123 protein-coding genes and 1 tRNA gene (2 of these 124 only partly in view) are annotated in these 110,463 nt (G+C 60.9%); 81 read left to right on the top strand and 43 right to left on the bottom strand.

Annotated features, from left to right (window positions below; genetic code table 11):
* Nucleotides 1-457: the 5' portion of a DUF721 domain-containing protein gene (locus Q0887_RS06630; RefSeq protein ID WP_299193379.1), read on the bottom strand. 113 nt of this gene lie to the left of the window's left edge; 457 of the gene's 570 nt are visible here — the first part of the coding sequence; its start codon is at nt 455-457; the stop codon falls past the left edge of the window.
* Nucleotides 458-471: 14 nt separating this feature from the next.
* On the opposite strand from Q0887_RS06630, the gene Q0887_RS06625 reads away from it, so the two are divergent.
* Entirely contained in the window at nt 472-1,503 is a 1,032-nt protein-coding gene (locus Q0887_RS06625) for an A/G-specific adenine glycosylase (protein ID WP_299193377.1), read from the top strand.
* A 4-nt stretch (nt 1,504-1,507) separates the two neighbouring features.
* Here the strand turns inward: Q0887_RS06625 and Q0887_RS06620 are convergent, their stop codons facing one another.
* Nucleotides 1,508-1,729, bottom strand: coding sequence for a hypothetical protein (locus tag Q0887_RS06620; protein WP_299193375.1), 222 nt, complete (start codon nt 1,727-1,729; stop codon nt 1,508-1,510).
* Nucleotides 1,730-1,861: 132 nt separating this feature from the next.
* Between Q0887_RS06620 and Q0887_RS06615 the strand changes: the two genes are divergently transcribed.
* From Q0887_RS06615 to Q0887_RS06595, 5 genes are read left to right on the top strand one after another with little or no spacing between them, the layout of a single operon-like run.
* Nucleotides 1,862-3,190, top strand: coding sequence for a serine hydrolase domain-containing protein (locus tag Q0887_RS06615; protein ID WP_299193373.1), 1,329 nt, complete (start codon nt 1,862-1,864; stop codon nt 3,188-3,190).
* Complete coding sequence (gene nudC / locus Q0887_RS06610) at nt 3,190-4,089, top strand: NAD(+) diphosphatase (protein ID WP_299193372.1); 900 nt, start codon at nt 3,190-3,192, stop codon at nt 4,087-4,089. The genes Q0887_RS06615 and nudC overlap by 1 nt, the downstream gene beginning before the upstream one ends.
* A complete protein-coding gene (locus Q0887_RS06605; RefSeq protein ID WP_299193370.1) occupies nt 4,086-4,775 on the top strand; it encodes a DsbA family oxidoreductase in 690 nt (229 codons plus the stop codon). The genes nudC and Q0887_RS06605 overlap by 4 nt, the downstream gene beginning before the upstream one ends.
* On the top strand, nt 4,772-5,581 hold the full coding sequence (locus Q0887_RS06600) for an SDR family oxidoreductase (RefSeq protein ID WP_299193366.1): 810 nt from the start codon (nt 4,772-4,774) through the stop codon (nt 5,579-5,581). Before Q0887_RS06605 ends, Q0887_RS06600 begins: the two co-directional genes overlap by 4 nt.
* An 11-nt stretch (nt 5,582-5,592) precedes the next feature.
* A complete protein-coding gene (locus tag Q0887_RS06595) occupies nt 5,593-6,480 on the top strand; it encodes a DUF1295 domain-containing protein (protein ID WP_299193364.1) in 888 nt (295 codons plus the stop codon).
* Between the two features lie 16 nt (nt 6,481-6,496).
* On the opposite strand, the gene Q0887_RS06590 is transcribed toward Q0887_RS06595, so the two are convergent.
* From Q0887_RS06590 to mgtE, 3 genes are all read right to left on the bottom strand, one after another.
* On the bottom strand, nt 6,497-6,985 hold the full coding sequence (locus Q0887_RS06590; protein ID WP_299193362.1) for a DUF2314 domain-containing protein: 489 nt from the start codon (nt 6,983-6,985) through the stop codon (nt 6,497-6,499).
* A gap of 67 nt (nt 6,986-7,052) precedes the next feature.
* Entirely contained in the window at nt 7,053-7,451 is a 399-nt protein-coding gene (locus Q0887_RS06585; protein WP_299193360.1) for a DUF1489 domain-containing protein, read from the bottom strand.
* Nucleotides 7,451-8,899, bottom strand: a complete 1,449-nt coding sequence (mgtE, locus tag Q0887_RS06580) for a magnesium transporter (protein ID WP_299193358.1) — start codon at nt 8,897-8,899, stop codon at nt 7,451-7,453. The genes Q0887_RS06585 and mgtE overlap by 1 nt, the downstream gene beginning before the upstream one ends.
* A gap of 99 nt (nt 8,900-8,998) precedes the next feature.
* On the opposite strand from mgtE, the gene Q0887_RS06575 reads away from it, so the two are divergent.
* From Q0887_RS06575 to miaB, 4 genes are read left to right on the top strand one after another with little or no spacing between them, the layout of a single operon-like run.
* Complete coding sequence (locus Q0887_RS06575) at nt 8,999-9,460, top strand: peptidylprolyl isomerase (protein WP_299193356.1); 462 nt, start codon at nt 8,999-9,001, stop codon at nt 9,458-9,460.
* Between the two features lie 6 nt (nt 9,461-9,466).
* The gene (locus Q0887_RS06570) at nt 9,467-10,222 is read left to right on the top strand and encodes a TIGR02391 family protein (protein WP_299193354.1); all 756 of its coding nucleotides are present in this window, start codon (nt 9,467-9,469) and stop codon (nt 10,220-10,222) included.
* Nucleotides 10,219-11,139, top strand: coding sequence for a hypothetical protein (locus tag Q0887_RS06565; protein WP_299193352.1), 921 nt, complete (start codon nt 10,219-10,221; stop codon nt 11,137-11,139). The genes Q0887_RS06570 and Q0887_RS06565 overlap by 4 nt, the downstream gene beginning before the upstream one ends.
* Nucleotides 11,140-11,177: 38 nt before the next feature.
* Nucleotides 11,178-12,518 carry a tRNA (N6-isopentenyl adenosine(37)-C2)-methylthiotransferase MiaB gene (gene miaB / locus Q0887_RS06560; RefSeq protein WP_299193350.1) on the top strand — a complete coding sequence of 447 codons (1,341 nt, stop codon included), beginning with the start codon at nt 11,178-11,180 and terminating at the stop codon, nt 12,516-12,518.
* Between the two features lie 4 nt (nt 12,519-12,522).
* Here the strand turns inward: miaB and Q0887_RS06555 are convergent, their stop codons facing one another.
* On the bottom strand, nt 12,523-13,053 hold the full coding sequence (locus Q0887_RS06555; RefSeq protein ID WP_299193348.1) for a hypothetical protein: 531 nt from the start codon (nt 13,051-13,053) through the stop codon (nt 12,523-12,525).
* A 149-nt stretch (nt 13,054-13,202) separates the two neighbouring features.
* Here Q0887_RS06555 and Q0887_RS06550 point away from each other — a divergent pair, with 149 nt between their 5' ends.
* From Q0887_RS06550 to Q0887_RS06530, 5 genes are all read left to right on the top strand, one after another.
* A complete protein-coding gene (locus Q0887_RS06550; RefSeq protein ID WP_299193346.1) occupies nt 13,203-14,264 on the top strand; it encodes a PhoH family protein in 1,062 nt (353 codons plus the stop codon).
* A gap of 99 nt (nt 14,265-14,363) precedes the next feature.
* On the top strand, nt 14,364-14,933 hold the full coding sequence (locus tag Q0887_RS06545; protein ID WP_299193344.1) for a T6SS immunity protein Tdi1 domain-containing protein: 570 nt from the start codon (nt 14,364-14,366) through the stop codon (nt 14,931-14,933).
* A 350-nt stretch (nt 14,934-15,283) separates the two neighbouring features.
* A complete protein-coding gene (gene ybeY, locus Q0887_RS06540) occupies nt 15,284-15,784 on the top strand; it encodes an rRNA maturation RNase YbeY (protein WP_299195267.1) in 501 nt (166 codons plus the stop codon).
* Nucleotides 15,785-15,803: 19 nt separating this feature from the next.
* On the top strand, nt 15,804-16,760 hold the full coding sequence (locus Q0887_RS06535) for a hemolysin family protein (protein WP_299193342.1): 957 nt from the start codon (nt 15,804-15,806) through the stop codon (nt 16,758-16,760).
* A 94-nt stretch (nt 16,761-16,854) separates the two neighbouring features.
* The gene (locus Q0887_RS06530; RefSeq protein WP_299193340.1) at nt 16,855-17,736 is read left to right on the top strand and encodes a LysR substrate-binding domain-containing protein; all 882 of its coding nucleotides are present in this window, start codon (nt 16,855-16,857) and stop codon (nt 17,734-17,736) included.
* On the opposite strand, the gene Q0887_RS06525 is transcribed toward Q0887_RS06530, so the two are convergent.
* The 7 genes from Q0887_RS06525 to Q0887_RS06495 form a co-directional block, all read right to left on the bottom strand.
* Nucleotides 17,733-18,656 (bottom strand): lysophospholipid acyltransferase family protein, encoded by a 924-nt coding sequence (locus tag Q0887_RS06525; RefSeq protein ID WP_299193338.1) that lies wholly within the window; start codon nt 18,654-18,656, stop codon nt 17,733-17,735. The genes Q0887_RS06530 and Q0887_RS06525 overlap by 4 nt on opposite strands.
* A gap of 8 nt (nt 18,657-18,664) precedes the next feature.
* The gene (locus tag Q0887_RS06520) at nt 18,665-19,087 is read right to left on the bottom strand and encodes a Fur family transcriptional regulator (protein WP_299193336.1); all 423 of its coding nucleotides are present in this window, start codon (nt 19,085-19,087) and stop codon (nt 18,665-18,667) included.
* A 151-nt stretch (nt 19,088-19,238) separates the two neighbouring features.
* On the bottom strand, nt 19,239-19,676 hold the full coding sequence (locus tag Q0887_RS06515) for a MucR family transcriptional regulator (RefSeq protein ID WP_299193334.1): 438 nt from the start codon (nt 19,674-19,676) through the stop codon (nt 19,239-19,241).
* Nucleotides 19,677-19,848: 172 nt separating this feature from the next.
* Nucleotides 19,849-20,319, bottom strand: a complete 471-nt coding sequence (locus tag Q0887_RS06510) for a GNAT family N-acetyltransferase (RefSeq protein ID WP_299193332.1) — start codon at nt 20,317-20,319, stop codon at nt 19,849-19,851.
* The gene (tsaB, locus tag Q0887_RS06505) at nt 20,316-20,927 is read right to left on the bottom strand and encodes a tRNA (adenosine(37)-N6)-threonylcarbamoyltransferase complex dimerization subunit type 1 TsaB (RefSeq protein WP_299193331.1); all 612 of its coding nucleotides are present in this window, start codon (nt 20,925-20,927) and stop codon (nt 20,316-20,318) included. Before tsaB ends, Q0887_RS06510 begins: the two co-directional genes overlap by 4 nt.
* 38 nt (nt 20,928-20,965) lie before the next feature.
* Nucleotides 20,966-21,574, bottom strand: a complete 609-nt coding sequence (locus Q0887_RS06500; protein WP_299193329.1) for a malonic semialdehyde reductase — start codon at nt 21,572-21,574, stop codon at nt 20,966-20,968.
* Between the two features lie 4 nt (nt 21,575-21,578).
* Nucleotides 21,579-22,160: a NifU family protein gene (locus Q0887_RS06495; RefSeq protein ID WP_299193328.1), complete on the bottom strand. Its 582-nt coding sequence runs from the start codon at nt 22,158-22,160 to the stop codon at nt 21,579-21,581.
* Nucleotides 22,161-22,258: 98 nt separating this feature from the next.
* Here Q0887_RS06495 and Q0887_RS06490 point away from each other — a divergent pair, with 98 nt between their 5' ends.
* The 5 genes from Q0887_RS06490 to egtD all read left to right on the top strand — a co-directional run bounded on the left by Q0887_RS06490 (nt 22,259) and on the right by egtD (nt 30,418).
* Complete coding sequence (locus tag Q0887_RS06490) at nt 22,259-25,303, top strand: insulinase family protein (protein WP_299193326.1); 3,045 nt, start codon at nt 22,259-22,261, stop codon at nt 25,301-25,303.
* A gap of 131 nt (nt 25,304-25,434) precedes the next feature.
* Nucleotides 25,435-26,811, top strand: coding sequence for a class II 3-deoxy-7-phosphoheptulonate synthase (locus Q0887_RS06485; RefSeq protein WP_299193324.1), 1,377 nt, complete (start codon nt 25,435-25,437; stop codon nt 26,809-26,811).
* A 111-nt stretch (nt 26,812-26,922) separates the two neighbouring features.
* On the top strand, nt 26,923-28,041 hold the full coding sequence (locus tag Q0887_RS06480; protein WP_299193322.1) for a sensor domain-containing diguanylate cyclase: 1,119 nt from the start codon (nt 26,923-26,925) through the stop codon (nt 28,039-28,041).
* Between the two features lie 179 nt (nt 28,042-28,220).
* Complete coding sequence (egtB, locus tag Q0887_RS06475; protein ID WP_299195264.1) at nt 28,221-29,435, top strand: ergothioneine biosynthesis protein EgtB; 1,215 nt, start codon at nt 28,221-28,223, stop codon at nt 29,433-29,435.
* Complete coding sequence (gene egtD / locus Q0887_RS06470) at nt 29,432-30,418, top strand: L-histidine N(alpha)-methyltransferase (protein WP_299193320.1); 987 nt, start codon at nt 29,432-29,434, stop codon at nt 30,416-30,418. Before egtB ends, egtD begins: the two co-directional genes overlap by 4 nt.
* Nucleotides 30,419-30,429: 11 nt before the next feature.
* On the opposite strand, the gene Q0887_RS06465 is transcribed toward egtD, so the two are convergent.
* Nucleotides 30,430-31,404 carry a hypothetical protein gene (locus Q0887_RS06465; protein WP_299193319.1) on the bottom strand — a complete coding sequence of 325 codons (975 nt, stop codon included), beginning with the start codon at nt 31,402-31,404 and terminating at the stop codon, nt 30,430-30,432.
* Between the two features lie 140 nt (nt 31,405-31,544).
* On the opposite strand from Q0887_RS06465, the gene Q0887_RS06460 reads away from it, so the two are divergent.
* Entirely contained in the window at nt 31,545-32,309 is a 765-nt protein-coding gene (locus Q0887_RS06460) for an SDR family oxidoreductase (protein WP_299193317.1), read from the top strand.
* Between the two features lie 128 nt (nt 32,310-32,437).
* Here Q0887_RS06460 and Q0887_RS06455 read toward each other — a convergent pair.
* The 3 genes from Q0887_RS06455 to yghU form a co-directional block, all read right to left on the bottom strand.
* Nucleotides 32,438-32,512 (bottom strand) — tRNA-Gln (locus Q0887_RS06455).
* 61 nt (nt 32,513-32,573) lie between these two features.
* Nucleotides 32,574-33,956: a glycoside-pentoside-hexuronide (GPH):cation symporter gene (locus tag Q0887_RS06450; protein ID WP_299193315.1), complete on the bottom strand. Its 1,383-nt coding sequence runs from the start codon at nt 33,954-33,956 to the stop codon at nt 32,574-32,576.
* An 84-nt stretch (nt 33,957-34,040) separates the two neighbouring features.
* Nucleotides 34,041-34,907, bottom strand: a complete 867-nt coding sequence (gene yghU, locus Q0887_RS06445; protein ID WP_299193314.1) for a glutathione-dependent disulfide-bond oxidoreductase — start codon at nt 34,905-34,907, stop codon at nt 34,041-34,043.
* Between the two features lie 436 nt (nt 34,908-35,343).
* On the opposite strand from yghU, the gene Q0887_RS06440 reads away from it, so the two are divergent.
* The gene (locus Q0887_RS06440; RefSeq protein WP_299195261.1) at nt 35,344-37,404 is read left to right on the top strand and encodes an NAD(+) synthase; all 2,061 of its coding nucleotides are present in this window, start codon (nt 35,344-35,346) and stop codon (nt 37,402-37,404) included.
* A 60-nt stretch (nt 37,405-37,464) separates the two neighbouring features.
* Here Q0887_RS06440 and Q0887_RS06435 read toward each other — a convergent pair whose 3' ends face one another.
* The 5 genes from Q0887_RS06435 to Q0887_RS06415 all read right to left on the bottom strand — a co-directional run bounded on the left by Q0887_RS06435 (nt 37,465) and on the right by Q0887_RS06415 (nt 41,593).
* Complete coding sequence (locus tag Q0887_RS06435) at nt 37,465-38,172, bottom strand: pirin family protein (protein ID WP_299193312.1); 708 nt, start codon at nt 38,170-38,172, stop codon at nt 37,465-37,467.
* A gap of 87 nt (nt 38,173-38,259) precedes the next feature.
* Nucleotides 38,260-38,916 (bottom strand): glutathione S-transferase, encoded by a 657-nt coding sequence (locus Q0887_RS06430; RefSeq protein ID WP_299193311.1) that lies wholly within the window; start codon nt 38,914-38,916, stop codon nt 38,260-38,262.
* On the bottom strand, nt 38,913-39,839 hold the full coding sequence (locus Q0887_RS06425; RefSeq protein ID WP_299193309.1) for a rhodanese-related sulfurtransferase: 927 nt from the start codon (nt 39,837-39,839) through the stop codon (nt 38,913-38,915). The genes Q0887_RS06430 and Q0887_RS06425 overlap by 4 nt, the downstream gene beginning before the upstream one ends.
* The gene (locus Q0887_RS06420; protein WP_299193307.1) at nt 39,826-40,122 is read right to left on the bottom strand and encodes a hypothetical protein; all 297 of its coding nucleotides are present in this window, start codon (nt 40,120-40,122) and stop codon (nt 39,826-39,828) included. Before Q0887_RS06420 ends, Q0887_RS06425 begins: the two co-directional genes overlap by 14 nt.
* Nucleotides 40,123-40,513: 391 nt before the next feature.
* Nucleotides 40,514-41,593 (bottom strand): branched-chain amino acid aminotransferase, encoded by a 1,080-nt coding sequence (locus tag Q0887_RS06415; RefSeq protein ID WP_299195258.1) that lies wholly within the window; start codon nt 41,591-41,593, stop codon nt 40,514-40,516.
* A 98-nt stretch (nt 41,594-41,691) separates the two neighbouring features.
* On the opposite strand from Q0887_RS06415, the gene Q0887_RS06410 reads away from it, so the two are divergent.
* Nucleotides 41,692-42,372 (top strand): hypothetical protein, encoded by a 681-nt coding sequence (locus tag Q0887_RS06410; protein ID WP_299193306.1) that lies wholly within the window; start codon nt 41,692-41,694, stop codon nt 42,370-42,372.
* A 442-nt stretch (nt 42,373-42,814) separates the two neighbouring features.
* Here Q0887_RS06410 and Q0887_RS06405 read toward each other — a convergent pair whose 3' ends face one another.
* A complete protein-coding gene (locus Q0887_RS06405) occupies nt 42,815-43,378 on the bottom strand; it encodes a hypothetical protein (protein WP_299193304.1) in 564 nt (187 codons plus the stop codon).
* Nucleotides 43,379-43,412: 34 nt separating this feature from the next.
* Here Q0887_RS06405 and Q0887_RS06400 point away from each other — a divergent pair, with 34 nt between their 5' ends.
* Nucleotides 43,413-44,177 carry a TlyA family RNA methyltransferase gene (locus tag Q0887_RS06400; protein ID WP_299193302.1) on the top strand — a complete coding sequence of 255 codons (765 nt, stop codon included), beginning with the start codon at nt 43,413-43,415 and terminating at the stop codon, nt 44,175-44,177.
* Nucleotides 44,178-44,207: 30 nt separating this feature from the next.
* Complete coding sequence (locus tag Q0887_RS06395; RefSeq protein ID WP_299193301.1) at nt 44,208-44,513, top strand: GIY-YIG nuclease family protein; 306 nt, start codon at nt 44,208-44,210, stop codon at nt 44,511-44,513.
* A 37-nt stretch (nt 44,514-44,550) separates the two neighbouring features.
* Here Q0887_RS06395 and Q0887_RS06390 read toward each other — a convergent pair whose 3' ends face one another.
* Nucleotides 44,551-45,204, bottom strand: a complete 654-nt coding sequence (locus Q0887_RS06390) for a hypothetical protein (protein ID WP_299193299.1) — start codon at nt 45,202-45,204, stop codon at nt 44,551-44,553.
* 127 nt (nt 45,205-45,331) lie between these two features.
* Nucleotides 45,332-45,580 (bottom strand): hypothetical protein, encoded by a 249-nt coding sequence (locus Q0887_RS06385; RefSeq protein ID WP_299193297.1) that lies wholly within the window; start codon nt 45,578-45,580, stop codon nt 45,332-45,334.
* A gap of 372 nt (nt 45,581-45,952) precedes the next feature.
* On the opposite strand from Q0887_RS06385, the gene Q0887_RS06380 reads away from it, so the two are divergent.
* The 6 genes from Q0887_RS06380 (at nt 45,953) to Q0887_RS06355 (ending at nt 51,873) form a co-directional block, all read left to right on the top strand.
* Nucleotides 45,953-46,501 carry a TspO/MBR family protein gene (locus Q0887_RS06380; protein WP_299193296.1) on the top strand — a complete coding sequence of 183 codons (549 nt, stop codon included), beginning with the start codon at nt 45,953-45,955 and terminating at the stop codon, nt 46,499-46,501.
* A gap of 280 nt (nt 46,502-46,781) precedes the next feature.
* Nucleotides 46,782-47,030, top strand: coding sequence for an accessory factor UbiK family protein (locus Q0887_RS06375; protein ID WP_299193295.1), 249 nt, complete (start codon nt 46,782-46,784; stop codon nt 47,028-47,030).
* Nucleotides 47,031-47,103: 73 nt separating this feature from the next.
* A complete protein-coding gene (locus tag Q0887_RS06370; RefSeq protein WP_299193293.1) occupies nt 47,104-49,095 on the top strand; it encodes an alpha/beta fold hydrolase in 1,992 nt (663 codons plus the stop codon).
* A complete protein-coding gene (locus Q0887_RS06365) occupies nt 49,092-49,691 on the top strand; it encodes a recombination protein O N-terminal domain-containing protein (RefSeq protein ID WP_299193291.1) in 600 nt (199 codons plus the stop codon). The genes Q0887_RS06370 and Q0887_RS06365 overlap by 4 nt, the downstream gene beginning before the upstream one ends.
* A gap of 12 nt (nt 49,692-49,703) precedes the next feature.
* Nucleotides 49,704-50,768, top strand: a complete 1,065-nt coding sequence (gene leuB / locus Q0887_RS06360) for a 3-isopropylmalate dehydrogenase (protein ID WP_299193289.1) — start codon at nt 49,704-49,706, stop codon at nt 50,766-50,768.
* 13 nt (nt 50,769-50,781) lie between these two features.
* Nucleotides 50,782-51,873: a glycosyltransferase family 2 protein gene (locus Q0887_RS06355; RefSeq protein ID WP_299193287.1), complete on the top strand. Its 1,092-nt coding sequence runs from the start codon at nt 50,782-50,784 to the stop codon at nt 51,871-51,873.
* 110 nt (nt 51,874-51,983) lie between these two features.
* Here Q0887_RS06355 and Q0887_RS06350 read toward each other — a convergent pair whose 3' ends face one another.
* Nucleotides 51,984-53,315 carry a phospholipid carrier-dependent glycosyltransferase gene (locus tag Q0887_RS06350; protein WP_299193285.1) on the bottom strand — a complete coding sequence of 444 codons (1,332 nt, stop codon included), beginning with the start codon at nt 53,313-53,315 and terminating at the stop codon, nt 51,984-51,986.
* A 52-nt stretch (nt 53,316-53,367) separates the two neighbouring features.
* Entirely contained in the window at nt 53,368-53,793 is a 426-nt protein-coding gene (locus Q0887_RS06345) for a hypothetical protein (RefSeq protein WP_299193283.1), read from the bottom strand.
* An 88-nt stretch (nt 53,794-53,881) separates the two neighbouring features.
* On the opposite strand from Q0887_RS06345, the gene Q0887_RS06340 reads away from it, so the two are divergent.
* The 3 genes from Q0887_RS06340 to Q0887_RS06330 are packed head-to-tail and all read left to right on the top strand — an operon-like array spanning nt 53,882 to nt 56,850.
* Complete coding sequence (locus Q0887_RS06340) at nt 53,882-54,430, top strand: TetR/AcrR family transcriptional regulator (protein WP_299193282.1); 549 nt, start codon at nt 53,882-53,884, stop codon at nt 54,428-54,430.
* A gap of 12 nt (nt 54,431-54,442) precedes the next feature.
* A complete protein-coding gene (locus Q0887_RS06335; protein ID WP_299193280.1) occupies nt 54,443-55,660 on the top strand; it encodes an aminotransferase class I/II-fold pyridoxal phosphate-dependent enzyme in 1,218 nt (405 codons plus the stop codon).
* Between the two features lie 11 nt (nt 55,661-55,671).
* Nucleotides 55,672-56,850 (top strand): FkbM family methyltransferase, encoded by a 1,179-nt coding sequence (locus Q0887_RS06330; protein ID WP_299193278.1) that lies wholly within the window; start codon nt 55,672-55,674, stop codon nt 56,848-56,850.
* 380 nt (nt 56,851-57,230) lie between these two features.
* Here Q0887_RS06330 and Q0887_RS06325 read toward each other — a convergent pair whose 3' ends face one another.
* The gene (locus Q0887_RS06325) at nt 57,231-58,238 is read right to left on the bottom strand and encodes a hypothetical protein (protein WP_299193277.1); all 1,008 of its coding nucleotides are present in this window, start codon (nt 58,236-58,238) and stop codon (nt 57,231-57,233) included.
* A 708-nt stretch (nt 58,239-58,946) separates the two neighbouring features.
* On the opposite strand from Q0887_RS06325, the gene Q0887_RS06320 reads away from it, so the two are divergent.
* On the top strand, nt 58,947-60,470 hold the full coding sequence (locus Q0887_RS06320) for a SulP family inorganic anion transporter (RefSeq protein WP_299193275.1): 1,524 nt from the start codon (nt 58,947-58,949) through the stop codon (nt 60,468-60,470).
* Nucleotides 60,471-60,584: 114 nt separating this feature from the next.
* Here Q0887_RS06320 and Q0887_RS06315 read toward each other — a convergent pair whose 3' ends face one another.
* Entirely contained in the window at nt 60,585-61,163 is a 579-nt protein-coding gene (locus tag Q0887_RS06315) for a TetR/AcrR family transcriptional regulator (RefSeq protein ID WP_299193273.1), read from the bottom strand.
* Between the two features lie 64 nt (nt 61,164-61,227).
* Here Q0887_RS06315 and Q0887_RS06310 point away from each other — a divergent pair, with 64 nt between their 5' ends.
* From Q0887_RS06310 to Q0887_RS06280, 7 genes are all read left to right on the top strand, one after another.
* Nucleotides 61,228-62,574 (top strand): carotenoid oxygenase family protein, encoded by a 1,347-nt coding sequence (locus Q0887_RS06310; RefSeq protein WP_299193271.1) that lies wholly within the window; start codon nt 61,228-61,230, stop codon nt 62,572-62,574.
* Between the two features lie 208 nt (nt 62,575-62,782).
* A complete protein-coding gene (locus Q0887_RS06305) occupies nt 62,783-63,403 on the top strand; it encodes a 2-hydroxychromene-2-carboxylate isomerase (RefSeq protein ID WP_299193269.1) in 621 nt (206 codons plus the stop codon).
* Nucleotides 63,404-63,408: 5 nt separating this feature from the next.
* Complete coding sequence (locus Q0887_RS06300) at nt 63,409-64,467, top strand: phosphotransferase (RefSeq protein ID WP_299193267.1); 1,059 nt, start codon at nt 63,409-63,411, stop codon at nt 64,465-64,467.
* The gene (locus Q0887_RS06295; protein ID WP_299193265.1) at nt 64,468-65,538 is read left to right on the top strand and encodes a hypothetical protein; all 1,071 of its coding nucleotides are present in this window, start codon (nt 64,468-64,470) and stop codon (nt 65,536-65,538) included.
* Between the two features lie 269 nt (nt 65,539-65,807).
* Entirely contained in the window at nt 65,808-66,221 is a 414-nt protein-coding gene (apaG, locus tag Q0887_RS06290) for a Co2+/Mg2+ efflux protein ApaG (RefSeq protein WP_299193264.1), read from the top strand.
* 69 nt (nt 66,222-66,290) lie between these two features.
* Nucleotides 66,291-67,094 (top strand): LysR family transcriptional regulator, encoded by an 804-nt coding sequence (locus Q0887_RS06285; protein WP_299193262.1) that lies wholly within the window; start codon nt 66,291-66,293, stop codon nt 67,092-67,094.
* A 31-nt stretch (nt 67,095-67,125) separates the two neighbouring features.
* Complete coding sequence (locus tag Q0887_RS06280) at nt 67,126-67,608, top strand: GNAT family protein (protein WP_299193261.1); 483 nt, start codon at nt 67,126-67,128, stop codon at nt 67,606-67,608.
* Here the strand turns inward: Q0887_RS06280 and Q0887_RS06275 are convergent.
* Nucleotides 67,582-68,277, bottom strand: coding sequence for a hypothetical protein (locus Q0887_RS06275; protein ID WP_299193259.1), 696 nt, complete (start codon nt 68,275-68,277; stop codon nt 67,582-67,584). The two genes, Q0887_RS06280 and Q0887_RS06275, sit on opposite strands and share 27 nt — an antisense overlap.
* Before the next feature lie 293 nt (nt 68,278-68,570).
* On the opposite strand from Q0887_RS06275, the gene Q0887_RS06270 reads away from it, so the two are divergent.
* From Q0887_RS06270 to Q0887_RS06080, 39 genes are all read left to right on the top strand, one after another.
* Nucleotides 68,571-68,708, top strand: a complete 138-nt coding sequence (locus Q0887_RS06270; protein WP_299193257.1) for a hypothetical protein — start codon at nt 68,571-68,573, stop codon at nt 68,706-68,708.
* Nucleotides 68,709-69,243: 535 nt separating this feature from the next.
* Nucleotides 69,244-70,203 (top strand): toll/interleukin-1 receptor domain-containing protein, encoded by a 960-nt coding sequence (locus Q0887_RS06265; protein ID WP_299193256.1) that lies wholly within the window; start codon nt 69,244-69,246, stop codon nt 70,201-70,203.
* 5 nt (nt 70,204-70,208) lie between these two features.
* Nucleotides 70,209-70,697 carry a hypothetical protein gene (locus Q0887_RS06260; protein WP_299193254.1) on the top strand — a complete coding sequence of 163 codons (489 nt, stop codon included), beginning with the start codon at nt 70,209-70,211 and terminating at the stop codon, nt 70,695-70,697.
* Nucleotides 70,698-71,313: 616 nt separating this feature from the next.
* Nucleotides 71,314-71,685, top strand: coding sequence for a 30S ribosomal protein S12 (rpsL, locus tag Q0887_RS06255; RefSeq protein ID WP_034954477.1), 372 nt, complete (start codon nt 71,314-71,316; stop codon nt 71,683-71,685).
* Nucleotides 71,686-71,812: 127 nt separating this feature from the next.
* Nucleotides 71,813-72,283 (top strand): 30S ribosomal protein S7, encoded by a 471-nt coding sequence (gene rpsG, locus Q0887_RS06250; RefSeq protein ID WP_299193252.1) that lies wholly within the window; start codon nt 71,813-71,815, stop codon nt 72,281-72,283.
* A 102-nt stretch (nt 72,284-72,385) separates the two neighbouring features.
* The gene (gene fusA / locus Q0887_RS06245) at nt 72,386-74,515 is read left to right on the top strand and encodes an elongation factor G (protein ID WP_299193250.1); all 2,130 of its coding nucleotides are present in this window, start codon (nt 72,386-72,388) and stop codon (nt 74,513-74,515) included.
* Nucleotides 74,516-74,607: 92 nt separating this feature from the next.
* On the top strand, nt 74,608-75,783 hold the full coding sequence (tuf, locus tag Q0887_RS06240; RefSeq protein ID WP_299193248.1) for an elongation factor Tu: 1,176 nt from the start codon (nt 74,608-74,610) through the stop codon (nt 75,781-75,783).
* Between the two features lie 331 nt (nt 75,784-76,114).
* Nucleotides 76,115-76,426, top strand: coding sequence for a 30S ribosomal protein S10 (gene rpsJ, locus Q0887_RS06235; protein ID WP_006831877.1), 312 nt, complete (start codon nt 76,115-76,117; stop codon nt 76,424-76,426).
* 217 nt (nt 76,427-76,643) lie between these two features.
* Nucleotides 76,644-77,447: a 50S ribosomal protein L3 gene (gene rplC, locus Q0887_RS06230; RefSeq protein ID WP_299193246.1), complete on the top strand. Its 804-nt coding sequence runs from the start codon at nt 76,644-76,646 to the stop codon at nt 77,445-77,447.
* Nucleotides 77,448-77,450: 3 nt separating this feature from the next.
* Nucleotides 77,451-78,086, top strand: a complete 636-nt coding sequence (rplD, locus tag Q0887_RS06225) for a 50S ribosomal protein L4 (protein WP_299193244.1) — start codon at nt 77,451-77,453, stop codon at nt 78,084-78,086.
* On the top strand, nt 78,079-78,387 hold the full coding sequence (locus Q0887_RS06220; protein WP_299193243.1) for a 50S ribosomal protein L23: 309 nt from the start codon (nt 78,079-78,081) through the stop codon (nt 78,385-78,387). Before rplD ends, Q0887_RS06220 begins: the two co-directional genes overlap by 8 nt.
* A gap of 8 nt (nt 78,388-78,395) precedes the next feature.
* A complete protein-coding gene (rplB, locus tag Q0887_RS06215; RefSeq protein ID WP_299193241.1) occupies nt 78,396-79,232 on the top strand; it encodes a 50S ribosomal protein L2 in 837 nt (278 codons plus the stop codon).
* A gap of 6 nt (nt 79,233-79,238) precedes the next feature.
* On the top strand, nt 79,239-79,514 hold the full coding sequence (rpsS, locus tag Q0887_RS06210; protein WP_299193239.1) for a 30S ribosomal protein S19: 276 nt from the start codon (nt 79,239-79,241) through the stop codon (nt 79,512-79,514).
* Nucleotides 79,514-79,900, top strand: coding sequence for a 50S ribosomal protein L22 (gene rplV, locus Q0887_RS06205; RefSeq protein ID WP_299193237.1), 387 nt, complete (start codon nt 79,514-79,516; stop codon nt 79,898-79,900). Before rpsS ends, rplV begins: the two co-directional genes overlap by 1 nt.
* Nucleotide 79,901: 1 nt before the next feature.
* Nucleotides 79,902-80,597, top strand: coding sequence for a 30S ribosomal protein S3 (gene rpsC / locus Q0887_RS06200; RefSeq protein WP_299193235.1), 696 nt, complete (start codon nt 79,902-79,904; stop codon nt 80,595-80,597).
* A 12-nt stretch (nt 80,598-80,609) separates the two neighbouring features.
* A complete protein-coding gene (gene rplP, locus Q0887_RS06195; RefSeq protein WP_299193233.1) occupies nt 80,610-81,047 on the top strand; it encodes a 50S ribosomal protein L16 in 438 nt (145 codons plus the stop codon).
* Nucleotides 81,047-81,253 carry a 50S ribosomal protein L29 gene (gene rpmC, locus Q0887_RS06190; protein WP_299193231.1) on the top strand — a complete coding sequence of 69 codons (207 nt, stop codon included), beginning with the start codon at nt 81,047-81,049 and terminating at the stop codon, nt 81,251-81,253. Before rplP ends, rpmC begins: the two co-directional genes overlap by 1 nt.
* Nucleotides 81,254-81,263: 10 nt before the next feature.
* Nucleotides 81,264-81,566 carry a 30S ribosomal protein S17 gene (gene rpsQ, locus Q0887_RS06185; RefSeq protein WP_299193230.1) on the top strand — a complete coding sequence of 101 codons (303 nt, stop codon included), beginning with the start codon at nt 81,264-81,266 and terminating at the stop codon, nt 81,564-81,566.
* A 72-nt stretch (nt 81,567-81,638) separates the two neighbouring features.
* Complete coding sequence (rplN, locus tag Q0887_RS06180; RefSeq protein ID WP_010411138.1) at nt 81,639-82,007, top strand: 50S ribosomal protein L14; 369 nt, start codon at nt 81,639-81,641, stop codon at nt 82,005-82,007.
* A gap of 2 nt (nt 82,008-82,009) precedes the next feature.
* Nucleotides 82,010-82,330, top strand: a complete 321-nt coding sequence (gene rplX, locus Q0887_RS06175) for a 50S ribosomal protein L24 (RefSeq protein ID WP_299193228.1) — start codon at nt 82,010-82,012, stop codon at nt 82,328-82,330.
* Nucleotides 82,323-82,904 (top strand): 50S ribosomal protein L5, encoded by a 582-nt coding sequence (gene rplE, locus Q0887_RS06170; protein WP_299193226.1) that lies wholly within the window; start codon nt 82,323-82,325, stop codon nt 82,902-82,904. Before rplX ends, rplE begins: the two co-directional genes overlap by 8 nt.
* A gap of 43 nt (nt 82,905-82,947) precedes the next feature.
* Nucleotides 82,948-83,253: a 30S ribosomal protein S14 gene (gene rpsN, locus Q0887_RS06165; RefSeq protein ID WP_299193224.1), complete on the top strand. Its 306-nt coding sequence runs from the start codon at nt 82,948-82,950 to the stop codon at nt 83,251-83,253.
* Nucleotides 83,254-83,264: 11 nt separating this feature from the next.
* Nucleotides 83,265-83,660 carry a 30S ribosomal protein S8 gene (gene rpsH, locus Q0887_RS06160; RefSeq protein WP_299193222.1) on the top strand — a complete coding sequence of 132 codons (396 nt, stop codon included), beginning with the start codon at nt 83,265-83,267 and terminating at the stop codon, nt 83,658-83,660.
* Entirely contained in the window at nt 83,660-84,193 is a 534-nt protein-coding gene (gene rplF / locus Q0887_RS06155) for a 50S ribosomal protein L6 (protein WP_299193220.1), read from the top strand. The genes rpsH and rplF overlap by 1 nt, the downstream gene beginning before the upstream one ends.
* 1 nt (nt 84,194) lies before the next feature.
* Nucleotides 84,195-84,539, top strand: a complete 345-nt coding sequence (gene rplR / locus Q0887_RS06150; protein ID WP_299193218.1) for a 50S ribosomal protein L18 — start codon at nt 84,195-84,197, stop codon at nt 84,537-84,539.
* A complete protein-coding gene (rpsE, locus tag Q0887_RS06145; RefSeq protein ID WP_299193217.1) occupies nt 84,539-85,378 on the top strand; it encodes a 30S ribosomal protein S5 in 840 nt (279 codons plus the stop codon). The genes rplR and rpsE overlap by 1 nt, the downstream gene beginning before the upstream one ends.
* 5 nt (nt 85,379-85,383) lie before the next feature.
* On the top strand, nt 85,384-85,569 hold the full coding sequence (gene rpmD, locus Q0887_RS06140) for a 50S ribosomal protein L30 (protein WP_299193215.1): 186 nt from the start codon (nt 85,384-85,386) through the stop codon (nt 85,567-85,569).
* 196 nt (nt 85,570-85,765) lie between these two features.
* The gene (locus tag Q0887_RS06135; RefSeq protein ID WP_299193213.1) at nt 85,766-86,215 is read left to right on the top strand and encodes a hypothetical protein; all 450 of its coding nucleotides are present in this window, start codon (nt 85,766-85,768) and stop codon (nt 86,213-86,215) included.
* Between the two features lie 220 nt (nt 86,216-86,435).
* Nucleotides 86,436-86,963: a 50S ribosomal protein L15 gene (gene rplO / locus Q0887_RS06130; RefSeq protein WP_299193211.1), complete on the top strand. Its 528-nt coding sequence runs from the start codon at nt 86,436-86,438 to the stop codon at nt 86,961-86,963.
* 143 nt (nt 86,964-87,106) lie between these two features.
* On the top strand, nt 87,107-88,471 hold the full coding sequence (secY, locus tag Q0887_RS06125; protein WP_299193209.1) for a preprotein translocase subunit SecY: 1,365 nt from the start codon (nt 87,107-87,109) through the stop codon (nt 88,469-88,471).
* 75 nt (nt 88,472-88,546) lie between these two features.
* Nucleotides 88,547-89,194: an adenylate kinase gene (locus Q0887_RS06120; RefSeq protein ID WP_299193207.1), complete on the top strand. Its 648-nt coding sequence runs from the start codon at nt 88,547-88,549 to the stop codon at nt 89,192-89,194.
* A 66-nt stretch (nt 89,195-89,260) separates the two neighbouring features.
* Nucleotides 89,261-90,043: an SRPBCC family protein gene (locus Q0887_RS06115; RefSeq protein ID WP_299193205.1), complete on the top strand. Its 783-nt coding sequence runs from the start codon at nt 89,261-89,263 to the stop codon at nt 90,041-90,043.
* Nucleotides 90,044-90,388: 345 nt separating this feature from the next.
* On the top strand, nt 90,389-90,757 hold the full coding sequence (gene rpsM / locus Q0887_RS06110; protein ID WP_299193203.1) for a 30S ribosomal protein S13: 369 nt from the start codon (nt 90,389-90,391) through the stop codon (nt 90,755-90,757).
* 63 nt (nt 90,758-90,820) lie between these two features.
* Entirely contained in the window at nt 90,821-91,210 is a 390-nt protein-coding gene (rpsK, locus tag Q0887_RS06105) for a 30S ribosomal protein S11 (protein WP_067598921.1), read from the top strand.
* Nucleotides 91,211-91,334: 124 nt separating this feature from the next.
* Nucleotides 91,335-92,390: a DNA-directed RNA polymerase subunit alpha gene (locus Q0887_RS06100; RefSeq protein WP_299193199.1), complete on the top strand. Its 1,056-nt coding sequence runs from the start codon at nt 91,335-91,337 to the stop codon at nt 92,388-92,390.
* An 83-nt stretch (nt 92,391-92,473) separates the two neighbouring features.
* Nucleotides 92,474-92,908, top strand: a complete 435-nt coding sequence (gene rplQ, locus Q0887_RS06095) for a 50S ribosomal protein L17 (protein ID WP_299193198.1) — start codon at nt 92,474-92,476, stop codon at nt 92,906-92,908.
* 127 nt (nt 92,909-93,035) lie between these two features.
* A complete protein-coding gene (locus Q0887_RS06090) occupies nt 93,036-94,469 on the top strand; it encodes a serine hydrolase (RefSeq protein ID WP_299193196.1) in 1,434 nt (477 codons plus the stop codon).
* Nucleotides 94,470-94,669: 200 nt separating this feature from the next.
* Nucleotides 94,670-95,221 carry a hypothetical protein gene (locus tag Q0887_RS06085; RefSeq protein ID WP_299193195.1) on the top strand — a complete coding sequence of 184 codons (552 nt, stop codon included), beginning with the start codon at nt 94,670-94,672 and terminating at the stop codon, nt 95,219-95,221.
* Between the two features lie 195 nt (nt 95,222-95,416).
* The gene (locus tag Q0887_RS06080; protein WP_299193194.1) at nt 95,417-96,202 is read left to right on the top strand and encodes a hypothetical protein; all 786 of its coding nucleotides are present in this window, start codon (nt 95,417-95,419) and stop codon (nt 96,200-96,202) included.
* Here the strand turns inward: Q0887_RS06080 and Q0887_RS06075 are convergent.
* From Q0887_RS06075 to Q0887_RS06015, 13 genes are all read right to left on the bottom strand, one after another.
* The gene (locus Q0887_RS06075) at nt 96,190-96,858 is read right to left on the bottom strand and encodes a trimeric intracellular cation channel family protein (RefSeq protein WP_299193192.1); all 669 of its coding nucleotides are present in this window, start codon (nt 96,856-96,858) and stop codon (nt 96,190-96,192) included. The genes Q0887_RS06080 and Q0887_RS06075 overlap by 13 nt on opposite strands.
* Nucleotides 96,855-97,562: a PepSY domain-containing protein gene (locus Q0887_RS06070; RefSeq protein WP_299193190.1), complete on the bottom strand. Its 708-nt coding sequence runs from the start codon at nt 97,560-97,562 to the stop codon at nt 96,855-96,857. Before Q0887_RS06070 ends, Q0887_RS06075 begins: the two co-directional genes overlap by 4 nt.
* A 4-nt stretch (nt 97,563-97,566) precedes the next feature.
* Nucleotides 97,567-98,925: an amidase family protein gene (locus tag Q0887_RS06065; RefSeq protein ID WP_299193188.1), complete on the bottom strand. Its 1,359-nt coding sequence runs from the start codon at nt 98,923-98,925 to the stop codon at nt 97,567-97,569.
* Nucleotides 98,926-98,995: 70 nt separating this feature from the next.
* Nucleotides 98,996-100,414 carry a dihydrolipoyl dehydrogenase gene (gene lpdA / locus Q0887_RS06060; RefSeq protein ID WP_299193186.1) on the bottom strand — a complete coding sequence of 473 codons (1,419 nt, stop codon included), beginning with the start codon at nt 100,412-100,414 and terminating at the stop codon, nt 98,996-98,998.
* Nucleotides 100,407-100,967, bottom strand: a complete 561-nt coding sequence (locus tag Q0887_RS06055) for an acyltransferase (protein ID WP_299193185.1) — start codon at nt 100,965-100,967, stop codon at nt 100,407-100,409. Before Q0887_RS06055 ends, lpdA begins: the two co-directional genes overlap by 8 nt.
* Before the next feature lie 8 nt (nt 100,968-100,975).
* Nucleotides 100,976-101,728: a class I SAM-dependent methyltransferase gene (locus Q0887_RS06050; protein ID WP_299193183.1), complete on the bottom strand. Its 753-nt coding sequence runs from the start codon at nt 101,726-101,728 to the stop codon at nt 100,976-100,978.
* A gap of 253 nt (nt 101,729-101,981) precedes the next feature.
* A complete protein-coding gene (gene odhB / locus Q0887_RS06045; protein ID WP_299193181.1) occupies nt 101,982-103,190 on the bottom strand; it encodes a 2-oxoglutarate dehydrogenase complex dihydrolipoyllysine-residue succinyltransferase in 1,209 nt (402 codons plus the stop codon).
* Between the two features lie 47 nt (nt 103,191-103,237).
* Complete coding sequence (locus Q0887_RS06040; RefSeq protein WP_299193179.1) at nt 103,238-106,054, bottom strand: 2-oxoglutarate dehydrogenase E1 component; 2,817 nt, start codon at nt 106,052-106,054, stop codon at nt 103,238-103,240.
* A gap of 60 nt (nt 106,055-106,114) precedes the next feature.
* Nucleotides 106,115-107,005 carry a succinate--CoA ligase subunit alpha gene (gene sucD, locus Q0887_RS06035; RefSeq protein WP_299193177.1) on the bottom strand — a complete coding sequence of 297 codons (891 nt, stop codon included), beginning with the start codon at nt 107,003-107,005 and terminating at the stop codon, nt 106,115-106,117.
* Between the two features lie 30 nt (nt 107,006-107,035).
* On the bottom strand, nt 107,036-107,500 hold the full coding sequence (locus Q0887_RS06030; protein ID WP_299193175.1) for a hypothetical protein: 465 nt from the start codon (nt 107,498-107,500) through the stop codon (nt 107,036-107,038).
* A 43-nt stretch (nt 107,501-107,543) separates the two neighbouring features.
* Nucleotides 107,544-108,071, bottom strand: a complete 528-nt coding sequence (locus Q0887_RS06025) for a hypothetical protein (protein WP_299193173.1) — start codon at nt 108,069-108,071, stop codon at nt 107,544-107,546.
* A gap of 12 nt (nt 108,072-108,083) precedes the next feature.
* A complete protein-coding gene (gene mdh / locus Q0887_RS06020) occupies nt 108,084-109,058 on the bottom strand; it encodes a malate dehydrogenase (RefSeq protein WP_299193171.1) in 975 nt (324 codons plus the stop codon).
* Between the two features lie 292 nt (nt 109,059-109,350).
* On the bottom strand, nt 109,351-110,463 hold the 3' portion of the coding sequence (locus Q0887_RS06015; protein WP_299193169.1) for an EAL domain-containing protein. 921 nt of this gene lie beyond the right edge of the window; 1,113 of the gene's 2,034 nt are visible here — the last part of the coding sequence; its start codon lies beyond the right edge, outside the window — the gene reads right to left on this strand; the stop codon is at nt 109,351-109,353.

The raw sequence follows: 110,463 nt of genomic DNA, 5'->3' as shown, positions 1-110,463 counted from the left end.
TGGGCTTCAGCGAAGGCGGCGGTTTGGGCTTCGCTTCAGCAGTTGGCGGCTTAACCTTACCTTGCCGGATTTTTGCCCGCGCGACGGCATTGTAGCCAAAGAAGCGGTTCACCCGCTCGATGATCTCGGGCAGCACTTGCTGGATCAGCGGCGCATGGGCGGGCGCGACGACCAGTTGCAATATGCCTTCGGATTTCTCGCCCGGCGGGAAACGGATCGCTTCGGGTGAGCAGACCCGCGCATGTTTGGGGCCAACAATTTCGGGCCAGCGCGTGACGACCGAGCTTTGGACAAAGCCGAAGCGGCGAAAGGCCGTGCGCCCGATTTCGGGCATGAGATCGCCGATCGCCTTGGCGCCGCGGCCGCGCGGACGCTCATAGGGCTTGGCCAGCTTGCGCGGGCGTGGCTGCTTGCCTTTTGGTTTGTCGGTGTCACTTCCCATGTCGCCCTGTGCCATGCCATAGGCCCCGCGTGACCGCCAGCTTAGCCGACAAACTTCTCGACTGGTATGCGAGCCATGCGCGGGCCTTGCCGTGGCGCAATCCGCCCTGCATGCCTGCGCCGAACGACGATGCGTGGCCCTATCGCGTGTGGCTATCCGAAGTGATGCTGCAGCAGACGACCGTCGCGGCGGTGAAGCCCTACTTTGAAAAATTCACCGCGCGCTGGCCGAGCGTGTTCGATCTTGCCGCAGCGGGTGAGGACGAGGTGATGGCCGCTTGGGCGGGGCTGGGCTACTATTCGCGCGCCCGCAATCTGGTGAAGTGCGCAGCCGAAGTGGCGGCGCGCGGCGGCTTTCCCAAGACCGAAGCAGAGCTGCGCGAGTTACCGGGGCTGGGTGCTTATACCGCCGCCGCAATAGCTGCGATTGCCTTTGGGGAGCGGGCAGTGGTGGTCGATGCCAATGTCGAGCGGGTGGTCTCGCGGCTGTTCGCGATCACCGAGCCGCTTCCCAAAGCGCGCAAGGCGATCCGCGAGCGGGCTGACACAATCACGCCGGACAAACGCGCGGGTGACTTCGCGCAGGCGATGATGGATCTCGGCTCGCAAATCTGCACCAGCAAGGCTCCCAAATGCCTGCTCTGCCCGCTGTCCGACCAATGCGAGGGACGCAAAGCGGGCGAACCCGAACGCTTGCCCGTCAAAGCTCCCAAGAAGGCAAAGCCCGAGCGGCGCGGGACAGCGTTCTGGATTGAGATGGAAGAGAAGGTCTGGCTCGTCACGCGCCCCGGCACAGGCATGCTCGGCGGGATGCGCGCGCTGCCTGATGACGGCTGGAGCGCGCAGGCGGATGGCACTGGCGCAGCTCCGCTGTCAGGCGAGCGCGAGGCGCTGGGCGCGGTGCGGCACACGTTCACCCATGCGCATCTCACGATGGACGTGGTGCGGATTGCGAGCGCAGATGCTCCGATGGGCGAGGGCGAGTGGTGGCCGGTCAGCGAGATCGGAGAGGCGGGGCTACCAACCTTATTCGCCAAGGCCGCGCGGCTCGCGCTGGCTTAAGAGATCAAAATGTCCCGCCGGTAATCGCCAGCCTGAGCACGATCACCAGAATCACGAACAGGTTGAGATTGCGTCCGCCATTCGAGGAAGACAGCGCGCCGATACCGGCACCGATCACCGCGACAGGAAGCACGATCCACAGGCCAAGGCCGAGGATCGGCAGCTGGAGCGGGATTGCGAGGATCAGGCACACAAGTCCGATCAGCCAAGAGAGTATATTGAACATGTGTGTTATATGGGCAATACACTACAACATTTCAAGACCCGTCAGAACTAGTCTCATTTAACCACGCAATTGACGGTTCAGCTCTGCTCCCCCACAAACGCGCGCAAAGACATTCCCTCGGAGAGATTCCCAATGGCCTATCGCACTTTCGACGAACCCGCCCTTTCGCCCCAGCTCAGCCGCCGCTCGCTGTTTCGCGGCGGGGCCTATGCCGCTGGCGTGGCTGCGCTCGCTTCGCTTCCTTTCGGGCGTCAGCTGCTTGCGCATGATGTCAGCGAAAGCTGGCCCAATGTCGCCGCGATGGCGCAGAAATATGTGTCGGAGCGCAAGGTCGCGAACCTGCTGCTCTCCTTCGGCTGGGGTCAGAACGACATGGCCCACACAGTCGGCGGCGGAACGCTGGGTCTTTCCAGCGAAACGCCGGTGGACATGGACACGCTCTATCGCATCTATTCAATGTCGAAGCCGATTACCGGCATGGCGATCATGATGCTGATCGACGATGGTCTGTTGACACTCGACCAGCCGCTTTACGATGTGATTCCCGCCTTCCGCGACACGCAGGTTCTGGTCGATCCGGAAGGATCGCTGAACGACACCGTGCCTGCCGAGCGTCCGATCACACTCCGCCAGCTGCTGACCCACACGTCCGGCCTTGGCTATTCGATCATCAGCAAGGGGCCGCTGCTCGATGCCTATAACGAAAATGGCATCGTGGGCGGCCGGGTCAGCCGCAATCCGATCCCCGGCTTCCCTCCGGTCACGCCTGCGCCGGGCCTAGAGGTCTGGACAGACAGGCTTGCCAGCCTGCCGCTGATGTATCAGCCCGCGACCAAGTGGAGCTATTCGTGCAGCATCGACTTGCTCGGCCGCGTGGTCGAGGTCGCAAGCGGCATGGAATTCGAAGCCTTCCTCAAATCGCGTCTGTTCGATCCGCTGGGCATGGACAGCACCTGGATGACCGTGCCGGAGGGCGAAGGCGCGCGCCTGACCGACAATTACGGCATTCTGTTCGGCAATCCGCTGCCGATCGATCCCGCGAACAATTCGATCTATTTCGACGCACCAAAAGTGCCCTCGGGCGGCGGCGGATTGATCTCTACGCCGCGCGATTATGACCGCTTCCTGCGGATGCTGCTCGGCTACGGCATGCTCGGCAATGAGCGGGTGATGAGCGAAGAAGCGGTGCGCGTCGGCGTCTCCAACCTGATCCCCGATACGGTCGATCTCACCGGATCATGGGTCGATGGTCAGGGCCACGGTGCGGGTGGACGTTCGCATAATGGCCGGTTCGGCTGGGGCGGTGCCGCCGGAACTTTGGCCGCCGCAGACTACAATTTGGGCCTGCGCGCCTGTTTGTGGACGCAATATATGCCCACCGATGCCTTCCCGATCCGCGATGAATTCTTCGCCGCGATGGAGGCTGATCTGACCGGTATGCATCAGAGCCACGCCGCCTGATGCTTAGCCCGCCCAATGCTGGACCGATTGCCTTTTCAGGCTCGCCGCTAGACCGCGCAGACAATCTGCGTGCCGATCCGGATGCGCTTGCGGGGCTGATGAACTGGAAGGCGCGGCTGCTGGCGCTCGACGAGATGATGCCCGATCTGGATGACACGGGCCGTCTGGCCTGGGGCACGCTCGCCGATGCGCCAGAGGATGCGGAGCTTGTCTTCCTCGGGATTGATCGCAGCGACGGGGGTGAGAAGGCCTGTTTTGCGGCAGTGCCCAAAGAGGGTGATGCTAAGCCGCGCATGGCTAATCCGCGGCTCTGGTCGCTGATGGCGACGCTCGATCCGGGCGACCTTGCGCTTTACGGCGGCGCGCGCAGCCTGATCGACTGGCACGCGCGGCACCGCCACTGTGCGGCGTGCGGCGGTGACACGCATATCGCCAAAGGCGGCTGGCAGCGCGATTGCGGATCGTGCGATGCGCAACATTTCCCGCGCACCGATCCGGTCACAATCATGCTCGCCGAATATGAAGGCCGCTTGATGCTGGGCCGAGGGAAGGGCTGGCCGGAGGGGGCATTCTCTGCACTCGCAGGCTTTGTCGAACCGGGCGAGACCATCGAGGAAGCCGTGGCGCGCGAAGTGTTCGAGGAATCGGGTGTGCGGGTCCGCGACGTTTCCTATGTCGCCAGCCAGCCATGGCCATTCCCGAGCCAGCTGATGATCGGTTGCCACAGCTATGCCGACGATGATGCGCTGGTAATCGACGAGACCGAGATGGCGGAAATCCGCTGGTTCACCCGTCACGAGGTTGTTGCCTCGCTCGCCGGAGACGGCCCGTTCCGCGCGCCGCCACCGCATGCGATTGCAAGCAATTTGATGAAATGGTGGTTGGAGAAGACCGCATGAGCGCTCACGACAAGCTTACCATCGACATATACTCTGACGTCGTGTGCCCGTGGTGCGCGATTGGATACGGCCAATTGACTAAGGCTCTGGGCGAACTCGAAGGCGAAATCGAAGCCGAAGTGCGCTGGCGTCCGTTCGAACTCAACCCCGACATGCCAGCCGAGGGTGAGGGGCAGGAAGCGCATCTGGCTCGCAAATATGGCCGCTCTGCCGAAGAGGGCGCGAAAGTGCGCGGGCAGATGAAGCTGGTTGCCGAGAATGCAGGCGTTTCGCTTTCGTATGAGGGCAGCGAGGAAGCGCCGCCTGCGATGATGTGGAACACCCGCGATTGTCACAAGCTGCTGGGCTTCGCGCTCGAACAAGCGGGACCGCAGGTGCAGACGCAGCTCAAGCTTGCCCTGTTCAAGGCGCATTTCAATCAGCGCCAATCGCTCGCTGACCGCGAAGGTCTGCTCGACATCGCCGCCAGTGTTGGTCTCCATCGTGAAGCTGCGCGCACCGCGCTGGACGATGCCGATCTGGAAGCGCGCGTCGAAGCCGAAGAGCGGCAGGCGTGGGACCTCAACATCTCCGGCGTTCCGGCCATGATCATCAACGGCAAATTCATGGTACCGGGCGCGCAAGGGCCGGAAACCTATGTCAACGTGCTGCGCCGCGTGGCCGAGAAGAGCCGGGCCGCCCAGTGATAGACTTCGCGCCCCGGACAGCGGTGATAACCGGCGGGGCGAGCGGGATTGGACTCGCGCTGGCGAAAAGGCTCGCAGGGCAGGGCGTCGAGGTGCTTGTCGGCGATTTGCCAGGAGAGCGGCTAGAGGCGGCCGAGCGAATTGCGAACATCTCCACCCTGGCCTGTGACGTATCAGACCTCGCGCAAGTCGAGGCGCTGGCCGAGGCGGCTGGCGAGCAGTTCGAGGCCATCGACCTCGTGCTGAACAATGCGGGCCAAGGCGGCGTTCATGGCAAGCTGTGGGAAGTCGACCCCGAAGAAGCCCGCGCGCATTTCGACGTCAATTTCTGGGGTATCTGGAACGGCTGCCGCGCCTTCGCACCGCGCCTTGTCGCGCAGGAAAGCCCCAGCGCGATCTACAATACTGGCAGCGAGAACAGCTGGTTCTGCGCGGTGCGCCAGACGGCGGCCTATATCGCGGCCAAACACGCAGTTCTGGGCATGACCGAGAGCCTGCGCGGCGACCTGCCGCCGCATGTCCATGCAGGCCTGATCGTGCCCGGCTGGGTCTTCACCCCGCTTGGCCCCGAACAGTTCATGAAATTCGGAATGGATGTCGAAAATTACGTCGATATCGTCCTGCCGCAAATCCTTTCGCGCCGCCGCTTCGTAGTTAGTCACGGATACAACGAAGTGCGCATTGCAGAGCGGATGGGCGCGCTGCATGAAAGCTATGCCGAATTTGCCAATCCGGCCGAAAAGGACGCGGTTCACGACGTCCAACTTGTGATGGCGCAGCTGCGAGAGGCAGCGAAGACAAAGTAGGGGAATTCAAGATGGGCAAGTCAGCAAAGAGCCTGATGGTGGCCGCGATTGTTACGATAATCGCGCTCGCCTTCGCATATTTCGCAGGGGCAAACAGTGTCGAATTGCTGGGCTATTCGGCGATGTATGTCTGCGGCTGGATCGCGCTGCTGGTGAACTGGCTCGCCTTCATTCCCGCCGCCGCTGCGCAGTCGGACAAGTTCTATGACACGACCGGCGCGCTCACTTACATCACGGTGACCGCGGTTGCCTGCTACGCAGCAATCGGCGCGCATGGCGAGCTGGATATGCGAGCCCTCGCGGTCGCGGCGATGGTCGCGATCTGGTGCATCCGGCTCGGCTCATTCCTGTTCATGCGCATCCACGCGATGGGCGGGACCGACAGCCGCTTCGAGAAGATCAAAGTGAACCCGCCGCGCTTTCTGGTCGCGTGGACCTTGCAAGCCCTGTGGGTGATCCTGACCGCCTCTGCCGCCATCGCAATCATCACCTCGAGCACTCAGGTGCCGATTGATATCTGGTTCTGGGTTGGCGCGGCAGTGTGGGTGTTCGGCTTTGCCTTCGAAGCCGTGGCCGACGCGCAAAAGAGCCAGTTCAAGGACGATCCCGCCAATTCAGGCAAGTTCATCAATGTCGGCCTGTGGAAGTGGAGCCGCCACCCGAATTACTTCGGAGAGATCACGCTGTGGACCGGCATTCTGATCATCGCGGTGCCGGTGCTGTCAGGCCTGTCCTGGCTGGTCGTGATCTCGCCTGTCTTCGTCTACCTGCTGCTCACCCGCATCAGCGGCGTGAACCTGCAAAACGCACAAGCGAAAGAGCGCTGGGGCGATGATCCGGCCTATCAGGAATACCGCAAGAACACGCCCGCGCTGATCCCGATGCCGCCGAAAGGGTAAGCGAAATTATCGCTGACTAGCGCTTCCAGCCGAAACTTTCCGCAATCGCAGCCGCCATTTGCGGGTCGATCCGGCTGAGCAATACGCGCGTTGTGTGCTGGCCGCGCATGACGCCGTCCGCATCCATCCACGCCCAGTCGGAAACTTCCGATAACGGGACGCGGACCCGCTCGTTTTGCTTCCATTCTTCCTGCATCGGCACATTGCTGAGCCGGCCGGTCAGATAGTCGCCATCGCGCCTGACATCGTGAACCCAGATATGCTCCCACCCGCCCAGCGGAAACTTGAACCCGATCTGCGACACGCCTCTGGGCGGATCGGCAAGCATTGCGAGAAAGTCGGGTAAAGTCTGCTGTGCCGTTTCGATGGCCGCGTTCATTTCCGGATCGCTGGATTCGACCCGCTCCACATCGTCGCGCTCGCTTGTCACGGGCTGCGCGAAGGCAGGATTTGCAGTCAAGGCTAGGGCGAGTGCCGCAAAGGCGGCGAGGATGTGAATTCGCATCCAGCGAGTTTATGTGGCCGGTTTCAAGCTGACAACCGCATTTTCGGATGCGGCAGCACGCTCAGGTCTAAACCAGTCCCAGCCGTTCCAGCTTCGCAGCCAGTTTGCCGGGCAGGGCATCGCCGATATCCTCACCCGGAGCGACATCGCGCGGGGCTTTGTCCTCTGCGAGATAGCGCCAGCCCTGATGCGCGCGCTTGCGCTGTTGGTGGACGCGGACCAGCTCGGGCTTCAGGTTGATGTGCCAGCGCCCCTCGGCGGTTTCGGTGAAGCTGAGGATTTCCGAGCGCGCCACCAGCGCATGGTTCAAGATCCAGTAGAGCGAGCCGCCCACCATCTCCTCGTGCCGCTTGGGCCGGTATTTGGTGGTGAGGCGTTTAGGCTCGGTCGCGCCTTCGACATACCAGCTGGCGAGGTCTTCATAGCTCTTCGCGCCGAACGCGATCTTGGTCATGTGAAGCGGCATCAGAGCGGTGCAAGCCCCGCTGCGACGGCCAGTCCGAGGAAGGCGAAGAAGCCCATCGAGTCAGTGATCATGGTCACGAATACGGAGGAGGCCAGCGCGGGGTCCTGATCGAGCCGCTCGAACGCGACCGGCACCAGCACGCCCGCAAGGCCCGCCACCGCGATGTTGATAATCATGGCGAGCGCGATCACCGCGCCCATCTCCGGCGAGAACAGAAGCGCCGCTGCTATCCCGATCAGCACCGCTATCGTCGCGCCGTTGAGCACCGCCACGCGCAGCTCGCGCCAGACGATCCGCCAGGTGTTGGCGCGGGTCAGCTGGTTGGTTGCAATCGCGCGCACCGCGACTGCCATGGTCTGCGTGCCCGCATTGCCGCCAATGCTCGCGACAATCGGCATCAGCACGGCGAGCGCGACCAGTTCCTCGATCGCCGCTCCGAAAAACGCGATGATCGCAGAGGCCACAACCGCTGTGCCGAGATTGGCGACCAGCCAGCGCACGCGGCTGGAGTAAGCCTCGCGGATCGGCTCGTTAATGTCACCGTCGCCTGCGCCCGATAGCAGCAGCGCATCCTCGCCCGCTTCTTCGGAGATGATGTGGACGATATCATCGACCGTCATCTGCCCGACCAGCCGCCCGCTATCATCTACCACAGCGGCAGAGATCAGCGCGTATTTCTGGAACATCAGTGCGACCTCTTCCTGATCCATCGTCACCGGGATCAGCGTCTGGTCGCGCTTCATCACGTCGGTCAGTTTAACCGAGCGCGGGGTGGTGAGGATCCAGTTGAGCGCGCATGTGCCCACCGGATGATGCGAGGAATCGACCACAAAGACCTCGAAGAAATCATGCGTCAGATCGCCCTCGATCCGCAGATAATCGATCAGATCGCCCACGGTCATATGCTCGGGCACCGCCATCGTGTGGCGGTTCATCAGACGCCCGGCGGTCTCCTCCGGATAGGACAGCGCGCTTTCAACCGCGGCCTGCGTCTCCGGCTCCAGCTCGGCGATGATTGCCTTCTGGTCGTCTTCGTCGAGATCCTCGAGAAGCTGGACCGCATCGTCGGTTTCGAGCTGTTCGGTGATGGTCGCGACGTCTTCTGGCGTCAGCGCTTCCATCATCAATTCGCGCACGTGATCGTTGAGTTCCGCGACCACTTCGGGGCTCATCAGGTCGGTGATGGCGGCCGCGAAAGTTTCACGGTCGTCGGTGTTCACCAGCTCGATAAGGTCGGCAATGTCGGCGGGGTGGAGCGGCTCCACGAGGTCATAGACCGCGCCCTTGTCACCGGCCTCCAGCGCGGCGCGCACATCGCGGACATATTCGGGTTTCAGCCGGTTTTCCTCGTCATGCCGCTCGTCATCCACCCGGTCATCGGGGCGCACTTCGTCCTCAAGCGCGTCGAGGGTGATGGTTTCATCATCTAGAGCAGCGGGATCGACCATGAGAAGCGGTCTAGGCAGGGGTGCACGAAAAGCAAGGTGGAGGGTGACACCCGCTCACAATTCTCTATATCGCTCGGCCAAACATCAGGAGAATTTCAAATGGCCGACAAGCTCACTTTCACGCTCGACACCGGAGATGGCGAGGGCAAGGACGTAGTCATCAAACTGCGCCCCGATCTGGCCCCCGGCCACGTCGCGCGGATTTCGGAGCTTGCCAGCGAAGGCTTTTACGATGGCGTGGTGTTCCACCGCGTGATCCCGGGCTTCATGGCGCAGGGCGGCGACCCGACCGGCACCGGGATGGGCGGCAGCGAAAAGCCTGACCTCAAGGCCGAGTTCAACGCCGAGCCGCATGTCGAAGGCACCTGCTCGATGGCCCGCTCGCAAATGCCCGACAGCGCGAACTCGCAATTCTTCATCTGCTTCGAAGATGCCCACTTCCTCGACGGCCAATACACCGTCTGGGGCCAGGTCGAGAGCGGCATGGAACACGTCCACGCTCTGCCGAAGGGCGAGCCGCCGCAGGCACCGGGCAAGATTGTCAAGGCGAGCGTAGGGTAAGTAGTCGTGCCAAATCAGTCGGCTCAGTTCTTGGCACTAATCTCCGAGCATGGTCGTAAACTGATCCAGCTTGCAGGGATGGCAATACGCAATCCCGAAGACTATGGCGCTGAGCTGACGAGAAATGCGCTTCGCGACGCGATGTCGAATCATCTGGGCGCAATTAGAGCGGCTCTACCTCAGGAATTCCCTAATAGCCGCATAGACGACTTAGGCCGTCATATATATTTCTGCGAACAGAATGACTGGTTCGATATCGTCCTGCACGACGTGCCTGACCTTCTGGCAAAGGCTGAGATGTTCGCCAAGGAAATGCAAGTAACTGATGCTGGTTCGTTCGATCGGTTTTTGCATCCTGAATTTAGGGCACGTGTCGAGCTTGCTGAGCAAGCTGACCAACCTAATTATCACGATTTGATTGTGGCTTGCTGTACCGCACTTGCGACCCAATTTACTCGAAAGTCCGGCGCGGAAAACGACAGCGATGGAGAGATTGGTCGAGTTTTCTCACCCAATGAGCCCGTTCTTATGGTGCCTAGTGATCTCGACAATGAGACTAATCGAAATCGGCAGCGAGGAGCCCTTTTGCTCATGCAAGGTTGGAGAGCATTTGTACGAAATCCTCATGCACATGGCGAGCAACCATACGATGAAGAATATGCCGTTCATGTGCTCATGCTAATGTCATTTCTTGGCCGAATCCTCGACGGTTCGACGGTCGTTGGCGAGGACATCAACGGAGCGAATGCGAACAACCAATGATTGCTCCACGTAAGATTGCAATCATTCTTCTCCTCACCCTTTCCGCCTGCGCGACATATCCCGACATTTCGCAATCGCGCTCGCCGTGCCGGTCGGAGGCCGGGGGGTGGTGTGCGTTTGTTGGCGATGCGGCACAGGATGCGTTTCCCTATGCGGTTGCGGCGACGCAGGCCTATACGGGCGACAATGATCTCTATGCGTGGCCGCTGCCGATGCTGGAGCCGCTTGAGAAAACACCGATCCCTGACGACGCGGCGGAAAAAGGCTTTGGCTATGAGCTGTTCGAGCAGTTTGCGCACGACCAATATGATCCGACACGCAAGCCTATCGCCCGCATTCTCGCCTTTCGCGGGACCGATTTCGACGGGTTCAGCGATATATTCTACGGCACGCTTCGCAGCGACCAGATCGAACTCGCGCTCGCCGCGTTCGAGACCGAAAGCGCGCGGTTTGATGATGACATTCCGTGGATCGTGACCGGTCACTCGCTCGGCGGGGCGCTGGCAACCGAAGTCTCGATCCAGAACCCCGAAGTGCGCGCCTATATGTTCAACACCTCGCCCTTTTACGGCGGCGACGGCATGACCAATGACACGCAGCGCACCGTCTTCAACGAACGCGGAGAGGTCTTGCGCCGCTTTGCCCGCTATGACGCAGCGCCCGCTGCCGAGGTCTTCACGATCAATTGCGGCCCGCAAAACGGCACTTTCACCAAACACCGCATTCGCCTGCTCGCCGATTGCATCACCTGGATCGCCGCCTATCGCAGCAAGGATGCGCATGCGATGGTGGCCGCGCAGGGCATTTCCAAGCCGATGGTCGAATGCGGCCCGGCCGGCAAGGTCCATCCCGGCCCCGGTTTCCGCCAGCTGGAGCCGTGTGTGCATCAGGGGCGGCGGCCTCGCGATGACGGGTGATTGAACCCCAACCAATTCACCGCTAAACGCGCCCCTCCATGAAACCCACCACTCCCCCCAAGACCTACAGGGTCAAGAGCTTCGGCTGCCAGATGAACGTCTATGATGGCGAGCGTATGGGCGAGCTGCTGGCGGAGAAGGGCATCACGCCCGCGCCTGAGGGTGAGGATGCCGATCTGGTGGTGCTCAACACCTGCCATATCCGCGAGAAAGCAGCGGAGAAGATCTACTCCGACATTGGCCGTCTGACCAAAGGCAAGACGCAGGAAAAGGCACCGATGATCGCGGTCGCCGGCTGCGTCGCGCAGGCCGAGGGCGAAGAGATCATGACCCGCGCTCCTGCGGTCTCCATGGTGGTCGGCCCGCAGGCCTATCACCGGCTTCCCGAGATGCTGGACAGAGCGGTGAAGGGCGAGCGCGCGACCGACACCGACATGCCCGCAATTGCGAAATTTGACTCGCTGCCAAAGCGCAAGCGGCGCTCTCCCACAGCCTTCCTCACCGTGCAGGAAGGGTGCGACAAGTTCTGCACCTATTGCGTGGTGCCCTATACGCGCGGCGCTGAAATATCGCGGCCTTACAGCGATTTGTTGGACGAAGCTCGCAAGCTGATCGAAGCCGGTGCGCGCGAGATCACGCTGCTGGGCCAGAACGTGAATGCATGGCGCGGCGAGGATGACAAGGGGCGCGTCGCAGGGCTGGGCCAGCTGATCCACGCGCTTGCAAAACTCGATGGGCTGGAGCGCATCCGCTACACAACCAGCCACCCCAACGACATGGACGACGCGCTGATCGCCGCGCATGGCGAGGTCGAGCAGCTGATGCCTTACCTCCATTTGCCGGTGCAATCGGGCAATGACCGCGTGCTGAAAGCGATGAACCGCTCGCACAATGCAGAGAGCTATCTCAAACTGCTCGAACGGTTCCGCGATGTGCGCCCCGATATCGCGCTGTCAGGCGACTTTATCGTCGGCTTCCCCGGTGAGACAGAGGCGGAGTTCGAGGACACGCTCAGCATCGTGGACGAGGTCCGCTACGCGCAGGCCTACAGCTTCAAATATTCCCCGCGCCCCGGCACGCCCGCCGCGAGCATGGACAACCAGATCGCCAAAGAGGTGATGGACGAACGCCTCCAGCGCCTGCAGGAACGGATCAACCGCGACCAACTCGCCTTCAACGCCGCCAGCGTCGGCAAAAGCTGCAAGGTCCTCGTCGAGCGCAAGGGCAAGCATGAAGGCCAATGGCTGGGCAAATCGCCATGGCTGCAAAGCGTGTGGTTCAATGACGAGGCGGCAATCGGCGATATGGTCGAATGCGACCTCGTCGAAGCGGGCGGAAACTCGCTGATGGGCGTCGTGAAAAGCCGCGCCGACGCGTGATCTCTCACATAGCGGGCTGCGCGATTATCGTCGTGTACTCATCGGAGCTTGGTTCGGCTGGAGGCATGGTCGGATTGAAGGGATAGGTCGTCCCGTCATGCGGCACTTTCATAATCGTGTATTCGAGCCCGCCGCCGCCAACCGCGACAGCAAGGTCACGCCAGCCATTGGTTTCACTATCATACAAGCCGATTGGCCATTTGGTCACCGAGAGCTTGCTTTTCGTCTCGATCCCGTCCTGCGTGATCTGAAAAATTCGAAGCGGACAGCCGCCGCTTCCGCACACTCCCGGCCCGACAATAGAAACGAGCCACTCATCCTGCCCGTCATTGTTCAGGTCAGCATGACCGGATCGAAATGTAAGCGTCTCGACCCCTTCGAATTCCGTCCGGACGAGACTTGCGATTGCCTGAGGTAGTTCAGGCTCTGTCGCCTCGTCGGCCAATTCTGGAGTGACAGGCGCTTGCTCCGGCTCTTGGCTGCAAGCGTTGAGAAGAGGCAAGGCGATGAGAGCAAGCAGCAGGTTTCGGGTCATGCGCAAAGACTAGACCTGTCACTGAAAGGTTTCAATCAGACCACAATCCCCAGCCACGCAGCCCTACCGAACTTGCCATAACGCGGTGGAAGCCTAACCTTCCGACTCGGTGGTGACGCCCTTTCCCGGGGCCAGACGCAAAGGAATTTATGGGCCGCAAAGCACACAAGCCGAAGCATGAGGGCGCGATTGATCCCGCTGCCCTTCCCGAAGCGATCAACGATGTTTCGGGCAATCCCGCTGAAGTCACGCGCGCGCAGGTCGAGCTGAGTTTTGAAAACCAGTCGCTGCTGAACGCGCTGTTCGGACAATTCGATGCCAATCTGGTTCAGGTCGAAAACCGGCTGGGCGTCTATATCCATGCGCGCGGCGACCAGATCCTGATCGAGGGGCCGGAGGATGCCGTGGCGCGGGCGCGCGAGACGCTCAACACCATGTATGACCGGCTTGCGCAGGGGCAGGACCTCGACAGCGGGGCGATCGAATCGCTGATCGCAATGTCGAACGAGCCGACTTTGGAGGGGATTATCAGCGGCGAGAAGGAAGAGCCGCCGATCATGATCCGCACGCGGCGCAAGACGATTGTGCCGCGCTCGGCCACCCAGATCACCTATATGCGCAGCCTTGTGCGCGACGATATCATCTTCGCGCTGGGTCCGGCGGGGACGGGCAAGACCTATCTCGCGGTCGCGCAGGCGGTCAGCCAGTTGATGACCGGCAGCGTCCAGCGCCTGATCCTCTCGCGTCCGGCAGTGGAGGCAGGGGAGAAGCTCGGCTTTCTGCCCGGCGATATGAAGGACAAGGTCGATCCCTATCTGCGCCCGCTCTACGACGCGCTCTATGATTGCATGCCGCCCGAGCAGGTCGAGCGGCGGATCGAAAGCGGCGAGATCGAGATCGCTCCGATTGCCTTTATGCGCGGTCGCACACTCGCTGACGCTTTTGTGATTCTCGACGAAGCGCAAAACACGACGCGCGAGCAGATGAAGATGTTCCTCACCCGTTTTGGCCAGAACAGCCGGATGGTGATTTGCGGCGATCCGCGCCAGGTCGACATTCCCGGCGGCGACCGGATGAGCGGGCTTGCCGATGCAGTGGACAAGCTGGAACATGTCGACGGCTTCGGCACCATCCGCTTCACCGCCGCCGACGTGGTCCGCCACCCGATCGTAGGGCGGATTGTTGAGGCCTATGAGGGGCCGGACGCCTAGGGCTGCTATTCTTGCGGTTGCGGGGGTGGGCGGACGGGCGGTTTGCGACCCATTTGCGGACATAGCCCAGTCGGTCCATAGAAAGCCCACGGAGGTGTCATGGGTTGGAAAAATTGGTTCGGCGGAAAGTCCGATTCCGAAGAGGATGAGCAAGAACTCGACTTGGCGATCGATCTAGTTGCAATTGGAGGATCTCCTGAGAATGCCCATCTGTTCATTGAGGTTCCCGAAGAGGACATCTTGCGTGCCCTCGACGGCTGGCGGTGGTTGCCATTGTCAGGCCTCACTGCGATTGCCGTTTCCGCTTTCGGAGAGGTCTTCTTTCGCGACGTCGTTGGTGTGATCCATCAAATTGACACTATCGATGGTAAGCTTTCCAAGGCTGCCAACTCTCTCGCTGAACTAACGGTCCGTCTGCAAGAGGTTGAAGCTAGAGATAGCATGTTGTTTGAAGCACTAGTGATCGGCGCTCGCAATCGAGGTCTCATTCTAGAAAGTGGCGAGTGCTACGATTTTAGAATTGCTCCCGTATTTGGTGGGACGATGAACGTCGCAGAGATGCACAAGCTTTCATTTGTCGTAAAGCTGCACATCGCTGGTCAACTGCATGAGCAAGTCAGGGGCTTGCCACCGGGAACTCCAATCAGCGAAATTACAATCTCAGACTAAAGTCCGCTCCCACCCCCGATCCCCCACTTCCTCCTCTCCTGCCCCACTCGTCAAAAGCCATCCCCCGCACCTGCCGCTCCCTGGCGATTGCGTGGCTCTCTCCTTCAGAACCAAGTGAGAGATGGACAAGCGTGTCTTGCGGAGCGGCGGTAGTTTCAATATGGACCGCTTTCCTACGCGACCTGATCCGGGCTAGGGCGAGTGGGCAATGATTGAACGAATCTGCATCTCTCTTCGCGCGGCAGGAGCGCGCTTCGAACCGATGCTGGCTGGATTGCGGTTTTTTATCTTAGGACCGTGTAACATGCGGTCCATGTCTCGGTTAAGCCGCTGTAATCATGAGGTTCGCTTTGGAGCTTGAATGCGACATCGAAGACTGGCCTGCGGGTGAGTGGCCAAAGGGCTGGAGCGCGCTGGCTGAGCGCTCAGCCAGCGCCGCTGCCGAGGTCGCGCCGGAGCTTGCGAACCCGCGTCTGTCGGTGAGCGTGCTGTTCACCTCGGACGCCGAGGTTCACGCGCTCAACCGCGAATGGCGCGAGCGTGACAAGCCAACCAATGTGCTCAGCTTTCCGATGCTGGAGCGCGATGAGCTGCTCGATCTGGCGCCTGAAGGTCCGCCGGAGATGCTCGGTGACATTGCGCTTGCTCACGGGACTTGCGCCCGCGAGGCGGAGGCCAAGGGCGTCCCGCTAGACCACCACGCCGCGCACCTTGTCATCCACGGTCTGCTCCATCTGGCAGGCTATGATCATGTCGATTCCGATGAAGAAGCCGAAGCAATGGAGGCTCTGGAGATAACCGCACTTGCAAAACTGGGTATTGCGGACCCATATGGTGATCGTGATCATTAAGGAGTAATCACAAAGGGCCATGCCCGATTCCAGTACACCCGCCGCGGGAGACGCGGAGAGTAGCAGCGGGGTCCTCACCAGTTTGGGGACCGCTTTCAAGAAATTGGTCGGTGCCGGTGACGGCGATCGCTCTTTGCGCGCGCAGCTCGAAGAGGTGATCGACGAGCACGAGGACGAGAACGAGGATTCCGAAAGCGCGGATGGCAGCAGTAGCAATGGCGACCTCTCGCCGGTCGAGCGCCAGATGCTGCGCAACCTCCTGCACTTCTCAGAACACGACGCCGATGATGTCGCGGTTCCGCGCGGAGAGATCGTTGCGGTGGATGCATCTCTGTCATGGGATGCGCTGGTTGCAACATTCGCAGAGCACGGCCATTCGCGCATGCCGGTCTATCGTGAGCGGCTCGATGATGTGATCGGGATGATCCATATCAAGGACGTGTTTGCCGAGCTGGTGAGCGACAAGCCGCCGCCGCGCGACTGGACCGTGCTGATGCGTCAGCCGCTCTATGTCCCGCAATCGCGCGGCGCGCTCGATGTGCTCGCCGATATGCGCACGCGCAGGGTGCATCTGGCGATTGTGCTCGACGAGTTCTCAGGCACGGACGGGATCATCACGATCGAGGATCTGGTCGAGGAAATCGTCGGCGAGATCGAGGACGAGCATGACGAAACCGCCGAGGCGCTGATCGTGCCGATTGGCGAGGGCATGTGGGACTGCGATGCCCGCGCTGAGCTGGAGGATGTGGCCGAAGTGGTCGATCCGCGCCTTGGCGAGGTCGAGGAGGCAGTCGATACGCTGGGGGGGCTCGCCTTTGTGCTGGCCGAAGCGGTGCCGGCGGTGGGCGCGAAGCTGGAGCATCCCAGCGGCTGGCGGATCGAGGTTACGGCGGGTGACGAGACGCATGTGAAGCGCTTGCGTCTCCACGCGCCGGGCAGCGAAGAGCCGCCTGCTCCACCCGCTGAGGTGCAATAATTGCGCGCATTCGCCGCTATTTGCGGTGATGCTTCAATTTTTTGCATCCTTTCGGTTCCGCGCAGCGTAGCTCCGGTGTAACAGGAGCTGCACTATGCCATCTCGCCGACTTCCCCCGCTACGCGCCCTCGAAGCATTCATGCGCACGGTGCGTCTTGGTTCTGCCCGCGCGGCGGCCGAAGAGATCGGGCTCAGCCCGTCGGCTCTCTCGCGCCGGATCACCAATCTGGAAGAGTTCGTCGGCAAGAAGCTGTTCACCCGCGCGCGCCAGTCAATGCAGCTGACCGATGAGGGGCAGGCGTTCTACGAGGCGGTGAACCCGCATCTGGAATCGCTCACTCGCGCGGTGGAAAGCCAGTCGGACAATATCTCGCTGCTGCGTTTGCGGCTGGGCGTGCTGCCGATGTTCGGGAGCCAGCGGCTGTTCCCGCGTTTGGGCGAGCTGCGCAAGCGGCACCCGCTGCTGCATATCGACATCGACACCGCGCCGCATCTGGAAGACCGGGTGGGCGACACGCTCGATGCCGCGATCATCCTGTCGCGCGGTCCGGCGTCAGGGCTGCATGCCGTGCGGCTCGACCACAATCTGGTCCACGCGATCTGTTCGCGCGACGTGGCCAGTGTTGTGGGCGAAGTCAGCGCGGCCAGTCTCGCGAAACAGACTTTCCTGATCCACAATGAGCTACCCGAAAGCTTTGTGGAGTGGAAAAAGGCGAACCACCTCGACGATATGGAACCCGCCGCAATCGATCATTACGATTCCGGCCAGCTGATGCTGGAGGCGGCGGCGCAGGGGCTGGGCATTGCGATCATGCATGACGATCACTTGCTGCGAGCGGGCGATAACAGGCTGGTCAATCTGCCGGGGCCGGAAGTGCAAAGCCCTTACAGCTATTGGTTCGTGTGCAAACCGACTGCGCTTGAAATGCGCCCGGTGCGGCTGTTTCATGATTGGCTGGTGCGCGCGGGGCTTTAGGGCGCTGTATCGTCCGGGACCTGCTTTGCCGCGCCCGCTTCGTAGCGGATCGGCGGCACGTCATGTGCGAATGGGCGCAGCGGCTTTCCCAGCGTTTCCAGCAGAGCGTCCTCGATCCTGCGGCGTGCCTCTTGCCCGATGGCTTTGCGTCCGCGAATCTCGTCGGGGCAGAAAGGCTCCAGAAAGCGGACTTTCAGCGGGAAAGTGCCATTGCGCGCCAGCACGCGTTTGGCGTTGTTAAGCCCGCCTTCTTCTCCAACCCAGCCGATCCACTCCGCCACCTGACCGTAATCGAGCAACACCGGCTGAACCAGAACGCCGGGGGGAGGGGGCTCCAGCACCGAAAGCATGCTGGTCTTGAACGGCAAGAGCGACTGACCGTCGGTTGTGGTTCCCTCGGGAAAGACGGTGACCGCCCAATTGTCCGCCAGCGCCTCTTTCAGCGCGTTGATCTGCTCGGCCACCCCCATCCTGTGTTCGCGCTTCACAAAGACGGTGCGGTTGAGCGAGGCGAGCCAGCCGACCACGGGGGTTTCCTCAAGCTCGGCCTTGGCGACAAAAGCGGTCCCACAGGCGCCTGCGAGCGAGAGGATGTCGAGCCACGAGATGTGGTTGGCGACATAGAAGACATCGCGCTTGAGATGGGTGCCTTCGACCTCGACCCGCGCGCCACATATCCATGCGGAGTAGCGAAGGAAATACATCGGGAAAGGCGAGCCATAGGCCAAGATGCGGAACACAAAATGCGACGGTAGGCAGACAAGCAGCAGCGCCACCAGCATCAGCACGCGGCGCACAACTCGCAGCCATCCGCGGATCGAAATCGGAGTGTTTGCGCCGCGCGCGGCTTCGACGCGAAGCTGCCAGGCTTTATCCTCGGTAGGAGCGTCGATGCCTGTCGCTGCGGCGTGGTCGTCCATGCTGCCGCTCAATCGTCGCGCGACAGGCGCACGCCGTACAGTTCCATGCGGTGATCGACCAACCTATAGCCGAGCTTTTCGGCGATCTGCCGTTGGAGCGCCTCGACTTCGGGATCGACGAATTCGACGACTTTGCCGGTTTCGACATCGATCAGGTGATCGTGATGCGCCTCTGGCACGGGCTCATAGCGCGAGCGGCCATCGCCGAAATCGTGACGGTCGAGGATGCCGGCCTCTTCGAAAAGGCGAACCGTGCGATAGACGGTTGCAATCGAAATCTTGGAATCAATCGCCGAGGCACGGCTGTGGAGCAGCTCCACATCGGGATGATCGTCGCTGTCCGACAGCACCTTCGCAATCACGCGGCGTTGCTCGGTGATGCGCAGGCCCTTTTCGGCGCACAATTGTTCAAGATCGATTTTCTGGTTCAAGCGAAGGCTTCCCGGATGTCCTGTCTCGACTACCGCTGACGGGCGAACCGGCAGCAACACACCCGCGCCTCTTACCGAGGCGGGGCGCATTGCTCAAGCTTGACCGGTGGTATCGCCCCCAGATGATTGATCTGGGGGTGTCTTCGCACTCTTATTTTGCCTTGCGGCCACCGCGGCCCGATCCGGGCTTGCGGCCAAGACCGATTTTCTTGGCCAGATCGCGGCGCTTTTCGGCATAATTGGGAGCGACCATCGGATAGTCCGAAGGCAGACCCCAACGCGCACGATATTCCTCGGGCGTCATGTCGTAATTGGTGCGCAGATAACGCTTCAGCATTTTCAGCTTCTTGCCGTCTTCAAGGCAGACGATGTAATCCGGCTTGATCGAAGCGCGGATCGAAACGGCCGGTTCAGGGCGCACTTCTTCGACTTCGTCTTCTTCGCCCAGTGCTGCCAAAGCACCGAAAACATTCGTGATTAGGCTAGGCACATCATCGACAGCGACATCATTATTGCTAACATGCGCTGCGACAATATCGCTGGTGAGTGTGATGAGCGTTTCTTTCATCTCGATTTCCAAGTCCTGCATTTGCGTGAGTCCCTCATTTTCTCTCGGGTTTTCCCGATTTTTCTTTGGATTTCCCGTTAACTGGGGTCCAGCCGAGGCGCATGGCGCAGTCGGCCGGATTTGGCAAGCTTTATGCTCTTCAAATAAAATGAAGTTACATCCACTTTGCGTGTATTCGAATAGCGGATTTGAACTAGAGAGTCTTGCCGAAAGTAATTGCATCAACCTTGCTGCCGTCGGCGAGATTGTAATAGTTGGTTCGGACTCCAATCGGTTCAAAACCAACCTTTTTATAAAGATTTACTGCTGGATTGCCCCGGCGCATCTCAAGAAACATGCGTGTTGCTCCGCGAGTCTTGGCGTCTGCGAACAATTGTTCGACCAGAGTGAGGCCCAACCCGGCTCCGCGACAATCGGGCGAAACTGCGATCAGCAGCAATTCTTCTTCATCGGCGGCGTGGCGCGACAGGACGAAGCCTGCGGGCTCGCCCGCAACGCTGCCGTCGAGGACGCGGCCGAAAGTGTCGACCACGATCGCGAAAGTGTGCGGCAGGGTGAGCGCGTCGCTGACCTGCCGGCGGTTCCACGCTTCGCCATAGGCCGGGTCGAAGGAGGCCTCCATCACCGCCATGATCTGATCGACCTGATCGGGGAAGGGGCTCATGATCCGGCAACCTTTTGCGGTACCGCGTCGGGCGCGCGTCCATAGGTCGGGGCGGTGTCGGTGGTGAAAGTGGCCTCGCTCAGCACGCTGACCTTTCGGGCATCGGGCAGCAGGCTGGTCGGCCGCTTGGCCTCCGCAAACATTGCGGCAAGTTCTTCCGCCCGGTTTCCTGCAATAGTTTCGTGCAAACACGCATCACGCGCCGCTTCGGGTGCGAGCGAGCGCACAGCGTCTTGCGCTGCGCCGCCCGCAAAGTTCTGCACGAACCATTCGCCATGTCCGCCATTCATGCAGACGGTGACTTGCGAAGCATCAGACTGCGCGGCGACCAACGCCAGCGTCGGATAGCCCAGCACCTTCGCGCCCCATGCGACGCCGAGCGCGCGCGCCGTCGCAATTCCGATCCGCACGCCGGTAAAGCTGCCCGGACCGAGCGAAACGAGAATGCGATCCGCGCGGCCCTTGTCAGGCAGCGCGGCGATCATTGGAACCAGAGTTTCGGCATGACCGCGCCCGAGCACACGGTGGTCATGCGCGATCAGCCCCGCATCTTCAAAGAGGGCGACAGAGCAGGCTTCGCTGGCAGTTTCGATCGCGAGAATGCGCATGGGCTCGCCCCCTGCCTCAGCCTCGCGGCGCAGGCAAGTCAGACAATCGTGTTGAACGTGTCAAAATCGGGGCGCGGTGAGCGATCAAAGATACTCGCCGGGTCGCCATAGCCGACCGAGCAGAGGAAATTGACGCGGTGACGCGGCTCGTCTGCGAAGAACGCGGCATTGACCGCTTCGGCGTCAAAACCCGACATCGGCCCGCAATCCAGCCCGACAGCGCGCGCGGCGAGAATGAAGTATGCGCCTTGCAGCGAGGAATTGCGGAATGCGCCTTCCTCGCGGCCTTTCTCGTCACCTTCGAACCAGCTTTTCGCGTCGGTGTGGGGGAACAGCCACGGCAATTCTTCGTGAAAGTCGATGTCATAGCCGATCACGGCAGTGACAGGAGCGGCTTTGATCTTGGCCTGATTGCCCTCCATCGCGCAGGCCGCAAGCCGGGCTTTCTCCGCCTCCGACTTCACCCATACAATCCGCGCAGGCTGCATATTGGCCGATGTGGGAGCCATTTTCATCAGGTCCCAGATCGCGTGGAGCTGCGCGTCGGATACCGGCTTGTCGAGCCAGTCATTGTAAGTGCGCGCGTCGTTGAACAGCTGGTCGAGCGCCGCTTGAGACAGCACTTTGTCGTGATATTGTGTGGTCATGGGATCAGGCGGCTCGCACTTCGGCAACTTCGGGGATGTAGTGTTTGAGCAGGCTTTCAATGCCGTGCTTGAGCGTCGCGGTGCTGGACGGGCAGCCCGCACACGCGCCTTGCAGGGTCAGATAGACCACGCCGTCGCCAAAGCCGCGATAGGCAATGTCCCCGCCATCACCCGCCACCGCAGGGCGAACGCGGGTTTCGAGCAATTCCTTGATCGAGGCGATGATCTCGGCGTCTTCCTCGCGGTCCTCGACCACCATCTCTGCCGCTTCGGGCGGGACCGAAATTCCGTCCGCGCTGCCGCCTGCGAAAAGCGGGGCTTCGGAGATGAAATGGTCGAGCAGGATTGTCACAACCTGCGATTTGAGCGCGCCCCAGCTTGCTCCGGGAGCAGCGGTGACGGACACAAAGTCGCTGCCGAAGAAGACATTCACGACTTCGCCGGTGTCGAATATCGCCTCTGCCAGCGGGCTGGCCTCAGCCGCTTCGTAAGAGGCAAATTCGCGCGTGCCCGAAGGCATGACTGCACGGCCGGGGAGGAATTTGAGGCTCGCCGGATTGGGCGTGGTTTCGGTCTCTATGAACATGGTGTGCTAGATAGGAGGAGCGCGGCCTTCCGGCAAGGAAGCGATTGTTTGCGGACATTCACTAGCCCTTCATAGGTTGCCCCCTTATAGGTAGAGACATGATCACGATTTTTCGGGCGAGCGCCGCCCTCGCTCTTTTCGCCGCGCCTGCCGCTATTGTCCTGCCTGCGCTGGCGCAAAGCGGCTCTGACTTCCGCAATGCTGCGCCGGTGGCCGCTCCGGCGACGCCTGCAGTGCCCGCGCCCACCGCCATTCAGGGCGCAGGCGAGGTGCCGTGGCTTTACGAAGGCAGCAATGTTCCGGTCGATGCCGAATGGCTGTTTGGCGAGATGGACAATGGTCTGCGCTATGCGGTGCGCCGCAACGGTGTGCCTCCGCGCCAGATCGCGGTGCGCGTGCGGATCGATGCAGGCTCCCTGCACGAAACCGATGAGGAACAGGGCTATGCCCACCTGCTCGAACACTTGCTGTTCCGCGAAAGCGCCTATCTGGGACAGGCAGAGGCGATTGCCGCATGGCAGAGACTGGGCGCGACATTCGGCAGCGATGCCAATGCTGAAACCAGCCCGACGCACACCGCTTACAAGCTCGACATCCCCGATATTGACGATGCCAAGCTCTATGAAAGTTTCCGCCTGCTTTCAGGCATGATCCGCGAGCCGGTTCTCAGCGATGAGAATGTCGCGGCTGAACGGCCCATCGTGCTGGCTGAGAAGCGCGAGCGGGGCGGGGCGGCTGAGCGGGTGGGCGACCTGACGCGGCGCACCTTCTTTGCCGGACAAAGGCTCGCGACACGCAATCCGATCGGCACAGTTGAGACATTGGAAGGCGCCACAGGCTCCAGCGTGCAGGCGTTCTATGACCGCTGGTATCGCCCTGAAAACACCGTGATCGTCGTCGCCGGCGATGCCGATCCGCTGGTTCTCGCGGGGCTGGTCGAGATGTGGTTCGGCGATTGGGAAGGCACCGGCACACCCGGCGTCGCGCCCGATTTCGGCGATCCGGTCGCCCCCGATGGTGCTCCTGTTTCGGCGGGAACCAATTTGGCCATCGGTGATCTGGGGGTCGCAGTCGAACCCGACATGCCGCGCAATCTCACCTATGCGATCATGCGTCCGTGGCGGCAGGTTCAAGATACGATTGTCTATAATGAAGGCCTCCTGCTCGATGTGCTGGCTCAGTCGATCATCAACCGGCGGCTGGAGACACGGGCGAGGGCGGGCGGCTCTTACCTCTATGCGCAGGTCCAGCAGGACGATGTCTCGCGTTCGACCGATGCGACTTTTGTGAGCTTCGCCCCGCTTTCGGATGACTGGCAGGCCGCGCTTGCCGATGTGCGCGGGGTGATCGCCGATGCAATTGCCAATCCGCCGACGCAGGAAGAGATCGACCGCGAGGCGGCGGAATTCGACGTCGCCTTTGCCAGTTCGGTCGAGCAGGCGCCGGTTCAGGCCGGACGCGATCTCGCCGACAATCTGGTCAATGCGGTCGATATCCGTGAAACCGTCGCCGCGCCGCAAGTGGTGCTAGACGTGTTCCGCGGAATGCGTAACCGCATGACCCCGGCAGAAGTCCACGCCCGCACCCGCGCTCTGTTTGAAGGCGATGTGCTGCGCTCGGTCTATGTCACGCCCGCCATCGGCGAAGCGGACGAGGATGCGCTGCAACTCGCGCTCGCCAGTGAGGCGCTGGTCGATGACACCGCGCGGCTGGCTGCGCAGACAATTTCCTTTGACGAATTGCCCCCCGTGGGCAGGCCCGGTTCGATCACCGAGGAAGGCCCGCTGGGCATTCTCGAAGTCGAGCAGGTCAATTTCGACAATGGCGTGCGCGCGCTTTTGTGGTCGAACGATGCAGAGCCGGGCCGTGTGACGGTGAAGGTGCGATTTGGCTCGGGCTACCGTGCCTTTGACGCCGACAGCGCGGTCTATGCGACGATCGGCCAGATGGCGCTGGTCGGCTCTGGCATTGGCGAGCTGGGCCAGAACGAGTTGGACCGGCTGGCAACGGGGCGCAGGCTCGGCTTCGACTTTGCGATTGATGATGCGGTCTTCACACTGACGGCGCAGACGCGTTCGAGCGACGTCGAGGACCAGCTTTATCTGTTCGCCGCCAAGCTCGCGATGCCGCGCTGGGACGAGGATCCCGTGATCCGCGCGCGCGCAGCGGCAGAGCTGGCCTACAACACCTATTCGACCAGTCCGGGCGCGGTCCTCAACCGTGACCTTGAATATCTCGCCACGGACAGCGATCCGCGTTTCGCAACGCCGACGCCGGAAATGCTCGAGAACGTCACGCCCGAGGGCTTTCGCGAAGTGTGGGAGCCGCTTTTGGCTGAGGGTCAGGTCGAAGTCCTGATATTCGGCGAATTTGACCGCGATGCCGTGGTTGCGAAACTGCGCGAGACTTTTGGCGCGCTGCCCGAGCGCGAAGCCATCGCTCCCGAAGTTGCTGCGCGTCTGCCCGGCTTCCCCGACGCTGCGAGCGCGCCAACCGTGCTCACCCATCGCGGCGATGCCAATCAGGCGGCGGCGGTGATCGCATGGCCCAGCGGCGGCGGCATGGCGAGCATCCGCGAATCGCGCCAGCTCGATATCCTCACCCAGATCTTCAACAACCGCCTGCTGGAGGCGCTGCGTGAGCGCGCCGGGGCGAGCTATTCGCCGCAAGCATGGTCGAACTGGCCGACCGATATCAGCGCCGGTGGCCGCGTCACTGCGCTCGCCCAGTTGGAGCCAGACTTCGTGCCGGTCTTCTTTGCCGAGGCGGAGCGGATCGCGCGCGACCTGGTCGACAATCCGCCGACCGCTGACGAGATCACCCGCGTCACCGAGCCGCTCAGCCAGCGCATCCGCCGTGCTTCGACCGGCAACCAGTTCTGGCTGTTCAACCTCGAAGGTGCGAGCTTTGACCCGCAGCGTGTGACCTTGCTGCGCTCGCTGCTGTCGGATTATTCGCAGACCAATCCGCAGATCATGCAGTTCCTTGCAGACCGGTATTTTGCCCAGCGCACGCCGCTGAAACTGGCGGTGATCCCTGAAGGGCAGGAACTAGCCGAAGCGCCCGAGGAGCCGGCCGCCACGTCGAGCGCGCCCGCTGTGCGCGCTGCGCCTGTCGCAGCACCTGCGATTACAGGCCGTTAAAGCGCTGATCGAGCCTCTCGATCATAGAGGGCGCGAAATAAAGTTGTTGCACTGCGGCATTCGGCTTTACAGATAGAACAAGCGCGCCTACCCCGCGCGCCGCAGAACGTTTCAGAAAGAGTGATTTGACAGTGGCGCAGACCTGGCACCCCGAAAGCTGGAAAGAGCACGAAGCGCGGCATCTGCCGCAATACGAGGATGCTGCCGAACTGGCCGCTGCCGAAGGCACGCTGGCCAATTATCCGCCGCTGGTCTTTGCCGGTGAAGCGCGCGCGCTCAAAGCGGACCTTGCCGACGTGGCCAATGGTCACGCCTTCCTGCTGCAAGGCGGTGACTGTGCGGAGAGCTTTGCCGAGTTTCACCCGAACAATATCCGCGACACATTCCGCGTGCTGCTGCAGATGGCGGTCGTCATGACCTTCGCCAGCAAGCGGCCCGTGGTGAAGGTCGGCCGGATGGCAGGCCAGTTTGCCAAGCCGCGTTCGGCTCCGACTGAAACGCAAGGCGATGTGACGCTGCCGAGCTATCTTGGCGACAATATCAACGGGATCGACTTCGACCCCGCACAGCGCCGCAACGATCCTGACCGGATGGTGCGGGCCTATTCGCAGGCTGCCTCGACGCTCAACCTGCTGCGCGCCTTTGCCGGCGGTGGCTACGCCAATCTTCGGCAGGTCCACCAATGGACGCTCGAATTCATGGGCCGCACGCCCTGGGCGGACAAGTTCTCCGAAACTGCCGACCGGATCGGCGAAGCGCTCGATTTCATGGTCGCTTGCGGGGTTGACCCGGCGACGGTCCCGCAATTGCAGGGCACCAGCTTCTACACCAGCCACGAAGGGCTGTTGCTGCCTTACGAGCAGGCGCTGACGCGGCAGGATTCGCTCACCGGCGATTGGTACGCGACCAGCGCGCACATGCTGTGGATCGGTGATCGCACTCGCTTCCCCGGCAGCGCGCATATCGAATTTGCGCGCGGCATCGGAAATCCGCTCGGCATGAAATGCGGCCCCTCGCTGGAGCCGGATGCGCTGCTCGAACTGCTCGACCAGCTCAACCCTTCGCGCGAAGCGGGGAGGATCACGCTCATCAGCCGTTTCGGGCACGACAAGGTCGAAGAAGGCCTGCCCAGACTGGTCCGCGCGGTGAAAGCCGAGGGGCATCCGGTCGTGTGGAGCTGCGATCCGATGCACGGCAATGTCATCAAATCGGCAAGCGGCTTTAAGACCCGCCCGTTCGAGCGCATCCTCTCCGAAGTGAAGGGCTTTTTCGCAGTCCACCGCGCTGAAGGCACGCATCCGGGAGGCATCCATATCGAGATGACCGGACAGGACGTGACCGAATGCACCGGCGGCGCGGTCGAGATCACCGATGAGGCATTGGGCGACCGCTATCGCACACACTGCGACCCGCGCCTCAACGCCGAACAATCGCTTGAACTGGCATTCCTGCTCGCAGAAATGCTCAACAGCGAGATTGGCGTGTCGCGCGCTGCTGACGCTGCGTAGGACAATACTGAACGCGGGCAATCCGGCGCTCTCCGGCGAATTGCTTAGGTAGAGCAACGGGGAGGGCGCGCGGCCTTAGCATAGGGTTTGGTGCATATACGCCCAGGCTCAATGTTGCTTAACACTGCCTCCTCATTGGTCGCCGGGCCAGACCTCGCTAGCGGCGTCGCCGCGCCTGCCGAAACGGGTTCGGGCGCATTGATGGTGCTGAGCCTGCTTCTGGCGATGGTCGCGATTGCGGCAGTTGCCAATGTCATCACTTCTCGCCGTCAGGTTCGCAAGATCACCCGAACCGAACGTGCCCGTGCGCAGAATATGCGCGAGCTTTTACGCACGGTCAGAATGGCGGAAAGCATGGCGGGGATCGGCGTGTGGCAGTTTGATCCGGTTACCGGAATCCAGCAATGGTCTGACGGGCTCAAGCGCCTGTTCGGGATCGAACACAATGACCCCTTCGTCGAAGGCGACGCCGAAACGCTGCTGTTCGCCAACAATATCAATCTGGTCGGCAAGGTGCGCGAACATGGTGATGAAGTTGAACCCTTCACCTTGCAATTCGACATTTACGGCTATGACGGGATGGCGCGTTCGATCTCTGTCCAGGCCTGCAATCTGATGGGATCCGATGGCAAGGTGCACCGTGTGGTCGCAGTTGTGCGCGACAATACCGAGCAGATGGCGAAAGTGCGCCAGCTGGAACATTCGCGCCAGCGTGCCGAAAGCGAGGCCAAGAAAGCGAAGGTGCTGGCCGAAACCGACCCTCTCACGGGGCTCGCTAATCGCCGCCGCGTCATGTCCGAACTTTCGCGTCTGTTGGTCGATGCGCGAATTACGCAAATGCCGCTGGTGCTGGTGATGTTCGACATTGACCACTTCAAGCGGGTGAATGACACGCATGGTCATCCCGCCGGTGACAAAGTGCTAAGGAAGATCGCCCGCATCGCTCAGGGCCAGGCCCGTGATAGCGATCTGGTGGGCCGCGTGGGGGGCGAGGAATTTGTCTGGGTTATCCCGGCAGCTGGCGATGGAATGGCGCGGGTCATGACCGAAAGGCTGCGGCAGGCTATCGCTGCGGAAAGCGGCGTCGATGGCATACCGTCGGTCACGATCAGCATCGGCTTTGCCTGCATCCAGACCGGCGATACCGCGCTGTCGATCTTCGCCCGCGCAGACGGCGCGCTTTATGAAGCGAAGCACTCTGGCCGCAACCGCGTGCGCATGGCCGCCTGACCGCTGCCTGCGGAAATCCGAGAGAATACAACGCTGCGTCGCAATTGTGCTGGGGCCATGCGCCTTTCAATTGCCCGCACCTTTCGCCATATTGGCTCGACCCGGACAATCGACACAGGAGCGGCGCTGTGCCCCGCAGCGAAAAGCGCGAAGACACTTTCAGCCATAGCGACGCGCCCTTGCGCGACCAGTTCCGCCGCACGCGCTCGCTGATGGAGGCTCTGGTCGAGCCGCTCAGCGATGCCGATGCGACGATCCAGTCGATGGAGGATGCGAGCCCCGCCAAATGGCATCTCGCGCATACGACATGGTTCTGGGAGACGTTCCTGCTGCGCGAATATGCGCAAGGCTACAGGCTCCACAACCAAGATTGGCCGTTCCTGTTCAACTCCTATTACGAAGCCGAAGGCGCGCGCATTCACCGCTTTTCGCGCGGAATGCTCTCGCGCCCCACGCTGGATGAGGTGTGGGAGTGGCGAGCGGCAGTGAATGCGGCGATGGAGCCATTGCTCGATGATCCCGCACTGACGGACCTGATCGCGCTGGGTATCGCGCATGAGCAGCAACATATCGAGCTGCTGCTGACCGATATCAAACACGCGCTGTTCCAGAACCCTCTTGGCCCGGCGATGTGGGAGAATGCTCCGCCTCCTTCGCCCGAGCCGCGACAAACCGGTTGGCACTCGCATCCCGGCGGAATCGCGTTGGTCGGGCATCAGGGCGAGGGCTTTGCCTTCGACAATGAAGGCCCGCGCCACCGCGTGCTGCTGGAACCCTTCGCGCTAGCCGACCGGCTTGTGACCAATCGCGAATGGGCTGAGTTTATCGCTGATGGCGGCTATTCCACCCCCTCGCTCTGGCTATCCGACGGCCTTGCATGGGTGCGTGAGCAGGCAATCACAGCGCCGCTCTATTGGGAGGGCGCGCGCGCCTTCACCCATTCCGGCTGGCAGGACCGCGACCCTGACGCGCCGGTCACCCACATCTCCTATTACGAAGCCGACGCCTACGCGACCTGGGCCGGAGCGCGCCTGCCGACCGAGTTTGAATGGGAGGCGATTGCGCGCGGGCAAGAGGGCGAGGGCCCTGCACATGATCCGGCGGATGGCAATCAGCTCGACTGCTCCTCTGCGCCGCTGCCCAAGGGCGGCCAAAACCTGTTCGGCGATTGCTGGCAGTTTACCCGCTCGGCCTATCTCCCTTACCCGCGCTTCAAACCGGCAAGCGGCGCGGTGGGCGAATATAACGGCAAATTCATGAGCGGGCAGATTGTCCTCAAAGGTGCAAGCTGCGCTACGGTGAGAGGCCATTCGCGCGCCTCCTACCGCAATTTCTTCTACTCTCATCAGCGCTGGCAATTCACCGGATTGCGGCTGGCAAAGGACGTTTCTTGAACATCGATGAAGGCCTAAAACTGGTCGAACTGGACGATAGCGGCGTCAATACGGCGTTCCGCGCCGATGTGCTCGCTGGCCTGTCGCAAGAGCCCAAGGCGATCCCCGCACGCTGGCTGTATGACGATGCCGGATCGCAGCTGTTCGAAGACATCACCCAGCTGCCCGAATATTACCCCACCCGCGCGGAAACCGAGATACTCAAAGGGCAGGGCGCGAGCTTTGCCGAGATGATCGGTGAAGGGCGCGCTGTCGTCGAGTTTGGCTCGGGTTCTTCGGTGAAGACGCCTTTGCTGCTCGCCGCGATCAAACCTGCGGCCTATGTGCCGCTCGACATTTCGGGCGATTTCCTGCGTGCGGCTGCGGCTGATCTGGCGCAGAAATTTCCGGGTCTTCCGGTCCATCCGGTCGAAGCCGACTTCATGCGCCGGGTCGAGCTGCCTGAAGAGATAGCGAGCCTGCCTAAGCTCGGCTTTTTTCCCGGCTCGACCATCGGCAACATGGTCGCGCGCACGGCTGTCGACTTGCTCCGAAACATGCGCGAGACTTTGGGTGTAGGGGCCAAGCTTCTGATCGGGATGGACCTGATCAAGGACGAGGATGTGCTGGTCGCCGCCTATGACGATGCGGCAGGGGTGACGGCTGAGTTCAACCGCAATCTGCTGCGCCGGATCAACCGTGAGCTCGGCGGCGATATTCCGGTCGAAAAGCTCGCCCACGAAGCGCGCTGGAACGATCAAAATGCACGGATCGAGATGCATCTGGTGGCAAGCGAGGCGATTGAATTTAGCGTTGCTGGCAAGACCTTCTCGCTCGACGTTGGCGAGAGCATCCACACCGAGAACAGCCACAAATTCAACCGCCGCACGTCGAATATGCTGCTGCTGGCGGGCGGCTGGGATCCAACCGCGCGCTGGCTTGATAGCGAAGGGCGCTTCTCGCTCCTCCTCGCCGAAGCCCGCCCCAACCGCAGCGCGCCTTAGGCGGCGAGGCTTTAGCTGGCTTCGCGAGCCGCAATCAGCGCCGCTGCTGCATGCGCGCGGTCTCTTAGCGTGTCGTGATCATCCCACACCGCCGCAATCGCATCATACCAAGGCTTGGCCGAGCGGGAGGAAAGCCCGGTGGCTTCGTGATAGGGGACATAGTCCTCCCCCAGCACCGACCGTGCGGCGCGGCCTACGCCGTAGAATTGGAGGTAATGCCAAAAGCGCCGCTCTTCCAAGCCATTGGCTTCCAGCGCCTCGGCAGCGACTTCGCGCAACTGGCTGAACATGGGGTCGGTATGCGCCGCCTCGTGAAACGCCATTTCCAGCGCGTGGGTGCGATAATCCGGTTGGCTCGCCGAAATCACCGTGTGGTGCGAATTGGTGTAGGCCCCGATCCGCGTAGCATAGGGGACCACATCGATCCGGATCGGCTCCACCCTCCATTCGCCCGATAGCTCGCGTACGACAGCCCGCGCCATCGCATCGCCATATTGCGCGATCTGGCTTTCGAGCATCGCGCGATAGCTATCCGTCGCGGCGCGGTGTGCGGGGGCGAAATAGGCTTCGTAGGTTGGGCGAAAGGCGTCCATCGCGGCGCTAACCGCCGGATCGGGAAACTCCACAAGGCCGCCCGTCAGATTTGCTCCCATGAACAGCATGTTGCGATCAAACAGCGGATGCGCATCGAGATAGGGCTGGAAGGCGGCGTAAACGGGGGCAAAGGCCTCGGCATGCTCTGCCAATAGCGCCGCATCCTTCACGCTGAGCGGCCTGCGATTGCGCAGCTCGCGATCCGAAAGGCTGCGTGCGGCGTGATAGGAGAACAGGAACAGCGCGAGGTCGTGCGACGTATGGACCTCGATTGCGATTGCGGTGCTGTCGCGGGCAAGATCGACGACTTGCGGCGGGCTGGCCGGTGAGGGCGCAACACAGCCGCTTGCGCAGATCATAATGGCCAACGGAGCGGAGAAAAAAGTCTTCATCCGTGTCATTCTGAGCGAGCAGGCGGATGTGATCAAGCGGGCGCTTGCATCTGCACACCGCCTTTCCCCCGCATAAGCGTTAGTGGACGGCAGCGTGAGCGCGGCCCAATCTCTTTCCATAATTTCACAGGAGAGACTTGATGCAGGACCTGTTCGACCTTTCAGGCCAGACCGCAGTTGTGACCGGCGCCGGTCGCGGAATCGGGGAAGGGATCGCGATCCTGCTAGCCGAAGCGGGCGCGAATGTGGTGTGCGCGGCGCGCTCCGAAGACCAGATCTCCCGCGTGGCGGACGCGATCAATGCGAGCAACTCAAGCGGGCGCGCCATCGCGCAGGCGACCAATGTGGCGAGCGCCGAGGACATGGATGCGCTTGCCCAGCGTGCGGTCGATGAATTCGGGCGGCTCGATATCTGGATCAACAATGCGGGCGGCTCGCTGGTATCGGCTCCGATCACAGAGCTTGATCCGGCAGAGTGGGACAACACGCTCGCGGTGAACCTGTCCAGCGTGTTTTACGGCGTGCGCGCGGCGGCGCGGCATATGAAGAATGGCGGGGCAATCGTGAACACGTCGAGCATGGCGGGCCGCGATCCCTTCCCCGGCAGCGGCCATTACAGCGCGGCGAAGGCGGGTGTGAACATGCTCACCAAAACGCTCGCGCTGGAGCTCGGCGCGCAGAAAATCCGCGTCAATGCGATCCTTCCCGGCTTTGTGCCCACCGACACGGTGAAGAAAGCGCTCGACATGACCGACGAAGATTTCGGGCCGCTGCTGGAGCAGCTGAACCTGCCCGCCGGACGGCTAGGCACCCCGCGCGATATCGCCGCCTGCGTGCTCTATCTTGTGGGCAATTCGGGCGAGTGGGTGACCGGCCAGAACCTTTGCGTTGCCGGAACTGTCTAGTCCCGAAGCCTGGTCACGGCAGTCAAAGCGCGACCGCGCGGCCCGCAGGGGCACCGTAACGAAGCGAAGCTGAGTGGAGGAGCTGCCCCGAGGACGAACCGGCGGAGGCCGGTTCTCGAAACAAAAAATGGCTGGGGTGGCAGGGATCGAACCTGCGAATGCCGATACCAAAAACCGGTGCCTTACCACTTGGCCACACCCCAGCACGAAGGCGCGATATAGCGGCTCAATCGCGGATGTGAAGGCCGCAATTTCAGCTATTTTTTACACAGGCTCTGCGCGGCGCGATGCAAGGTCGGATTCTACCTTGTTGAGGCTCTCCCGATTGATGGAGTAAAACGCCATAGCCAGCGCCGCCGGAACCAGCACGGCTGCGGGAATCAGGGCAAAGGCGATCTGGATGCCCATCAGCGCGGTTTCGCTCTGCTCGACGTCGGGGACAAAGCCGGTCCAGTCGAGCACCGCGCCGGGGATGAAGGAGCCAAGGCCGACGCCCGCCTTTACGCCGAAAACCGACGCCGCGATCACCAGAGCGGTCATCTGCGTGGCATGCTTCCAGTCGATATATTCGGCGATGTCGGTGAACATCGAATAGGACAGCACCATCAGAAAACCGAAGCCGATGCCGATCACAAACTGCACTGCCGTTTGCGGCCAGACCGCATCGAGAGGGAGGAAGTAGAACGCCATAGTCATCACCGCCATCAGGAGTCCGGCGGCGCATAGCAGGTGCGACTTCTCGAATCTCTTTTGCAGAATGCTTCCCAAAATAACGCCCGCGACCTGACCCACGGCAAGCGCTGTCAGGAATAGGGCTGCGCGGTCGAAGAACAGGAACACCGGCGCTCCGTCATCGCCCACGACATATTTGAAGAAGAACGGCGCGGTGCCTGCCCGCGCGGCGATGGAGGTCACGCCCAACACCGCAGCGACCGCCACCACGATCCATGATCGGGTCGAGATCAGAATTTTCAGATCGCCCGAGAGCGAGCCGTTCTGCTCGACAGGCGGAATGCGTTCCTTGGTGGTTGCAAAGGTGGTCAGCACACAGAACACCGAAACCGCCGCGATGCACGAAATGGTGAGCAGAATGCCAAGCTTCTCGTCCCCGCCGCCCAGCTCGCGCACCAGAGTTGTGCCCAGCGCGCCGACCAGAATGCCGCCGAGGGCAGAGAAGAACATCCGGTAGCCGGTGACATTGGCGCGCTCCTTGGATGAAGGAGAGATCACCCCCAGCAATCCGCCATAGGGCACATTGGTCGCGGTGAAGGCGAGCATGCACAAAGTGTAAGTGACATAGGCCCAGATCAGCAGGGCGGTGTCGCTCAAATCCGCAGGCGCGCTGAAGATCAGGACCATGGTGATGCCCAGCGGCACGGGCGCGAACAATAGGTAAGGGCGGTAGCGGCCCCAGCGCGTGCGGGTGCGATCGGCGATCGCGCCCATCATCGGGTCAGTCACAGCATCGATCAGCTTGGTGATGAGCAGCATCAGCCCAATGGCTGCCGGGGCCAGCCCGCCCAGATCGACGAAGAAATAGAGCAGGAAGAATCCGAAAAAGTTGAGCATCAAGCCCGAGGCCAGATCGCCAATTCCATAGCCGAGCTTTTCGCGGGTGCGGATTGTCTCGGCTGGCTGCTGGCTCAATCGCAATTCCTCTCTTCACAAAGACAATGGGCCGGAAGCGCGGTGACTTCCAGCCCATTATTGTGAGTTGTTTGCGGCAATGTGTCAGAAGGTGAAGTCGAGGTTCTTGCCTTCAAAATCTGCGGCGGAGTGGCGCTCCATCAATTGCTGGTCTTCATCGCCCCAGACCTTGTTGACGAGGCGGCCACGCTGAACGCCGGGACGCTGCGCGATCTCGCGCGCCCAACGGCCGACATTCTTGTATTCGTCGATCGAGAGGAAGCGCTTGGCCTCGTTGTAGATCGTGCCCGCCACAAAGGGTGCGAGCCACGGGAAATTGGCCATGTCGGCGATGGTGTATTCGTCGCCTGCCAGATAGCGGGTCTTGCCCAATTGCTGGTCCGCGACGTCGAAAATCCGCTTGGTTTCCATCGCATAGCGGTCGATCGGATATTCGTATTTCTCCGGCGCATAGGCGTAGAAATGGCCAAAACCGCCGCCGATAAAGGGACCGGTGCCAACCTGCCAGAACACCCAGCTGAGCACTTCGGCGCGCGCGGCGGGGTCGGTGGGCAGGAACTCGCCAAACTTCTCCGCCAGATGGACGAGGATCGCGCCGCTTTCGAACACGCGGAAGTCTTTGTCGCCGCTGGCGTCGATCAGCGCGGGGATTTTCGAGTTGGGGTTGATGCCGACAAAGCCGCTGGTGAATTGCTGCCCTGCGCCGATATTGACCGTGTAGGCGTCATATTCCGCGCCTGTGTGGTCCAGCTCGAGCAATTCCTCGAGCATGATCGTCACCTTCACCCCGTTAGGCGTGGCTAGCGAGTGGAGCTGGAACGGATTGTCGCCGCGCGGCAATTCCTGTTCCTCGCGCGCACCGGCAGTGGGGCGGTTGATGCTGGCGAAACGGCCACCGCTTTCAGTGTCGCTGCTCCAGACTTCGGGCGGAGTGTAAGTGGGATCGGCCATTTTCGCTGTCTCCAGTCGCATGTGTTTTGGTGTTGGCAGGAGAGGTGGGGCAAAGCGTTCACAAGCGCAAGAGGAGGGGCAGGCGCGTTTTGCTTTGCGTGCTGAAACGGGAACTTGCGCGAGGGTTCCCAAAGCCTTGCAAACTGTATCCTAAAAGGATACTGAATGCCCTATGCATCTGGCTGGATACAAGATTCGCCTGTGGCGAGAGGCGCACGATCCCCCGCTTTCGGCGGCGGAATTCGGTGCGGGCTTCTTCGATCCCGGGGGCAAGCCATGGCCCAGCCGCACGATCTATGGCTGGGAAGCCAAGGGCAAGGTCGCGCGGCCCAAAGTGCAAAAACGCCTCGCCGAACTTGGCATTTGCGAGCCCGCCGACTGGCTCGAGCCCGCCCCTGAAGACTCAAGTGACACACCCAAACCGAAAGCCCGCCGCATGAGCGACCAGACCCATTCCTTTTACGACATGCACGCCCACGGCTTTGTCCGCGTGGCGACTGCGACACCGCGCCACCGCACCGCCGATGTCGCCTATAATGTGCAAGGCATAATGGCCGAGGCGCACAAGGCGCATGAGCAGAACGTCGATCTGGTGGTCTTTCCCGAGCTTTGCATCTCGTCCTACGCCATCGACGATCTGCACCTGCAAAACGCGATGCTGGATGCCAGCGAGGCCGCGATTGGCGAGATTGCGGCGGCGAGCGCTGACCTTGCGCCGGTGCTGGTGGTGGGCGCTCCGCTGCGCCGCAATGCCAAGCTCTACAATTGCGCCATCGTGATCGCAGGCGGCGAAATTCTGGGCGTGATCCCCAAGAGCTACCTGCCCAATTACCGCGAGTTTTACGAAAAACGCTGGTTCGCGCATGGTCGCAATTGTCAGGACTTATGGATCGGGGTGAATGGCGAGGAAGTGCCGTTCGGGACCGATCTGGTCTTTGCTGCCTCGAACCTTCCCGGCTTCACATTCGGCGTGGAGATTTGCGAAGATTTCTGGGCGCCCAATCCGCCGGGCACTCTGGCTGCGCTCGCGGGCGCGCTGATCTTGTGCAACCTCTCTGCCTCGCCCGTCACTATCGGCCGTGCGGATGACCGGCACCTGCATTGCCGATCCTCCAGCGCGCGCTCGATCTGCGCCTATGTCTATTCGGCCAGCGGGCACGGGGAGAGCACGACCGACCTCGCGTGGGACGGGCAGGGCGTGATCTACGAGCTGGGCGGATTGCTGGCCGAAAGCGCCCGCTTCGACCTCGCCCCCGAGCTGTGCGTGGTCGATGTGGACACCGACCGGATCGCGGGAGAGCGGATGCGCAACCAGACCTTTTCCGACGCTGCCGAGGCGCATGGGCGCCCCGAAGATGAGTTTCGCCGCGTGGTGTTCGAGCACGCCTACGCAGAGGGCGACGTGGGCCTCCAGCGCCCCGTGCGCCGCTTCCCCTTCGTGCCCAACAACGCGGCAACACTGGATGCGGATTGCTACGAAGCTTTCAACATTCAGGTCGATGCACTGATGCGCCGCATTCAGGCGACGCATGCTAAGAGCCTTGTGATCGGCATTTCAGGCGGGCTCGACAGCACGCATGCGCTGATCGTGGCGAGCAAGGCTTGCGACCGGCTCGGCCTGCCGCGCTCGACCATTCGCGGCTACACCATGCCTGGCTTTGGCACATCGGACGGGACCAAGGGCAATGCGTGGAAGCTGATGGAAGCCTTCGGCATCACCGCCGAAGAAATCGACATCAAACCCGCCGCGACCCGCATGCTCGAAGATATGGGGCACCCGTTCTCGAAGGGCGAGCCGGTCTATGACGTGACCTTCGAGAATGTGCAGGCGGGTCTGCGCACCGATTATCTGTTCCGCCTTGCGGGCCAGCATTCGGGCTTTGTCGTCGGCACCGGCGATCTGTCAGAGCTGGCGCTGGGCTGGTGTACCTATGGCGTGGGCGACCATATGAGCCATTACGGCGTCAATGCGGGCGTGCCCAAGACGCTGATCCGCTATCTCATCCGCTGGACTGTCCAGACCGAGCAATTCACCCCCGAATGCGGCGACGTCCTGATGGCGGTCTATGATACGGTTATCTCACCCGAGCTTGTCCCTGCGGGCGATGACGGCGCGATCCAGGATACCGAGGCGCATATCGGGCCTTATGAATTGCACGACTTCTTCATCCACCACTGCATCCGTTTTGGCCAGCGACCGGGCAAGATCGCCTTTCTGGCATGGCATGCGTGGAAGGACGCGAGCGCAGGCGCATGGCCCGCCGGTTTCCCCGAAGACCGCAAGAACGCATACGACCTCGCCGAAGTGGCCAAGTGGCTGGAGGTGTTCCTCAAGCGCTTCTTCGGCTTCTCACAGTTCAAGCGCAGCGCAATTCCCAACGGTCCAAAGGTCAGCTCACAAGGCGCACTCAGCCCCCGCGGAGACTGGCGCGCACCGAGCGATGCGGTGGCGGATGTATGGCTGGAGGAACTGCGAAAGAGCCTGCCGGAGCTCTAACCCGCACGAAAAGAGCCGAAGCGGGTAGACCCGCTCCGGCTCCTCGTCGTGGGCGCGTGCTCACACTGTGTCGACCAGCACCACTTCGCTGTCTTCGAGCGCGGTGATTGTTACTTTGTCGAGTGCTGTGATCGCCACGCCATCGCGCGCCTGCGCCTCGACATCGTCGATCCGAACGCTGCCGGTGGCAGGCACCAGATAGAGATGACGGTCAGCAGCAGACGGCGTGTAGGTCACGCTCTCACCCGCCTTGATCGTCGCACCCAGCACTCTGGCCTGCGCGCGGATTGGCAAAGCGCCTTCCTCGCTGTCACCGGCGATTCCGCTGGCGAGCGGGACGAAGGCTCCCGACCGGTCATCTTTGGGGAAGCGTTTCGCACCCCAATCCGGTTCACCGCCGCGCTGATCGGGAATGATCCAGATCTGGAACAAAGTGGTGTCCTCGTCCTCGCGATTGTACTCCGAGTGGCGAACGCCGCTCCCGGCGCTCATCACCTGCACATCGCCCGCTTCGGTGCGGCCTTCATTGCCCATCGAATCGCGGTGGGTGATGGCCCCTGTGCGGACATAGGTGATGATCTCCATGTCGTTATGCGGGTGGGTGGGGAAGCCGGTGCCGGGCGCGATTGTGTCGTCGTTCCAGACGCGCAGGTCGCCCCAATGGACCCGCTCGGGATCATGGTAACCGGCGAATGCAAAGTGGTGATGTGCGTCGAGCCAACCGTGATTGGCGGCTCCGAGGGTGCTGAAGGGACGCAGTTCGATCATCGTCTGTCTCCTAACGGTTTGTCGGGAGATATCTGGTGAGCGGCTTGGCTGCCTACCAGCAGCAATCTTCGTTCACTGTGATCGATTTTATTGGGGGCCAAACACGACCGGCTCGTCGCCAGCCTTCCAAGGCGCAAATTTGGGCATCACCGCCTTGAACAGTTCCGAGGCGAGGTGGTCTTCGAGCCAGCGCTCGAGTTGGGGCAATCCCTGCATGTCGAACCATGTCCGGTCGGTGTTGGCGAACTGGCGGATGAAGGGGAACAGCGCGATATCGGTGAAGCTCCGCCGCGCGCCGCACAATTGCCCGTGTTCGCCCAGCCGCGAGTCGAGGTCGCGCAGGATTGTCAACCCGTGTGTGCGGTGGTCGAGGCGAAAGCTCTCCCCATCGCCGCGCGCCTCCTCCGGATAGCGGGTGGGGTATTTGTAGCGGTCAAGGTGATGTTTGAACGGCCCGTCATTGCGCGCGAGCAGCGCCGCATCATCGCCGCCGAGCCAATCCTCGGGGTCGTTTTGCGCCAGCGCCCATCGCATCACCGCGATGCTTTCATCGACCACTGTGCCGTCTTCGAGAACCAGCACCGGCACAGTCGCTTTGGGAGAGGCTTCGGCAAGTTCGGGCGGTTTGTCGGCGAGCTTTACCTCGCGCAGTTCCACCGTAATCCCCGCGATCCAGAGCGCCATGCGCGCGCGCATCGCATAGGGACAGCGGCGAAAGGAATAGAGGACGGGAAGAGCGCTCATTTGCGCTTCATCTCGCGTTCGCGCGCCAGATCATTCTGACGCTGCCGCTCGGCATAGCGCTCGCGCTGCTCCGGCGTCTTTTCGTCGATGCAATGCGGGCAGCTGATCCCGGCGACGTAGTGCTCGCTGGCCATGTCATCATCGTCGATCGGGCGGCGGCAGGCGTGGCACATCTTGTAATCGCCCGGCTCCAGCCCGTGGCGCACCGTCACCCGCTCATCGAACACGAAGCAGTCACCCTGCCACTTGCTCTCTTCCTCGGGCACGTTTTCCAGATATTTCAGAATGCCGCCCTTGAGGTGGTAAACCTCGTCCACCCCTTCGCCGCGCAGAAAGCTGGTCGATTTCTCGCAGCGAATGCCGCCGGTGCAGAACATCGCGACCTTCTTTTTGCCCGCAAGCAATTCCTCGCGGTTTTCGCGGAACCATGCGGGGAATTCGCGGAAGCTTCCGGTGCGCGGATCGGTCGCGCCTTCGAAGGTTCCGACCGCGACTTCGTAGTCATTGCGGGTGTCGATCACGACGGTGTCGGGATCAGAGATCAGTGCGTTCCAGTCCTGCGGATCGACATAGCGCCCGACACTGGCGAGCGGATCGACCGAAGGCTCTCCCATGGTGACAATCTCGCGCTTCAGTCGGACCTTGAGCCGGTTGAAGGGCATGGTCGGCGCATGGCTGAACTTGACTTCGAGGCCGCCGCAACCGGGCAAAGCGCGGATATGGTCGAGGGTCTGCGCAATACCCTCCTGCGAGCCTGCGATGGTGCCGTTGATGCCCTCCTTTGCGAGCAGGACCGTGCCTTTGACGCCCGCGCTCTCAGCCGCAGCGAAGAGCGGATCGCGCAGGGCAGCGGGGTCGGCGAAGGGCGTGAACTGGTAGAGCGCTGCGACTTGAAACCCGCCGGAGCCCTCACTTACAGACATAGGTCGCCGAGATTGTGATCAGGCGCTCACCCTCGGGCGAGATTGCAATGCCGCGCACCCGAACTTCGTCGATCATATCGGCATCTTTTTTGTCCGAGTCTGCCGCAGAGCAGGTTTGCTCTGCAATGTCATCGAGCAGATTTTCGCCCTCATCAAACGGATCCATCGCATTCTCTGGCGCGAATGTGAGCATGATCTGGAGACTGCCATCGTCATTCCAGTCGATCGAATGTTCTGGAGCGAATGCCGCCATTGCCAGTGCAATGAGAGAAAGTTTGATCATAAGCTATTCTCCATTAGTCAATTACAGCTTAGTCGCTCCTTGACGGAGTTGACTGGCACCTCGCAACGCCGACTTGCAATTTGATGCCTTGTCGCTGGATTGCGATCGTGTCACCCACTTGGCAACTGTCGCCGATGTTTGAAGGCCCAGGGACTTGGTATTCGCGCCCGGCTTCGTCTCTTACGCGCACGATCGGCTCGGCCCCGGTATAACCTTGACCCATGCCAAATCCGATCACGGTCATCTCTTCATGCACAACCGGCTGATCTTCGGAAATGACGACCGTGGCCGCAATCCAAAGGCCGAATCCTATGATTGCGAGAAATACAATCAAGACAATCGCGCGGAGCAATTGCTCTTTGGGGCTGGGACCAAAGGGATCAGACATTGATCAAACCCGCGTAACCCAGCCGTGCTTGTCTGCGACCGCGCCGTTTTGCACGCCGACCAGCTTCTTGCGCATCTTGTCCGCCATCTGGCCGATGCCGCCGGTGCCGATGGTGAACTCGCCGGCAGGCGAAGCGACGGTGCCGACGGGCGTGACTACCGCTGCGGTTCCGCAAGCGAGCGTTTCAAGCAGCTCGCCAGACTCCGCTTCCTCGCGCCATTGCGAGATCGAGTAAAGCTCCTCACGCACCTCAAGCCCTTCCTCGCGCAGCATCTGGATCAGGCTGTCGCGGGTGATCCCGGGCAGGATCGTGCCGGTGAGCGGCGGGGTGATGACACTGCCGTCGCGGCGGATGAAGAACAGATTCATGCCCCCCAGTTCCTCGATCCATTTCTTCTCTACCGCATCGAGGAAGACCACTTGATCGCAGCCATGGGTGATGGCTTCGGCTTGCGGGACCAGCGAGGCGGCGTAGTTCCCGCCGGTCTTGGCCGCTCCGGTGCCGCCGGGGGCTGCGCGGACATAGTCCTGGCTCACCCAGATCTTCACCGGATTGACCCCGCCGGCAAAGTAATTGCCCGAAGAGACGAGGATCACGACGAACTTGTATTGCTTGGCCGGACGCACGCCGAGGAACGCCTCGGATGCGAACATGAAGGGGCGGATATAGAGCGAGCCGCCTTCGACCGGCGGCATCCACTTGGCGTCGGTTTTAACCGCCAGCTCGACCGCCTGAAGGAACAGTTCTTCAGGAATCTCGGGCATCGCCATGCGGCGCGCGCTGTCATTGAAACGCTTCGCATTGGCCTCAGGCCGGAACATCGCCATCCTGCCATCGGCATGGGCGAAGGCCTTCATCCCTTCGAAGATCTCCTGCGCATAGTGCAGCACCGATGCGGCGGGATCGAGCGCGATAGGCTCACGCGGGCCGATCCGCGCCGAATGCCAGCCGCCCTGATCCTCGTCATAGTCGATCGTGACCATGTGATCGGTGAAGACCTTACCGAAACCGGGATCGGCAATAGCGGCTTCGCGTGCAGCGTCGGGAGTGGGCGAGGGGTGAGGGATCGTCTCGAATTGCATGGGGATGCCGGTAATCAGATGCGCGATCTTTTTCAAATGAGATTTGAAAATCAGTAAAATGGGCGCACACTGCCTGCAACATGCAAAGGGGTGAAGTAATGCGTGCAAGATCGACAATTTTCATATGTGCGCTTGGCATGGTCGCGGCGTGCCAGCAGGCGAGCGAAGCTCCGGCTACAGCCAGAACGAGCGAGCCAAACGGCGCGATTGAAGCTTCGGAAGTGGTGAATGACGGAGTGATCGCCGCGAGCGAAGTCAACTGCACATACCCGGTAAAGCGTTCGGACACGGCGCAGGACGTGCTCACCCGCTTCGGCGATGACGCAGCGCGGACGGACATTCATGTCGGAGAGGGCTTCTTCGTGCCCGGCATCGTGCTTTGGGGCGATGATCCAACGCGCAAAATCGAAGTCGTTTTCGCCGAAGAGAATGGGAGCGGACCGGTCGCTTATCTCGATTTTGCCGGAGATGCGGCATGGACTGTCGGGGGCGTGGCAATCGGCGATAGCGCCACGCGCGTGCAGGATATCAACGGTGAACCATTCCGGTTTTACGGTTTCGAATGGGATTACGGCGGTCGGCTGATCGATATGGGCAGCGGGGCGCTGGCTGATCTGGGGGGATGCACCTCGAAGCTCGATCTGAACTATTCCTACGAAGATGTAAATCTGGCCGATGACTTTATCGGCGACCGTGCCGTGTCATCGGATGCGTCAGGGCTCCCCGCGGATAAACTGACCGTTTGGAGATTGGGTATTTCGTTCGAAGAGCAATGGTAGGTTTGGCGCGCGCCTGACTAACCCATCAAACTAAAAGGGCGCTTTGGCCTAAGCTCAAAGCGCCCTTTCATGGTCAGCGGCGGTAAGCGCCGCTCACGAAGCCTTACTCGGTTGTCGACCTACCGAATATGCCTCGCGCGGAAACTTGCCGACCTCTCTACTGAACCATGAGACATCGGATCACCTCCTTTCGCGCTTTTAAGCCAAGACCCGCGTTTCACCGCCGGGCCGAGAGCCGCGTGTGCCGCTGGCCTCACCTGCATTTGTGAATCACCTGAATCGCGGACACAAGTCTTGAATAAATCTTTTCCCACGTCATAATCCTGCGCCTGTCCCGATAAGGACAGACGCGGCGCCTAGGGGAAGACCCCGGGCGCTTTTTGATTCAGGGTCTCGGGAATGCGCGGCGAGCGCTCAGACTGTGGAAATTAAGAAACGAATCTCATCTACAATCCTCGATCACGCGGCTGATCTCTACCCATGCGGGAAGGTAGAGCGTGTGTTCGCCTTCAACCCCGATGGCAATGCGCCCTTTGGAGAGCGCCATCGCATCGAGGATAGAGTCGCGCGGGTCCAGTTCGACAGCAAGAAGTGCGTCTCGCCGCGGAACGGGGTTTGCCTGCAAACGGCGGGTGGTGGTCTCGGTTGTGATGCTCATTGCGCGGCTTTGAGTGGCAGGCGTCTCGGTAGCACGGCCAAGGTAGATGCGGCCCGCCGCGCAGCGAACCAGAAAGCGTCCCTCGCCCGGTCCGGTGCCAAACACAGCCAAAGTCTCGCCCGGTTCTTCGACATAGAGCCATGTCCCCGGCGTCTGCGGAGCGTCGAGATAGCTGTCATAGACCGGCTCCTCAACGACCGGCGGCGGTGGCGGCGTTGGGGTTGGCGTCGGGGCAGGAGTGACCACCGGCGGCGGCGCTGGAGCGGGCGGCTGGGCCTGCGGGACGCATGCTGCTATTCCAAATGTCAGCGCCAATGCGCCAGCTGCTTGCAAGTAGATCGCTTTCATGCCGCTTCAATGCGCGCTAACGGCTTTCAGGTCCATGACTAGCAACGCAAAAACTCCCAAAAAACGCACCAAAAAGCGGGTCGACCATCTGCTGGTTGAGCGCGAGCTCGCCGAAAGCCGCACCCGTGCGCAGGCGCTGGTGATGGCGGGCGTGGTTTTCGCCGGTGAGGAAAAGGTTGCCAAGCCCGGCCAGCAGATCGCCGAAGACGCTCCGCTCGAAGTGCGCGGGCGTGATCACCCATGGGTCAGCCGCGGCGGGATCAAGCTGGCGCACGCTATCGAGCATTTCGCGCTCGATCCGGCGGGCGCGGTGGCGATGGATATTGGTAGCTCGACTGGTGGCTTTACCGATGTGCTGCTGCAAGGCGGCGCGGCGCATGTCTTTGCGGTCGATAGCGGCACCAACCAACTCGCTTGGAGGCTGCGGCAGGATGATCGCGTCACCGTGCTGGAACAGACCAGCGCGCGCATCCTCACAAGCGATCACATCGATCGGACATGCAATTGGGTGGTGTGCGATGCGAGCTTTATCGGGCTTGCCAAAGTGCTCGAACGCCCGCTCGAACTGGCGGCGCGGGAATGCCAGCTGGTCGCGCTGATCAAGCCGCAATTCGAGGTCGAAAAGCACGAGGTCGGCAAAGGCGGCGTGGTCCGCGATAGCGCGCTGCATGAGCGGGTGTGCGGCGAAGTTCGCCAATGGCTTGAAGGGCTTGGCTGGAACATTGAAGGGATCGTGCAAAGTCCGATCACCGGCCCTCAGGGCAATGTGGAATTTTTGGTCTCAGCAAAGCGCCGCTAATTCGTCATTGCGAGCGAAGCGAAGCAATCCATGGACCGATCAGACAATTTCCAGCCCGCCGTCTACATCATGGCAAACCACAAACGCGGCACAATCTATGTCGGTGTTACATCTGATTTGGCGAAACGCGCTTGGCAGCACCGCGAGGGTCAAGTCGAAGGCTTCACCAAACGCTACGGCTGCAAGCGGCTCGTGTGGTTTGAACTCCACTCCACGATGGATACGGCGATTGCGCGCGAGAAGCAGTTGAAGGGCGGGTCGCGCGCGAAGAAGATTGCGCTTGTTGCAGCCTCGAACCCCGAATGGCGTGACTTGTTCTTCGAACTGAACCGTTAGTCCGTGGATTGCTTCGCTTCGCTCGCAATGACGAAGCCTAGAGATCCATCCCCGAAATCTTCGCATCGAGGTCAATCGGGATCTGTGAAAGCACTTCCACGCCGCTGGCCTTTTCGTAGCCCTTTTCGCCGTGCTCGGCCTCAAGCTCGGCCTGTTTCGCGTCGCGCTGGCGCAGCAGATCGGCGATCTCTTCGCGGTAGAGCGCGACCATGGCGGTGACGAAGCGGTTGACCAGATCGTCTTGATTGGTGTGGTCGACATTGAAGTCGGGCAGATGCTCGATCATCGTCTCGGCGGGGAACAGGAATTCGTTGGTCACAAAGCGGTTCACGGTGAACCAGCTGCGCGGAATGCCGACGGTGTTGATCGACAGGCCGATCAGATGGGTGACATGCGCCTTTGCGTCTTCACCTTGCGGCGGCCAAACCTTTGGCTCCAGCCCCTCAGGCAATTGTGAGCGGTGGAGAAAGAGGTGAAAGTGGCCGTGCTCATCCTCGTCGCGCGAGCCGGCGGCGTGGACGTGATAATACCAGCGCGATTTGCAATGTTTGTCGCGGGCGTCTTTTTCCGGATAGTGCTTCCAGAAATGCACCTTGTCCTTGGGTACAACGCGCAACATGAGCGGTTTTTGCTCCTGCGCCATTGCGGTGATGGTTTCGATAACGGTGTGTGCGGCTTCGACTGGGGTCATGGTCGGCAATTCTTGGCGGGTTAGGGCTTAAGTTTGAGTAACTGTACGTCACGGTAACTGGATACAAAACGGCCGATGGCAACCTGAGCTGCCATCGGCCGGAATGTTTTACGCAAGTGCGTGAAGCTTATGCAGCTTCGCACTCAGAAGCGGCGCAGCAACCTTCTGCGGCACAGCAACCTTCAGCTGCACAGCAGCCTTCTGCGGCAGCACAGCAACCTTCAGCAGCTGCACAGCAGCCTTCTGCTGCAACTTCTTCAACCGAAGTTTCGTCAGCGTCGGTCGAGCCTTCGTCAGCCGGAGCCGAGCATGCAGCGGTTGCAATTGCGAGGCCGCCAGCGACAGCGAGCATCGATGCAAAGTTGGTCTTTTTCATTTAAATCGTTCCCCTCATTGAATTCCCGGCGAAAGAGCCCGGATTCCAGATGATAAAGTTAGGCGCATAATGTTTTTCCTGCCGAACAGCGCCCCGAATCGCGGCAAGAATGTGGCGAAGCTAACACAATGAGGCGAAAGCGCGAATGGTCTTAATGATTTTCCTCTGATCCAGACCCAGAATCGGCGGAAAATGAGGCGGTTGGCGCAAGGTCAGCGCGGCGGGAATTGGCGCATTGGGAGTGCTCGTGTATCGCCGGATCGCGCTTTCGAGGTCCGAATCGCCAGATGCGAATCGAGGCGCAGAATTGAAACGGGATTGCTGCATGCCGGGTGGAGCGCGAGTGATCGCTTTGCCCTGTCAGGAGAGACGATGAACTTACTCGCTTCGAAAGCGCAATTGCGCGCCAGTTTCCTGCGCTGGTCGCTATTTCTGGTGCCGCTTATCGTGTTACTCGGCTTTCTCGCCGGCGGATTGGGCAGCCCCAATACGCTCTGGTTCCAGAATTTGGTGAAGCCCGACATCTTCCCGCCGCCCGTCTGGTTCGGGATCGTGTGGACGGTGCTTTATGTAATGATCGGTCTCTCGCTCGCGCTCGTCGTCAGCGCATGGGGCGCCTATGGCCGAGGCATCGCAATCATCGCCTTCGCACTGCATTTTATCGGCAACCTTGCCTGGACGCCGGTTTTCTTCGGAATGCAGGACATGGTGAGCGCGCTCTATGTGATGGTCTATGTCATCGTTAGCCTGCTGGCCGTGATCGCGATATTTTGGCGGGTGCGCAAACTCGCCGCGGTGATGCTGCTCCCCTATCTGGCATGGGTTATCTTCGCTGCGGTTCTCAATTATCAGTTCATCCAGGCCAACCCCGATGGCGGCGCGGACATGCCCGACGGCGCGGTGGAGCGGATAGAGCTCTAGTTTTTCGCTCACCCCTCCGGGCGAGCGTCCTCGCTAGACGTGCGGCAAGCCGCACCCGCTGCGGGCGGCCAGTCGGCCTTGCGGTCTGCTAGTCGCAAACCGTGCTCCGCGATACGTTAAATAGCTTGGAATGGTTCGACGCCGCAGGCGTCGCAAGCGCGACGGCGCGCCCGCAGCGATGCGACCTTTAGGTCGCGTGAGCGAGGAAATCGCATCGCGGAGGCGATGCGCAAAACAAAGGGCCTTGCCCAAGCGCCCTCGCATCGCCAAATAGCTCGCCATGCAAAGCGAAAACCCGATCATCGCCGACTTCGTCAAACTCGCCAACAGCGCGGCCGGAACCATGGCTGGCATGACCCGCGAGGCGCGTGAGAGCGCGCGCGAGCGTATGCGCGAAGCCATGGGCGGCATGGACTTTGTCAGCCGCGAAGAGTTCGAGACGGTCAAGGCTATGGCGCAAAAGGCGCGTGAGCAGGCCGACGCGCTCGAAGCCAAAGTTGCCGAGCTGGAAGCCAAGCTGAAGGGCTGAGAAGCGCTTCGACCTTTTCAATAGTGGCAGCATTGCGTTAGGCTGGTTTCTTTCCAGCCAGAGGACGCCGCCCATGATCCGCACAATCCTTTTGAGCACTGCCGCTATCTGCGCAGCTTTGCCCGCAGCCCTGTCCGCTCAGGATGACGAAGCGACCTTTGGCGGCGCATCGGGCGCGGACATGTCGATCGAGGCTATCGAGCCTGATGGCTCTGCCGTCACGATCGGGCGCGCGGGCGAATATCCTGCCGACATTGCGCGCTATCTGCTCGCTTCGGGGCCTTTGGCGGCGAACCTTTCGCCCGATGGCGAGACGATCGCATTCACATGGGATGTGAGCGGTCAGTACGAGATTTGGGTGATGCCTTCGAGCGGGGGACAGCCGCAGCAAATCACTTTTGAAACCGGTGTGTTTTCGCCGATCTGGACTCCCGACGGCTCCAGCCTGTTCTACTCCGCTGACCGCGACGGCAACGAACAGCCGGGCTATTTCGCGCTTTCCCCCGACGGTATGAGCGAGGCCGAAGTGCTCCCCGCAGCACGGGGCGATTTCCGTATCTTTGGCGATTTCGCCGCCGATGGCAGCTTCATCTACGCCTCAACCGCGCGCGGCACCGGCGTGTTCGACATCTACCGCGGGACAATGCAGGGCGAGAGCGAGCTGCTGGTCGAAGCCGAGCTAGGCCTCGCGGCGCAATCGATCTCTCCCGATGGCAAATATGCGCTGGTGACGGAGCGGGTCGGAGAGGATGCGGACAACCTCTATCTGCTCGACCTTGCCACAAGCGAGTTGACCACGATTTCAGAACCTGCGGTCGAGGACCGCGCCAGCCACACACTTGGAGGGTTTGAGTGGTGGCCCGATTCAAGCGGCTTCTACTTCTCCACCAATCGCGACCGTGAGTTCGGGACTTTGTCGTTCTACAGCGTCGAAGGCGGTTCGTTCGAGCGCGTCTTTGAAACCGATGCCGATGTCGAAAACCTCGAATTGTGCGGCGCGGGGCCGGGCGGATCGTTCCTTTATTTCACCATGAACCGCGACGGGTTCGATGAGCTGCGCGGCTGGCACGTGGTCGAGAAACGCCCGATTTCCATGCCCGAAATGCCGGAGGGCACCTATGCGCTCGATTGCGAGGGCGATGGCGATCTGCTGATCCGCGTCAATGGCTGGCAGACGCCGGGCGAGATCTGGATGACCAATCCGGAGCAGGGCACGGCAAACCGCATCTTCGCGGCCAATATGGCCGGGCTTGATCCTGAGCGGCTCGTGCGCCCACAAGTGGTGCGCTACACCGCGCGCGACGGGGTGGAACTGCAAGGTCTGCTCTACCTGCCCGAAGGGGCGGGCACAGGCGCGGACGCACCGCCGGTGCTGTTCTCCGTCCATGGCGGGCCTTCGGGGCAGTCGCAGGCCAATTATGATCCGATCGCGCAATATCACGTCGCGCGCGGTGTCGCGGTGTTCGAACCCAATGTGCGCGGGAGCACAGGTCTTGGGCGGACTTACTCGACGCTCGATGACCGCGAAAACCGGCTCGATTCGGTGCGCGATCTGGTCGATCTGAAGAACGCGCTGGCCGCCGACGGTTTGATCGACGGAGACCGCGCGGCGGTGATGGGCGGCTCCTATGGCGGCTATGCGGTGAATGCCGTGCTGGCAGAGTATCCGGGCGAATTTGTCGCGGGAGTCTCGCTATACGGTGTGGCCGATTGGGTGACCGCGCTCGAGATCGCCTCACCCGCTTTGAAGGCCGCCGACCGGATCGAATATGGCGACATTACCGAGGATCGCTGGCGCGAATATTACACCGTGAACTCGCCCATCCGCAAAGCCGACCAGATCACCGTGCCGGTCTTGTTCTCGCACGGCGTGATGGACCCGCGCATCGACATTGCCGAAACCGAAGTGATGGTAACGACCCTGCGCGCAAACGGGGTCGAGGCACCCTTCATCCGCATTCCCGATGAAGGGCACGGCTGGGCGAAACTGTCGAACCAGCTGTTCTATTATCGCCAGCAGGCGCAATTTATCGAAGAGCAATTGGGGCTTTCCGGCAGCGAATGAACCTCAGCGCGCCTGCCATTCTGATTGCATCGCGCGCGCATGGTGAGACGGCGGCGATTGCGCGGCTGCTGACCGAGCAGCACGGGCTGGTCGCGGGCTATGTTGCCGGCGGGCGAGGGCGGCAGCTGCGCCCTGTGATGATCCCCGGCAATGCGGTCGCGCTGGAACTGCGCTCGAAGTCCGAAAGCCAGCTTCCCTTTGCGCGGATCGAGCTGGCAGAAAGCCGCGCCCCGTGGATGACCGAGCCGCTGCCTGCTGCCGCGATCCAGTGGGCCTGCGCGCTCACCGCCAGCACCTTGCCCGAGCGCAATCCCTATCCCTCGCTCTATTCCGCGCTCGACGGTCTGCTCACCGCGATCTGCCATGCGCCCAGCGCCCGCGGCTGGCTCGCGGCGATGGTCGCCTATGAGGCGATGCTGCTGCGCGAGCTGGGTTATGGCGGCCAGAAACCGGAGATTTCTGGGGATTTCGAAGCGCAATTCCGCGCCTTTCGCCAGCTTCACCGCCCGATTGGCGAGCATCTGCTTGCCGGAAACCCGCGCGATGTTATGGCTGCTCGGGTGGCGCTTGGCGAGCGGCTCGCTCGCATGGAATAGTGGGATTAGCACATGAAGATTGCGGTTCTGCCCGGTGACGGGATTGGTCCTGAGGTAACGCGTGAGGCGGTGCGGGTGCTCGAGGCGCTCGACCTGCCCGGTCTGACCCTGTTTGACGGCGATGTCGGCGGGATCGCTTACAAGCGCCACGGCCACCCGCTCCCGCTCGAAACGCTGACCATGGCGAAGGAAAGCGACGCGGTGCTGTTCGGCGCGGTGGGCGATCCGGAATGCGACAATCTGGAGCGCTCGCTGCGACCCGAACAGGCGATCCTTGGTCTGCGCAAAGAGCTGGACCTGTTCGCCAATCTGCGCCCCGCAAAGGTTTTCGAAGGCCTCGAACATCTCTCGCCGCTCAAGCCCGAAATTGCCAAGACGCTGGACCTGCTGATTGTGCGCGAGCTGACCGGCGATGTCTATTTCGGCGACAAAGGGGAAAAGGTCGCTCTGGACGGCAGCCGCGAAGGCTGGGACATGATGTCCTATTGCGAAACCGAAGTTCAGCGGATCGCGCTGACCGCTTTTCGCGCCTCTCGCGGACGCGGCGACAAGCATCGTGTGACATCCGTGGACAAGGCCAATGTCCTCGAAACCAGTCAGGTCTGGCGCGACAGCGTGAAGGCGGCGGCCGTTTCGCACCCCGATATCACGCTTGATCATATGTATGTCGACAATGCCGCGATGCAGATCATCAGCAATCCGGCGCAGTTCGGCGTTATCCTGACCGGCAATCTGTTCGGCGATATCCTGTCCGATCTGGCCAGCGCTGCGGTCGGCTCGATTGGCCTGCTGGCCAGCGCCTCTATGGGCGAGCGCCGCACTGCGCATGGTATTTTCGGCCTTTACGAGCCGATCCATGGCAGCGCGCCTGACATTGCCGGCGAGGGCAAAGCCAACCCGATGGCGACGATCCTGTCGGCAGCCATGATGCTGCGCCATTCATTCGGTATGGAAGCCGAAGCCGCGCGGATCGATGCGGCGGTGGGCAAGGCGCTGTCCGACGGTATTCACGGCGGCGATCTGGGCGGCGATTACGGCACGCAGGCGATTGGAGATGCGGTGCTGGAGCGGCTCTGATACGTAGCCTCGGGTGACGCTCGAACTCGCCATCATCCTCCCCACGCTCAACGAGCGCGGCAATCTCGCGCCCTTGATCGAGCGGATCGAGAAGGCGTTGGGTGCCGAGGGGTGGGAAGCCCTGATCGTCGATGACAATAGCGAAGACGGCACCGCTGACGAAGCACGCGCACTCGCGCTGAGCGACAACCGCATCCGGGTGATCCAGCGCATCGGAAGACGCGGATTGGCAAGCGCTGCCATCGAAGGATTTTGCGCCACCGCCGCGCCCTATTTCGCTGTGATGGACGCCGACCACCAGCACGATCCGGCGCTGCTTGCGGAAATGCTGGAGGCGCTCAAACGGCAAGAGGCCGAGATTTGCGTCGCCAGCCGCTTTGCCGAGGGCGCGAAGACCGACGGCTGGGCCGAGCCGAGCCGTGAGAAGCTGTCAGGCCTTGCCAACAGGCTCGCGCGCAGGCTCACAGGTGTCGAACTGACCGATCCGATGAGCGGCTATTTCATGCTTCCCACCAGCACCGCGCGCGCGCTCGTCCCGCGCCTGTCAGGCATCGGGTTCAAGATCTTGCTCGACGTGCTCGCAAGCGCCGACCAGCCGATGAAGGTGCGCGAGTTCCCGCTCGACTTTGCCGCGCGGCGCGAGGGGCAAAGCAAGCTCGACCGTGCGGTGGCGTTCGACTTTCTCGCTGGGCTGTATGACAAGACTTTGGGCCGCGTGATCCCGACCCGCTTCGCGCTGTTCGGCACAGTCGGCGCGCTGGGCGTGGTGGTGCATATGGCGGTGCTCGCCGCGCTGCTCTTCGGGCTGGGCGAGGGGTTCGCCTTGGCACAGGCGCTCGCGGTTCTGACGGCGATGAGCTTCAACTTCTGGCTCAACAACTGGCTGACCTATCGCGATTTGCGTTTGAAAGGCTGGGGAGCGGTCCTGCGCGGCTGGCTCGGCTTCTGCCTTACCTGCTCGCTCGGAGCCTTCGCCAATTTCGCGGTGGCGACATTGCTGGAGGGGCAGGGCGTCTTCTGGGCGGCAGCCGCGCTGGCGGGTATCCTGATCGGATCGGTGTGGAACTACGCCCTATCCAGCCGGTTTGTCTGGGGGCGGTTTTAGATCCTCGTCATTGCGAGGAGCGAAGCGACGCGGCAATCCATGGGGCGCCGCACCAACATAAGAACATAGGTCCATGGATTGCTTCGCCTTCGGCTCGCAATGACGACCCTTTATCTCCACCCCGCGATCCACGCCCATTTGGTGAAGCTCTGCGGTCCCTCCAACGCGCCGGCGCTCAGGATCGGGAAGAAAACCGCAAACATCGCCGCGCTGCCGAGCAATACCCCGTAAGCCCAGTATTTGCGGCCCGCTTCTCGCAGGTCGCTCAGGCTCAGCGCCAGGGCCGCCAGAAGGAACAGCGAAGGCATGATGTAGTGGTAGTAGAACTGCACCGGCTTGGGCGCGATCAGCCATAGGCCGAGGCTGATTGCATAGCCGATCACCACTGCGATCTTGGCCCACTCGCCGCGATAAAGCCCGCTCACAAGGCACCACATCAGCGCAGGCAGGCCGACCAGCGTCGTCAGCGGATTGCCGATCAGCAGCACCCCGCGCTGCGCACCGTCTGCAAAAGCGTAATGATACCAGATCCCGCGAGTGTTCATCACCCATTGCGGCCATGTGCTTTGATAGGTGTGGGGGCTAAGCACTTGCTGTTGCAGCGAAAGCATCTCACCATGCATCGCGATCAGCCCGTGTTCGGCGAGCGGGGAGGCAGCGACTTCGCTGCCCAGCCAGTAACCCGGCGCGAAAGTGAGCGCGTAGATGGCAAGCGGGAGGATGCCGAGCCACACAAAGGCCTCCAGCAGGCTGATCCCCGGCACCGGAATGCCTCTGCGGCTCAGCAGCAATCGGCGGCGTCCGGCGGAAAGCCGCGCGGCAAAGAATGTGAGGCCGAAAGCACAGGCGAGCGGGACGGCATTCCACTTGGCCCCAAGCGCGAGGCCAATCGCAATGCCCGTCAGCGCAAGCCGCCAGCGCCCCGTCTCCGGCTCGCGCACAGCGGCGGCGAACTGCCACGCGGCGAGCGCCAGAAATGCGGCCATGAAGATGTCGAGCATGGCAATGCGCGCATGCACAAACAGATGAAATCCGGTGACGAGCAGAACCCCGAAGGCAAGCGTGGCAAAGCGGTCATGGCTCGCATGCCACAGCGCGCGCATGCTCGCGCCCACCGCGATCACGCCCGCCAGCAGCGGCATGATCCGCCAGCCGATCGGATTGTCGCCAAAGATGTGCATGCCGGTCGCTATCAGCAGCTTGCCCAGCAGCGGGTGCTCCTGATTGATATACGCGCTCGGCTCTCCCGCCCACAGATTGAGGAACTCGCGCGCGGCGGGCAGGTAATGAACCTCGTCGAAGAAAGGCGCACTCGGGATCGTTAGACGGATGCTGGCGAGCGCGGCAAAGATCGCCGGAACCAGCAGGCACCAGACCCACGGATCATGCGGGTGTGGCGGCGGGCCGGATTGCGCAAATGGGGGGGAGGCGGCCTCACTCATCGGGCGCGATGATTAGGCACGCGCCCGATTGTGAGCAAGATGTTTCAGGTGATTAGGATGCGGTTGCAGGCTTGGCGGTGGGTTTCGCACCTGCGGCCGCTTCGGCATTCTCCAACCAGAACAGCCGCGCGACCATGGCGAGCAGACCGATCGAAGCGGTGCAGCCGACAAACAGCGCCCAAAGCGGCACATTCATGCCTTGCTTACGCGCACGCGGCGCGGCGAAGAACAGCGCTACCATCGCGCAGATGATGAGATCCCACCAGACCTGTGTGCCGGTGAGGTTCTGCGTGTGGTTGGTCCAGAACATCTCCGCGCCCTCCTGCCAGATTTGCACTGCGGTAAAGGCGCCAAAGCCTGCCGATAGCGAAGCAGCAAGCAGCGCATTGCCGCGCCCGCTTTTGTTGACGAGGATGGACACAAGCGCGATGCCGCCTGCTATGAGTCCAGCAATGAAGAAGATTTCGGTAGCGCTCATGGGGGGCTCCTGATTGGATTTGACAAGGAATATGTAGCGAGTGCTACAATTATTATTAGCTTAATGTAGCAAGTGCTACAAGAGGAAAATGCAAAGCGCCAAACTTTCCCGCGAAACGCTGCTGCCGCTGCTCGCTGCGCACGTCATAGCCAATGGGCTGGGCGGGGCGAGCCTGCGTCCGCTTGCCAAAGCGGCGGGGACTTCTGACCGGATGCTGATCTATCATTTCGGCAATAAGGAGACGCTGATTGCAGACCTGCTCGACTATATAGCAGGCATCTATTCGGGCGCGCTCGAAATGGCGATGGGGAGCGAACGTTCGCAGACCAGAGGTGAGTTGGTGGCTCGCATTCTGGAGCAGATCAACTTGCCCGCCATGCAGGGCTTCATGTCGCTATGGTGGGAAATTGTAGCAGGCGCAGCGCGCGGCATGCCTGGCTACAAACAGGCTGCCGAGGAGATGATGACCCGTCAGCTCGAATGGCTCAAGCAGCGAATGCCCGAAGGCGATCCCGATCCCGAAGGCGGCGCACGCTATCTGATGACGCTGATCGAAGGCGCGCTAATGCTCGGCACGGTCGGGCATGAGTCGACTGCGAGGGAAGGCGTGCTTGCGGGCAACCTCACTCCCGACTAATCGCGTGAGACTATGAAAAAGACCACCGGAATGGACCGCGCGACCACGCGCAACTGGCGCCCTGCAACACAGGCTGTGCGCGGCGGCACTTGGCGCAGCGAGCACGGCGAGACGAGCGAGGCGCTGTTCCTCACCTCGGGCTACACCTATGACGACGCGCAGACAGTCGCGGATCGCTTTGCGGGCGAGGCCGAGGGCATGACCTATTCGCGTCTCCAGAACCCGACCGTGGCGATGCTGGAAGAGCGGATCGCGCTGATGGAAGGCGCTGAAGCCTGCCGCGCGCAAGCCTCCGGTATGGCGGCAATGACGGCGGCTCTCCTGTGCCAGCTTTCGGCGGGCGATCACGTGGTTGCCGCGCGCGCGGCCTTTGGTTCGTGCCGCTGGCTGGTCGATCACCTGCTGCCCAAATTCGGGATCGAAACCAGCGTGATCGACAGCGCCGAGAACGACCAATGGGAAGCGGCGATCAAGCCCAACACCAAGGTCTTTTTCTTCGAAACCCCTGCCAACCCGACGCTAGACGTGGTGGACCTGAAGCATGTCTGCGACGTCGCCCGCGCGCATGGCATCACCACAGTGGTCGACAACGCCTTCGCCTCACCGGCCTTGCAGCGCCCGATGGAGTTCGGCGCGGACGTCGTGGCTTATTCTGCGACCAAGCTGATGGACGGGCAGGGCAGAGTGCTCGCCGGCGCGGTGTGCGGTTCGCAAGAGTGGATTGACGAAGTGCTGCTCCCCTTCCAGCGCAACACCGGCCCTAACATCTCTCCCTTCAACGCATGGGTGGTTCACAAGGGGCTGGAGACGCTGAGCCTGCGCGCGCATCACCAGAGCAAGAGCGCGGTGGAGCTGGGACAGTTCCTAGAGCCGCGCATCGTCAAAGCGGGCGGCGAGATGCGCCACCCCGGCCTGCCAAGCCATCCGCGCCACAATCTCGCGCTCGCGCAGATGGAAGCCACCGGCCCGATCTTCGCTTTCGACGTGGGCACACGCGAGCGCGCCTTCACGATCCTCGACGCGCTGGAGCTGGTCGATATCTCCAACAATATCGGTGATGCGCGCAGCCTGATGTGCCACCCTGCCAGCACCACGCATGCGGGGATGGAGCAGGAGGCGCGCGACGAGATGGGTGTCACCGAAGGGCTGCTGCGGATCAATGTCGGGCTGGAAGATATCGCCGACCTTACCGAGGATATGGACAAGGCGCTGGCGGCGGCAGGAGTTTAGGTCGCGAGTTTATGACCGAAGCCTTCGATCCCTTTTGGAAAGCTGCAGCGGCGCATGTCCGCGATGCCGGGTACAAGCCTGCGCATGTTCTCGCTCCGGCCGGCTTCCATGCGTTGCTGCCGGGATGCTGGTCAGCCGACAATGCGCCCAACTTTGCGCGATTGGGCGCGGTTATCATCCATAAGGGCAGGATCGAGGAAGTGCCGGGTGAGCACCTCCTTTCGGCGACCAGATTCTTCACCCCGACCTTCGCCAACGAAGTTTTCGTAATCTATTCGCATTCTGGCGAGCCGGTTGCGCCTGATAATCCGCACCTGTTGGACCGTGACAAGATGATCAGCGATGCGCTTCTTGCAGCGTGGCGCAGACCGGCGCGCCACCCTCGAACATCGCGGGCGCCATCGACCTATGTCGGGGATGGGCGGGTGCTGCTTGAGACTGCATTCGGGCACCTTATGCTGGTAAATGGGGCGGACACTGCGATCGCACCGCACCTTATCCGCGACGGATATTATGATCGCAATCTGACCGACGTGATCGGCGACCTGCTCGAGCCGGGCATGACTTTTATCGATATCGGCGCGAATTTCGGCACTTATTCGCTGATAGGAGCCGCGTGTGTAGGCGATGCGGGCCGTGTGATCGCGGTCGAACCTGCCCCCGAAATCGCCGCCTTGCTGTTCGAAAATATCGTCATGAACGGTTTCGAAGGCCGCACCGAGATTGTGCGCTGCGCCTTGGGTGAGGCCGAGGGCACGCTGACCCTATACGAGTTCGCCACGAGGCAGGGCAGCAACACGATGCTGGCCGGTGTCGCAGAAGCGGCGCGGTCTGATTATGGTGAGACGATCTCGACCCGCGAAGTGGAGTGCCGCACACTCGACCGAACTGTCGCCGACCTTGCGCTCGACCGCGTCGATCTGGTCAAGATCGATGTCGAAGGTTTTGAGCATCAGGTGCTGGCGGGTGCGCGTCAAACGCTGTCGCAATATCGGCCAAAGCTGATCCTCGAATGGCACACCGACTTCTTCGACGGGAATCCAGAAAAGGCGCAGGCGCTGCGCAATCTGCTGACCGAAGAGCTGGGCTACCGCCTCAAACGGATCGAACCAGACGCGCGCGCCCACGAGGTCAGCCTCGACAGGCTGATGGAGCACGGACATTCTGACGTCTTGGCCGAACCGGTGTGATCAAGGATTAGGGTTGGGGGTTGGCGGCGGAAGGTGTTTAGAGTTCTATTGTGGGGATAGGATCAGTCGTTCCGCTTACGACCCCTTCACGCCGTACGCCGATGACTCAGAATGGTAGGTTAAAGCGGACGTCACCGCAGATCTAGTTTGTGCTCCTTATCCTTCGCAAAGCTGAGCAGCGGGAGCAGCGCATTGTAATGGCGCACGCTGACGTCGAGCGAGCGGACGAGGACGGTTTTGTGATAAGGTCTCATGCGAGCCGATGTCGGGATAGTCCGGCCCGTGATCAAGTCCAGTCGAACCACTCCTGCCCCATGGCAAAAACGCCGTACGACCGCTTAGCCACCCGGCGAATTTGCAAACGTTTGAGCGCGCTGACGTTACTGGTTCACGGAGATCGTGTTGCCGGTACCACTTTGAGTGACGAAGGAGGCGTTGCCGTCGGTGGCCTGTGTCACCGTTGCAGAATTGGTATCGCCGTCCTGGGCGATCGCCGACAAATTGCTGCCGCCCGTTTGGTTGACTGTCGCCGAATTCCCGGTTGCAGCGGCGTTGAACCCCTGGTCGACAAAACTCAGATTGCCTGTGCCCGATTGCGAAACATCAGCCGTGTTGTTCGCGCTGCTCCCAGCAAAGCCCTGGTCGATCAGGCTTTCGTTATTGGAACCAAACTGCATGACAGTCGCGGTATTGGAATCGCCTTCCTGAAAAATGTTCGAAATGCTGTCGCTAGATGCCGAAAAGCTGGAGGCCGAATTACCAGTCGAAGTCGGATCCGAGCCGACAACAACCAGGCTCGAGTTGCCCGGTACGACCTGTTCGACGAATACCTGGTTTCCGACACCACCCATGATCACATCCGCGAGATTGTCAGACAGGACGCCATTGCCGGATTGAAAAACCGTGGCGAAGTTCCCGGTCCCGCTCTGTGCGATCGTCCCACTGTTTCCGGTTCCGAAGCTCTGGTCGATGATTGCGATATTGGCGCTTGCCGGATCGCCTGCAACGCCGTCGCCGGACTGGGTGATGGCAGCGTCACTATCCGCTGCGCTTGTGTTCTGAAAGATGGTCGCCATATCGCCGCGCGCCGCCCCCGTCTGGGTTATCTGCGCGGTACTGCTATTGCCGAATTGTAAGACATCTGCGACGTTCTGATCGTCACCATCCTGCGTCACTGTTGATGTGTTGCCACTTCCGATCTGCTGCACGACTTGGGCAGTGTTGGCATCACCGACCTGCGTGACGATCGATGTATTGGCATTCTGCTGGCTAATATCGACCGAATTGCCGGTTCCGTTCTGGGTGACGGTCGAAGAATTCTGGGCCAGACCCTGTGTCGCCACCGCCAGGGCGATGATCGAGCCGCACGCATAGATTACCGATTTCATAAATTTTGCTCCCCCAAGGCGCAATCCCGCCAAATAAAACTCAAGGCTTCGGCTCGAATGACTGTAGCCGTCGCCTGAAGAATTTCGATTTGTAATAAATCGGGTTTACGGCACCAAGTCAATCCAGGCTAGGTGCTCTTTCGCGCTGTAACCGGAAAGTCTTTACCGCATTGAGCGCGATCTTGTTGTTGGCAAGCCGCAGCGCCTTCTTCTGCGGTTCGTTGAGGCCATCACGGACGTGATGTCATTCTAATTGGAACTTGTCTCTGGTAATCGCTGCAATCTCGTCCCGCTGTCAAATGGCTCACCCTCAACGTCCGCTCACACCCCCCATAAACGGACGCCAAGCCAGCGGTTCCAGAGCTCCCAAAACCGCCTGAGCGCCTGACAGTCTACTTCAAAGCAAAAAACCGGAGCAGCGGGCCTTACCCGCCACTCCGGCTTCTAAGCACATACACACCTGTTCAAGTGGTCTTCGAATAGGGGTGATTGGAACGACATTCTTGTGCCATCGTTGCCGATGACTTGTGCTCTCTAGCGGCGGTAGGCCTAAAAAAGCGGCAGGGAGTTAAGCTAACGCGCGTTTAACCACTTCCTAAGTGCCTCGCCGGTTGTGCAATGCAGCATTGGAGCCTATGGCGCGGGTCAATCTTGACCGGCGGAGCCAGCGCGCTTTCCGGCTTACACAAAATCCGGACACGCCCGATCATGACCCAGACCGCCACCTTTGCGGACACGCTACGCCGCGATTGGCTCGCACAGCCGCGCGCAGACATTCTTGCGGGCATCGTGGTGGCGCTCGCGCTGATCCCCGAAGCGATCGGCTTTGCGTTGATTGCGGGGGTTGATCCCAGCGTCGGGCTTTATGCCAGCGTCGCGATTGCGATGGTGATTGCGCTCACCGGCGGGCGTCCGGGGATGATCTCTGCCGCGACAGCTGCGGTGGCGGTCGTCGTGATCCCGCTGGTGCGCGATTACGGGGTGGAATACCTGTTTGCCGCGACTATCCTGATGGGCATTTTCCAAGGGATCGCGGCTTTGCTGCGGCTTGACCTGTTGATGCAATTCGTCAGCCGCAGCGTCATCACCGGCTTTGTCAACGCGCTCGCGATCCTCATCTTCATGGCGCAGATCCCGCAGCTTATGCCGGGTAACGAGGGCGTCGGCCCGTGGACCTGGGCGATGGTTCTGGGCGGCCTTGCGATCATTTACGGCTTTCCGCGCATCACCAAGGTTGTGCCGAGCCCGCTGGTCGCAATTGTGCTGCTGACGGCGGCGACGATCTACTGGGGCCTGCCGGTCAACAATGTGGCCGGAGAAGGCACACTGCCTGATGGACTGCCAACATTCGCGCTGCCCAACGTACCGCTCACTTGGGAAACCCTGCGGATCATCGCGCCATTCTCCGCGACCATGGCCGCAGTCGGCCTGCTGGAAAGCCTGCTCACCGCGCAGATCGTCGACGACATGACCCACACCGACAGCAACAAACGCCGCGAGAGCGCCGGACAGGGCATCGCCAATGTCGTTGCGGCCTGTTTCGGCGGAATGGGCGGCTGCGCGATGATCGGCCAGTCGGTCATCAACGTCGCGAGCGGAGGCCGCGGGCGGCTTTCGACCTTTACCGCAGGCGCGTTCCTGCTGTTCCTGCTCACCGTGCTTGGGCCCTATGTCGGGCAGGTGCCGATGCCTGCTTTGGTCGCGGTGATGATCATGGTCAGCATCGGGACGTTCAGCTGGAACTCGATCCCCAATCTGCGCCGTCATCCGTCTTCCAGCTCGGTCGTGATGATCGCGACCGTAGTGGTGGTGGTCTGGACCCACGATCTCGCGCTCGGCGTGCTGGTCGGCGTGCTGCTGTCGGGCATCTTCTTCGCCAACAAGGTGCGCACCCTGTTCACCGTGGAGCGTATCCGCCGCGAACACAGCGCGGTCTATGTCGTCACCGGCGAGATCTTCTTCGCCAGCGTCGACAAATTCAAGGACGCGCTCGGGCCGGAGAGCCAGTATGAGGACGCCGCACACCATGTCGTGATCGACGTAAGCCGCGCGCATTTCTGGGACATCTCCGCAATCGGAGCGCTTGAGAAAGTGATCGACCGGATGCGCCGCAATGGCCGCCACACGCGCGTGGTCGGGCTGAATGCTGCAAGCGCGGACCTGTTCGACCGCTTCGGTTTGGAAGACCGCACCGGGATCGAGCTGGGTCTGGCCCCGATGAAGGCCTCGTAAGGGGGCTTCACAAATGGCCGCGATTGAGTTGGCAGGCGACCGATAAAAGCTGCGCGCCGAATTGTGCCCTATGTCTTGGGTTGGAGGTGGGAGCGGACTTAGTAGGCACAATTTTCAGCCGATTGCTTGCCCGCGAATGAGCTGCCGTGTGCTTTCAATTACTAGTTCCTGCCATACGCCTTCATCGATGCCTGACGCGTGGGGCTTGATAGCTATGAAACCGTGGGTGCTTGCCCAGATTTGGAGCGCAAGACGCTCTGCCTCGGACGTAGTATTGAGATATTCGGTTAGAGGCTGAACCAGGCTGATAGCCACCTCAAAGCTCTCACGCGCAGCTCGCTTTGCGGTTTCTCCGGGGGTGTAGTCAGAAGCGCCCATTCCAAACATCAGCGCGTATCGGTTCTCGTTGTGCTGGTAGAATTCCAGGTAGTTTCTTGTGGACTCCACAACCACGGCCTCAGGGTCTTCGTCGGTCCGGGCTCTTGCCACGGCCGTGGCCAAGTCGCGAAAACCGGCAATGTAGAGCTCTTCGCAGACCTGATCCTTCCCACCGAAATAGCTGTAGACGCCCATCGTGGAAAGACCTGCGCGCTTGGCGATGTTGCGGACTGAGAGTGCCTCGACCCCGTCTTTGCGAAGGATGCCCTGGGCGGCTTCCAGAATCCGTGAGCGTTGATTTGTGGTTTCAGTCATGGCCCTTGCCGTACAGATATAACACTGTTATTGGCAATAGTATAACGCTGTTATAGGAGTTATCATGCCTACTAGTCCCTGGGTTCAAGGTGCTTACGAGCCTGTCCTGAACGAGATCGAAGCTTTTGATCTGGAGGTCGAAGGCTCCATACCGTCCGACCTGAACGGTATACTTGCTCGGATAGGCCCCAATCCGATCGGTGAAGTTCCTCCCGACCACAATCTCTTCAATGGCGAGGGGATGGTGCATACGCTCACGCTAAAAAATGGCCGCGCGCAGACCTATCGCAATCGTTGGGTGCGCACCGAACCCGTTGCCCGCAAGCTTGGTGAACACACTGATCTCGATCCTATTGAGAACACTGATGTTGCGAACACGCATATCTTCCCGTTCGCCGGGTCGCTCTATGCCCTCACCGAAACCGCAATCCCATACAAGGTCAACGAAGATCTGGAGACGCTTGGGAGAGAGGACTTTTCGGGCTTTATCGATACCGGCTTTTCCGCGCACCCTCACGTCGATCCGAAGACCGGCGAGATGCATGCTATCGGATACGACAACGATGCTGATCCGAGCGTCACACACTATGTGATCGCCCCGGACGGCACACCGCTGCGCAAGAACAGGATCGCTCTTGGCAGCGCCATCATGATCCATGACTTTGCAGCGACTGAAACCTTCGCGATCATATGGGATCTACCCCTGCTGTTTGATGTCGAAGCGGCCAAGCGAGGCTCAAAAGCGCCCTACAAATGGACGCCGGGCTATGAAGCAAAGGTGGGTCTTCGTCGCCTTGATGCTGAAGACGCAAGTGTGCACTGGTTCGACGCACCGGAGGCTTTCATCTTTCACGCCGTCAATGCGTGGGAAGAACGCGGCGAAGACGGTTCAATTGCAAAAGTTCACTGCGACGTGATCCGGCGCGACAGTATGTTCGCAAGTGACAGCACGGGCCCAGGCGACATGGCGATCCCGCAGCTCTATCGCTGGACAATGGACCTTGATACAGGCGCAATGACAGAGGAATTGATTGATCCCCGCGCGCAGGAATTTGGGCGCATCGACGACCGGTATTGGGGCCGCAAGAACGGGTTCAGCGTCACGACCGAACTGTTCCGCTTCACCGGCGATACTGGCATCATCGTCTATGATGGCAACGGCCGAACGCAGGAATGGAGTTTCGGCAAGGGCGCAGCCACGAGCGAGGCCGTGTTCGTACCCCATGACGAAGATGCAGGCGAGGGAGAGGGCTATATTCTCGCAACAGCGACCAATGTCGCCAAGCGGACCGCAAAGGCGGCGATTTTCGATGCGCAAAACGTGAAGAAAGGACCGCTGGCTGAGATCAAACTACCGCAGAGGTTACCGGTCACCTTCCACGGCAGTTGGATTCCAGAAGCTACTGCCTGAATCTCTGCTATAATCATCGCAGCGTTTGGCACCAATGTTGGATGTCCGATGATGGGTCGCAAGCGGACTGTTTGTTTTTTCTCGCATGTCGATCAAACCTGCCATTGGCATGAAGAAACTCAGCCCGCTTTTCGCTCCTCGCGCGATCTGCCGCCTTGCCATCTCGGTTTCTCCATGCAACCAAACTCGCCAAAGGGAGAGACAACACATGGCAAACCGCGTCGAGCTGATTTTCGATTTCGTCAGCCCCAATGCCTATCTGATCTGGTGGCCGCTGCGCGACCTTCTCAAGCGCACAGGGGCAGAGCTGGATGTGACGCCGGTGTTTCTGGGCGGGATGCACAAGCTTACCGGCAACGCTCCGCCGATGATCCGCGACGCCGATGTGAAGGGCAAGGTCGAATATTCGATGCTGGAGATGCGGCGCTTTATCGCAAAGCACCAGCTGTCGAAGTACAAGCTCCACCCGCAATTCCCGTTTAACTCGATCACCTTGCAGCGCATGTGCTTTGCCGCCGATCAGGACGGGCGCGCGGTGCAATTTGTCGAGGGGCTGCTGCCCGCGATCTGGGAGGAGGGCATCGACATCACCGATCCCGCCACTCTCGGCGCAGCGGTGGCGGCGGCAGGTTTCGATCCGCAAGACCTGTTCGCGCGTTCGCAGAGCGATGAGGTCAAGCAGGGGCTGATCGCCAACACCGATCACGCGGTCGCGCGCGGTGCGTTTGGCATCCCGACGATGTTCGTGGGCCCAAAAGGGGGCGAAACCGAGATGTTCTTCGGCAAGGAACGGCTCGATCAGGTCGAGGACGAGCTGGCCAAGGGGTAGGGCGCGTGAGCGGTTTTCCCACTCATCCCGACCACGTCACGCCCGACTGGCTGAGCGCCGCGGCAAGTCCAGCGAGCGCGATCACAGACACGCGCTGGGAGCCCATCGGCACCGGCCAGGTCGGCGATAGCGTGCGCTTCCACTGCACCCACGCCGACGGCAGCGCATCAACACTCGCGGCAAAGTTCCCCGCCGCCGATGCCAAGAGCCGCGCCACCGCCGCCATGCTCGGCCTCTACGCCAAGGAAGTGCGCTTCTACGCCGACATCGCTCCGCATCTGGGGGTGCGCGTGCCGCAGACCTTTGCCGCCGAAGTCAGCGAGGATGGCGGCGAGTTCGTGCTGCTGTTCGAAGATCTCGGCCCTGCGCGCGGCGGCAATCAGCTCGATAGCTGCTCCATCGAAGACGCGCGCGCCGCGATCCGGCAGGCGGCGGCTTTCCACGCGCCGAGCTGGCATAACGAGGCAGTGATCGGCGCGGAATGGCTGCGCACACCGCCCGCCGTAACCGCGCAGATCAGAGCGCTCTATCCGCAAGCGCAGGCGGAGTTCGCCAAGCGCTATTCTGACGTCCTCGAGCCGGAATTCATGGCGCTGTGCGAACAGATTGCTGCGATGCCCGAACTGTTCTCCTCGCGCGAGAAGCCGCCGCAATGCCTCACCCATGGCGACTTCCGGCTCGACAATATGCTGTTCGACATTCGCGGCGGGGCTGAGCCTATCGCGGTGCTCGACTGGCAGACGGTAAGCGCGGGCAATGCCATGCACGATATCGGCTATTTCCTCGGCACCGGGATCGGCGACGCGCTACGCCGGGCGCATGAGGACGAACTGCTCGACCTTTATTGCGACGAAATGAGCGCTCGCGGCGTTCCGCTCACCCGCGCAGACATCTGGGACGACTACCGGCGCGGCGCGTTGCACGGGGTCACCACCGCCGTCTTCAGCGCCGCCTTTGTCGAGCGGACCGAGCGGGGGGACGCGAACTTCCTCTCCATGGCCCGGGGCGGCTGCGCGCTGGCGCTCGAACACGATTCCATCGGCGCTCTTAAGGAGGCAGGCTGAATGACGCTTTCGCATGCGGATGAATATCCGATCCACCAGACGCCCGAGCCGATTGCCTTTGCGGGCACCGATCGCAATTTCTACGACCGCTATTTCTTCAACGGCTACGCGCCTGATGGATCGGGGTTTTTCGCGCTCGCATTCGGCGTCTATCCGCATCTCGACATTGCGGATGCGCATTTCAGCTTTATCCGGGACGGGGTGCAGCACTCGCTCCACGTCAGCACCGAGCTGGGGATGGAGCGGATGAGCATGCGCGTTGGCCCGATCACAATCGAAGTGCTCGAACCGCTGAACGCGCTCAAGGTCACGGTTGAGGACTGCGAAGGCATCGCCGCCGATTTCATCTTCACCGGCAGAGCCTTCCCGATTGCCGAGCCGCGCTTCATCCACCGGATCGGCCCGCGCGCTTTCATGGATTACACCCGCATGACCCAGAACGGGCGCTATTCGGGGTGGATTTCGATCGATGGTGATCGCCGCGAGATGGCGGCAGGCACTATCGGCACGCGCGACCGCAGCTGGGGCGTGAGGCCCATCGGCGCGCGCGATCAGCAGACCATGCCGGGCCACGCAGCGCCGCAATTCTTCTGGCAATGGACCCCGCTCAACCTCGATAGCGGCTCGCTGTTCTTCCACGTCAACGCGGACGGGCAGGGGCAAGCGTGGAACACCCGCGCCGCCTGGGCAGAAGAAGGCGCAGGGAAGGGCGAACTGCACGAGGGCGAAGGCACGCTCACCAGCACTCTGCAAGACGGCACGCGCTGGCCCGCTGGCGGCACGCTCGAGATTGACGCGCCGGGCGCGCCGCGCTCGCTGACCCTAACTCCGGTCCAGCGGTTCCAGATGAAGGGCCTTGGCTACACCCACCCGACATGGGGCCACGGCCTCCATCACGGCCCGCTGAAAATCGAGCGCGAGCAATATGTGCTCGCCGATCTCGACCCAGCCCAGATCGACAATCGCCACGTCCAGATCCTCTGCCGCGTCGATGGCGATGCACAGGGCATGGGCGCATTCGAGCAACTCGCGCTCGGCCCCTATGCGCCGCTGAGGCTGGAGGGGATATGAAGCAGGCATGTGCTGCGACCAAAGCAGTACAAAACCCGTGCTTGTCAGCAAAAGCGGTGCTGATCCGTAGTAAAACCACAAGATTAGACTTGATTCTGTGCTTGGTTAATTAGCGAGAGAATCCAATCGTTAACGCCGCGCGGATGGTTGGAGCGGCTGCGCGCGGTGGTGTTTTTTTGCGAAAACTTGTAAACTTTAGGGATACAAAAAGGGGTTAACCGCGTTGAATGACTTGTAGCGCGGGCAGGAATCATTAGGTTGGGAATCGTATGAAAGAGCTGTTCCAACATGCTGCGATCACCGAGGGCGTCACCGTCCGGGTTGCGGTCAATTTCCTTCCTGAACAATCGCAGCCCGAGGCGGGCAAGTGGTTCTGGGTGTATCACATCCGGATCGAAAACGGCACGCACGAGGCGATCCAGTTGCGCACCCGCCATTGGCGGATTACCGACGGGCGCGGGATGGTGAACCATGTCGATGGCGAAGGGGTTGTGGGTGAACAGCCGCGGCTCGAACCGGGCGAGAGCCATGATTACGTCTCGGGCTGTCCGCTGACGACGCAGCATGGCTCGATGGAGGGGTTCTATACCTTCCACAAGGCTGATGGATCGCCGCTCGAAGTGCGCATTCCGTTCTTTCCGCTGGCAGCGCCTGAAACCGCCGACGGACAATCACGCACATAAGTTTCGCTTTGCGCGCGGCAAGCTTAGTTCACCTTGCGATGAGGCGCGCGCGCTCCTAAGTCGCGTGGCGTGAAACGCACACATCTCCCTTTGAATGCCCTGCGCGTCTATGACGCGGCGGCGAGGCACCTGTCCTTCACCCGCGCGGCGGACGAGCTGGCGGTTACGCCTGCCGCTGTCGGCCAGCAGATCCGCGCGCTGGAGGATCACCTTGGCGTGGTGCTGTTCCGCCGCACCTCGAAAGGGCTGGAGCTGACGCCCGAGGGTGAGGCGGGGCTTGATCCGCTGCGTGAAGGCTTCCTGCGCTTTGAAGAGAGCGTCGCCGCGATGCAGGCGGGGCAGGCGAGTGATCGCTACACGATTGCTGCGCCGCGCGAATTCTACGCCGAATGGCTTGCGCCGCGTCTGGCCGAGTTTCAGGCGGGCACGCCGAAGGAAATCGGCGGTGTCGTCTATTCGATCGTCGGCAATGAGGATGCGGACTTCACCGAGGCCAATCTCGACCTCGCGATCCGGCTGGTTGACGGGCCGGGCGAGCTGCAAGGCGTGCAACTCGCCGAAGCGCGCCGTGTGACGGTCGAGGCAGAAGGCGCGCGCGAGGCGTGGATCGACTGGCCCGGCGCCGCTCTGCCTGAAGGCACGCGCCCCTGCATCAAGGCCGGCAGCGCGGGCCAAGCGCTCTCCAGCGCGCTTGCGGGGATGGGCAAGACCGTGCTCCCGCTGCCGCTGGTCGAGGGCGCTATCGAACGAGGGCAGTTGAAGGCGCTCGACGATCCGGCGGAGAGCCAGCGCGCTTACTGGCTGGTCGCCCCGATCCCGCAATGGCGCTCCAAGAAGGTGAAGGCGCTGGTTGAGTTCCTTACTGGTGCGTGAGGTAACGACCCTCCGCACCGAGCGCTTCACAATGCGGTCCTTGCGCGATGCGGACATTGCCGCGCTTTACCCGACGCTCTCTGACGAGGCGCAGTGCCTCTATCTCACGCGGCCCGCTTTCACCTCACATGAGGAGCTGTGCGGCTGGCTCACCGATCCGGCATGGCCCGGCCTCACATGGATTGCCGAACGCGCGGACGGCTCGGTTGCGGGGCGTTTCGTGGCCCACACCGCGCATGAGGAAGGCGTCGAGGAGATCGGCTACATCACCTGCAAGGACGCGCAAGGGACAGGCGTTGCGCGCGAATGCACCGCCGCCTTGATCGCCCACCGTTTCGAGACCGGCGCGCGCAAAATCACCGCCGAAGTCGACGCCCGCAACACCGCCTCTGTCCGCCTGCTCGAACGCCTCGGCTTCACCCGCGAAGCCCATCTGCGCGAGCACGAGACGACCCATGCAGGCGTATGCGACGTCTATCTCTACGGCCTACTCGCCCGCGAGTGGAAGGCCTAACGCCCGCGCCTCGCGCTCCTTGGCCTCGCGCTCGATTTCCCATTCGCGCCGCCAGCGTTCGCGCAGCTCTCCGAAGAACTTGTAATTCGCCTCGCAGTTCGCAGGCGAGTGCCGCTCCTGATACTTCTCCTCCTCCCACTGCGCGCGAAGGCTCTCCACCAGCGCATCGAAAGCCGGATTGCCGGGCTCGAACGCCGCCTCCTGCGCGCGCTTGCCATAGCGGTCCGGCAGGCGGTTCTTGAGGAAGAACATCACCAGCCCCTCATTATGACGCAGCTCTGTGCCGATCAGCTTGCCGGCGGAGACGACCATGCGCTCCTCCCCCTCGATCGCCCGCGCCAGCGCCCCCGCCTCAAGCCGCGCCACCCCGCGATCCAGCGCCGCATCCCAAGCGCCGCGAAAGGCCTCCGCTCCGGGCCGCTGGCGCAGCTTGTAGATCGCCTCCATGCTCTTGCCGATATGCCGAGCCGCCTCCGAGACGATGCCGGTTGCGGCAAGATGCGCGATAAAGGCGCGCTGGAGGTCAGCGGTGATCGAGTTGCGGCGCGGAGCCTTGTGCGGAACCGGCTCGAAGCCGAGCAGCGGATCGTCAGGCGAGGGCGGCTCAGCGCGATGCGCGACGGCGCTGGTGGCCTGGCGGGGGATGGCGCGTTTGATGGTGGCGGTCATGGGGGGATTCCTTGGGGGAGGGGGATGAGAGGTAGGACCAAGCGTCCGCGGAGTTTTTTGTTGGGCCTCAAGCGCAGTTCTGTGTTTCCGCGAGAGTTTTTTGTTTTTCGAAGGCGCCTCCGCGCCTTCGTCCTCGCTAGACGTCCTCCGCTTCGCTGCGGACCCGCTGCGGCTCGCGCGCGTGCGCTCGCGGTGCGCTAGGCGCGCACCGAACCATTCCAAGCCATCGGAGGAGCGCCAAGCATCAGGGCGCTAACTCTCTAGCAGGCACCAAGTTTCGGGGCGCGAGGTTGATGGGTGTCACCAAGCGTCTGGGCGCAAAGTCGATGGCTTGGAATGGTCGCGAGCCAAAGGCGAGCCAGCGCGCGACTGCGCGCCGCCGCCCCTGCGGCGAAGCCAAGCAGCGCGGAGGCGCTGCGCCCGGCGTCTGAGGGCGCAAACAAAAAAACGGAACCACTCACCATCGCCCGTGGCGTGCACCAAACAACTCACCGACACCGCCCATACCCCCTGAGCACCGCCTCATTCCGCGCGCGGCGGGCGGCTACTTCGGGAGGGGTGGGAGGATTATTGCCGATCCGCCCGGCCTGAATATGGCCAAGCCAGTCGAGCATATAGCGAGGCATGTAGCGCTCGTCCGATGGCGCACAGCAGCCAAGGATCGGGCGTTTGCGCGGAAGGGGCTGGGCAGGGTTGTGCGGGTTCATTGGGCGGTCCTTTTCTTGGGGGCTCGGGCGGCGTTAGCCGACCGCAAGGCCGACCGGCCGCCCGAGCTTATGCGAGGAAAGCCAAGCGACGCGGACGCGGCGCGCCCGGCGCTTGAGGGCGAAACAAACAAAGGACTGGGGGATTAAGCAGAATTTTGGTGTGTAGGAAAATGTCAGATGCCGCATCTTGTGGAAACCTGGTCACGATATGTTCTCTTCCGTGCCAACTTAATCTATGGTGCGGAACATGGAGTCACGTATGGTTAGAGTTTTCTTTTCTTATTCGCACAAAGATGAGGACTTGCGAGATCAACTTGAAGTTCAATTGACCATGCTGAAGCGACAAGGGTTGATTGAGGCGTGGCATGATCGGAGAATTGGTGCCGGAACAGAATTTGGTGGCGAAATAGACTCGCAGATTGAATCTTCAAACATCGTACTTCTTCTTGTAAGCTCGGACTTCCTCGCGTCAGATTACTGCTATGATAAAGAGATGTTGCGTGCCATGGAGTTACATGAGCAAGGCGCGTTGCGTGTCATCCCTGTAATTTTGAGGCCATGCGAATGGGAGGAAGCTCCCTTCGGAAAACTTCAGGCAACCCCTGTAGATGGAAGGCCGGTCACAAGTTGGCCTGATCGCGATTCTGCATTTCTTGAGATTTCGAAGAGCATTCGCAAAGTAGCGAAGGAGTTATCGCCTTCTCCGAAGCCTGAATTCAAAGCCGACAGGCTTCAAACACTTGTTAACGGCGAAACCATCGATAGGCCGCGATCGAGTAACTTAAGGGTAGCAAAGGAATTTAGCGAGCGGGATCGAGATCGATTCAAAGTTGAATCCTTCGAATACATGGCACGGTTCTTTGAAAACTCACTTAAAGAGTTAGAGAAGCGAAACGACGGAATTGAGTGTGACTTCCGTCGTGTTGATGCCAATCGCTTCACCGCGTCGATTTATAGGCATGGAAACGCGGAAGCACGGTGCACAATCTTCATGGGTGGGCAGCAGTACCTTGGACAGGGGATTGCTTTCATTCACGGAGAAACGAGCGATTCAAATGGATACAACGAGGCTCTCGCGGTTTCGTCTGACAATATTGAAATGTTCCTAGTCCCTTCAGGTATGGCCGCAGCTTTCCAAGGTCGGGAAGAGCAAAAACTGACGCAAATGGGGGCATCGGAGTTCTACTGGTCCCTCTTGATGCGCTCACTCAAGGATTAGTTTGAATGGTTTTTATAAGCCCGAGTTTTGCAAAGGCGCGGCTGTCCTCAGCTGAATGCCTTTCGTTGGTGCTAGGTACGAACAACTATGAGTATGACTTCATCGTCTCAGACGCGGGTGGGCCGCCAACCGCTATTCTCCTTAACGGAGATCATAGCTTTACAAGCTTTCTATCCGGAGCAGCGCATAATCATGCGGGAATTATAATCAAAGATATATCCTTTGAAGTGGACCTTGATACTAATCCAGGCCGTGACTTAACCAGTTCGCCTCCTGGTGCGCTGGTTAGAAAATCATGTGGCTTGTATATCCGCTCGACTCCGCAGGCCGGTATTCAAAGGTATGGACACTGCGAGCAACTTGTGGCGGGTCTGGGCGAATGTGCCGAAAATGAAGCTGTTTCTTATACTCGCTGGGCAGTGGTTCACGGAAAAGGTCGAGACAAGAAGGTTCTCTATTCTATCGACGTATCTCCAAAGGCGAGCGGTTCATAGGGGTAAATCTAGAAGATGCCGATCTTAGTGCGAAAGAGGTGCAATAATTGCGGTCACAGGTTCGAGTCGGAAATCTTGACGCCTGAAGAAGAGCTCGAGGCAGAAAGAGAGATGCGTCGAACTTTCCCAATCTCTTGCCCCATGTGTCGGAGGCAGGATTTGCGTGATGGGTGGGAATAGCAAACCCTTGACCCACACCCCCAACTCCCCTAAGCGCGCCGCCATCCGATGGTCACGCTCGCTTCGCGCTGGCGCTACCTTCGAACAATAGAGCTGAACATTGCCGGTTCGTCCCGCAGGCCTCGCGTCTCCATGAATTTGGAAAAGCCAGGCCTTTTCTATTGGCTCTTCGCTGACTGCATGAGGTCCCGCCTTCGCGGGGGACTCGCGCTGGAGGTGGGGAGAGCAGGGCAGCCGTCAAAGTAACCCGGTGGCCGAGTGGCCGATTTCGGGTGGAGTGTTTCAGCTTGTGCTGTCTTTCGCTCGAAAGGACGCTTCGCGGCGTTTCCTTCAAGCGGGACCCCGGATCAGGTCCGGGGTGACGAGACGGGGCAAGCCTCACTCCACATCGTGAACGGTCAGGGTGTCATCATTCATATGGTGAAGTGAGAACTTAATGCCGACGATCAACCAGCTGGTCCGCAAGGGCCGCACTCCGCAGAAGGCCAAGTCCAAGGTCCCTGCGATGGAGCAGAACCCGCAGAAGCGCGGTGTTTGCACGCGCGTCTATACGACGACCCCGAAGAAGCCGAACTCCGCACTTCGTAAAGTCGCCAAGGTGCGTCTGACGAACAGCCGCGAAGTCATCTCCTACATTCCGGGCGAAGGCCACAACCTGCAGGAGCACTCGGTTGTGCTCATCCGCGGCGGCCGTGTTCGCGACCTTCCCGGCGTCCGCTACCACGTCCTTCGCGGCGTGCTGGATACGCAGGGTGTCAAGGACCGCAAGCAGTCCCGCTCGAAGTACGGCGCCAAGCGTCCGAAGTAACCCGTTTTCCGTCATCCCGGACTTGATCCGGGAACCCGCTTACTTCTGGCGCAGAGCCGGGATTTGAAAAGAAGCGGGACCCCGGATCAAGTCCGGGGAGACGAGTTAGAGATTTTGGAGACAGAGTATGTCACGTCGTCGTCGTCCCGAGAAACGGGTCATTCTGCCCGATCCCAAGTTTGGTGATCAGGTTCTTTCGAAGTTCATGAACAACCTGATGCTCGACGGTAAGAAAGCCGTTGCAGAAGGTATCGTTTACAGCGCGCTTGAAACGGTTGAGGCCAAGGCCAAGTCCGATCCGGTTCAGCTGTTCCACGATGCGCTGGGCAATGTTGCTCCGCAGGTCGAGGTCCGCAGCCGCCGTGTTGGTGGTGCGACCTATCAGGTGCCGGTCGAGGTTCGCCCCGAGCGTGCTCAGGCGCTGGCTATTCGCTGGCTCATCGGTGCGGCTCGCGGCCGTCCTGAAACGACCATGAGCGCACGCCTTTCGGGTGAGCTGATGGATGCGGCCAACAATCGCGGCAACGCTGTGAAGAAGCGTGAAGACACGCACCGCATGGCTGACGCGAACCGCGCGTTCTCGCACTACCGCTGGTAATTCGATGATTGTGGACAGCCCCGTGATCCGTCTTGGGGCTGTCACAATCGCAACTATATGGGGCGCGACTAGATTGCCCCTTAAAACCTCAAGGAATTAGATATGGCCCGCGATTATCCGCTGGAGCGTTATCGTAACATCGGCATCATGGCTCACATCGATGCCGGTAAAACCACGACTACCGAGCGTATCCTCTATTACACCGGCAAGTCCTACAAGATCGGCGAAGTGCATGATGGCGCGGCGACGATGGACTGGATGGAGCAGGAGCAGGAACGCGGCATCACCATTACGTCGGCTGCGACCACGTGCTTCTGGAACCCGGAAGACGCGACGAAGGATCCCCGGAGCGATCCCAAGGAGCTGCGCAAGACGCCGGAACACCGGATCAATATCATCGATACGCCGGGCCACGTTGACTTCACCATTGAAGTCGAACGTTCGCTGCGCGTGCTCGACGGCGCGGTCGCCTGCTTTGACGGAGTTGCCGGGGTCGAACCCCAGTCCGAAACCGTGTGGCGCCAGGCCGACAAGTACAAAGTTCCGCGGATGTGCTTCATCAACAAGCTCGACCGCACCGGCGCAGACTTCAAATACTGCGTGAACTCGATCATCGAGCGTCTCGGTGCAACTCCGGCTGTCCTGTATCTGCCGATCGGCATCGAAGCGAGCCTGACGGGTCTGGTCGATCTGGTGAACCAGCGTTCGATCACCTGGAAGAACGAAGATCTCGGCGCGGAATATGTCTACGGCGATATCCCTGCTGACATGGCCGATGAAGCCGCTGAGTACCGCGAGAAACTGATCGAGCTTGCTGTCGAGCAAGACGACGACGTTATGGAAGCGTATCTCGAAGGCGAAGAGCCTGATGCTGTCACGCTCAAGAAGCTGATCCGCAAGGGCACGCTCAACCAGAGCTTCGTTCCTGTCCTGTGTGGCTCGGCGTTCAAGAACAAGGGTGTTCAGCCCCTGCTCGACGCTGTTGTCGACTACATGCCGAGCCCGCTCGACGTGGACGCGATTAAGGGTGTTAAGCCAGACAGCGACGAAGAAGATTCGCGCGCATCTGCCGATGACGTGCCGTTCTCGGCGCTCGCGTTCAAGGTCATGAACGATCCGTTCGTCGGCTCGCTCACGTTCACGCGCATCTATTCTGGTCATTTGGCGAAGGGCACTGTCCTGAACTCGGTCAAAGACAAGAAGGAAAAGATCGGGCGTATCCTCGAAATGCACTCCAATGACCGTAAGGACATCGAAGAAGCATGGGCGGGAGACATCGTTGCACTGGCCGGAATGAAGGCGACCACCACTGGTGACACGCTTTGTGACCCAGCCAATCCGATCATCCTTGAGCGGATGGAATTCCCCGATCCCGTGATCGAGCTTTCCGTTGAGCCCAAGACCAAGGCTGACCAGGAAAAGATGGGCGTTGCGCTTAATCGTCTTGCTGCCGAGGATCCCAGCTTCCGCGTCACAACCGATCACGAAAGCGGTCAGACGATCATCAAGGGTATGGGCGAGCTTCACCTCGACATTCTCGTCGATCGTATGAAGCGCGAGTTCAAGGTCGAAGCGAATGTCGGTGCGCCGCAGGTGGCTTACCGTGAATCGCTCGGCCGTGAGATCAACGTCGATTACACCCATAAGAAGCAGTCGGGCGGTACCGGGCAATTTGCCCGCGCCAAGGCGACCTTCACTCCGGGTGAGCGCGGTCAGGGCATCGTGTTCGAAGACAGCATCAAGGGCGGTAACATTCCGAAGGAATATATCCCGTCGCTTGAAAAGGGTATTCGTGAGCAGGCCGACAGCGGCTATCTCATCGGCTTCCCGATTATCGACTTCACGGTCCACCTGACCGATGGTGCTTACCACGATGTCGACTCGTCCACCGTGGCGTTCGAAATCTGCGGTAAAGGCGCCATGCGTGAAGCGGCTGAACGTGGCGGTATCAAGCTGCTGGAGCCGGTGATGAAGGTTGAAGTTGTGACCCCCGAGGACTATCTCGGCGACGTCATCGGCGACCTTAACAGCCGTCGTGGCCAGATCCAGGGCACAGACTCCCGGGGCAATGCCCAGGCGGTCGAAGCCATGGTCCCGCTCGCGAATATGTTCGGTTACGTGAATGAGCTTCGCTCGTTCAGTCAGGGCCGCGCACAATACACGATGCAGTTCTCGCATTACGACGAAGTGCCGCAGGCAGTGGCGCAAGAGGTCAAGGAGAAGCTTGCCTAAGCAGGCTGCACAAGCTAGGGGCGGCGCCTGATTCAGCGGGCCCGCCTTTTCTCCCGCACGAAATTCAAATCTGACAGAAGGTAAATTGAGAAATGGCGAAGGAAAAATTTGAGCGTAACAAGCCGCACGTAAACGTCGGCACCATCGGTCACGTTGACCATGGCAAGACCACCCTGACCGCGGCTATCACCAAGGTTCTGGGTTCGGCTGTTGATTTCGCAAACATCGACAAAGCTCCTGAAGAGCGCGAGCGCGGCATCACCATTTCGACCGCACACGTCGAATATGAAACCGACGCACGTCACTATGCACACGTCGATTGCCCGGGCCACGCTGACTATGTGAAGAACATGATCACCGGCGCGGCGCAGATGGACGGCGCTATCCTGGTTGTGAACGCAGCTGACGGCCCCATGCCGCAGACCCGCGAGCACATCCTGCTTGCCCGTCAGGTCGGCGTTCCGGCTCTGGTCGTTTACATGAACAAGGTTGACCAGGTTGACGACGAGGAAATCCTCGAACTCGTCGAACTGGAAGTCCGCGAACTTCTGACCGAATACGGTTTTGACGGTGACGACATCGCTATCGTCAAGGGTTCGGCTCTGGCCGCTCTTGAAGGCCGCGACGAAGCCATCGGCGAAAACTCGATCCGCGAACTGATGGATGCGGTTGACGCCAACATCCCGCAGCCCGATCGTCCGGTCGACAAAGACTTCCTGATGCCGATCGAAGACGTGTTCTCGATCTCGGGTCGCGGTACGGTTGTTACCGGCCGTATCGAAACCGGCGTTGTGAATGTTGGCGACGAAGTTGAAATCGTCGGCATCAAGGACACCACCAAGACGACCGTCACCGGCGTTGAAATGTTCCGCAAGCTGCTTGATCGCGGTGAAGCTGGCGACAATGTTGGCGCACTGATCCGCGGCGTTGGCCGTGAAGAAGTTGAGCGTGGTCAGGTTCTCGCGAAGCCGGGTTCGGTTAATCCGCACACCGAATTCAGCGCAGAAGTCTACGTGCTGTCGAAGGACGAAGGTGGCCGTCACACGCCGTTCTTCGCCAACTACCGCCCGCAGTTCTACTTCCGCACCACCGACGTGACCGGCGAAGTGATCCTTCCTGAAGGCACCGAGATGGTTATGCCTGGCGACAACGTGACCATCGGCGTTAAGCTGATCGCACCGATCGCTATGGACGAAGGTCTGCGCTTCGCAATCCGCGAAGGCGGCCGCACCGTCGGCTCGGGCGTGGTTTCGAAGATCACCAAGTAAGCCTTTCGTTCTTCGGAGCGAGACAAAATTCGGGGGCCGGTTCTCACCTGAGAGCCGGCCCCCAATTTATGTGAGGAGATTTCCTGTCCGGGCGCGCTGTCCGTGCGGGGAGGGCGCTTCACCGGCAAACGTGAAATTCGTGCCACTTCGGGGTTGCCAGTTGCCCGACACGAACGTATACGCGCGCCAAGTCAACGGGGATTCGTCTCAGTTGAAACGAAATTCATGGGGCCTCCCTTCCGGTGAACCGGGTTTTGGGCGGGCCTTTTATTTTTGGGAGCAGGGTCTTTCGGGATCAGGTTTCTTGGCTCTTTCGCATCGGTAGTAGGTAATGGAAGCACAGAATATCCGTATTCGCCTCAAGGCGTTTGATCACCGCGTTCTCGACCAGGCAACTGGAGAGATTGCAGACACGGCTCGCCGTACGGGTGCTCTTATTCGTGGCCCCATTCCCATGCCGACGCGTATCGAGAAGTTCACCGTGAACCGCGGCCCGCACATCGACAAGAAGTCGCGCGAGCAGTTCGAGGTGCGGACCTACAAGCGGCTGCTCGACATCGTGCAGCCCAACGCCCAGACGGTTGACGCGCTGATGAAGCTCGACCTGGCCGCTGGCGTAAACGTTGAGATTAAGCTCGCTTAATCGACGTGGACCTCTAAGGGTCCGAAGACACTGAGATACCGCCGGTTGTTACCGGGCTGCGTCTCCCGTCTTGTTCAAGCAGCCATGTGGCCGCGCGAACACTCAGCCCGGACGGGGCGCAGCATAAAAATTGGGTTGAATGGAGTGCCTAAGAAAACGGCATTCCGCACGCACCTCTGGGATGGTCCCTTGGGTGCCTCTGTAAGGAGTAAAGACGATGCGCACAGGCGTGATCGCAAAGAAGGTTGGGATGACCCGCCTCTTCCAGGAGGACGGACGGCACGTGCCCGTTACGGTTCTCGCGCTGGAAGATTGTCAGGTTGTCTCCCACCGCACCGCAGACAATGACGGTTATTTCGCCGTTCAGCTGGGTGCTGGTGAAGCGAAACAGAAAAACGTTGCAAAACCGCAGCGCGAGCATTTCGGTAAGGCCGGTGTCGGCCTCAAGAAGCGCGTCGCGGAATTCCGTGTTGAAAGCGAAGAAGGCCTTGTGCCTGTCGGTTCGCTGATCAGCGCCGCTCACTTCATTGCCGGGCAGAAGGTCGACATTACCGGCCACACGCAGGGCAAGGGCTTTGCCGGCGCTATGAAGCGCTGGGGCTTCGGTGGTTTGCGCGCGACACACGGTGTCTCGCTCTCTCACCGTTCGCACGGTTCGACGGGTAACCGTCAGGATCCGGGCCGCGTGTTCAAGGGCAAGAAGATGGCCGGCCACATGGGCGACCGTCAGCGCACCCAGATGAATCTCGAAGTGGTTCGCACCGACGCCGATCGCGGCCTCATCTTCGTTAAGGGCTCTGTCCCCGGTTCGAAGAATGGCTGGCTGCTGGTTCGTGATGCTGTGAAGGTTTCGATGCCCGACGATCTGCCGTTCCCCGGCGCGGTTGTCGATACCTCGGCACCTGTCGCTGAAGAGCCCGCTGTAGAAACCAAGGTTGAAGAAACCGCGGTTGAAGCAGCAGCTGAAACTCCCGCTCCCGAAGCTGATGCTCCGGCCAGCGACGAAAACAAGGAGGGCTAAGCCATGAAGGTGAAGGTCCAGAAAATCGACGGCAAGGCCGTATCGGGCAAGGGCGGTGAGCTTGAACTCAACGACGCTGTGTTCGGTGTTGAGCCGCGCGCTGACATCCTGCACCGGGTCGTGACCTGGCAGCTCGAAAATCGCCGTGCGACTGCACGCCCGACGCGTGAGCGTTCGGACGTTGCCCGCACCGGTAAGAAATTCGGCGCGCAAAAGGGTTCGGGCGGCGCTCGTCACGGTGCTCGCTCTGCTCCGATCTTTATCGGCGGTGGTAAGGCTCACGGTGCGCGCAAGCGTGACTTCGAGCAGTCGCTGAACAAGAAGATCCGCGCACTCGGCCTCAAGATGGCGCTTTCGACCAAGGCCAAAGACGGTCTGGTCGTTGTCGACAGCCTTGAGCTGAAGGACGCGAAGACTCAGATCCTCAAGGGTCACCTCGACAAGTCGGGCTTTGCTGGCAAAGTTCTCGTGATTGACGGCGAAGCCGTTGATGCGGGCTTCAGCAAGGCAGCTGGCAACCTTCCGGGCGTCAATGTGCTCCCGGCCGCGGGTGCCAACGTCTACGACATCCTCAACCACGACACGCTGGTCCTCACCAAGGACGCTGTCGCCAAGCTGGAGGCGCGCTTCAATGGCTAAAAAGAGCGAAGTCGACGCGCGGCACTTTGACGTGATCCTCGCACCCCACATCACCGAAAAGTCGACGCTTGCGTCGGAAAACAACGCGGTGGTGTTCAAGGTGGCGAACGACGCGACCAAGCCGCAGATCAAGGAAGCGGTCGAAGCGATCTACGACAAGAAGGTCGTTTCGGTGAACACCATTCTCACCAAAGGGAAGGCGAAGCGCTGGAAGGGCAAGCCCTACAAGCGTTCGGATTTCAAAAAGGCTGTCGTACGTCTCGCCGAGGGCGAGATGATTGACATCACCAGCGGTATCTGAGGCGGATCATGGCACTCAAGAACTACAAACCGACAAGCCCGGCGCGCCGCGGTCTTATCCTGGTCGACAAATCGGGCCTCCACAAAGGTGGTCCGGTCAAGTCGCTCACGGAAGGCAAGCGCAAGACCGGTGGCCGTAACAACAAAGGCCATGTGACCTCGCGCGGTATCGCGGGCGGTCACAAGCAGAAGTATCGTTTCATCGACTTCAAACGGCGCAAGTGGGATGTTCCCGCGACCGTCGAGCGGATCGAGTACGACCCCAACCGCACCGCTTTCATCGCGCTTCTGAAGTACGAAGATGGCGAGCTTGCTTACATCATCTGCCCGCAGCGTCTCGCTGTTGGTGACACGGTGGTTGCTGGCGAGAAGACCGATACGAAGCCGGGCAATGCCATGCTTCTGGGTCAGATGCCGGTCGGCACGATCTGCCACAATGTCGAGATGAAGCCGGGCAAGGGCGGCCAGCTCGCCCGTTCGGCAGGCGCTTATGTCCAGCTCGTCGGTCGTGACCGCGGGATGGTGATGGTGCGTCTCAACTCGGGCGAGCAGCGTTACCTGCGCGCCGATTGCATGGGTACGGTTGGCGCGGTTTCGAACCCCGACAACCAGAACCAGAATTTCGGCAAGGCCGGTCGCACCCGCTGGAAGGGTCGCCGTCCGCTCACACGCGGTGTCGCAAAGAACCCGGTCGATCACCCGCATGGTGGTGGTGAAGGCCGGACGTCCGGTGGTCGTCACCCGGTTACGCCGTGGGGCAAGCCGACCAAGGGCGCCCGCACCCGCAAGAACAAGCAGACGGACAAGATGATTATCCGTTCGCGTCACGCGAAGAAGAAGAGGTAAGACACGATGGCACGTTCCGTCTGGAAAGGTCCGTTTGTCGAACTCAGCCTGCTGAAGAAGGCAGAGGACGCACAGGAAGCGAGCAACAGCAAGCCGATCAAGACCTGGTCGCGTCGCTCGACAATTCTGCCGCAGTTCGTTGGGCTGACGTTCAACGTTTACAACGGTCAGAAATTCATCCCCGTCTCCGTTTCGGAAGAAATGGTCGGCCACAAGCTTGGCGAGTTCGCTCCTACGCGTAACTTCCCCGGCCATGCTGCTGACAAGAAGGGCAAGCGATAATGGGCAAGGCAAAGTCCCCCCGCCGCGTTGCGGAAAATGAGGCGCTGGCAGTCGGCACGCAGATTCGCGGTTCGGCTCAAAAGCTCAACCTCGTTGCGCAACTGATCCGCGGCAAGAAGGCCGAAGAGGCCCTGAACATCCTCTCCTTCTCCAAGAAGGCGATGGCGCGCGACGCCAGCAAGGTTCTCGCATCAGCGATCGCCAATGCGGAAAACAACCACGATCTCGACGTCGATGCGCTCATCGTTGCCGAGGCTTCGGTAGGCAAGTCGATCACGATGAAGCGTTTCCACACACGTGGCCGCGGCAAGTCGACCCGCATTCTGAAGCCGTTCAGCAAGCTGCGCATTGTGGTTCGCGAACACGACGAAGACGAGGACGCGTAAGATGGGTCAGAAGAGCAATCCGATCGGTCTGCGCCTGCAGATCAACCGCACCTGGGACAGCCGCTGGTACGCCGAAGGGCGCGACTATGCGAGCCTGCTGGCCGAGGACATCAAGATCCGCAAATACATCCTGAAGAACCTGCCGCAGGCAGCGATCTCCAAGGTTGTGATCGAGCGCCCGGCCAAGCTGTGCCGCGTTTCGATCTATGCTGCGCGTCCGGGTGTCATCATCGGCAAGAAGGGTGCAGACATCGAAAAGCTGCGCACCAAGCTGTCGACCATGACTTCGAGCGAAGTGAAGCTGAACATCGTTGAAATCCGCAAGCCGGAAATCGACGCGAAGCTCGTCGCTCAGGGTGTGGCTGACCAGTTGGTCCGCCGTGTCGCATTCCGCCGTGCCATGAAGCGCGCCGTGCAATCCGCTCTGCGTCTGGGTGCTGAAGGCATCAAGATCGTTTGCGGCGGCCGTCTTGGTGGTGCTGAAATCGCCCGTGTTGAATGGTACCGCGAAGGTCGCGTGCCGCTCCACACTTTGCGTGCAAACATCGACTATGCCGAAACCGAAGCGCTCACCGCTTACGGGATCATCGGCATCAAGGTGTGGATCTTCAAGGGCGAGATTCTCGCCCACGATCCGACCGCGCAGGACCGCCTGATGATGGAAGCGCAGACTTCCGGCGTCCGGCCTGCACGTTGAGGTAACTGAACAATGCTGCAACCGAAAAAAACCAAGTATCGCAAGGCCTTCAAGGGCCGGATCAAAGGCGAAGCCAAGGGCGGCACCACGCTGAACTTTGGCGCCTATGGTCTCAAGGCTCTTGAGCCTGAGCGTATCACCGCACGCCAGATCGAAGCTGCGCGTCGTGCAATCACCCGTGCGATGAAGCGTCAGGGCCGTCTCTGGATCCGCGTCTTCCCAGACGTGCCTGTTTCCAAGAAGCCTGCCGAAGTTCGTCAGGGTAAAGGTAAGGGCTCGGTCGAATATTGGGCTGCTCGCGTAAAGCCGGGCCGCATCCTGTTTGAACTCGACGGTATTCCCGGACCAGTCGCCGCGCTGGCTTTTGAACGCGCTGCGATGAAGCTGCCGATCAAGACGAAGGTCGTTGCCCGTCTGGGTGACACCTCGCACCTGGGAGGTGACAAGTAATGGCTACTACTGAAGATCTCCGCGCGAAGACTGACGACCAGCTCTCCGCTGAGCTTATTGAGCTCAAGCGCGAGCAGTTCAATCTGCGCTTCCAGGCTGCCACCAACCAGCTCGACAAGCCTTCGCGTATCCGCGAAGTGCGTCGCACGATCGCTCAGATCAAGACGCTGCAAAACGAGCGCGCCGCAGCTGCGGTTAAGGCGTAAGGAGTAGACAATGCCGAAACGTATTCTGATCGGGACCGTCACCTCCGACAAGACCGACAAAACCGTGACCGTACTGGTCGAACGCAAGGTGAAGCACCCGCTTTACGGGAAGATCATCCGTCGTTCGAAGAAGTATCACGCTCACGACGAGAAGAACGAATTCACTCTGGGTGACGTCGTTCGCATCGAAGAGACGAAGCCGATCTCCAAGACCAAGACCTGGGCCGTCAAGGACCGCGTTGTGGCTGGCGGAGTTCAGGCGATCGAAGCTGATCTTGATGTCGCAGAAGCGACTCCGGGCGCAGCCGAGTAATTTGACGAAAGGAACTGCCGGGCCCCAGTCGATTTTGGGTGTCTCGGCAAGCCAAGAGAAGGAACCGGATCAATGATCCAGATGCAATCCAATCTCGACGTCGCGGACAATAGCGGCGCAAAGCGCGTCCAGTGCATCAAAGTGCTGGGTGGCTCTAAGCGCCGGTTTGCCTCCGTTGGCGACGTGATCGTGGTTTCCGTCAAGGAAGCCCAGCCGCGTGCAAAGGTCAAAAAAGGCGACGTTCACCGCGCCGTGATCGTGCGCACCAAGAAGGACGTTCGCCGCCCCGATGGCAGCGTCATCCGCTTCGACAGCAACGCCGCTGTCCTGGTCAACAAGAGCGAGGAGCCGATCGGCACCCGTATCTTTGGCCCGGTTGTGCGCGAACTGCGTGGACGCGGCTTCATGAAAATCATTTCGCTCGCTCCGGAGGTGCTCTGATCATGGGTGCTGCAAAGATCAAAAAGGGTGACGAAGTCGTCGTGCTCTCGGGCAAGGACAAGGGCCGCACCGGCACTGTCCAGCAGGTCATGCCGAAAGATGGCAAGGTCCTGGTCGAAGGCATCAACGTCGCAACCCGTCACCGCAAGCCGAGCCAGGCAAACCCGCAGGGCGGCATCGATCGTCTTCCGGCTCCGATGCACCTGTCCAAGGTTGCTCTGGCTGATCCCAAGGATGGCAAGCCCACCCGCGTCCGTTTCGAAACGAAGGACGGCAAGAAGGTGCGTGTTGCTGTGAAGAGTGGGGAGGTCATCAATGACTGATAGCTACACTCCGCGCCTCAAGGCCCGTTACGAGAACGAAATCGTCAAGGCGATGACCGAAAAGTTCGGTTACAAGAACCGTCTCGAAGTTCCGAAGGTTGCCAAGATCACGCTCAACATGGGTGTGGGCGAGGCAAGCCAGGACAAGAAGAAGGTCCAGATCGCTGCTGAAGAGATGGCTCTGATCGCTGGTCAGAAGCCCGTCATCACCAAGGCGAAGAAGTCGATCGCACAGTTCAAGCTGCGCGACGGCATGCCGATCGGCTGCAAGGTTAACCTGCGCCGTGACCGCATGTATGAATTCATGGATCGTCTGGTGACGGTCGCAATGCCTCGCATCCGCGACTTTCGCGGGTTGAACGCCAAGTCGTTCGACGGGCGTGGCAATTACGCGATGGGCATCAAGGAACAGATCATCTTCCCCGAGATCAGCTACGACAAGATCGATCAGGTCCGGGGCATGGACATCATCGTCACCACCACCGCAAAAACCGACGAAGAAGCGCGCGAATTGCTGCGCCTCTTCGGCTTCCCCTTCCAGGGCGAAGCAGGCGAACAGAAAGAAGCGGCGTGAGCCGTTTCTCCGTAGAGACACGAAAGAAGAGAGCTTAAGTCCAATGGCGAAACTGAGTTCGATCAATAAAAACGAGCGTCGCAAGAAGCTCGTCGAGAAATATGCAGCGAAGTACGAGAAGCTGAAGGCTATCGCTAACGACCAATCGCTTGATGAAGGCGAACGTCTGATGGCACGCCTGAAGATGGCCGAGATTCCCCGTAACGGGAATCCGACCCGCGTGCGCAATCGCTGTGCAACCACTGGCCGCCCGCGCGGCTATTACCGCAAGTTCGGCATCAACCGTATCGAACTGCGTCAACTCGGCACCCGGGGCATGATCCCCGGTCTGACGAAGTCGAGCTGGTGAGGGACTGACACATGGCTATGACCGATCCACTGGGTGATATGCTCACCCGCATCCGCAACGGCCAGCGCGCGAAGAAGGACTCCGTCCTTTCGCCTGCTTCCAAGCTGCGTGCGAACGTCCTCGAAGTGCTCCAACGCGAAGGCTACATCCGTGGCTATTCCGAAGACGCTTCGGGCAAGCACCCCGCGCTGCGGATTGAACTGAAATACTTCGAAGGCGAGCCGGCGATTAAGCACGTCGCTCGCGTTTCCAAGCCGGGCCGCCGCGTCTATTCGGGAAGCCAAGAGCTTCCGGTAGTGCGCAACGGCCTTGGCATCACCATCGTCTCGACCCCGCGCGGTGTCCTTTCGGACAACGAAGCCCGCGAAAACAAGGTCGGCGGCGAAGTGCTTGCGGAGGTCTTCTGATGAGCCGCATTGGTAAGAAAGCGGTCGCAATCCCGGGCGGGGTAACGGCCAATATCGAAAATGGCACGCTGACGGTGAAGGGCGCCAAGGGCACGCTCACCATGGGTCTTTCCGACCTCATCGACTACAAGGTCGAAGGGGACGAGATCCAGGTCAATCCGGCCAATGACAGCAAGCAGGCACGCTCCTTTTGGGGTTTGCAGCGCACGCTGGTGGCCAATCTGGTCGAAGGTGTGACCGAGGGTTTTACCAAAACACTCGAAATCACCGGTGTTGGTTATCGTGCCAAGGCGCAGGGCAAGACGCTCAAGCTGGAACTCGGTTTCAGCCATGATGTCGATCTTGAGGTGCCCGAAGGCATTACGGTGAACACGCCCGATCAGACCACCGTGGAAATTTCCGGCATCGACAAGCAGGCCGTTGGCCAGTTTGCCGCCGAGATCCGCGAATGGCGTAAGCCTGAGCCTTACAAGGGCAAGGGTATCAAGTATCGCGGCGAATATGTCTTCCGCAAGGAAGGGAAGAAGAAGTAAGATGGCAAAACTATCTCTTTTTGAACGGCGTCGCCGCCGTGTCCGCACCGCGCTTCGTGCGCGCTCGGGTGGCAAGCCGCGTCTGTCGGTTCACCGCACCGGCCGCCACATCTACGCGCAGATCATCAACGATGCAGACGGCCGCACTGTGGCTGCTGCTTCGACGCTGGGTGCGAAGGCCAGCGGCGCAAATGTCGATGCAGCCGTAAAGGTTGGCAAGGACATCGCTGCTGCTGCGAAGAAAGCCGGCGTCACCACTGTCGTGTTCGATCGCGGCGGGTTCCTGTTCCATGGCCGCGTTAAGGCGCTGGCCGATGCCGCTCGCGAAGGCGGGCTGGAGTTCTGATGATGGCTGACGACAAGAAAACACCGGAAACGGAAAACGCACCAGAGAATGCAGGCGCACCGGCTGAAGAAGTGAAGACCGAAGAAGCAGCGACACCTGCTGCTGAAGCGGCTCCCGCTGAAGAAGCTGCTCCTGCTGAGGCCGCACCGGCTGAAGCTGCACCTGCACCTGCCGCTCCCGCTGCTGAAGAGCAAAAGGGCCGTGGCGGTCGTGGCGGTCGCGGTGGCAACAACCGTGATGGCGGCGGTCGTGGTCGCGGTCGCGGAGGCCGTGATGGCAACCGTGGTCGCCGCGAAGAAGAAGATGATGGCATCATCGAGAAGCTGGTCCACATCAACCGCGTCTCCAAGACCGTAAAGGGCGGTAAGCGCTTCGGTTTTGCAGCTCTCGTGGTTGTGGGTGACGGTCAGGGCCGCGTCGGCTTTGGTCACGGCAAGGCACGCGAAGTGCCTGAGGCGATCACCAAGGCAACTGCCGCGGCTCGCAAGAAGATGATCCGCGTCGCGCTTAAGGAAGGCCGCACGCTTCACCATGACGGCAATGGCCGTTTCGGTGCTGGCAAGGTGACCATCCGCACAGCGCCTCCGGGTACTGGTATCATCGCCGGTGGTCCGATGCGTGCCGTGTTCGAAAGCCTGGGCGTTGCAGACGTTGTGACCAAGTCGGTCGGCACGTCCAACCCCTACAACATGATCCGCGCCACCTTCCAGGCACTGCAGGAACAGACTTCGCCGAAGTCGGTTGCTCAGCGTCGCGGCAAAAAAGTCGCTGACCTTCTGGGTCGCGGCGGTGCCAACGCAGTCGAGGCTGAAGCCGACGCTGCGGCTATTGTGGAGTAACCGACATGGCTGCTGCAAAGACCATCACTATCAAGCAGATCGGTTCGCCGATCCGCCGTCCCAAGAGCCAGCGCGAGATTCTTATCGGGCTGGGCCTCAACAAGATGCACAAAGTCGTGACGCGTCAGGACACTCCTGAAGTTCGCGGCGCGATCGCCAAGATCCCGCATCTGGTGACGATCGTCGACTGAACCCGTTCGGTAACGATCACGACAGAACAAACGGAGAGGCCGTCCCGAAAGGGGCGGCCTTTTCATTTGTGGACAAAAAGGCTCGCAATGTCGTTTCCTTCCAAGCCCTTGAGGTTTGGCTGCGCCACTATGCTTGTGGTAATCCCTACACAGGGTGGTGAGTCGAACCGTTAACGGGGGCAATTAAATGACTGGAATGAAAACGAAACTTAGCGCGGCTCTTGTGGGAGCGGCTATGATCGCGCTGGGTGCATCGGCACCGACCACAGCGCAATCTTCGTATGAGCAAGAGGTCAACCGACTGCTCAACGCAACGCAGAGCATCGCCAGTTCGCGCGGCTTCTCCTCAACCCATTCGCGCTATAACGGCCAGCTGCGTCAGGGACAAGAAGAGACGATCACGCTCGATCTGAATGCCGGTGTCAGCTACATGATGGTGGCGCAGTGCGACCGTGATTGTTCGGATATCGACCTCTGGCTCTATGACGAAAACGGCAATCTGATCGACGAAGATGTGCTGGTCGACGACACGCCGATTGTGAATGTCACGCCGATCCGCAATGCGCGCTTTACGCTGCGTGCGCGGATGATCTCGTGCAGCGTGCAGCCATGCTATTACGGCATTGGCGCTTACGGTCAGCGCTAAGCGCCGCCTGAATACAGATAGCAGCCTTCCCATGGGAGGCTGACAGGTTAGGGCAGGTGCATGCTGGGGGGCGCGCCTGCCCTTTCTCTTTGGCGCTTGTGTTTCTTTTGGGCGCGCAGGGCACCCTTTCCCCTTGCACGGGCGCGCGAGCTTCGCTATCGGCCCCGCTTCCAATAGCGCGCAGCCCATGGTGGGCCGTATGAAAGCGAAAGCGAGTGCAATGAAACTTAACGACATCCGTGACAATGAGGGTGCCCGTAAAGGGCGTATGCGCAAGGGCCGTGGTATCGGTTCGGGCAAGGGCAAAACTGCTGCCCGCGGTCAGAAGGGCCAGAAGAGCCGTTCGGGCGTTGCCATCAAGGGCTTCGAAGGCGGCCAGATGCCGCTCCACATGCGCCTGCCAAAGCGCGGCTTCAACAACCCGTTCGGCAAGGACTTTGCCGAGGTGAACATCGGCATGATCCAGAAGTTCATCGACGCCAAGAAGCTCGACGGCAAGAAAGACATCACCGAAGACGCTCTGCGTGCCAGCGGCCTCGTTCGCGGCGGCAAGGACGGTGTGCGTCTGCTGGGCAAAGGCGAGATCAAGGCCAAGGCCAAGTTCGTCGTCACTGGCGCGACCAAGGGTGCGATTGCTGCGGTTGAAAAGGCCGGCGGCAGCGTCGAGGTCATTCCAGCTGCTCAACCCGAGCACGAAAAGAAGACGGCCCGGCGCGAAGCCAATGCGGCGGCCAAGGCCAAAGCCTAATAAGAATGCTATGCGTCACCCCTGCAATTGTGTGGGGGTGACGAAAAGTGGCGGGCAGGGTTCGACATTCGCGCCCGCGCTACCTATCTAGCGTGTCTTGGCCGGTTTAGGCCGGTAATTGAGCTCAGGATCGACAGACTGATATGGCATCACGCGCCGATAACATCGCCAGCAATCTGAACCTTGGCAACTTCGCCCAGGCCACCGAATTGCGCCAGCGCATCTGGTTTACTCTGGGTGCGCTGATTGTGTTCCGCTTCCTGAGCTTTGTGCCGATGCCGGGTATCAACCCGCTCGGTCTGGTCCAGCTGGCGGAACAGCAGCAAGAAGGCATTCTGGGCATGTTCAACATGTTCACAGGCGGCAGCCTGGAGCGGATGAGCCTGATTGCGCTGGGCGTTATGCCATACATTACCGCCTCGATCGTGGTGCAGATGGCTTCGGCGCTGCACCCCACGCTTGCCGCGCTTAAGAAAGAGGGCGCGAGCGGTCGGCAAAAGCTCAACCAATACACCCGTTACGGGACGGTGTTCCTCTGTGCGATCCAGGGCTGGTTCCTTGCGGTCGGGCTTGAAACCTTCGCCAGCTCGCAGGGTATCGCTGCGGTTGTGCAGCCTGGCTATATGTTCCGCGTCGGCGCTGTCATCAGCCTTGTTGGCGGCACCATGTTCCTGCTGTGGCTGGGTGAGCAGATCACCGCACGCGGCATCGGTAACGGCGTCTCGCTCATCATCATGGCGGGCATCGTCGCGCAGTTCCCGACCTTTGCTACCAACATGTTCGAAGGCGGTCGCACTGGCGCTATCCCTGCGGGCATCATCATCGCCTTCATCTTCATGGTGGCAGGCTTGATCCTGCTCATCAGCTTTGTCGAGCGCGCCCAGCGCCGCCTGCTGATCCAGTATCCCAAGCGCGCGACCCAGCGCGGCATGATGCAGGCAGACCGCTCGCACCTGCCGCTCAAACTCAACACCGCTGGTGTGATCCCGCCGATCTTCGCCAGCTCGCTGCTGCTGCTGCCGCTCACAATCAGCTCGTTTGCCGGTCAGTCGATTGACACGACCACGACTTCGGGCAGCATCATCCAATCGCTGAACCAGTATTTGCAGCACGGACAGCCGATCTACATGACGCTCTATGCGGTCGGGATCATCTTCTTCTGCTTCTTCTACACCGCGGTTGTTTTCGATCCCGAGGACACCGCCGACAACCTCAAGCGCAATGGCGGCTTCATTCCCGGCATCCGTCCGGGCAAGCGGACCGCTGATTACCTCGAATATGTCCTGACCCGCATCACCGTGGTCGGCGCGATGTATCTGACCTTCGTTTGCGTGGTGCCTGAATATATGATCGCCCAGACCGGCATTCCGCTGTTCCTTGGCGGCACCAGCCTGCTGATTGTCGTCAACGTCACAGTCGACACGATCAGCCAGGTCCAATCGCACCTGCTGGCGCACCAATATGGCGATCTCATCAAGAAGGCTAAGCTGAAGGGCCGCAACCGCTAAAGCGGGGAGGGCGTTCATCACAGACACGCGCGCAGAGGCGACTAGGGCACGCGCGGCAAAAGGGGATTTTTGCACGTGAACATCATTCTTCTTGGCCCTCCGGGGGCAGGCAAGGGCACGCAGAGTGCCGGTCTGGTCGAACGCCACGGGATGAAGCAGCTTTCCACCGGCGACATGCTGCGCGCCGCTGTGAAGGCTCAGACACCGGTAGGCCTCGAAGCCAAGGCCGTGATGGATCGCGGCGAGCTTGTCTCCGACGCCATCGTCTCTTCGCTGATCGACGAAAACCTTGCCGCGATGCCCGCTGATCAGGGCGCGATTTTCGACGGCTATCCGCGCACCGCTGCGCAGGGTGAGCAGCTTGACGGCTTGTTGGCCAAGCACGGGCGCAGCCTTGACCATGTGATCGAGCTGGGCGTGGACGTTGATGCGCTGGTCGAGCGGATTACAGGCCGCTTTTCCTGCGGCAATTGCGGCGCGCTCTATCACGACACCGCCAATCCGCCTGCGAAAGAGGGCGTGTGCGATGCCTGCGGTTCGGCCGAGTTCAAGCGCCGCCCCGACGATAACGAGGAAACCGTGCGCACCCGCATGGAGGAATACCGCGGCAAGACTGCACCGATCCTCCCCGGATACGAAGCGCGCGGGATCGTCACCCGCGTCGACGGCATGGCCGATATCGATGAAGTGGCAGCTGCAATCGACAGCATCCTTGCAGGCTGAGACTTGCGGGCTTTCCAGCCTGCAACAGATCGCCTAACCCTTCTCCCGAATAGGGAGACTCGCATCTTGCGTACACCATTTGCACTTCTGCGCGCAGCAGCCATTGCCAGCGCCGCCATGATCGCTGCTGGGCCTGCCGCAGCCGAAGTCGTTTCGGCGGACGAAGACCACTTCATCACCCGCAACGAAGCGGTGGTCGAGGCGAGCACGACCGAAACCTGGCTCGCGCTGATTTCGCCTGCGCGCTGGTGGTCTGGCGAGCACACATGGTCCGCCGATGCGGCCAATCTGACGCTCACCCCGCAGGCGGGCGGGTGTTTCTGCGAGAAGATCCCCGAAGTCGACGAGCCGGGCCGCTTCACACTCGAAGGCTCGGTCGAACATATGCGCGTCATCCAGGCCTATCCCGAGGTCGCCTTGCGCATGACCGGCGCGCTTGGCCCGCTGCAAAGCGAACCTGTCACCGGCATTCTCACGATCGCGCTGTCCGAAGTGGAGCTTGAAGAGGGCACGGGCACGCGGATCGTGTGGGAATACAATGTCGGCGGGCAGATGCGCTATCCGGTCGAGGTGATCTCGCCCGCAGTGGACGGGGTCATGACCCTCCAGCTGGTGCGATTGGCAGAGCTGCTCGGCACAGTCGAAGCCCCGACGCGCCCCGCTCCGCCTCCTGCACCTGAGCCGGAACCGGCGCCCGAGGAGGAGGTGACCGAAGAGGCGCTTGTGGAAGATGCAGAGGCTCCTGTTACGATCGACGCCGAAGAGGTGATCGACGTTGAAGAGGCAACTGAACCCGAAGATAGGGGCCCCACCGTCGATGACGCCTTCGGGGATCTCAGCGACGGGTGAGGGCGTTGCACGGCTCCTCGTGGAAATGCGTAGGTGCGGGTTTTGACCCGTCCGCGCTTTGGGTGTATTCAGGCTCTTGAAAGCGCACCGCTGCGGCCTATTTCGGCGGCGCGGTCGATATTGCGTGGCTGACGGTTGACGGGAAACCCGAATCGCCGTAAGCGCGCCCTTCATTCGACACGTTCGAGTCTTGTCCGGCAGGCACTGCCCATCAAAGTTGTGCCATCCGGACTTTTGCCGTTTGAGGCAATTTCAAAAAGAGACTCAAGCGTTTTGAATGAATTGAGCGTCGAGATAGGGGGCGGACCCAGATCCGCAAAACCCCTGTGGAGCATGGAGAATTAAGTGGCTCGTATTGCCGGGGTAAATATCCCCACCAACAAGCGTGTTATTATCGCGCTGACCTATATTCACGGAATTGGCCGCACAACGGCTGTTCGAATCGCCGACAAGCTTGGCATTGATCACGCTGCACGCGTTCAGGACCTCACCGATGAGGAGGTCCTGCGCATTCGTGAGACTATCGACGCCGACCATCAGGTCGAAGGCGATCTTCGTCGCACCACTGCGATGAACATCAAGCGTCTGATGGACCTGCGTTCTTATCGCGGCCTGCGTCACCGTAACGGTCTGCCCGTTCGCGGCCAGCGCACCCACACCAACGCCCGCACCCGCAAGGGTAAGGCAAAGCCGATTGCAGGCAAGAAGAAGTAAGCTGGCCGGAGCTTTGGCTCCGAACTGCTTTTTCCTTCTGACGAGCTTAAAGGAATACGAACAATGGCACGCGAACCCGCCAAGATCAGGCGCCGTGACAAGAAGAACATCACGAGCGGCGTTGCGCACATCAACGCAAGCTTCAACAACACCATGATTACCATCACCGATGCACAGGGCAATGCGATCAGCTGGTCCAGCGCAGGCATGATGGGCTTCAAGGGCAGCCGCAAGTCGACCCCGTATGCAGCGCAGGTCGCCGCAGACGATGCCGGCAAGAAAGCTGCCGAGCATGGTGTCCGCACCCTCGAAGTCGAAGTGAAAGGCCCGGGTTCGGGTCGTGAGAGCGCGCTGCGCGGTCTCGCCGCTGTTGGCTTCAACATCACGTCGATCCGCGATGTGACACCGATCCCGCATAACGGGGTTCGTCCGTCAAAGCGTCGCCGCGTCTGATCCGTTTTGCGGTGCAGGGCCATGGGGTCTTGTGCCGCGTTTCGGGCCCGACACTGGTCACGCCAACCGACCGGGCCCGCTCTGAAATTTGAACCGCTATAGGCAAGCGAATTAGGGGAAATCCATGTCCGTCAACATGAAGAACTGGCAGGAACTTAAGAAACCCAACGCTCTCGAAATCAAAGAAGGCGGCGACAAGAATCGCAAGACAACCTTCGTCGCGGAACCGCTTGAGCGGGGCTTCGGCCTGACGCTCGGCAATGCCCTGCGCCGTGTTCTGCTGTCTTCGCTTCAGGGCGCTGCAATCACCTCGATCAAGATCGAAAACGTGCTTCACGAATTCTCCTCGCTCGCCGGTGTGCGCGAGGATGTGACCGATATCGTCCTCAACGTGAAGCAGATCGCGCTCAAGATGGAAGGCGAAGGGCCCAAGCGGCTCCAGCTGTCCGTCACTGGCCCTGCAACCGTGAAAGCGGGCGACATTGCTGTCACCGGCGACATCGAAGTGATGAACAAGGACTTGGTCCTGTGCCACCTCGATGAAGGCGCGACGCTCAACATGGAGCTGACCGCTGACGTGGGCAAGGGCTACTCGCCTGCTGTCCAGAACCGTCCGATCGATGCGCCGATTGGCCTGATCCCGGTTGACTCGCTCTACTCGCCGGTCCGCCAGGTGAGCTACAAAGTTGAAAACGCCCGTGTCGGCCAGGAGCTTGACTATGACAAGCTCTCGCTGACCGTCGAAACTGACGGCACTGTCACTCCCGAAGACGCCGTGGCCTATGCTGCGCGCATCCTTCAGGACCAGTTGACCCTGTTCGTCCACTTCGAAGACGGCATCCCGCAGCCGCAGTCGGCCATGATCGGCCACGCTGCGCAGCCGCAGGAAGACGATGCGAACCAGCTCAACCGTTACCTTCTCAAGAAGGTCGACGAGCTGGAACTGTCGGTGCGTTCGGCCAACTGCCTCAAGAACGACAACATCATCTATATCGGCGATCTGGTCCAGAAGACCGAAGCCGAGATGCTGCGCACGCCGAATTTCGGCCGCAAGTCGCTCAACGAGATCAAGGAAGTGCTCTCCAGCATGGGTCTGCGCCTCGGCATGGACATCCCCGGATGGCCGCCTGAGAACATCGAGGAAATGGCCAAGAAACTCGAACAAGAGCTTCTGGGTTAATCAAGGCACCGGCGGCGCGCCTTAAGCGCCGCCAGCTTTGGGCTACCTCATACGGGCCCTCATCGAACTGAAGGAATACAAAAATGCGTCACGGAATTTCACAGCGTAAGCTGAGCCGCAAATCGGGCCACCGCAAGGCTCTTTTCCGCAACATGTCGGCTGCTCTGATCAAGCACGAGCAGATCGAGACGACCCTTCCCAAGGCGAAGGAACTGCGTCCTTACATCGAGAAACTGGTCACGCTGGCAAAGCGCGGTGGTCTTTCCAACCGCCGTCTCGCGCAGGCTCGCCTGCTCGACGAAACCCAGCTGAAGAAGCTCTTCGACGTTCTGGCCGAGCGTTACAGCGACCGTGATGGCGGCTACACCCGCATCATCAAGGCCGGCTACCGCGCCAGCGACAGCGCGCAGATGGCGATCATCGAATTCGTCGAGCGCGACGAAGACGCCAAGGGTCAGGATTCGGGTCCGAACATGGCTGAACAAGACGAATATGCAGAGGCTACTGCCGACGCGTAATTTGCCAATCCATGCGTGCCTGCGCTATGCGGGCAGCATAGGGACTGAGGGGCTGGCGGAGCAATCCGCCGGCCCCTTTCCTTTTGCGTGCTTGATTGATCGGGGAGCGGGCTTAGGGTCTGCGCCCATGAAGACACTCCTCAGCCTAGCAGCCACCGCCGCCCTCGCGCTCACCACCACAGCCTCCGCACAGAGCGCGCAAGAGCGGCTCGACGACCGCTACAACTACGCACTCGCGGCGGGTTACAAGGCGATGATGTTGTGCAGCGCGATGGCGACGTCGGAACGATTGGGAGGCTCGCGGACAGAAGAGAGCGTCCATGAGTGGGAATTGACGGGCATCTATCCTGTGCTCGATCCGATCATTCGGGACCTTCCTTATGAGATCGTGCGCTACTCGGTGGACGGGATGGCCAATCCACCTGTCTATCAGGTCCGGGTCGAATGGGCGGATGACATGCCTGCGCGCGCTGCGACGCAGTCCGTTAATGGCGGGTGTTATGTCGAGCCCATCGGTGCATCGCTTGCCGAGCCGCTCCCTCTCAGTGCGGAGAGCGCCAATGCAAACGTTGCTGATGACGGATGGACCACGAATTCAGCAGTCTTGAGCGGCTCGGCCAAGGACCGCCTTGGCGATGCTGCCTTTGACATGAGCTATGGCGAAGGATCGCGCACCACAGCAGCGCTCGTCATACGAGGCGACGCCATCATCATGGAGCGTTACGCTCAGGGTTTCGGTGCAGACACGCCGCAGCGCACCTGGTCGGTTGCCAAGAGCATTGCTTCAACTCTTGTCGGCATAGGATTGCTGGCGGACGGCATCGATGTGAACGAGCCGATTGGGCTGAATTACTGGAGGCAGGGCGGGGCGCCTGACCTGCGCAACCAAATTACAATCGATCATGCTTTGCGTATGGCAACTGGCCGCTACTCGGACACTCCCGGCAACCGCACCGACCCGCTCTACTGGGGTGGCAGCACGGTTGACGAAACCGCAATGCGCTGGCCGGTCGTTCATGCGCCGGGAACGGTGTTTCGCTATGCGAATAACGACACGTTGCTCGCGGTGAGAACCGTGGACCGGTTTCTCGGCTATTATGGGGCAGAGGATCTGCTTTCCCGCTTTGGGATGGACCGGACGATCGCCGAGACCGATTGGCGCGGCGGCTATGTGCTTTCAAGTCAGGTGTGGTCGACCGCGCGCGATCTGGGGCGGTTGGGCCAGCTCTATTTGAATGACGGGGTCTGGGATGGCGAGCGCATCCTCCCCGAAGGCTGGGTCGAATACATCTCCGACCCCAGCGGCCCGCAGCCCGAGGGCACCGATTGGGGCTATGGCGCGGGCTGGTGGACGTTCCGCAGGCCCGAAGGCAATGCTTTCGAGGGCATTCCCGACGACGCTTTCGCAGCGCGCGGCAATCGCGGGCAATATGTCGTGGTCGTGCCCAGCCGCGATGTCGTGATCGTGCGGCGGGGCGAGGATATGGTGGGCACGCGCTTTGATATCGCAGCCTTCACCCGCGATGTGCTGGCAGCTTTGGAGGAAGGCGGCTCCGATTAATCGAGCGCTCATCCACCGGCCCCTATCAGCGGCGCACATTCTGACGCGATAAGCCGCCTCCCAGACGCGTTGTTCAGAAAAATAGCCATAAACCTGAACAAAAGCTGCTAGAGCCAGTCAGACTTAGCACACAGCGAATCATCCATAAGGGGTTCAACGCCGAAGCAATCCCGCATCGGCGCGAACCCGAGGATGAACCCATGAAGACTCTCAAAAAGACTCTGACCAAGGGCGCCTTCGGGACTGTCGCGGCTGGCGCGATGGCCCTGGCGTCTGCAACCCCTGCAATGGCTGATGATCGTGGCCACCGCGACCGCGGCATTGATGCAGGCGATGTGATCGCCGGCGCCGTAATTATCGGCGGACTTGCCGCCCTCGCCGGTGCCTTTGACAACGATGATCGGCGCGACCGGCGCTATCGTGATCGCGACTATCGCGGCAACGGTTATGACGGCAATCGCGGTTATCGCGGCAATCAAGGCTATCGCGGCGGAGCTGAGCGCGCTGTTCAGCGTTGTATCCGCAGGGCTGAGCGACAAGCGCGCAGGTTCGGTGGCTGGCGCTATGCCGATGTGACCGAGATCCGCGACATTGACCGGACCCGTTATGGCTTCCGTGTCCGTGGCCGGATGGTTGTCGAAGGTGCGCGTGGCTATCGTGGCCGCAATGCCGACCGCGGCCGCTTCACCTGCTACGTTGAACGCGGCAACCGCCCGCAGATCGAATTCCGCGGCATTCAGGGTCTTCGCTGATAGCGGACCCCATCTTCTCCACCAGCGGGGCGGGTTTTCGAACCCGCCCCGTATCTTTGGCCGCACCCCGTTGGCGGTTCAGGTAAGATCAAGCCTGCGCCGCCTATGCGCGTGTCACATCTGGGCGAGTGGTGGCCGCCTTTCTAGGAAACTGGCGCGTACATGATATGTGCAACCCAACAGGAGGGAGTGACCATGGCTCACATCAAAACCATCGCATTGCTGGCCGGTATTGCCGCCGCAGCGACTTTCACGGCAACCCCAGCACAGGCGGCTGATCTGGCGACGAGCGCAAGTTCGACTACTGCGATCAGCGCCGCTCAGCTGGACTTTGGCACTGGCGGAGCGTTCGACACCGACATCTATCGAGGCGAGGCCGAGGCGAGCGAGTATCACCGCCGCCGTTATCGCCGCTATCGCCGTGGCCGGATTCGCGGCGGAGACGTTCTTGCAGGCGTGTTGGTGCTTGGCGGTATTGCCGCCATTGCCAGCGCTGCGAGCAACAACAACCGCGAGCGTGAGCGCTACCGCGACCGCCGCTATGAACGCCGCGACGATGACAATCGCCGCTATGATGACCGCCGCCGCTCCAACCCGCGCTCATCCAGCGGATCGGGCCTCGACAGCGCCGTGTCGCAATGCATGGGCGAGATTGAGCGCGATGTCCGCGTGGACAGCGTCGACAATGCCAGCCGCACGGCTTCGGGCTGGACGGTGTCGGGCACGCTGTTCAACGGATCGGGCTTCACCTGCCAGATCGACAATGACGGCCGCATCTCGAACATCGATTACAGCGGATTTTCGGATAGTTCTTTGGGCGCGGCTGACGGGCAATATTCGGACCAGTCCTATGCCGATGCACGCGCTGCTGTGCGCGGTCAGCAGGCCTATCAGGCTCCCGCACCGGCTGAAGAAAGCGACGAGCCGCTTCCGGCCTATCCCGGCGGTCCGCTGCCGGGCGAAGAAACCTACTCGGACTGAAACGGGTCATCGGGAGGGGTTTTTGAACCTCTCCCGTAACTCGGCAGACCCAGCTCGAACCGGATCGCCGCGGCCCGCAGCGCAAATCCGGCGATAAAGGCAATGCCCCAGACAATCGCGTCGGCGACGCCCAGATATGCGGCAAGCTGCATGCCGAGAACGGTTAGAACCGCGCTCTGTGCGGCGGCGGTGACATAGAGCTCTGGCTGCACAATGATGGAAGGTCGGCCTGCGACCACATCGCGGATCACTCCGCCCACACAGCCTGTGATGATCCCCATAAGCGCGGCGGGCACAGGCGGAATGCCGTAGGCTATCGCCTTCGCGCTGCCGAGCACAGCATAGGCCGCAAGCCCCACCGCATCGGCATAATCGAGCAGCTTGCCATCCCACATCCGCACCGGCGTGAACCAGACAATCAGCGCGGTCGCCAGGCAGATCACCGCGACCCACGGATCGGTCATCCAGAACACCGGCGCGTCGATCAACAGGTCGCGCAAAGTGCCTCCGCCAACGCCTGTGACCAGCGCGAAGAAGCCCATGGTCACAAAGGTTTGCCGCTCGCGCGCCGCGACCAAAGCTCCCGACAGCGCAAAGACCGCGATGCCCACCATGTCGAGCCAGTCAAGGATCGGGGTGAGGACCGCTTCGTTCATTGCGCGGCTTGTTCTTTGGACACTCGCACCCTCGCGCGGCGGCGGCGGAACATCAGCACGCAGCCCATCAGCGCTCCGATCAGCGAAAGCGCGGCGAACAGGATCAGGATCGGGTGGCTGGTGTCCGAGCGGGTCTTGAGGTCCATAATGTGCAGCCCCCACATGAAGTCGAACCCGCGCCACCAGCTTGTGCGCACCGCCTCGATCTGGCCGGTATCGCGCCCGATATAGATATGCGCGCCGTCCTCCAGCGCGACTTGCCACACCGGCATCGGGCGGCGGAAGTCGAAGGGCACTTCATCGGCCTCGAAGAAGGTGACAGCGCGCACCTTGTCTCCGCCCACGATCCGCTCGGCGGTGAGCGCGCGCGCATCCTCGGCGGTGAGGGCAGGGATCGGTTCCCCGCTCGCGACATCGACGCGGGTGGTCACGCCGTCCATATCGGTTAGCAGAGCCACTGCGCGCCCATCCTGCATCGCGACGCGCATCTCGCGCAGATTGGCCTCTGCCGTTGCGAGCGTGCTGTCTTCGAGCACTAATGGCGCTTCTTCCTCAACCGCGATGCGCAGGTGATTGCCGCGCACTTCCTCAATCGGCTTGGCGACCATGTAGAGGCCGGTCGCGGTCCACATCACCACCGGCACCCCGACCAGCCAGCCAAGCCAGATGTGCCACTTGGCGAAGTTCCGCATTGTTTTTGCCATGTCTCTATCCGTGCAGAATGCTGGAGATTTCGCCCGCCGCATGGATGCAGTCGAGGTCGCTCATCCAAGGACCCATGACCTGCATGCCGCAGGGAAGTTCGGCGCCTTCATACAGGCCGCTGCCGATGGGCAGGACCGTGGAGGGCAGATTTGGGAAAGTCGCAATGCCCGCCCATGCAAGGCCGGTTGCCGCCGGAATATCCTGTCCGTTGACGCAGATCGTGCCTTTGAACACCGCCTCGTCAAGATGCCTGATCGCCAGCACTGGAGCGGGCGGGGCGAGGACAAAGTCGTATTCCTCGAACAAGCGCGCCCATTCAAACTGCTTAACCGCTTGCTCATCAAGTAGATCGAACCAGTCGGTTGCGGTCGCGCGTTTGCCGTTCGGTGCGGGGCCGCCGCGAGCCTTCGCTGTGTTGAGCATGCGCAGATATTGCGCCTGCTGCGCCTCCAGATCGGGCACCAGGCTGCTTGCGCGGTCGATCTTTATTCCAGCAGCCTGGAGCGTATCAATCGCCGCCTCAGTCGGCTCGGCAACCGAGGCATCAACCGGAGCGCCGGGATATTCGGTGATCGCGAGGAACTTGCACTCCGCAATGGGTTTGCGGCGAGCTGTGAGTGGATATTGCGCCCCGATCTGCGTCAGGATCGCCAGATCCTCTGGATTGCGCGCATATGGCCCTGCAATCGAGAGCACGCCGTCATGCGCGGCGACAAAACCCTTGCGCCGCGCCATTTGCGGGTGGTCATGACCCTGTCTAGAGACAAGGCCCCAAGTGGTCTTGTGCCCCCACACGCCGCAGAAATGCGCAGGCACGCGCACAGAACCGCCAATGTCGGTCCCGAACTCGGCAGCGACCATGCCGCTGGCCACCGCTGCTGCGCTGCCCCCTGACGATCCGCCGGGCGAGCGCTCAGCGTTATGCGGGTTGGTGGTGCGGCCATAGACCGCGTTGAAGCTCTGCCAGTCGGCAAGGTCGATGGGTACGTTGGTCTTGCCGAGAATGACCGCACCCGCGGCCTTCATCCGCCGCACGAGGTCGGAATCGCGAGTGGCGACGTAGTCGGTCAGCTCCTCATATCCCCAGCAGGTCTTAAGACCGGCAATGTCAAAGCTTTCCTTGACCGTCATCGGCACGCCGAAGAGAGGTTGGTCGCCTGTGGGACCATCGCGGTCCATAGCCTTGGCAGTCTCAACCGCGCGCTCGAAATCAGGCACGGCCAGCGCGTTTACCTCGGCATCGAAATGCTCGATCCGCGTGATCGCAGCATCGACCGCTTCCGCAACACTGAGCTCGCCCGCGCGAATAGCAGCAGCGGTCTCAAGCGCGCCGGGTTTGTCGGTCAGTTGCGGATAGGCCATGTCTGTCGTCTCCCGTTGCCTTGCAGGACTAACAGGAGCGCGCGCCCAATCCACCCCATAATTGCGAGGCTTACATATGGATCGGCTTGCCGGTCACCGCCATTGCCGCTTCCTTGAAGGCTTCGGCGTGGGTGGGGTGGGCGTGGCAGGTGTAGGCGATGTCTTCCGACGTTGCGCCGAATTCCATGGCTTGTGCTGCCTGCGCGATCATGGTGCCGGCAATGCTGGCGATCATCCACACGCCCAGAACGCGGTCGGTTTCGGCGTCGGCGATCACCTTGACGAAGCCATCGGTGTCGCGGTTCGCCTTGGCGCGGGAATTGGCCATCATGGGGAACTTGCCGACATTGACCTTGGACTTGTCGCCGCCAGCCTTTTCGATCGCTTCTTCAAGCGTCAGGCCCACGCCTGCGATTTCGGGCATGGTGTAGACGACGCTGGGGATCACATCGTGGTTCACGATGCCGGTCTCGCCTGCGATGTTCTCTGCCACTGCGACGCCTTCATCTTCGGCTTTGTGCGCGAGCATTGGGCCGGGGACGACATCGCCGATCGCCCAGACACCTTCGACTCCGGTGCGGAAGTCGTGGTCGATCTCGATCTGACCACGATTGTTGACCTGCAAACCGGCCTTGTCGAGCGCGAGGCCGTCTGTGTTGGGACGGCGACCGATGGCGACCAGCACATGGCTTGCCTTGATCGTCTGCTCGTCACCGCCAGCCGATTTTTCGACGGTCAGCGAGACATTCTTACCCTTCACACTGGCGCCGGTGACCTTGTGGCCGAGCATCAGTTCCATGCCCTGCTTCTTGAACAGCTTGCCCGCTTCCTTGCGCACTTCGCCGTCCATTCCGGGGAGCAGCTGGTCGAGGAATTCGACCACGGTGACTTTCGCGCCAAGACGCCGCCACACGCTGCCAAGCTCCAGCCCGATGACGCCGCCGCCGATCACGACAAGGTGCTCAGGCACTTCGTCCAGTTCGAGCGCGCCGGTGGAATCGACGATCCGCCCCTTGGCATTGTCAACTTCGACGCCGGGCAGGGGAGTCACCGAGGAACCGGTCGCAATCACGATGTCCTTGGCCGTAACGGTCTCGTCGCCGACCTTGACCGTGTGCGCATCCTCGAACGAGCCGAGGCCCTTGAGCCAGGTGACCTTGTTCTTCTTGAACAGGAATTCGATGCCTTTGGTGAGATCGCCAACCGCGCTGACTTTCTCGCCCATCATTTTGCTGAGATCGAATGTCGCTTTGGCGTCGATGCCCCAGGTGGCGAAGTGGCCGCCTTCGGCTTCCTCGAACAGTTCCGAGGCGTGGAGGAGAGCCTTGGACGGGATGCAGCCGACATTGAGGCACGTGCCGCCCAGTGTCTCGCGGCTTTCCACGCAGGCGGTCTTCAGCCCCAGTTGCGCAGCGCGGATCGCAGCAACATAGCCGCCGGGGCCAGCGCCGATTACAAGGCAATCATAGTCGTAAGAATGGTCAGCCATTGGTCGAAGAATCCCGTTTTTCTGGCATGTGAGGGTTGTGTTGCGCCCCCTTTAGGGGCTGATCGGAAGGGTTTCCATCGCTGATTTGCCGCTCTGGCACATTACGCGCGCCGTCGTTTCTGGCCGGAGCCCAGTCAACAGTGCGGCCATAATGGCCGGTCACGATCCCGGTCTTCACGATACGCGCAGGGTTTCCGGCAACCAAGGTTCCATCGGGAACATGGCCGGTGACCACGCTGCCAGCTGCGATGATGCAATGATCGCCGATTTTTACCGCAGGCATGATGATCGCATTCGCGCCGATAAAACAGCAACTTCCGATATGCGTATTGTCATGATGCGCGCCGACATAGTCATGGGTGAAGATCCGCGCGCCCGGCGTCACAATCGTATAGTCGCCGATATGGACGCCCTTGGGGTTGGTGTAGTCGAGATGCGCCTTGCCCGAAATGCGCGCGCCCTTGCCGATAGTCATGCCCCACACACTGCGCAGATATTGGCGGCGCAGTGCGGCAAGGACGACATAAAGACGGGTGCGCAGGTTCGCGAGCATGGGGTCTTTTAGCCCTTCAACCGGCGCAAATGCCAGTAGATGCCGACAGTCACGAATTTTTCCAACGCCGGGATGATCGAGGGGATCAGCAGCGCCTTCAGGGCAAGCGCCTTGAGCGGCGAGCTGGCGAGATTGCGGCGCGCCGAGATCACTTCGACCGGCAGGCCCTTGAGCGCCTCGCGAAATTCGGACGGCACCGCGCCGTTAAAGCCGAGCTGCTGGATACTGTGCGGGTGGTTGCCTTTGTCGTCGCGCAGCCGCTCAAGAAAGGCGCGACTGCTGCGCGGCAGATGCGCCCATGGGATGCGCGAATTGATCAGGTGATGATGGCCAAAGGGGGAGTGCCACAGCGGCGAGAAACCGATGAACAGCTCACCCCCCGGCTTGCAAGCATTGACTACCGCGCGCAGCGTATCGGGAATGCTCATCACATGCTCGAACGTGTCGGAGGAGACGACAATATCCGCCTGTTCCAGCTGCATTTCACGGATGTCATCGACCACAAATTGCGCCCGCCCGTCCCACTGGCTGGCGACTTTGCGGGTTGCGAAGTCGACGTAATCCTCGTCCAGTTCGATCCCCAGCGCGCTAGCCGCCCCGGCCTCCATCAAGCGCTGGACCATGCCGCCACGTCCGCAGCCAAAGTCGATCATCCGCTTGCCAGCAACATCCGGCATCCCCCCAAACCGCGCCCAGAACTCGCCAAAGCGATGCTCATGCCAAAAGGCGTAGCGCTGTTCGTCGAAGTAGGCATCGCGCATGGGCTAACAGCGCATGCTTCCAAAACAGTCACTCGACGCATTCCCAGATCCGCCCCAGATCACGTAGGCTACAAAGAATCCTCCGATGATTATCACCAACGAGATTTTGGCTAATGGGCCATCCGGAATTCGGCCGTTCTCATTCGGCGCAACGCGCCTGAACCGCTGCATTTTCTGATCCAGCAAACCCACGACCCAAAGTGTTGCCGCAACCGTGCCAATCAGCAGGAAAAACTGGATCACACCTAACATCTCAAAGGTCGATCAGCATCCGCGTGGGATCTTCGATCGCTTCCTTGATGATCTTAAGTGCGGTCACCGCCTCGCGGCCGTCGATCAGGCGGTGGTCGTAGGAAAGCGCGATATACATCATCGGGCGGATGACGACTTCGCCGTTCACCGCGACCGGGCGATCCTCGATGCGGTGGAGGCCGAGGACGGCGCTTTGCGGCGGGTTGATGATCGGGGTCGACATCAGCGAGCCGAACACGCCGCCATTGGAGATCGTGAAGGTGCCGCCGGTCATGTCGGCCATGGTCAGCGAGCCTTCCTTGGCGCGCTTGCCGAAGTCGGCGATGTCTTTCTCGATTCGCGCAAAGCCCTTGTCCTGACAATCGCGGATCACGGGGACGACGAGGCCGTTGGGAGCCGAAACCGCGACCGAGATATCGACGTAATCGTGATAAACGATCTCGTCACCCTCGATATAGGCGTTGACGCTGGGCACGTCCTTCAGCGCGAGGCAGGCGGCCTTGGCGAAGAAGCCCATGAAGCCGAGGCGGATATCGTGCTTCTTGGCGAACAGGTCTTTGTATTTCGTGCGCGCTTCGATGACGGCGCTCATATCCACATCGTTGAACGTGGTGAGCAGCGCGGCCTCTTCCTGCGCGCCTTTCAGACGCTTGGCGATGGTCTGGCGCATACGGGTCATCTTGACGCGCTCTTCGCCGCGTCCGCCGGTGGAGGGGGTTGGGATCGTCGCAGCGGCGGGTGCGGGAGCAGGCGCGGGATCGCCCTTCTTCTTCGCCGCTTCGAGCACGTCTTCCTTGGTGATCCGGCCACCTTTGCCGGTGCCATTGATGGTCGAAGGATCAACCCCGTGTTCCAGCACAGCGCGGCGCACGGCAGGGGAGAGCGTCTGGCTCGCGCCGGTATCAGCGGGGGCTTCCTTCGCTGCGGCTGGTGCCGGTGTGTCCGCCTTGGCAGCGGGCTTAGGAGCCGCTTCGCCTGCTTCGATTACCGCGATCACCGCGCCGACTTCGACCGTGTCGCCCACAGCCGCGCGATGTTCGCTCATTACGCCCGCAACGGGCGAAGGCACGTCAACCGCGACCTTATCGGTTTCAAGACTGACAATCGGCTCGTCCGCCGCAACCGCGTCGCCGGGCTGCTTGAGCCATTCGCCGATCGAACCTTCGGTGACCGATTCTCCCAGTACCGGGACAGTGATTTCAGTGGCCATTTTCGTATTTCCTCAAACCGTCGTGGTTTCTTTGGGCTGAACTTGGATTACTTCTTGAGACGGAGAGCATCGGCGACCAAAGCCGCCTGTTGCTCGGCATGTCGTTTGGCGAGGCCGGTTGCGGGCGAAGCCGCAGCGGCGCGGCCCGCATAGGCAGGGCGCATACCGTCATGCCCGGCTGCCGTCAGCGCGTCCTCGATCTGGTTCTGCACGAAGAACCATGCGCCGTTATTCTTTGGCTCTTCCTGACACCAGATGACGTCCTGCAGATTTGACATGCGCTTAAGCCGCACAGCCAGCGGATCGCCTGGGAAGGGATAGAGCTGCTCGATCCGCACGATCGAAACGTCTTTCAGCCCCTCTTCCTCGCGGCGTTCGTAGAGGTCGTAATAGACCTTGCCCGAACACAGGACCAAACGCTTGACCTTCTTGTCGTCGATCTCGGTCATGTCGGATTTGATCCGCTTGAATTGCCAGTCGCCCTGGAATTCCTCGCGCGGGCTCTTGGCGAGCGGATGACGCAGCAGGCTCTTGGGCGTCATGATGACAAGCGGCTTGCGAAATGTGCGCAGCATCTGGCGGCGAAGAACGTGGAAATAGTTCGCCGGAGTGGTGATGTTGCAGACCTGGATATTGTCCTGCGCGCACAATTGCAGGAACCGTTCAAGCCGCGCGCTGGAATGCTCCGGCCCCTGACCTTCATAGCCGTGCGGGAGCAGCATCACGAGGCCGTTTGCGCGCAGCCACTTGGCTTCGCCAGCCGCGATATACTGGTCGATCATGATCTGCGCGCCATTGGCGAAGTCGCCGAATTGCGCCTCCCACAGGACCAGCGATTTGGGATCGGCCATCGCAAAACCGTATTCGAACCCGAGCACGCCATATTCCGAAAGCGTGCTGTCATAGACCTCGAACTTGCCGTGGGGCAGGGTGGTCAGCGGGATGTATTTATCCTCGGTGTTCTGATCGACCCAGACGGCGTGGCGCTGCGAGAAAGTGCCGCGGCCCGAATCCTGCCCCGACAGGCGCACCCCGTAACCTTCCATCACGAGGCTGCCAAAGGCGAGCGCTTCGGCGGTGGCCCAGTCAAAGCCTTCGCCGCTTTCGAACATCGCAGCTTTGGCTTTGAGCACCCGGCCCAGCGTCTTGTGGATGGTCACATCATCAGGAACTTCGGTCAGCACACGGCCGAGCGAGTCGAACATTTTCGGCTCGATCGCGGTTTCGATATTGCGCCGCGCGGTCTCATCATCGGCAGGCTTATTAAGGCCCGCCCAGCGACCGCCGAACCAGTCGGCTTCATTGGCCGAATAGCTCTTGGCCGCTGCGAATTCCTCTTCGAGATGCGCGGCAAATTCCGCCGCGACGCTTTCGCGGTGGCCTTCGTCGATCACGCCTTCCGCGATCAGGCGCTCTTCGTAAACGCGGCTGACCTTGGGGTGTTTGCCGATCACGCCATACATCAGCGGCTGGGTGAATTTGGGCTCGTCGCCTTCATTGTGGCCAAAGCGGCGATAGCACCACATGTCGATCACAACATCGCGCGCGAATTTCTGGCGGTACTCGATAGCGAGCTTGCAGGCGAAGGTCACCGCTTCGGGATCGTCGCCATTGACGTGGAGGATCGGCGCCATGACACCCTTCGCCACATCGCTGGGATAGGGCGAATTGCGCGCAAAGCGGGGCGAGGTGGTGAAGCCGATCTGGTTGTTGATGATGAAGTGGATGCAGCCGCCAGTGTCATAACCGTTGACGCCGGACAGGCTCAGGCTTTCCCACACCACGCCTTGGCCCGCAAAGGCTGCATCGCCGTGGATCAGGACGGGCAGAACCTGCTTCTTGTTTTCCAGATCGTCGCGGATTGCCTGCTGTGCGCGGCTTTTGCCAAGCACAACGGGATCAACCGTCTCAAGGTGCGAAGGGTTTGGCACAAGGCTCATGTGAACCGAGATGCCGTCAAATTCGCGGTCGGTGCTGGTGCCGAGGTGATATTTCACATCGCCCGATCCGCCGACATCTTCGGGATTGGCCGTGCCGCCCGAAAATTCGTGGAAGATCACTTTGTATGGCTTGGCCATAACGTTTGCGAGGACGTTGAGGCGCCCGCGGTGAGCCATGCCGTAGATGATCTCGCGCACGCCGCCTTGGCTGCCTTGCTTGATGACAGCTTCCAGAGCGGGGATCATGCTTTCGCCGCCATCGAGGCCGAAACGCTTGGTCCCGACATATTTCTTGCCGAGGAATTCCTCGTAGCCTTCACCGCGCAACACGGCGGCGAGGATCGCCTTTTTGCCTTCGGGTGAGAACTGGATCGTTTCGCCGGGGCTTTCGAACTTGTCCTGCAGGAAACGCCGCTCTTCGGTGTCGGCGATGTGCATGTATTCAAGGCCGACCTTGCCGCAATAGACCTCGCGCAGGCGGGCATAAAGCTCGCCCACAGTGGTCCATTCCAGACCGAGCACGCCGCCGACATAGACCTCTTCGGCTTCCTTGCCTTCGAGCCCGTGGAAGGCGAGGGTGAGGTCTTCGGGATCGCCGCGCTTGCTCGAAACCCCCAGCGGATCAAGGTCAGCACCCAGATGCCCGCGCACACGGTAAAGCCGCACCAGCGTCATCGCTGCGATGGAGAGGCTCGCCGCTTTCTCGATCGCCTTGGGATCGGCGGACTTGCCAGCAGCTTTCGCAGCTTTGCCTACAGCGTCCTTCGCCTCGAGCATCATCTGCGTCGGATCCATCGCGCCGGTCAGATCCGCTCCGGAATCGCTGACCTGGTCAAGCCACGCAGGATTGCCCCAGGACGGACCGGGTTGCGGACCTTCCTGATCGGTCATCTGCGGGAGGAGTTTGCCTTGTTCTTTACCCATGGGGGTCTCCGGGGAGGGAGGGAGTTGGTCCCCGCCAACGCGGCGGGGACGCACATTGGTTTACGCCAGCTCTTTCAGCATCGCGTCGAGCGTGGTGCCGAGTTCGCTGGGCGAGGGCGAGACGCGGATGCCGGCATCTTCCATCGCTGCAATCTTGTCGTCAGCGCCGCCTTTGCCGCCCGAGACAATCGCGCCGGCATGGCCCATGCGGCGACCCGGAGGCGCGGTGCGGCCTGCGATAAAGCCGACGGTCGGCTTCGATCGGCCCTTGGCAGCTTCTGCCTTCAAGAATTCAGCGGCTTCTTCTTCTGCCGAGCCGCCGATTTCGCCGATCATAATCATCGATTTGGTTTCAGGATCGTCGAGGAACAGGTCGAGCACGTCGATAAAGTTGGTGCCGTTGACCGGATCGCCGCCAATGCCGACAGCGGTGGTCTGGCCAAGGCCGACCATCGTAGTCTGGTGCACAGCCTCGTAAGTGAGCGTGCCCGAGCGGCTGACAACGCCGACGCTGCCCTTCTTGAAGATCGAGCCCGGCATAATGCCGATCTTGCACTCGTCCGGCGTCAGAACGCCGGGGCAGTTCGGGCCGATCAGGCGCGATTTCGAGCCGGTCAGCGCAGCCTTTGCGCGCACCATGTCGAGCACCGGAATGCCTTCGGTGATGCAGATGATCAGCTCGATCTCGGCATCAATCGCCTCGCAAATCGCGTCTGCGGCAAAGGGCGGGGGAACGTAGATGCAGCTCGCCGTCGCGCCGGTCGCCGCCTTGGCTTCGCGCACGGTGTTGAACTGCGGCACGCCAACATGCGTGGTGCCGCCTTTACCCGGCGTCACACCTGCGACCATCTGCGAGCCGTAAGCAATCGCCTGCTCGGTGTGGAACGTGCCGGTATTGCCGGTCATCCCTTGGGTGATGACCTTGGTGTCTTTGTTTACGAGAATGGACATTCGTATCTCCGTCTTGGGAATTCGTTTTAATCAGTTGGCTCCGAGCCACACGCCGCGCTCGTAGATATTGAGGCTGTATTCTCCGCTCTGCTGGAGAGCGTTGGTGCGCGCGCAAAGGGCGAAATGCTCGCGTGCGCCAGCGAGGAATTGGTCGGGGTCAAACTCGGTGCGGTTGGGATCGTTCTGGCTTGCGACTGCCAGTTCAAAACATGTGCGCGCAAGGTCGAGGTTTTCGTCCGCATCCACTTCTGGCCCCTCGAGCGCGGCATAGCTGCGCACCAGCCGCGTGCGGTTCTGCGCGCGCCAATCGATGCAAGCGTGCACCTCGCGCCCATCGGCGAGCGTGAACAGGCGCGTATCACGGCAATAGAGCCGCTGCTCCTGCGCCACATCGCTCGCAAACACCTCGGCCACCTCCTGCCGGTCCACCTCGCGCGAGGAAGCGGGCGCGGCAAGCGCACCTGCAACCACAAGCGAGGCGATCAAAATGCGCATCAGACTTGCGTGATGACCTTGGTGTCTTTGTTTACGAGGATGCTCACTTGTCTCTCCGGAAAATGTCCCACCACCGGCGCTTGGGTGGTTCGGGCTCTGGCATGTATTTGCTCAGATCACCTGTTTGAAAGTCAGCAGAAATTTGACGCCACTGGCCTTGCGAGGGTTCGCGTAGTTCATGACCGGGGAAGTAGATTTCACCATCGCCTTCATCGCCGCTGACGTCATAGAAGCCAACCTGATGCTCGACAGCCAGTCGACGCACGGTGTCGTATGCTGCTTCGGCCGCTTGCCAGCGAAAGTCGGCATAGATTGCTGAGGGGCCAATCGCATAGCCCGTTGCGCGATCTCCGACCTCCTCAACTTTGTCATCGTCGAAGTCATCGCCGTTGTAGTCGGGATACTCCCCAACGATCGCCTGATACCAGTTGCGAAGGTTGTCAGAACAAACGCTAGGATCGTTGAAAATGTCAGAGTCATCTTCGAACGGACTTTGCTGATACCATTCCAAGAACGCCGCTCGCTCGCGCGGCGCGCTCTCAGGATCGAAGACCATGAGGTCGTAACTCATAACGAATGCTTCCTAAGCAAGGCTGCTATCCAGTCCCTTGCACGCTTCGAGCAGTTCCTCGACCGCGTCGGTGCTGACCTTGAGGTTGGACTTCTCTTCGTCGGAAAGTTCGATCTCGACCACATCCTCGCAGCCGCCTGCGCCGATCACTGTCGGGACGCCGACATAGAGTCCGTCGAGGCCGTATTTGCCCTGCACATAGCTCGCGCAAGGCAGGATGCGCTTCTGGTCGCCGAGATAGGCTTCGGCCATGCTGATCGCGCTGGTTGCAGGCGCATAGTAAGCCGAGCCGTTGCCGAGCAGGCCGACGATCTCGCCGCCGCCCTTGCGGGTGCGGTCAACGATTTCGTCGAGACGCGAAGCCGGAACGCCCTTGATCTTGGCGTAGTCGTCAACCGGAATGCCGTTGATCGTGGTGTAGCTCTTCACCGGAACCATCGTGTCGCCGTGTCCGCCCAGCACGAATGCGTTGACGTCCTTGACCGAGCAGCCGAATTCCCATGCGAGGAAGGTTGCAAAGCGCGCGCTGTCGAGCACGCCGGCCATGCCGACCACCTTGTTATGGGGGAGGCCGGAAAATTCGCGCAGCGCCCAGACCATCGCGTCGAGCGGGTTGGTGATGCAGATCACGAAAGCGTCGGGGCAGTTGTTCTTGATGCCTTCGCCGACCGACTTCATCACTTTGAGGTTGATGCCGAGCAGGTCATCGCGGCTCATGCCGGGCTTGCGCGGAACGCCTGCGGTGACGATCACGACGTCGCTGCCAGCGATATCGGCGTAATCGTTCGATCCGGTGATCTTCGCGTCGAAGCCCTCGATCGGGCCGCATTGCGACAGGTCGAGCGCTTTGCCTTGCGGCATGCCCTCTGCAATGTCGAACAGGACGATGTCGCCCATTTCCTTCTTCGCGGCGAGGTGGGCGAGCGTGCCGCCGATCATGCCGGAGCCGATCAAGGCGATCTTGTTGCGTCCTGCGCTTTGGGCCATGAGGGGTAAGTCCTTCCCTAAAACAATGGGGACGGGGATTTGACGTAAAGGCGTTACCGGCATTCGTCCCATTGGCCGGGCACCTGCATATGACGGCGGCGTAGGCCCGCAAAAAGCCTATTGCAACCGTCAAAACCCTCAATCTTACAAGAATGTTTGCAAACAGTTCGCAGTTGCAATAAGAGCTATGGACTTCAAGCGGAATGCTCACGCAAGGCGAGGGCCGGACGCAGCAACATCGATGGTGGTGGGAAAGCGGCGTTAGAACGCCAAAGCGATCAGGTCGCCGCGATCAGGCAGACGCTGCGCGCAGATCCTGTTCGCGTTCCTGCGCCAGCAGCATTGCGGCGAGGTAATCGGGCACAGCGCGGCTGAAGTAATAGCCCTGACCGAGGTTGCAGCCTGCATCGCGCACGGCTTGGACCTGTTCGATTTCTTCCAGACCCTCTGCCACGATGTCCATGCCCAGCGTGTTGCCCATCTCGGCCACAGCGCGGATGATCGCATCGCTCTTCTTGCCGACCTGCGCGCCCGAAACGAAGGAGCGGTCGACCTTGATCTTGGAGAAGGGGAACTTGTTGATATAGCCGAGCGAGGAATAGCCCGTGCCGAAATCGTCGAGCGCGAAACGCACACCCATCTCCGACAGTTCCTCGATAAAGGCTGCGGTGGAGTGGTTGTCCTCGATAAACAGGCTCTCGGTCACTTCAAGTTCGAGCCTGCGCGGATCGAGGCCTGCTTCGCGCAAAGCGTTCTTGATGCCAAGCGCCGCACCCGGTGCGCGGATTTGCAGCGGCGAGAGATTGACCGCGACGGTGACGTCTTCGGGCCAGGTCGCGGCAATGCGCGCGGCCTGTGCGGTGATCCAGTTGCCGAGCGTGACGATAACGCCGGTTTCCTCGGCAACCGGAATGAATTCGTCGGGACGCAGCTCGCCCTTTTCCGGGTGGAACCAGCGCACCAGAGCTTCGAACGTCTTGATCCGGCCCGTCTCGAGGTCGACAATCGGCTGGAAGAAGATCGACAGCTCATCGCGCTGGATTGCGGCGCGCAGCTCGTCCTCGATCTCGCGGCGGCGAACAAGGTCGCGGGTCATCGAGCTGTCAAAGAAGCAAGTCTGCGAACGGCCACCGACCTTGGCGTGATAGAGCGCAAGGTCGGCGCTTTGCATCAAAGTATCGGCATCGGTGCCGTTGTCGGGCAGCAATGCCACGCCGAGCGAAGCGCGCACTTCCAGCCGCTCGCCATCGATGCGGAATGGCCGCATGATTTCGGCATGGATCTCACTGGCGAGCCGTGCGGCATCCTTGCTGTCGCTGATCGGGCAGAAGACGATAAATTCATCGCCGCCGAAGCGTGCAACAGTCCCAGCCTCGGGCGCTACCTCGCGCAGCCGCTTTGCAAC

Source organism: uncultured Erythrobacter sp. (genome assembly GCF_947492365.1).
GTDB lineage: Bacteria > Pseudomonadota > Alphaproteobacteria > Sphingomonadales > Sphingomonadaceae > Erythrobacter.
This window is presented reverse-complemented; position numbering and strand designations above follow the sequence as displayed.

Excerpts from the sequence above, each read along its gene's own strand:
- Q0887_RS06510 (WP_299193332.1), bottom strand. The coding sequence starts at position 20,319 with ATGAGCCCCTTCCCCGATCAGGTCGATCAGATCATGGCGGTGATGGAG.
- apaG (WP_299193264.1), top strand. The coding sequence starts at position 65,808 with ATGAAAGAGCTGTTCCAACATGCTGCGATCACCGAGGGCGTCACCGTC.
- Q0887_RS06495 (WP_299193328.1), bottom strand. The coding sequence starts at position 22,160 with ATGTTCATAGAGACCGAAACCACGCCCAATCCGGCGAGCCTCAAATTC.
- Q0887_RS06310 (WP_299193271.1), top strand. The coding sequence starts at position 61,228 with ATGCCTACTAGTCCCTGGGTTCAAGGTGCTTACGAGCCTGTCCTGAAC.
- rplV (WP_299193237.1), top strand. The coding sequence starts at position 79,514 with ATGGGCAAGGCAAAGTCCCCCCGCCGCGTTGCGGAAAATGAGGCGCTG.
- rpsJ (WP_006831877.1), top strand. The coding sequence starts at position 76,115 with ATGGAAGCACAGAATATCCGTATTCGCCTCAAGGCGTTTGATCACCGC.
- Q0887_RS06075 (WP_299193192.1), bottom strand. The coding sequence starts at position 96,858 with ATGAACGAAGCGGTCCTCACCCCGATCCTTGACTGGCTCGACATGGTG.
- rplO (WP_299193211.1), top strand. The coding sequence starts at position 86,436 with ATGAAACTTAACGACATCCGTGACAATGAGGGTGCCCGTAAAGGGCGT.
- Q0887_RS06220 (WP_299193243.1), top strand. The coding sequence starts at position 78,079 with ATGGCTAAAAAGAGCGAAGTCGACGCGCGGCACTTTGACGTGATCCTC.
- yghU (WP_299193314.1), bottom strand. The coding sequence starts at position 34,907 with ATGGCCGATCCCACTTACACTCCGCCCGAAGTCTGGAGCAGCGACACT.
- Q0887_RS06415 (WP_299195258.1), bottom strand. The coding sequence starts at position 41,593 with ATGCAATTCGAGACGATCCCTCACCCCTCGCCCACTCCCGACGCTGCA.
- Q0887_RS06545 (WP_299193344.1), top strand. The coding sequence starts at position 14,364 with ATGGGTTGGAAAAATTGGTTCGGCGGAAAGTCCGATTCCGAAGAGGAT.
- Q0887_RS06100 (WP_299193199.1), top strand. The coding sequence starts at position 91,335 with ATGTCCGTCAACATGAAGAACTGGCAGGAACTTAAGAAACCCAACGCT.
- Q0887_RS06500 (WP_299193329.1), bottom strand. The coding sequence starts at position 21,574 with ATGACCACACAATATCACGACAAAGTGCTGTCTCAAGCGGCGCTCGAC.
- Q0887_RS06305 (WP_299193269.1), top strand. The coding sequence starts at position 62,783 with ATGGCAAACCGCGTCGAGCTGATTTTCGATTTCGTCAGCCCCAATGCC.
- Q0887_RS06090 (WP_299193196.1), top strand. The coding sequence starts at position 93,036 with ATGAAGACACTCCTCAGCCTAGCAGCCACCGCCGCCCTCGCGCTCACC.
- Q0887_RS06275 (WP_299193259.1), bottom strand. The coding sequence starts at position 68,277 with ATGACCGCCACCATCAAACGCGCCATCCCCCGCCAGGCCACCAGCGCC.
- Q0887_RS06055 (WP_299193185.1), bottom strand. The coding sequence starts at position 100,967 with ATGCTCGCGAACCTGCGCACCCGTCTTTATGTCGTCCTTGCCGCACTG.
- nudC (WP_299193372.1), top strand. The coding sequence starts at position 3,190 with ATGCTTAGCCCGCCCAATGCTGGACCGATTGCCTTTTCAGGCTCGCCG.
- Q0887_RS06595 (WP_299193364.1), top strand. The coding sequence starts at position 5,593 with ATGGGCAAGTCAGCAAAGAGCCTGATGGTGGCCGCGATTGTTACGATA.
- rplF (WP_299193220.1), top strand. The coding sequence starts at position 83,660 with ATGAGCCGCATTGGTAAGAAAGCGGTCGCAATCCCGGGCGGGGTAACG.
- rplQ (WP_299193198.1), top strand. The coding sequence starts at position 92,474 with ATGCGTCACGGAATTTCACAGCGTAAGCTGAGCCGCAAATCGGGCCAC.
- Q0887_RS06525 (WP_299193338.1), bottom strand. The coding sequence starts at position 18,656 with ATGGACGACCACGCCGCAGCGACAGGCATCGACGCTCCTACCGAGGAT.
- sucD (WP_299193177.1), bottom strand. The coding sequence starts at position 107,005 with ATGTCCATTCTCGTAAACAAAGACACCAAGGTCATCACCCAAGGGATG.
- Q0887_RS06030 (WP_299193175.1), bottom strand. The coding sequence starts at position 107,500 with ATGCGCATTTTGATCGCCTCGCTTGTGGTTGCAGGTGCGCTTGCCGCG.
- Q0887_RS06025 (WP_299193173.1), bottom strand. The coding sequence starts at position 108,071 with ATGAGTTACGACCTCATGGTCTTCGATCCTGAGAGCGCGCCGCGCGAG.
- Q0887_RS06260 (WP_299193254.1), top strand. The coding sequence starts at position 70,209 with ATGGTTTTTATAAGCCCGAGTTTTGCAAAGGCGCGGCTGTCCTCAGCT.
- rpsH (WP_299193222.1), top strand. The coding sequence starts at position 83,265 with ATGGCTATGACCGATCCACTGGGTGATATGCTCACCCGCATCCGCAAC.
- Q0887_RS06515 (WP_299193334.1), bottom strand. The coding sequence starts at position 19,676 with ATGCAGGACTTGGAAATCGAGATGAAAGAAACGCTCATCACACTCACC.
- Q0887_RS06465 (WP_299193319.1), bottom strand. The coding sequence starts at position 31,404 with ATGAAGACTTTTTTCTCCGCTCCGTTGGCCATTATGATCTGCGCAAGC.
- Q0887_RS06405 (WP_299193304.1), bottom strand. The coding sequence starts at position 43,378 with ATGAAAGCGATCTACTTGCAAGCAGCTGGCGCATTGGCGCTGACATTT.
- rpsN (WP_299193224.1), top strand. The coding sequence starts at position 82,948 with ATGGCGAAACTGAGTTCGATCAATAAAAACGAGCGTCGCAAGAAGCTC.
- Q0887_RS06585 (WP_299193360.1), bottom strand. The coding sequence starts at position 7,451 with ATGCCGCTTCACATGACCAAGATCGCGTTCGGCGCGAAGAGCTATGAA.
- Q0887_RS06385 (WP_299193297.1), bottom strand. The coding sequence starts at position 45,580 with ATGAAAAAGACCAACTTTGCATCGATGCTCGCTGTCGCTGGCGGCCTC.
- Q0887_RS06490 (WP_299193326.1), top strand. The coding sequence starts at position 22,259 with ATGATCACGATTTTTCGGGCGAGCGCCGCCCTCGCTCTTTTCGCCGCG.
- Q0887_RS06270 (WP_299193257.1), top strand. The coding sequence starts at position 68,571 with ATGGGTGTCACCAAGCGTCTGGGCGCAAAGTCGATGGCTTGGAATGGT.
- Q0887_RS06435 (WP_299193312.1), bottom strand. The coding sequence starts at position 38,172 with ATGATCGAACTGCGTCCCTTCAGCACCCTCGGAGCCGCCAATCACGGT.
- rpsK (WP_067598921.1), top strand. The coding sequence starts at position 90,821 with ATGGCACGCGAACCCGCCAAGATCAGGCGCCGTGACAAGAAGAACATC.
- Q0887_RS06395 (WP_299193301.1), top strand. The coding sequence starts at position 44,208 with ATGGACCGATCAGACAATTTCCAGCCCGCCGTCTACATCATGGCAAAC.
- leuB (WP_299193289.1), top strand. The coding sequence starts at position 49,704 with ATGAAGATTGCGGTTCTGCCCGGTGACGGGATTGGTCCTGAGGTAACG.
- Q0887_RS06340 (WP_299193282.1), top strand. The coding sequence starts at position 53,882 with ATGCAAAGCGCCAAACTTTCCCGCGAAACGCTGCTGCCGCTGCTCGCT.
- Q0887_RS06440 (WP_299195261.1), top strand. The coding sequence starts at position 35,344 with ATGAGCGACCAGACCCATTCCTTTTACGACATGCACGCCCACGGCTTT.
- rplR (WP_299193218.1), top strand. The coding sequence starts at position 84,195 with ATGGCAAAACTATCTCTTTTTGAACGGCGTCGCCGCCGTGTCCGCACC.
- rpsC (WP_299193235.1), top strand. The coding sequence starts at position 79,902 with ATGGGTCAGAAGAGCAATCCGATCGGTCTGCGCCTGCAGATCAACCGC.
- Q0887_RS06325 (WP_299193277.1), bottom strand. The coding sequence starts at position 58,238 with ATGAAATCGGTAATCTATGCGTGCGGCTCGATCATCGCCCTGGCGGTG.
- Q0887_RS06330 (WP_299193278.1), top strand. The coding sequence starts at position 55,672 with ATGACCGAAGCCTTCGATCCCTTTTGGAAAGCTGCAGCGGCGCATGTC.
- rpsS (WP_299193239.1), top strand. The coding sequence starts at position 79,239 with ATGGCACGTTCCGTCTGGAAAGGTCCGTTTGTCGAACTCAGCCTGCTG.
- Q0887_RS06085 (WP_299193195.1), top strand. The coding sequence starts at position 94,670 with ATGAAGACTCTCAAAAAGACTCTGACCAAGGGCGCCTTCGGGACTGTC.
- rpsG (WP_299193252.1), top strand. The coding sequence starts at position 71,813 with ATGTCACGTCGTCGTCGTCCCGAGAAACGGGTCATTCTGCCCGATCCC.
- Q0887_RS06280 (WP_299193261.1), top strand. The coding sequence starts at position 67,126 with ATGCGGTCCTTGCGCGATGCGGACATTGCCGCGCTTTACCCGACGCTC.
- mgtE (WP_299193358.1), bottom strand. The coding sequence starts at position 8,899 with ATGGTCGATCCCGCTGCTCTAGATGATGAAACCATCACCCTCGACGCG.
- rplN (WP_010411138.1), top strand. The coding sequence starts at position 81,639 with ATGATCCAGATGCAATCCAATCTCGACGTCGCGGACAATAGCGGCGCA.
- Q0887_RS06040 (WP_299193179.1), bottom strand. The coding sequence starts at position 106,054 with ATGGGTAAAGAACAAGGCAAACTCCTCCCGCAGATGACCGATCAGGAA.
- rplB (WP_299193241.1), top strand. The coding sequence starts at position 78,396 with ATGGCACTCAAGAACTACAAACCGACAAGCCCGGCGCGCCGCGGTCTT.
- Q0887_RS06065 (WP_299193188.1), bottom strand. The coding sequence starts at position 98,925 with ATGGCCTATCCGCAACTGACCGACAAACCCGGCGCGCTTGAGACCGCT.
- Q0887_RS06375 (WP_299193295.1), top strand. The coding sequence starts at position 46,782 with ATGCAAAGCGAAAACCCGATCATCGCCGACTTCGTCAAACTCGCCAAC.
- tsaB (WP_299193331.1), bottom strand. The coding sequence starts at position 20,927 with ATGCGCATTCTCGCGATCGAAACTGCCAGCGAAGCCTGCTCTGTCGCC.
- Q0887_RS06345 (WP_299193283.1), bottom strand. The coding sequence starts at position 53,793 with ATGAGCGCTACCGAAATCTTCTTCATTGCTGGACTCATAGCAGGCGGC.
- lpdA (WP_299193186.1), bottom strand. The coding sequence starts at position 100,414 with ATGGCTGACCATTCTTACGACTATGATTGCCTTGTAATCGGCGCTGGC.
- Q0887_RS06615 (WP_299193373.1), top strand. The coding sequence starts at position 1,862 with ATGGCCTATCGCACTTTCGACGAACCCGCCCTTTCGCCCCAGCTCAGC.
- Q0887_RS06590 (WP_299193362.1), bottom strand. The coding sequence starts at position 6,985 with ATGCGAATTCACATCCTCGCCGCCTTTGCGGCACTCGCCCTAGCCTTG.
- miaB (WP_299193350.1), top strand. The coding sequence starts at position 11,178 with ATGAAACCCACCACTCCCCCCAAGACCTACAGGGTCAAGAGCTTCGGC.
- Q0887_RS06575 (WP_299193356.1), top strand. The coding sequence starts at position 8,999 with ATGGCCGACAAGCTCACTTTCACGCTCGACACCGGAGATGGCGAGGGC.
- tuf (WP_299193248.1), top strand. The coding sequence starts at position 74,608 with ATGGCGAAGGAAAAATTTGAGCGTAACAAGCCGCACGTAAACGTCGGC.
- rplP (WP_299193233.1), top strand. The coding sequence starts at position 80,610 with ATGCTGCAACCGAAAAAAACCAAGTATCGCAAGGCCTTCAAGGGCCGG.
- rplX (WP_299193228.1), top strand. The coding sequence starts at position 82,010 with ATGGGTGCTGCAAAGATCAAAAAGGGTGACGAAGTCGTCGTGCTCTCG.
- Q0887_RS06070 (WP_299193190.1), bottom strand. The coding sequence starts at position 97,562 with ATGGCAAAAACAATGCGGAACTTCGCCAAGTGGCACATCTGGCTTGGC.
- Q0887_RS06400 (WP_299193302.1), top strand. The coding sequence starts at position 43,413 with ATGACTAGCAACGCAAAAACTCCCAAAAAACGCACCAAAAAGCGGGTC.
- Q0887_RS06050 (WP_299193183.1), bottom strand. The coding sequence starts at position 101,728 with ATGCGCGATGCCTACTTCGACGAACAGCGCTACGCCTTTTGGCATGAG.
- Q0887_RS06460 (WP_299193317.1), top strand. The coding sequence starts at position 31,545 with ATGCAGGACCTGTTCGACCTTTCAGGCCAGACCGCAGTTGTGACCGGC.
- Q0887_RS06420 (WP_299193307.1), bottom strand. The coding sequence starts at position 40,122 with ATGATCAAACTTTCTCTCATTGCACTGGCAATGGCGGCATTCGCTCCA.
- Q0887_RS06620 (WP_299193375.1), bottom strand. The coding sequence starts at position 1,729 with ATGTTCAATATACTCTCTTGGCTGATCGGACTTGTGTGCCTGATCCTC.
- Q0887_RS06535 (WP_299193342.1), top strand. The coding sequence starts at position 15,804 with ATGCCCGATTCCAGTACACCCGCCGCGGGAGACGCGGAGAGTAGCAGC.
- Q0887_RS06565 (WP_299193352.1), top strand. The coding sequence starts at position 10,219 with ATGATTGCTCCACGTAAGATTGCAATCATTCTTCTCCTCACCCTTTCC.
- secY (WP_299193209.1), top strand. The coding sequence starts at position 87,107 with ATGGCATCACGCGCCGATAACATCGCCAGCAATCTGAACCTTGGCAAC.
- Q0887_RS06350 (WP_299193285.1), bottom strand. The coding sequence starts at position 53,315 with ATGAGTGAGGCCGCCTCCCCCCCATTTGCGCAATCCGGCCCGCCGCCA.
- Q0887_RS06135 (WP_299193213.1), top strand. The coding sequence starts at position 85,766 with ATGAAAACGAAACTTAGCGCGGCTCTTGTGGGAGCGGCTATGATCGCG.
- Q0887_RS06425 (WP_299193309.1), bottom strand. The coding sequence starts at position 39,839 with ATGTCTGTAAGTGAGGGCTCCGGCGGGTTTCAAGTCGCAGCGCTCTAC.
- rplD (WP_299193244.1), top strand. The coding sequence starts at position 77,451 with ATGAAGGTGAAGGTCCAGAAAATCGACGGCAAGGCCGTATCGGGCAAG.
- Q0887_RS06365 (WP_299193291.1), top strand. The coding sequence starts at position 49,092 with ATGAACCTCAGCGCGCCTGCCATTCTGATTGCATCGCGCGCGCATGGT.
- Q0887_RS06380 (WP_299193296.1), top strand. The coding sequence starts at position 45,953 with ATGAACTTACTCGCTTCGAAAGCGCAATTGCGCGCCAGTTTCCTGCGC.
- Q0887_RS06555 (WP_299193348.1), bottom strand. The coding sequence starts at position 13,053 with ATGACCCGAAACCTGCTGCTTGCTCTCATCGCCTTGCCTCTTCTCAAC.
- Q0887_RS06430 (WP_299193311.1), bottom strand. The coding sequence starts at position 38,916 with ATGAGCGCTCTTCCCGTCCTCTATTCCTTTCGCCGCTGTCCCTATGCG.
- Q0887_RS06390 (WP_299193299.1), bottom strand. The coding sequence starts at position 45,204 with ATGACCCCAGTCGAAGCCGCACACACCGTTATCGAAACCATCACCGCA.
- Q0887_RS06370 (WP_299193293.1), top strand. The coding sequence starts at position 47,104 with ATGATCCGCACAATCCTTTTGAGCACTGCCGCTATCTGCGCAGCTTTG.
- rpsQ (WP_299193230.1), top strand. The coding sequence starts at position 81,264 with ATGCCGAAACGTATTCTGATCGGGACCGTCACCTCCGACAAGACCGAC.
- rpmD (WP_299193215.1), top strand. The coding sequence starts at position 85,384 with ATGGCTGCTGCAAAGACCATCACTATCAAGCAGATCGGTTCGCCGATC.
- rplC (WP_299193246.1), top strand. The coding sequence starts at position 76,644 with ATGCGCACAGGCGTGATCGCAAAGAAGGTTGGGATGACCCGCCTCTTC.
- Q0887_RS06410 (WP_299193306.1), top strand. The coding sequence starts at position 41,692 with ATGCGTGCAAGATCGACAATTTTCATATGTGCGCTTGGCATGGTCGCG.
- Q0887_RS06550 (WP_299193346.1), top strand. The coding sequence starts at position 13,203 with ATGGGCCGCAAAGCACACAAGCCGAAGCATGAGGGCGCGATTGATCCC.
- rpsE (WP_299193217.1), top strand. The coding sequence starts at position 84,539 with ATGATGGCTGACGACAAGAAAACACCGGAAACGGAAAACGCACCAGAG.
- Q0887_RS06080 (WP_299193194.1), top strand. The coding sequence starts at position 95,417 with ATGGCTCACATCAAAACCATCGCATTGCTGGCCGGTATTGCCGCCGCA.
- rpmC (WP_299193231.1), top strand. The coding sequence starts at position 81,047 with ATGGCTACTACTGAAGATCTCCGCGCGAAGACTGACGACCAGCTCTCC.
- Q0887_RS06295 (WP_299193265.1), top strand. The coding sequence starts at position 64,468 with ATGACGCTTTCGCATGCGGATGAATATCCGATCCACCAGACGCCCGAG.
- Q0887_RS06335 (WP_299193280.1), top strand. The coding sequence starts at position 54,443 with ATGAAAAAGACCACCGGAATGGACCGCGCGACCACGCGCAACTGGCGC.
- Q0887_RS06265 (WP_299193256.1), top strand. The coding sequence starts at position 69,244 with ATGGTTAGAGTTTTCTTTTCTTATTCGCACAAAGATGAGGACTTGCGA.
- Q0887_RS06315 (WP_299193273.1), bottom strand. The coding sequence starts at position 61,163 with ATGACTGAAACCACAAATCAACGCTCACGGATTCTGGAAGCCGCCCAG.
- mdh (WP_299193171.1), bottom strand. The coding sequence starts at position 109,058 with ATGGCCCAAAGCGCAGGACGCAACAAGATCGCCTTGATCGGCTCCGGC.
- rplE (WP_299193226.1), top strand. The coding sequence starts at position 82,323 with ATGACTGATAGCTACACTCCGCGCCTCAAGGCCCGTTACGAGAACGAA.
- rpsL (WP_034954477.1), top strand. The coding sequence starts at position 71,314 with ATGCCGACGATCAACCAGCTGGTCCGCAAGGGCCGCACTCCGCAGAAG.
- Q0887_RS06480 (WP_299193322.1), top strand. The coding sequence starts at position 26,923 with ATGTTGCTTAACACTGCCTCCTCATTGGTCGCCGGGCCAGACCTCGCT.
- fusA (WP_299193250.1), top strand. The coding sequence starts at position 72,386 with ATGGCCCGCGATTATCCGCTGGAGCGTTATCGTAACATCGGCATCATG.
- Q0887_RS06605 (WP_299193370.1), top strand. The coding sequence starts at position 4,086 with ATGAGCGCTCACGACAAGCTTACCATCGACATATACTCTGACGTCGTG.
- Q0887_RS06530 (WP_299193340.1), top strand. The coding sequence starts at position 16,855 with ATGCCATCTCGCCGACTTCCCCCGCTACGCGCCCTCGAAGCATTCATG.
- Q0887_RS06320 (WP_299193275.1), top strand. The coding sequence starts at position 58,947 with ATGACCCAGACCGCCACCTTTGCGGACACGCTACGCCGCGATTGGCTC.
- odhB (WP_299193181.1), bottom strand. The coding sequence starts at position 103,190 with ATGGCCACTGAAATCACTGTCCCGGTACTGGGAGAATCGGTCACCGAA.